We start from the raw sequence: 95,681 nt of genomic DNA, 5'->3' as shown, positions 1-95,681 counted from the left end.
TTTCGGGGTTTTATTTTATCTAAAATACAAATTAACATCCTGATAACCAAGTATTTGAAATACTTCTGAATACCCCTGATCAGATACCCAATCTATTTCATCGATTCAAGCCCTTCTTTTCAGAATTGATAAGCCAAGGTAGCCCCTATTGCCCAGAAATGATCATAGGAAAACGGATCTAAAACCATTGACTCCAAACCAATGGAATAAGACTCACCCCACCTCAAACTTACCCCGCCACCGAGATAAGGCAGGTGTTCTGTTCTAGTCACATAATCACCTTCAGATAACAAAGACACGGTATAGATTACTCTGTGCTTACTTCTTAAAAAGTATACACCACCTTTTACACTATATGTCAAATGATTTCCAGGTTTCCATGAAACATCTACCGGAAATACATACCCCCATTTCGTTTGCAATTGCGTGTAAGAGGATCTGTTAAATTCTCCATTGAACTGAGCATTTAAATCCATTTGGTTTTCATACAAATTATTGACAACATTTTTAGTATCGTCATATTGTACAAGATTAACCAAATCCCTTTCATGAATATCACGGCTCAAAAATTTAGATAAGCCCATACCTAAGGCAATGGACCAATCTCCAACCTCATAGGTAATCCCACCTCCAAGGTTAAAAAAACCGATACCGCGGGTAGGGACCCATACAGTACCGGTAAAAAGGGAAGGTTTTATTCTAGCGTTCGGCCATATTCGAGTGCTATCGTTGTATTCATTGACCTTAATACTGAGATCTACCTTCCCTGTGTTAAGAGGGGAGTATTTATTAGGGATTAAATTTGCTATTTTTACTATTTTGTTTTCTGGAACCGCAATTTTTAAATCATCTATTTTGGAGGAGGGGGTAATTAAATGTTCGGAAGGTTCCAAAGTTGTAAGTATTACATCCCTTTTCTCTGCCTGTTCCGGTCCTGAAATAGGGAAGTTCCTTCCGCTATCTATTTTCGTATTTGGTTGATTTGAAACTTCCACTGCTTTGCCCGCCGGATTTCCTTCCCTGTTAATATCATTCCCATCATACCAATTATTAGCTAAGGGCATATTAGGTGGTCCAATAACAGTCATATCCTTACTAACCCCTCCGGTACCCAAAGAATAATCCTTTAAACCCAGGTATACCGAAATCGAAAGCAACAATAGGAATAAAACTGCAGCTGATGTGCGAAAGAACACCACCCGCCGTATATTTTCAGGCATTTCACGGTCCAGAATGTGACGCAATTCATTCCACCCCTGTTCTTTTAATTCATTGATATGTTTTTCGATATCATTCATTGGTCACACCCAAATAAACTTCTAACCATTATTTTTCTCTTACATATTTATGAATAAAGCAATCCCAGCATTCTTCCACCAAAATAAGAGTATCGTTTCCCTTTATCACAAAGGATTGATCGATCATATCATCACCTTCAAAGGTTAACATCAACCTGCTCTTATTATGAATTATACTTTCTTCCTCTACGATTGAAAAATTATGTTGGAATGCTAAGGTATCGGCCCTAAAAATCGAGAAAACTCCAGATTCGCTAATCGTCAGGCCCTGTTCATACCCTTCTGATTCCGGGCTTTTTTCTATTCCGGCAAAACCTCCGGAAGAAGATATCCAATTCCAATTTCCATAGACTCCCTCTTCAGTACCCAAGGGCTTTATATCATCCTTACTGCACATTTGCAGGGCACCGATAAAAAACATAGAAAAAAACGTTATCACAAAACCTTTTATCATTCGATTAAAATTTTTAGATTAATTAGAAATTCTGGCAAAATAATTATCATTCCCATCGACTATACTATTTCTGAAAGTTACCATATCATCATAAAATAAAATGACTCCGTTTACCTGTCTGATCGGTGAAGGCATTGTTAACTTATATTCAGTATCTGAAAATGGTTCAATTCTCCACCAGGTTTCCGCATCCGTCTTACCGTTCTTATAGATGATCATCTTATTATTTTTGAGAAATTCCAATTCCAAATTAACCTCATTAGAAAAACAATTCATCCGTTCTCCCCCAAATCCCGAAGTATAGCATGCCAGCCATTGCCATTTTCCAACCAATTCTTCAGCTATTTTGGAGGTATCCCAATCCCGGTTGTAGTGCTTTTCATATATATAATTCACATCAACCTGGTATTGAAATTCACTGGAAACCTCTTTTCTATCACATGCTAATGACGTAACCAAAATTATAAGGGCACAAACAAAATATTTCATACCTCCAAAATCAAAACACAAATGAAACATTCATTGTCAATCGTTTATACATAATATCTAAATGCGATATCTCATTCCCATTAATTATATCAAATGAATTTTCTTGCCATTTCGCACCGACCCCGACTATCAGGTGCATCCCATACCAGGAGGGAAGCCGTACACCGATATTGGGATTAATAGCCCATCCCCCTTTGTGGTCTACCAGATGTTCATTGGCTGATGATTGCACACCAAATCCATACCCAAATCCCACATTGATATACGGGCTTAAATCACTTTTTTTCAGGTAGTATATTATTTCACTCATTACGGGAATCAATACCTCACCGTTTTCATTGTAATAGGACTCTATCCCTGAATAAATTCCAGCAGACCAATGGGCATCCAGAGCATAGCCAACTTTAATATTTCCACCCAACCCCATAAGTTTTCCACTCAATGGTGCTACCGTATTAGTATTATATAATAAGCTTCCACCATAATAGACTCTACCCGACATGGGATTGTATACTTTCTTTACTTCATCCTCTCTAAATTTAGATGCTTTGTGAAATGCAACGTCCTCTATCAATTCTCTTTTGATAACAACTCCATAGCCGTTTTTGAATAATAGTTTAATTTCGTTGTCATCACTTGCCAGGATTCTTCCTTTATACACATCTCCCGTAACGAGCCTGACTTTATACTGATTAACCGTATCCAATTCCTGACTCATGAGTGAAGGCAGTCCTACTAAAAATAGTATCGCCAGCAGCAAACTATATTTATACAATGGTAGACTCATGACTTTTCAACTGGAATGATACTCAATCGTTTCGGAGAGGCTGGATTCGTGACATCGTATTGGATGAAACCATCATCACCAATAATCAACAACAATTCATTGGACAATGCAATGGCATCGTAGGCATGAAAACCTTTGATATGTTTTTCCGTTTTTATATCCCCCCGGTCTTTGGCATTCAATACTTTCAATCCGTAAGGGCCTTCGCATAAATAAATAATCCCATCTTCCGTCAATGACAAACCATGTGGCTGGATCATCGGATACGTTTTCACAAGGTAAGGGGAAGAAGTTTGACTCACATCAACAGCATCCATTTGATTGACAAATCCATCGCATTCATTTCCACTTCTCAGGGTAACATACGCTGTAGTTCCATCAGTGACTACCGGATCGCAAGCAGTTGCATGCGAAAAAGAAGACTCATATCGAGGCTCTGCAGCATTCGACACATCATATATAAACATTCCGCTTGAGGAGCCGATAAACAACTTTTCTTTAAATGGATAAATAGTCTCGATATTCCATCCTATATCCAATTTTCCTGTTGACCGTGGATTTTTTTTATCAGCCAGGTCAAATGTCATCAGTTGATGGTTATTAACCCAATACAAATAATCATTGGCCAATGTAATCCTCGCCATTGATCCTCCCGTACCTGAAACATTCCCCCCACCAGCGGATTTACTACTGCTGAAATTTGCATTGGTAAGAGGGCGCCCGGTCTGGTCCATAAAAGCAAACTCAGGCCTTCCGGCACCCCACCACACCTGTCCTGTTCCCCTGTCAGTCCATCTTACAGAATTAAACCGCGGATCCGCACAATCAAGACTCCTGGTAAGTTCAGTCCTTTCATAGTAAGCGAGAAAACCTTTGTTTTCATGATATTGAACGTCTTCCGACACATTTGCTATGCGGCTAGTTTCGACAGGGTTTATCGGGTCGGAAAAATCGATTGACAGTAAGTGACCAAACTTATTTGCATACATTTGATCATTGCGGATACTAAAGTGCGTATTCCCCAGGATACTCACAAAAGAAATAAACTGAGGATTTGTAGGATCGGTATTATCTATGACATGAATTCCTTTATTGATCTCATTAATCAATATATAATTCTTATAAGAATACAGGATTCCGGGGTTTTCAAGTGTCCTTGGACTACCCACTTCAATAGGTGCATTGTACTCGGTCTTACTCAGGTAGACCGGATCAAATCTGTAGAATTCCATGGTTTCAGCACACTCATCTTTTAGACAAGAAAATGCTGAAAACACCATGAAGGACAAGAATAGTATTTTAGTAAACTTTTTCATGGCACATCCAATTTTTATCTTTAAGACGGCCTGAAATCCCGAATGGTTGGTGCTACCCGGATTTTTTTATCATTTTATGGTAAAAAAGTTGACAATATGTGATTTTTCTAAGCGACGCAATGACATTTCAATTATTTAATACCTGATTTACGTAAGTCTTTTCCATCCATTTTTACCACCCATTTCTCAAATTCCTTTTCCCAGGTTATATTTGATATACTTTTTTGCTCTCTATCAGTAATCTCAAAAGTCCGGTTGTTATCGTGCTTCCACTTATTATATTTTTGGAGGACAAAACTTTTAAGGGCGGTTTTGAACAAATCTGTATGGTAAAATACTTTACCCCTGGAATTACCCTGAATAATTTCTTCTAATTCCAAATCACGGATACCATTCACCAGAGCGAGAATAGGGGTTCCTGATGCAAGATATTCGAATAATTTCCCCGTTAATATTCCTGTCATTTCTTCGGATGCCCAGGTCAATAATAAATTAATATGCGATTTACGCTGTATTTCAATTGCTTCCTTGTGGGGTACTATATTCTTATTAACCAGGATCTCTCCCATTTGGTAGCGGTTCAATAACTCTTTCCAAAATGCACCGTCCTTTCCCGCCTGCACAATTTGGATATTCTCTTTCTGAATTTTTCCTTCCTCGACCAATTCCTTAACTACCTCGACAAGCAGGTCCGCTTTTTGCGCCGATGGGTAAATAATCCCTGTATAAGCCAAAGTAAACAAACGGTACTTTCGCGTATGTCCCTTCGGAACCAGTGATGAATCAATCCCATTCCGAACTACCTGGACATTGGGATGCAAAACCTCAATTCTCTCTTTAAGGCCTTTTGATACAGTGGTTACTTCATCAACCAAATGGAGCAATTCTTTATTTTTTCGAACCAGGTACGACTCAGGGCCTAACCCTCCGAGCATAGAATCCGGAATAAAATCACGGTAATCAGCCACCCAGTATAAATGGGGATATTTCTTTTTTAATTCCAGTGCCATGCGATGAGAATCAAAAGGCAAATATGAAGATATAATTACGTCCACTCCCTGTTCTTCTATAATCTTTGAGGCCTTTTTGACGCCTGATTTTACATACCAATACCCTCCTTCATCGAAATACCTGGACAAAATGGATTTTTTGAACCACTCCCGTGATCGCTGCATCCAGTTAGTAGGACTTTTTGTGCCTGTGATTAATAAAGAACTTTTTCTGCCCGTAAATGAATGATAAATAGTCCTGAAATCTACCGTTGGGATTTCAATTACATCGTGATTAGAATATTCAAATTGATCCTGGGGCAAAAAATTCCGGTTGCTAGTCGTAAGGACGAAGATTTTGCGTGCATCTTTTTTAAGAGATGTGTAAAATTTGAAATTTCTTAAAGTACCAATTCCCTTTATAGGCGGGAATTTATAATATATGCATAATATGTTTTTTCCTTTAAATCTACTCACACTCCATTACTATTATTCAAGGTTCCAGCGGGCAGCCACTTTCTGTTTTATAGCTTTTATTTCTTGCTCCCTGTCTTTTGGCCACACCAACAATACATCTTCATCGTCTATTATTAATAAGTCCTCTACGCCCCCTATAACGACTTTCTTCCCATTGGGTACATTGACCAACACCCCCCTGGAATCAACAAAATGACAATCCTCTTTATTCACATTCGAAATGTTTTCATGAAGACTTCCCGACATCAGTTCGTACAAACTTTTCCAGGTTCCCAGGTCACTCCATCCAATCTCTGTTGGAATACAATAGATATTACTGGATTTTTCCATTATGGCATAGTCAAAACTTATAGAAGCGGTATTAGGATAATTATCCCGAATAAACGCCATTTCCGCATCCGTCCCATATACCTTGTCATGATAGAGAACATCGTAAATGTCGCGTGCCAAACTTTTAAATGCTTTTAATATAATATCAACATTGAATAAGAAAATCCCCGCATTCCACACATAATTACCCTCTGCCAGGTATTGTTGTGCCAATTCCAATTCCGGCTTTTCCCTGAAAGCTTCAACCTTAAAAATATTTTGTCTTTCTTCATCATCGGATAATTGAATGTATCCATACCCCGTATCCGGACGATGTGGCTTCATTCCCAAAGTCATCAATGCGTCATTATCCGAAACAAATTCAATACCTTCCTGCAATGATGCATTGAAGGCACTTCCATTGGTAATAATATGGTCCGAAGGAAGCATCACCAGATTAGCATCAGGATTTCTGCTCTTTAGATGAAAGGAAACATAAGCAACGCACGGAGCCGTATTATTTCGAGCCGGTTCAGACAAAATATTCCGCGCTGGAATGCTTTCCAGCTGGTTTGCTACCAAATCAACATATTTTTCATGGGTCACTACTATAATTCGATCAGGGGTGACCAGCGACAGGCAACGGTCATACGTCATCTGGATCAGGGATCTACCCGATCCCAAAATATCCAGAAATTGTTTTGGTCTGGATTCCCTGGAAGAGGGCCAAAAACGAGAACCGACACCGCCCGCCATAATAACGAAATAAGTATTATCCAACGCACTTTTCTGACTCATGATTTAAGATATATGTTGCGAGCGAAACTAAGGGTAATTTCATAAATATTTAAACCGGGAATTTTATATTTTTATTTTTATATTTTCCCTGTTAACATTTTTGAGAAATTATGATTGAAATAAAGGGTAAATTTTTCACCTCCCAATATTACAGTGCAAAGATCCCTTTCTTTTCATTGGTTAATTATCCAATGAGTTTTGCCCCAAAAGCCTCCGTATTTTACAAGACCTTTTATTACCCCACAAGAGTAATAGATTTACGAAGTACATTTGAATTGGATTACTCTAAACGATTAATGAAATATCTAAGGAATATTGATAAATACGCATTCGAAATATCCAGGCCAAATGTTATCCCTGACCTTCTGGAGATGTTTCAATCAACAATTAATGCCAAAAACATCCCCTCCTACCCCCCGGGAATAATTACTGAAAACCCCAATTATTATTATTCCGAAATTCATGAACCTTCCTTAGGCCGATTAGCTGCCCACATGATTATAGGTGACCCGGAAAATAAAATAGTCATGGGATACATAAATGCATCAAATTACCGGGAAATGCCAGACAAGAAGTCACAACGCATAAGCAGTATCGCCAATAAATATCTGTTTCACAAAGATTTGAAATATTTTCAAAAAATTGGTTATTCGCACTACGATATGGTTGGTATTTCAGAACCAATGAATCAAATGAAAAAAGAATTCGGAGGAAAGATCATAGACACTTATACCCATACCCCCATTCTCATACATTGGGTAAAAAAACTATTCCCGTAATAATGAATTTTCCGAAGCTTCTGTTAAAACTTTTTCTCGCCAGAAAGTCCATGTCCAGATTCTCCAGATCAAACTCTCATTTCGTCCTACGCTGATTTCCTTTTCCAACGCACCGGGATCTATAAACTCCTGGAATAGCTCTTTTCTGTCCATAATATCATTCAAAATCAATCCTTTATTTTGATTCATATACGTTGACTGAGGGGAACTATACCCTTTCTTTTCAAAGCGTTTTGATACGGAATTAGGAAGTTCAGGTCCAAATAACTCACGCAACACGTACTTCCGTTTTCCGTTTTTGATTTTAAGACGATCCGGCAGGTTGATAGCATAATCCACCAGCCTGTGGTCCAAAAAAGGGCATCTGCTTTCAATTCCGAAATACATGCTGTTCCGATCAAGGGCATGAAGCATTACCGGAAGACCCATTCCAGAAATTGCGCGATTGGAGGTTCTCCACAATCCTTTTTTTGAGTTCCTTTGTACCAATGCTTGACCATCGGGCTCTCCTGCAGGTAATTTTATCCAATGGGGATGGGGTTTAAATAAACTATTTTTAAAATTCTTCGCTTTATTAATTATTTCAGCGTAGGAATACTGATCCAATGCCAAAGCCTGATACAACTCACTAAAAAAATAAACATTCCCACTGCGCAATAAATTCTTAAGATAATGGAAATGAAATTTGGTATACCCCCCAAAAATTTCATCAGCTCCCTGACCACTTAGGATCACTTTAACACCTTTTCCAGAAATGAGTCTTTGAAGTTCAAATGAAGCAAAAACAGCAAATGAGCCAATCGGAATTTCCTGTATATAACTGAGTTTCGCCAGTTTTGAAGTAAAATCACTCCAACTGCTGGTACCGTGAACAATTGGCCGCTTGAGATATTCAGCAAGTTCCCGGGCATAGCCTGATTCATCTTCATCTGCCCCGGGAAACGAGGCATTGAATAAAGTGAATTCGCCGGGTTCGAATGAAGATGCCACAGCAGCAATAATACTACTATCCATGCCGCCAGACACCGTCACCCCGTTTTTGACATCAGACCTTAGTCGAATCCTGATGGAATCATGAATAAGGTCTTTCAAATATTCCAAATCCGGTACAACATTGTTGACTGGTAAAGAATAGTAGCGATTTACTTCAAAATGATGTGAGGATGTATCATACCAAGCAAAGCTTCCGGCTGGAAATACATTCACATCCTTATGCAGGGTCGAATTATTATGTACTATCCTGCCATAGACAAAATAATCATATTGATTCCCCGGGTGGAGTTCTGCACCTGAAAAAGGCAAAATCTGTTTTATCTCAGAAGCCAGGAAAAAGGAACGTTTGGATTGATACCAATAGAGCGGTTTTATGCCGTACCGGTCCCGGGCCATAAAAACCATACCTGAAAGTTTGTTATAAATCACCAAAGCCCACATTCCATTAAACTTTGGAAGACAATCTTCACCCCACTCTGCAAATGCCTTCAAGATTACTTCCGTATCTGAAGAGGTTTGGAATTCATATCCCTTTCCTTGTAACACTTCCTTAAGTTCAATGTAATTGTATAGGCAGCCATTAAAAGCCATTACCAAATCCCCGTATTCCATAGGTTGGGAGGATCTCGGATTTGGATCTATTATGGACAGTCTATTGTGTCCAATTGCTGTTTTTCCATAGAGATTAACGCGTGAATCGTCTGGACCACGGTGGGCACCAATTTCATTCATCCTGTTAATAGCGGATTCCAATTTTTTCTGATCAAATCCAGCATGGTGAATAAAAGCAACAGAACACATAGATACTACTTCAAATTAATTTTGCAGATATGCTGACAAATTCCCTAAAATCAACCTGATGATCTTCAATGAAGCTTCTCTCTTCTTCAAGATTGATTTTATAGTTTTCACGAACGGTTATATTCCGAAATCCCAACATCCTTTTTATTCCAGGAGCCATCTCTTTAGTCAAAAGGTTTTCTTTCTTTACACGTCTCCATTACTTCACTCCGCTCCAAATCAAATCTTTGATACGTTGATATAACCACAATTCTGTAAAGATCACAAAAACCAATTTCATTGCGCAATTTATGTGCTCACTATTATTAATATAATCTCAAATTTAAGATCTACAGGGACATGATTCAACTCAATGAAGTCAACTTTTTTTCTCCATCCAGACTCCCCGTACTACCAACATTTCAAAAACTTCCATCAGAGAAATGTAACTGGGGTTGGTCTGTCATAAAAGCAATTCCATATTCGCTTTCCACCCTAAAAGTATCATTCGCCCGGTGTCCAAAACACTAAATTACCCTTTATTGCGGGGATCCTGGAAATCAAAAGATTTTTTGATTTTTCCCGGCATTAATTATTTATATTAAATGTACAGATTTTTATTTTGAATAACTACTTCCCCCAGAGGAGGATTTTAAAGCAACCATCACAACTCCTGCCACGACAAAAGGGATACTCAAAATTTGCCCCATATTCAATGCCATTCCTTCTTCAAATCCTACCTGGTTTTCTTTAAAGAACTCAATAACAAAACGCGCCAGAAAAAGCAATACCAAAAATACACCGAAAACAAACCCATCCTTTTTAACGATTCCCCTGGACAAATATATACGGTATAAAATAAAGGATATCAACAAGTAGGAAAAAGCTTCATACAACTGGGTAGGGTGTCGAGGAATCATATCGTCCCTGGCAAAAACAACCCCCCAATTTCCGTTCGTAGGTTTTCCGTAAATTTCAGAATTCATGAAATTTCCGAAACGGATAAAAGCTCCCGCCATTGGTCCCACAATTGCAATGCGATCCAACACCCATAAAAAGGGTGTTTTAAATTTTTTACAATAATAAAGGATAGCCAAAAACACACCGACAACCCCACCGTGACTGGCCAATCCCTGGTACCCAATGAATTGATAACCGTCTCCCATATTCCTAATTGGAAGGATCATTTCCACCGGATGTTCCAGGTAATAATCAGGCTCATAAAACAAGCAATGCCCGAGACGCGCCCCGATCAAGGTTCCGAAAATGATGTACGTCAGGAGTTTGTCCAGATCTTCTGTCGGTACATTTTCCCGCTTATATATTCTATTTATAATAAAATATCCTAGGAGAATACCGGACATAAATAACAACCCGTAGTATTTCAACGGAAAACTGTCTGTAATCCAGACTATCACGGGATCTATGTCCCAGGTTAAAATTCCGTCTTCCATATTTATATTATTTAAATAAAAAATTAAAAGTAATATCAATTACCCTATCGGCTATTTTGGGTAAAGTGGCTCTAATCTTATTTGAATTATATCCATTATTGATGTGCATATTCGACGCCTCTCAACCTGAATGCATTCATACTAATAATGATAAGTATAAAGCTAACCACCCAATTTATTGTGCTAAAAGAAATCCCTATATCGAGGCAATACCCATAAATAACCGGAGCCAGTGCAGAACTAATGACGACAATAAATGTCGATACACTTTGTAAATACCCTATTCGCTCAACCCCATAAACTTCAGCCACAACAGAGGTACGTAAAACTCCGTGCAAACCCATGGTTATTCCTGTCAAAACCAGGAACAAGGCAGCACCGATAATACCTGGAACACTTGCCAATATTATAACACCTCCTACCAATGGTAATGCATAAAACGGAAATACTTTTTTAGCTGAAAACCGATCCGTTAACCAACCTCCAAAGAGAGAAAAAAGAAGTCGGGAGATAGCAAACCCGGCAAAAAGTAAAGAATATAATTCAGCCGGCCATCCTCTCTCATCCGCCAATACATATTGGTAAAAAAACAAACCGGTCGTTACAAAACTTATTGATGCAATCAGAAGCATTATCATCCAAAATTTCCCTTTGAATGCAACAGCCCTAATATAATTTCTTTCACTCTTGTTCCGTTCTTTTCCCTTCGGTCCCTTATTTTCGGGAGGGTTTAAAAAATCTAAATGCATCTTTTTCAGGGCCAATACCATAGATATCAACATGATTATAACACCCGCCACATAACCCATTCGCCAATTTGATATCGCAATTATTCCTCCGATTAATAATGGAAATGTCATCTCTCCCAGGGGAAACCCCATTGAAGATATGCTAATAGCCTTACCCCGGTTGTAATCAAAATACCTGGAAAAAGTAGTAAAACAAATGTGCGGTAATAGGCCCTGTCCTCCCATTCTCAAACCAATCATCGCCACAAATAACATCAACGGATGCAGGGAAAATGCAAAGATCAATCCGGAAAGGGCCAATAAAAATACGACCCTGTAAGCAAAAGCTTTTACCGACATATAATCCAACTGTTTTCCAAACCGGATCAACCCAAAAGAAGCCAGAATGGTCGCTATAGCATAGTAGCCTCCAAAAGCCGATTTACTTAAATCAAATTCTTTAAGAACGAATGGGACAAAGATAGATATAAAAAATGTCTGCCCAAGACTTGAAAAATAGGTAAGCATACCTCCAAATGCAATAGGCCGAAAATGCTTTTTTATAAATGGGAGGTAACTACTCATAGAATTAAATCTGACTTTTGTCCTATGGAAAGCAAAAGTAACGGATTAATTCTTGAAGGGTTTAGTAAATGAGAAAGTTATTTTTTATTATTTATTCAGGTAGTTCACATTCGAAGGAAGATACTTCATAGGTATTTCCAGATTTTTGTATCGTTATCCTTTTTCTCTCAGCTCCACTCTTTACCGTAAAATAATATTTCCCTCTTGCATTTTGAGTGAAGTCAGGTTCTTCTATTGAATCTGCATCCTTCAAAAAATAATTAGAATATACTGTCATCATAAAGTAGTAGGCCCCATTCAATCGAACGTTATTTAAGGTAAATGTTTCGACCGTACAATTGCCCTTTAATTCTTTTACATACCTTATATTTTTCCCATACTCAGAGACAGATTTTTCTCCCTGTTGCCCATTAGAAGTTCTTGTTTTTTCCGTAACAACAGGTTCCTTTCCGAAAGAAGCTTCCAAAAGTTGGATTCCGCGATTTCCGGAACGCGGGTTCAAGGGTCGCAATGCAGACAAATACCCGTCATATACATATCCGGTATCCTTTTGCATGATAACTTTAACCATGGCTCCTGAAAACTTAAAATCTTTTCCTATGTAACGGTTATCTTTGTGCTTATCTATCTTCGTATCGACGACCCGGGCAGCCTCTCCATAATAGTACGTCTTTATTTTAGAACCGGGATTATCTGCTTCTTCATATATAGGCGCACCTTGCATAGACCATACATAAAGCGTATCATTGAGCTGATAATGTCTCTGTGACTTTACAGTAATTGGATATAAATAAAAAGTTATTAGAGCAAATAAAACGATTCTCATAGTTAATAAATATTTATCCATTAACTTTTTTATTCTGACCATTATTGCTCAATTTATTAACAAAGGCTGAATTTCCAGGTAGATAGATGGACCATTTCAAGATACAAAATCAAACTACAGTCAAATCTGCAAATCTCACTCACATCCATTACGGGTGCAGGACAGATCTGACATATAAGATTTATAGCCCTTCCGGCCGCGAACCGCCGGCATCTATTCACACATCACAAATTCCCACACCTTGTTTCAAACTTCCAATTACATTTTCGCGAGCAGGAATAAATTCCTGGGCTACATAACCATCGTACCCTGTTTCCAAAATTGCTTTCATGATTGCAGGGTAATATAATTCCTGGGTGTCATCAATCTCGTGTCTGCCAGGCACTCCTCCTGTATGGTAATGTCCGATATAAGGATGATATTCCCTAATCGTCGCTATAATATCCCCCTCCATTATTTGCATGTGATATATGTCGTACAGCAATTTAAAATTGGGAGAGTTCACCTTTTTGCATAGTTCTACTCCCCATAGCGTATGGTCGCATTGGTAATCGGGGTGATTAACTTTACTGTTGAGTAGTTCCATTTGAATAACTATATTATACCTTTCCGCCACCTTTACCAAAGGCTCCAGCCCCCGGGCACAATTGTCTGACCCCATTTCATCATCCATACCCTTTCGATTCCCTGAAAAAACGATGACGTTTTTCAATCCTGCATCTGCCAATTTGGGGATCACCTCAGAGTAGGCATTTACCAAATGATCGTGATTATCTATCCTGTTAAACCCACTTTCTATATTGGCCTCTTCAATAGTTGCCATTGTACATGTGAGCCCATGATTGAAGGCTGTTTCCCATTGCTCGGGACGAAGGAGATCCACACCTACCAACCCTACTTTCCTGGCTTCCCGGCAAAAATCATCCAGTTTCATGGAATTATAGCACCAATAACAGGCAGAATGGTGAATATTACCTTTCAGTTTAGTAAAGGCATTTTCCCTAATGGTTAGATCAGCAGGAATCGCCAGTCCCATAGCACTTGCACCCAAGGTCTTTAAAGCTTCTTTTCGATCCATTTTTTGCAGAATAATTATGGTTTTTAATAGATTTCACATCACGTAAATTACAAAATTTCCGTATATTCAATGATTGTACGCAATAGGTAAAATGATATGATTACCCAATTATTACAACTTGATTTCGACAAGAAGTACATCTGTACGAACTACCTTACTTTGCGGATCAATGAACGGGTAGAGTTGATCAAAGGGTAGTTATTCCTTATTAGTCCTACACCATCCCACACTCATCAAAAGTTATCAGTAGCGATTACAGATCATTTTTATAAGTTTCTCAAAGGAATGAAGTGTAAAGTCTATGCCACTCCATCTGATGTCAGGTTTTTTTACTGAAACAGAAGCAGGGGAAATGACATTGGAAGATGCAGTCCAACCGGACATTTGTATTATATGGAGTCTCGATAAGCAGAGTGAAGAAGGACGCCTCGGTCTTCCACCTAGTCGCAGAGATCCTTTTTTTCTCGACGTCCTAAAAAGACCTGACGCATAAATACGAACTTTACAGTACTAATGAGGTAAAGGATTATTGGGCAGTCAGTCCCGACGACAAACACCTGACCATTTACACCCTGGATTCATCCGGAGAGCGCATCCCAGCAAAGAATTTGTACGCAGCACTACCGTAACATCGACGGCGTTGAATGACTTCGCCCCTGACTTTTTAGAATTGTTTGAACCCTTTGACTGGAAAGCAATGGAAGCCGAAGCGCAATATGAAAATCGCATTTAATCCCGTTTTTATAGCCATTCGTATAAGAAAAAAGGAGCTACCTACCTCTAAATCAGTTTTATCCCTATCTTTCTAAACTATTTAAGAACTCACTTACATACTAAAACTTATCCTATGAAAATGAAATTACTCTCGATTTCAGTATTTTTATTTGTTTTGACGTCTGTTTCCGCACAAAACCGGATCTACCGGCATCCCGATGTATCTAAAGACAAAGTGGTCTTTTCTTTTGCCGATGACCTTTGGTTGGTAGACAAAGAAGGCGGGCAGGCGGTCAAATTAAGCTCTCCGGCGGGAGCAGAACTATTCCCCCGTTTTGCTCCGGATGGAAAAACCGTTGCCTTTTCAGGCAATTATGACGGCAATGTAGACATTTATTCCATTCCCACGGCAGGTGGTATTCCCAAAAGATTAACCCATCACGGAATGGCAGACCGACTGGTAGATTGGACACCAGATGGCAAAGAATTACTGTTTGCCTCCTCTATGCAAAGTGGAAAACAAAGATACAATCAATTCTACACCGTTAAGGCAATGGGTAGCCTGCCCCAGAAACTGCCAATGGAACACGCAGAATTCGGATCCTATTCCCCAGATGGGAATAAAATAGCTTATACCTATAAATCGCGGGTTTTCCGAACCTGGAAAAGGTACGAAGGTGGAATGTCAGCAGATATATTCATATTCGATTTGGAAACACTGAAATCGGAAAACATCACAGAGAACAATTATAATGATGAAATTCCCATGTGGCACAATAATTCGATTTATTATATTTCAGACAAAGGGAAAGAATCTCGCTACAATATTTGGAAATACGATATAAACTCCTCTAAACACAGTCAAGTCACCAAATTCAATGATGTCGACGTCCATTTACCAGCAAATGGGCCTGAAGATATTGTTTTTGAAGCCGGTGGAAAATTATTCCTTTTAAACCTGGGGACCGAAAAGTATTCGGAAATAAAAATTTCTTTGACCAATGATTATGAAAAGGTCAAACCACACTGGGTAAATGTAAAATCCAATATTCAAAATGCTTTCGTATCACCACGGGGCGAAAGGGTACTTATAGAAGCCCGGGGCGATATTTTTGACCTTCCCGCAGAAAAAGGGGCCGTAGTAAACCTTACCAATTCTTCTGGCGCGGCAGAGAGATATCCGGCCTGGTCACCTGACGGAAAGAATTTGGCGTACTGGAGTGATACCTCCGGGGAATACCAACTCTATATTCACGATTACAAATCAGGAAAAGTAAAGAAAGTTACAGACTTTACGAATGGATTTAATTATCAAATATACTGGTCTCCGGACGGGGACAAATTAGCTTTTATCAATCAAGCTATGGAGATCCGGTTAATCGATATTCAGTCGGGAGAAATCACGAAAGTAGACAAAGGAAAATGGATGTACGAGGGTGCCCTAAGAGGGTTTTCAGTAAGCTGGTCTCCGGACAGTCGTTGGATTACCTACGACCGTGGTTTAGACAACAGACAAAACGCCATTTTTTTATTTGATACGGAAGAAAAAGAATTACACCAGGTTACTTCAGGTTTCTATAATTATAATGATCCCGTATTCTCCTCTGATGGTAAATACATTTGCTTTGAAACGGATCAGCGATTCGATCCTGAGTACAGCAATTTTGACAACTCCTGGGTATATGTAAATAGTAACCAATTGGCCATGATCCCTTTGAGCCTGGAAACACCTTCCCCCCTATTAGCCGAACATGATACTGTAACAATAGAAAAGGAAAAGACCGAGTCCAAAGATGGTAAGGAAGAAGAAAAAAAGGATGAAGATTCGAACAAAGAATCGGATGCAGAAGGGGATAACGCCAAAGAAGATGATGATGAAAAAAATAAAACCAGGATAGACCTGGAGAATATTGAAAGTCGTACGATCATCCTTCCCATCCAACCGGGGTCAATAGGAAGTATTTCAGCCATCGAAGGGAAGGTATTGTATATGAGATATCCTACCTCGGCAGGAGGGGTATCTAAGCCCACTTTGCAATACTTTGACCTAAAAGAAAAGAAGGAGGAAACGATCATTGACGGTATCAATTTTTACATGCTTACAGCGGATGGCAAGAAGATATTAACCGGCAGTCCTCAGAAAATGGGAATTATCAGTGTGGGTAAAGGTCAAAAGCTTGAAAAAACCATAGCCCTTGATGAAATGCAAATAAAATTAGATCCCAGACAGGAATGGAAACAGATTTTTTCTGACGTTTGGAGAATTGAAAGGGATTTTTTCTATGATGAAAATATGCATGGTGTTGACTGGAATCAGCAAAAAGAGCATTACGGGGAATTATTAGCCAATGCCAATTCCAGAACCGATGTCAATTATATAATCGGAGAATTAATTGGGGAGCTCAACGCTTCTCATACATATAGAGGTGGTGGAGATAATGAAGACAGTAAATCCACCTCGGTAGGCTACCTCGGAGTAAATTTCTCTTTTGAAAACGGTGCCTTCAGAATCGATGAAATTATTCGACCTGCCCCCTGGGATACTGAAGTGCGTTCCCCATTAGATGAACCCGGACTGGAAGTAACTGAAGGGGATTATATCCTGGCGGTCAATGGCATTTCTCTCAACGACTTTACTGACCCATGGGGCGCCTTTTCCGGTTTAGCAGATAAAACGGTAGAATTATTGATAAATGATTCACCCGACAAAACCGATGCGCGAAAGATTTATGTTAAGACGATGAGTTCTGAAACAAGATTACGCAATCTTTCATGGATTGAAAAAAACCGAAAATATGTAGAAGAAGCTTCCAATGGTCGGATTGGCTATGTTTATGTACCCAGTACCGGTCTTGATGGTCAAAAAGAGCTGGTACGTATGTTTTACGGGCAAATAGACAAAGAAGGAATGATCGTTGACGAACGCTTCAATAATGGGGGACAAATTCCCGATCGATTCATTGAATTGCTAGACCGTCCCGCTTTAGCTTACTGGGACGTAAGGGACGGTGAAAATTGGGCCTGGCCACCGACGGCACATTTTGGCCCAAAAGCCATGTTAATCAACGGTTGGTCGGGATCCGGAGGTGATGCCTTCCCTGATTATTTTAGGAAAACAGGCCTTGGACCGTTAATCGGAACCACTACATGGGGAGGATTAATAGGTATTACAGGTGCCCCCAGCCTTATCGACGGCGGTAGTGTAACAGCGCCTACTTTCCGAATGTACAATCCGGACGGTACATGGTTTAAGGAAGGGCACGGAGTTGACCCTGACATAGAAGTGCCGGAAGACCCTACGGAACTGGCGAAAGGCCATGACTCTCAATTGGAAGCAGCAGTTCAAAATGTACTGGAACAATTAAAATCTGCACCGAAGAGATTACCCGCACCCCCACCGGTGGAAAAACGAAATTGATACCAACTACAAAGCCGGAAAGGATAGAACCTTTCCGGCTTTTTTTTGCGGTTTGCTGATCATACTTGTATTTGTGAGAACCGCACTGGGTTTAAATACCTAATAAAAGGCACAAAAGATCTCATAATCAATGATCCGGCGACTCACTTTAAACTTCCTTTCCGTAGTTATGTCCCCGCATCAAGGAATACAAAACCACTATTGTCAGCATAATCTTCATACTCATTTTCCCGTCATTCATGGCCCACCAGACCACCCCGATCAATACCATACCCAATCCCCATTTTACATAGATATCGTAAGGTTTTTTGATGGAGCCAATGAATCGCTTCGGTAAAATCAAAAGTAGGAGAAACACAATTATTAAAGCAATCTCAGAAATCATAAGTGTTTGTTTTTAGAAACAACAATGAAACACTTCTACTCTCGATCCTTTGATGAAATTACCTGATTTAGAATCACGGTTATCAACACTCCTGTAAGTCCTATTACACCATAAACTATTATATTCTTCAATGTAGGGACAAAATCATCTCGAAAGAATAGATAAAGTATTAACATCAGGACAATTCCAATAAGTAAATACAATATAGGTTTTCTGTTTTTCATAACTAATTAGTTTTAATCGATTTGACTTGTAACTTGAGAACCGCCAATTACAGATCCACCAACTGATGTAGCTGCAGCACTTAAAGCCAGAATACCATTAGTCCCAGGAATTGCAGCAGCGGTTATACTTCCTACAACTCCTAAACTTGTAAAATATGAAGCCAATCCTGCTACATCACCCGCTACTGCGCATTTCCAACACCATCTCTTTTTTGACTTTTCAGAATCATTAGAATCTTCGTCATCATTTCTTTTCGAAAGAATAATACCATCACCATAATTTACATTTTCTTGCGACAACTCACCATTAATACGCCCCCAAAGTCCTAATCCCCCAATATCCTCTGGTGCCCATAATTCAAATGAATATCTTGCAACTTCTGCTGATGAAATTAAAACCTCCTTTTCAAATTCCGAATGTGATGACTTCTCAAATAATACTTTCAAATCATCAATTCTATTGTTAACATCTAATACACTTTCTGCCAAATCCACTTCATCAAGTATTCTTCCATAAGATTTAAAACCTGAATCACTAAGTAAACTTGGCTTCCATTCCTTTAAACTAAAATCAATCTCTCTTAAAGCTGTTGCATCGATCAACGCCTTTTCGATTATTGTTTCCGAATCCAAGGAACCTGCTAGTCCAGCTTTACGAAGTTTTTCTTCCAATATATCGATCAAATTTCTTTTTAGGATCTGACTACATTTGGTACAACTTAAATCCATTCTCTTTTCAAGTTTAAGAGCAAATTCATTATGAAGCTTTCCAATATTAATCATTTCCTCTGAGGTTAGTCCAAATCCCTTAGATTTATCAAATGACATTATCTTATTATCGATTGAATAGTTTGTACATGAGCAAATTAAAAAGAATGTGACTATGAATAAATGAATATTTTTCATTTTAACTAATTTTACATTGTTATATAATTTTAGCCTCATCCTGACCTACACACACAATTGGTTGGGATGAGGTTTATTTTTTGTATGTTTTCATATTTTTTTACGAAAATCTATACAGATCTTGGCACACCTATACCAAGACAAAGCATAATTGTTTTGTTTTATATTTTTAATTAGAAATAAAACTGATTACCAGAGCATGAACAAGAACAAAAAAACTCCATTTCGGTAAGAATACAGGTATATTCTTATCGAAAGAATATGGTAAAGAAAGCTATCGGAAGAAATGTGCTATTATTTTCGCTCTTAAATCCATAATCTAAATATGATTTTCCTTATTGATTCAAAAAATAACAATAAAAACAAACAATGCAAAACCTAACTCTAATTTTCTACACGAATAATTTATAACTAGAGTTAATTCCACAATAATAACAACCCATGAATTATTCAATGGAGGGTAAGAATGAGTATTTTTTCACCCATATTTTATTTACTTTTGCCCCAGTTTATTTACACGATACAATATGACCAACCCAAAACAAATCGTAGGGGAAAAAGCTACAGAATTTATCGAAAATGGAATGACCGTTGGATTAGGAACAGGGTCCACTGCTTATTTCACGACCCGAAAGGTAGGACAACTAATTCAAAATGGCCTGAACATCCGCTGTGTTCCTACCTCCAAGAGCACAGAACAATTAGCCTACAAGTGGAATATCCCACTTGTTCCCATATCCGAAGTTGAGAAGATAGATATCACCATAGACGGAGCTGACGAGGTAGATCCGGATAAAAACCTAATCAAAGGAGGAGGTGGGGCTCACCTCAGAGAAAAAATTGTGGCATCCATTACCGGGTATTACATAATTATAGTCGATAATTCCAAACTTGTACATCATCTCGGGAAATTCAAACTCCCCGTGGAAATCACCCCCTTTGCACGTGAAGTAACACGGCGGCAAGTCAACCAATTGGGTTGTACCTCGGATTGGCGTAAAAAAGAAGATGGTTCCGACTTCATTTCAGATAATGACAACTTCATACTGGATTGTAGTTTTGAATTAATTAAAGACCCCAGGGCTTTAAATCTTACCCTTAATCAAATTCCGGGAGTAGTAGAGAATGGGCTATTCGTAGGAATGGCAGATAAGATCATAAGCAGTGACTCCGAAGGGAATTTGAAAATATATTAATATCTACATAATGGTTTGAAAACTTTCTTAAAGATTTGTAGTTTAAAGAATCCGTCCATCCCTTGAAAATGTTGGACAAAATTAATTAGAAAAGTAGTCAACCTTAAAATCGTTATCCTATGACACTCGAAGAAAAAATCCAAAAAGATATGGTGCAAGCCATGAAAGCAAAAGACAAAGATAAACTACGCTCTCTTCGCGCCGTCAAGTCAGAGCTGTTATTGGCTAAAACTGATGGAAGTGGCAAAGAACTGACAGAAGCTGACGAAATTAAAATGATCCAAAAAATGGTAAAATCCCGACAGGAATCCCTTGATATATACCAAAAGGAAAACCGACAGGATCTTGCCGATAAAGAAAAAATAGAAATTGATCATATCAGTGCATATCTTCCCGAACAGTTAAGTGAAGACAAAATCGCTCAAATTATTGATCAAATCATGGAAAAAACCGGTGCTTCTTCCATGGCAGACATGGGAAAAGTAATGGGCATGGCCCAAAAAGAATTAGGAGGTAAAGCAGATGGTAAGACTATAGCGAGTATCGTAAAGGGACGCTTGAACAAAGGATAGTAATCGGAGGACGACAATGCTATCGTGTACATAGCCAATATTTAAGTGCCAATCGGGGCACTCAGGTGGAATATAACCAGGCACTATAATGACATGATAAAGCCTAATTCCCAAATGGCACCGGAATATTTTTTTCGGGAGCACCAGGTTTTGAATGGTTAATAAGCCAATTGTACAGATTATTAAAATAATGGCGTGAAGAAAATTATAATACTCATATTCCTTTTACCTATTTCCTTTTTGCTAATTGGCCAACCGGATCAACCCGCGAAACATAACCAGTTAGACACTTTTTCCGGCATCTCCAATGCGCAATCGAAACTGATTTTTGAAAAAACCAAAAACCTGCCTGAAAAATCACAGGTAGCTTTTGCTATAATCAGAAATGGAGACATTTCCTTTTACGGTATCGAAAGATCAAATGACTCCATCATAAATTGTAACAATGCTAATAATCTTTTTGAAATAGGGTCTATAACAAAGGTGTTTACCTGTTCGGTTTTAGCTAATTTAGTACTCAATGAACAATTAAATCTTGATGATTCCATTAACTCATTCCTGGATTTCCCTCTAAATAATAATATTCAAATAACCTTTAAAGAATTGGCCAACCACACTTCAGGATTACCCAGACTTCCTTCCAACCTAAATCTTTTCAAAGTCGACCCCGCCAATCCCTACAAAGAATACAATGAAGAAAAACTCATACATTACCTGAAAGAAGAAATGAGCTTGTCCCATTCTCCCGGGTCCCACTATGAATACTCCAATTTAGGTGTAGGTTTATTAGGATACATACTAAGTCAAATAGAAAACACTACTTATGAATTCCTCCTACATTCAAAAATATTTTCCAAATACGGCATGGATAAATCCTCGACTATAAGAGTCGAAGCATCTGATCTGGTCAAAGGGTTGAATCAAAGAGGTGAAGTCGTATCGAATTGGGACATGTCAGTTCTATCAGGGGCCGGTGGCATTTTGTCCACAGTAAGTGACCTTGCAAAATTTGCTATTGCACAATTCGATCCTGTAAATACAGAATTGGCCCTCACCCGTGTCAATACATTCCGGCAATCGGAGAATATGGAAATTGCCCTAGGATGGGCATCTATTAAAACTGACTCCGGTAATGAATGGTATTGGCACAACGGCGGCACAGGAGGGTATACTTCGTCTATGATTCTCGATGTAGACAATAAAAACGGCATTATCGTACTTTCAAATGTTTCTGCCTTTAGCCCTCAAACCGGCAAAATAGGGGAACTGAGCCATGAATTGATGGCGGCACTGGCAGAGTAGCACGGAGCGTTTTATCCTTGATGCTTCAATATTTTTTCAATCCTTTCATCGGGAATCAAATCCAAGGTATCTATTAAGCGAATGTGTTGATAGTCTATGTGACTTGTATTAATGGCAAAATTAAAAGATACAGGTAAGACGGCAGAGGGTACTGTAAGAATTGGTGTTTCTGATTGATCATACCATTTATTTCCAATTTGTTAACATTGAATATAGCTTCGTCCTCTCCACCCCGGTTCTAATTGATCCAAATAGACCGTTGAAACCTTTAAAAAGTCGGGGACTTCGATAATCATAATCACAAATTGGTCATTAAAGCCCGCGCCATGTCTTCGAATCATATTTTCTAAAAATGCCAATGCAATCGACTCGGCACTGTAGATCACTTTTTTCCCTTCTCCATTCCACCTACCCGCAAAACCAGCCGCAAATAATTTATCACTATATTTTCTTTGTGTGATTCTGTAAATTAACATAATTCTATAGATGATTTCGATCTAAACAGGATATCCGTGTTCCAGATGCATTAATTCATCTTTAACTACATCTACACCGCCCGGGGTATTTAACCAATCTAAAGGAGTCTCTTCCATCCCCATAAAGGTTTGCTCAACCAATAATTAAATTCCTCCGTAGTACCGAAAATTTCTTTTCCTTTTTTAAATAAAGCTATTATCTTCAAAAGGTGCTCGCTATGCACAGGGTCTAAGTTTTTATTTTGGTTTCTATACAGATTAATAGTCCTTATAGAAATATTAATCATTGAAGCTAATTGTTTACCTGACTTATCAATGCTTTTGGCAAAATCATAAAACATTTTAGAATTTATCCCCTTACGGGCTGCTACTACAATTTCGTAATCACTTTCTAAATTGATAGTACCCATTATTCTTGTCTTTTATTTATAAGGTAAGGATTAAAATACGGAAAAAATACCATATAGAACAGGAAAAAATACTCAAAATTCGATAGACTCAGATTAATCCATAGGATTTCACCCACGAGAAAAGTCAAAAAAAACTAAAAAAATCGTCTATCCAATCAGGGTAAATCAATTTCTACTCGTCTTTATACTGAGAGTAAAATATTGGGGATTGTTTTAATGTACAACAACACCGCCAAAACTCAGTAAGGGTATAATATCATAAACCTTGGGTGTAAGCAAATGCCGCAAAAATCGATTCTGTTGAAAAACAAAATATGACTGACGAAACACTTATAAAATTTATTAACAAAGAGCTTGCTCAGGCAGAAAGGCAAAAAATCATTCGCTGGATCGAAGCCTCAAATGAAAACCGGAAACGCTACAATCTTCTCAAGGCAAGGGATACGGTTGCGAAATTCAACACCCCTCATCTTGATATAGACAAAAGCTACAGGGAGGTAATTGAAAAAACAAAGAAAAGGAAACAGACAGCACCGGTTTGGATGCGTGTTGCCGCAGCTGTTATACTATTGGCTTCAACCTGGTTTGTATGGGACTTGACAACGGAAACGACAAAGCCAAAACCTGGTAAAGTTGACGAAGTGGATGAACAGATAAGTATTACAGACAAAGGTGAAAACACTGAAATTTTATTGCCGGATGGTAGCAAGGTTCAGCTTAATGCAGATAGCCGTTTAACATGGAGTCCGAATTTCTCCGATTCAATACGCCAAATCCACCTGAGTGGGGAAGCTTTCTTTGATGTGGCACATGATTCTCAGCGTCCCTTTATCGTCCATACCGAAAACCTGGATGTTACAGTACTTGGTACCACATTCAATGTAAGGGCTTATCCCGACGACGAAAAACCTGTCACGACACTGGTCAGTGGCATTGTAGAATTATCCGGAAAAACCAACAAACCTGTAACCCTGCAACCGATGCAGGCCGCAGTTTTGGACAAAAACACAGAGCAATTTGTGATCGAAGATGTCTCTGAATTTGAAGCCGCTCCCTGGAGAGAGGGAAAATTATTATTTCAAGATACACCACTGGAGAAGGTCGTCCGGGACATAGAACGCAAGTATGATGTGGAATGCTACATAGATTCTAGCGAATTGAACGGTTTTTTATTTACAGGAACATTTGACAATCTGACCATTGACGAAGTGCTCCGTGTACTTAAGATATCGTCGGACATCAATTATAATAAAGACGGAAAGAAAATAGAATTGTTTTTGGAATAAAACCTGGGACTACTAAGCTACCGGAAAGCAAAAGAAGTAAATGATCCTGACCGACAAGGTCATGAATTGCTTGGTAGGTAACCATATGTAAGAAAAATAATGGATGAAAATCAGCAAATAAAAGCGGCTTATACCATTGGCACCTGGCAAAGACATCCCTTCGGGGACCTTGGGGCCAATTCCCTGTGCCTCTGCAATAGCTAATGGCGGCGCGAGGCTGGGTACGGTAACCCTATAAAAAACAGCTGCCCCGGTAAATCATTGGAAGTGAGTCCTGGGGCAGCCGATTATTAACGTATCGCTCATGCCTAGTCCCTTGAAAGACAATGCATGAGGAAGAAAAATGAAATTATGAAAAAAAGCTATCACCGGAAAGTGATCTGGCGTGAATTTTTCACGAAAAAGACCATCCGTATTATGAAGATGTATGTCATCATCCTATTTATGACCCTCGGGGAATTAATGGCTACTGAAGTTCTGACGCAAAATATTTCATTAGACATTAAAAATAAACCTTTGTCACAAGCCATTTCCAAGATTGAACAAATGACAGAATACCACGTCTTTTACAACTCAAAATTGGTAGATGTTTCCCAGAAAATAACGGTACAAATTCACAATGCTTCCCTGGAAGAGGCATTGGATCACCTCTTCGCCAACAAGGAGATTGACTATTTGCTGATTAAAAATCTCATCGTTCTTTTCAAAAGAGGGGATCCCGATGCAGAAAAGTGGCTCGAAACGATCCTGGATGAAGAACCAGCTGCCAAGAAAGACCTTTCAGAAAACCGGGTAATTCCCCTGTTAAAAAAAGATAAAATCACATTGCAACCTATACGCCCTACCCTCTCAGGGGCTGTAAAAGATCAGTCCGGGGAGCCTCTGATTGGGGTCAACGTATTGGTCAAAGGAACCAACAAAGGAACCTCCACCGATTTTGAAGGGCGATTTACGTTGGAAGAAGTAGATGAACAAGCGATACTGGTAATATCATATATAGGATATCAAACCCAGGAAATTAAAATTGGAGGTAAAACCGAGATTGAAGTTACATTACTGGAAGATTCCCAGACCCTGGATGAAGTAGTGGTCGTGGGGTATGGGACACAGAAAAAGAGTGATTTGACGGGGAGTGTGGTCCGGGCCGATATAGATGCTATGGCTGAATCTCCAAATACATCTATTATGGAATCACTAAGAGGAAATGTAGCCGGTCTTGACATCGGCCAAACTATACAATCAGGACAAGAACCCAATATGCTAATTAGAGGACAGTCTACTTTAGCTGGTTCCAATTCTCCCCTGGTTGTCGTCGATAATGTAATATTTCGAGGAAATATTAATGATATAAACCCTTCCGACATTGCATCTGTCGATATTCTGAAAGATGCTAGTGCAGCAGCTGTTTACGGATCGCAAGCAGCCAATGGTGTTATTCTATTAACCACGAAAAAAGGACTAAATAATAAGGGTAAACCAACTATATCATATTCTGGTTCATATTCAATTCAAAATCCTGTAAAAGATTTAACACCTCCTGATCTGGAGGGATTTTATAAACAAACTGAAGAATCTATTGTCTTTCAAAGCCGAACAGAAGAGTCGGGTTATCTAGAACCTAATCCCAATTGGCAAATAAGTAATATTTTTTCAGTGAATGAGGAAGGAGAAGCATATCGGGATGGGAGATCTACTAACTGGTACGATGTTATCACAAATGACTTATTATACACTCAAAATCATAATCTGTCTTTATCAAACAGTAATGAATTTAATTCATATCTTATTTCATTAGGATATAATGAGCAAAAGGGGTATTTACAGAATGAGTCTTATGATCGATTATCTGCCAGGCTCAATTTGACAACCAATGTTACAGATTGGATTGAAATAGGCATCCAATCCTTTATGAGCTTGGGTGATTATTCTGGAGCAACAGCAAATCCTACAGATCGCTATATTGAGCCGTATGCTACCGACATGGATTCTAATGGTGAAAGATATAGGACTATTCTTGCCGGCCAAATTAATCCCAATTTGCAATTCCAAAGGGACGACTTAAATAAAAGCCTCAATCTGTTTGGAAATCTATATACTAAAATTGACTTTCCCTTCTTAGACGGACTTTCCTACAAAGTTAATTTTGCTAATAACTACAAAAGGACAAAATTATACCAATTTAGATCATATGCGGTAGATTTTCAAGGAGAGGGAAATAAAGAAATCCTTTTTATTAATAACTGGTCTTCAGATAATATACTTTCATATAACCGCAACTTCAACGACCTTCATAATATTCAATTGACCCTGGTCTATGGAGTGGAAAAAAGACTTCAGGATAACACCCAGGCCATTGGCCAAAATTTTGTAAATGACATTTTAGGCTTCAATCGGCTACAAGTTGCTGATTCTGAAAGGCAACAAGCAATTTCTGGAGCATGGGAAGAAACGAGTCTTTATTCAATGGCCAGGATTTTTTATGGATTTGACTACAAATATTTATTTACAGGTACTATTAGAAGGGATGGATTTTCCGGATTTGGGAAAACTAATAAATTTGGAATTTTCCCTTCCATTTCTTTTGCCTGGAATATTTCGGAGGAACAGTTTTTACGAGATAATTCCAATTGGTTGGATCAATTAAAATTGAGAATATCATACGGAACAGTCGGGAACAGAACTATTGGCAGATACCAGACACTGGCGACAGTCAACGGAGGGTTTAATTTTATTGATATGTCACGGACACCATTGTACACACAAAGTATATCTACATTGGAAAGTCCCAACCTTAAATGGGAACAAACTACCGGAATTAATTTGGGTATCGATTTTGGAATATTAAATCAGAGAATATCAGGAAGTATTGATTATTATAATAACAATACTACTAATCTCTTCTATAGGGTAGATATTCCTGCAATTAGTCGATATACAGAATTCCCGGATAATTTAGGAAAATTACATAACAATGGATTGGAACTAAGCCTTTCTACATTGAATATTCAAAAAGATCAATTTAATTGGTCAACTTCTTTCACGTTTTCCCGTAATCGCAACGAGCTAAAAGAATTATTAGGGTTTGATCTTGATAATGATGGAAGTGAGGATGATTTGATATCAGAAGGGTTATTCATTGGAGAATCAATCGATGCCATTTATGATTATGAATTAAACGGTAAATGGCAATTGAATGATGAGATACCACCAGGTTTTGATGTTGGTGCACATAAACCTGTTGACCAAAATGGGGATGGTGTAATAAATCCTTTGGATGACAGAAAAATAATTGGTTATACCACACCCGCATATACTTTTGGCATAAATAATAATTTTAGTTATAAAAACCTCTCTTTAAAGTTTTTTATCCATTCGATTCAGGGAGGGAAAAATCGGTATTTAGGTCGTGATAACTACTTAGATTTTGGATTCCAAAATTCGGAACTCCATTTTCGTTATATTTTCCCTCAAAGTGTGGAATACTGGACTCCGGAAAATCCTAATGCAAGATATCAACGTCCCAATATTTATACAGCAAATGGAACAAGGGGAACACTTTATGGGGATAGGAGTTTTATCCGGTTACAAAATGTATCCCTCACCTATCAAATTCCAGGCAACATAACAGGCATTAATGGTTTAAAAGGAGTTCAGGTTTATTTAAATGGAAAAAACCTTTTGACTTTTACAAAGTGGAATGGGTGGGATCCTGAAACAAATCAAACTATTACAAGAAGTGGAAGACCCGTTTTAAAAAGCTATTCTTTTGGAATAAATATAGAATTTTAATAATAGTAAAATGAAACATAAAATATACATCCAAAACATACTGGTTCTTATTGGACTTTTATTTATTACAATCCCCTTTTTTTCATGTGATGAAGATAAATTTCTGGAAGAAATCCCACAGGATTTTTTTTCCCCGGAAAATGCTTATTTATCAATCTCAGACTTTGATGCGGCCGTTTTAAATCTTCATGATGTATATAGAGATTTGATTTATGAAGAAGATGGAGGCTTGCTTTGGAGTTTAACTGAACTTTCCTACCCAAATCAAGCTCGTTGGGACAACGTACAATCCATTTTATTACCAACAAATTCTGGTGATATGTATAATTTCTTATGGGTAAACTTATATCGTATGATATATGATGCAAACGTCATCATTGAAAGATCTGAAAATCCAAATGCAGAATTGAATGCAGAACAAAAAAACAGAATCCAAGCTGAAGCGCTATTTTTCAGGGCTTTATCACACAAAATCCTGGCAAATTTATATGGGGGTGTTCCTATAGTTCTGGAGGAAACAAAAGAACCAAAACGTGATTACACAAGAGCTTCCCGTCAGGAAGTCTATGAACAATGTATAACAGATCTTGAATTTGCAGTAGAAAATTTGCCAGACATCAATGGAACAGATGTTTCACGTCTGAACAATATGGCAGCAATGCACGTATTATCTGAACTATACATATCTTTGGAAAGATGGGATGATGCCATAAACATCGCATCAAAAGTCATTGAAAATCCTGCCACCGAATTAATGACTGAAAGATTTGGAAATAAAATAGAAAGTCCCGAGTTACTCGGGTTTAATAATGACCCTAATTTTGACGGCGGTGATGTATATTGGGATTTGTTTTTTAAAGGAAACCAGGACCGTTCTGCCGGAAACACTGAATCTTTATGGGTTATGCCTTTTTCATATAACGTTCCAGGCGGTGGGAACGGAGGATACGGTGTCAGGGCCCAAATGCCAAGGTTGTGGCAATTAAAAGTAAGAAACAATGATGGAAATGAAGTCCAGATAATTCCGCATCCAAATGAGAACTACGGTGGAAGAGGTGGTGGTTTTATAAGGCCCGGACCTTATTTTGAAAATGAACTTTGGGAAAAAAGTGGAGAAGGAGATATCCGCAATGCTCCTCATAATATCATACGTGATTGGATTGTTAAAAACCCAGCCTCTGATCATGTGGGAAAGTGGCTTATAAAAGATAATCTACCTTTTCCACAAGAAACCCTTACTGATACAATGAGAGATTATTTTCCTACAATTGCTAAAGGCTCTACTTTTGGAAGCTTTCCAAATGAATTATTAATTGAAGATCAATCCGTTCCCGGCTCAATAGGTCACACTGATCCATGTAAGAGAAACTGGAAAGATCAATACGTAATAAGATTGGCAGAAACCTACTTATTAAGAGCAGAAGCCTACCTTGGCAAAGGAGACTTAGCTAATGCCGCCAATGATATTAATTCTGTCCGAAGAAGAGCTCAAGCTCCTGAAGTCGACCCATCTCAAGTGAATATAGACTATATATTAGATGAACGCATGAGAGAATTACATTTTGAAACACCTTACCTTGTTACCGTACAGAGATTAGGCAAAACTGTAGAGCGATCCAGAAAATATGATCCCCAACTCGGCCCAACTTATTTAGACCACAATAACCTTTGGCCTATTCCTTTTGATGATATTGAAAAAAATACAGGAACCAATCTGGAGCAAAATCCTGGGTATTAAGAATGTTATATTCAATATTAAAAGTCAATAAAAAGCAAACTATTTATCGTTATTCTAATGAAACATATACACACTTTTTATCTAATTAGCTTCCTCCAGTTTCTACTAAATCCAATTTTTTTAGGTGCACAAAAACCAAACGTAGTCCTTATTATGGCCGATGATCTTGGGTACGAATGCCTGAGCAGTAATGGAAGTTTATCATATCATACCCCTGTGTTGGACTCTTTGGCGTCCAATGGTATACGTTTCACCCATTGTATTTCACAACCCATGTGTACTCCGTCCAGGGTAAAAATAATGACAGGCCTGTACAATTACCAAAATTATGATTACTGGGGACATTTGGGAAGGAATGAGTATACCTTTGCGCAAATGATGAAAAAGGCGGGTTACAGAACCTGTATCGCCGGTAAATGGCAATTAAATGGAGTTCACACAAAAGACCAGGTGTCGGACTGGAACGACAATACAGTTCCCTATCAATTTGGTTTCGATGAATATTGCCTATGGCAGCTTCGCCATCGCAAATATGATGGAGACAGATATTCTGAACCTTTCATCGAAGAAAACGGCCGATACCTTGAAGTTACAAAAGATCATTATGGGCCTGATATTTTCTCTGATTATATCCTAGATTTTATAGATAAGAACCGGGATCAACCATTCATGGTTTATTATCCGATGGTGCTGGTCCACTCCCCTTTCGTCCCAACCCCTGAATCGGAAGCATGGACAGATAAGAGCCGACGGTATGAAAATGATACGGCCTATTTCAGGGATATGGTATCATATATGGATAAAATGGTTGGAAAAATCGTTCATCAATTAGCAAAATTGGGGTTGGATGAGAATACGCTGGTCCTTTTTACCGGGGATAACGGGACCCATCAATCTATTCATACCCTGACGAAAACAGGAAAAGTACAAGGTGGAAAATCTACAACAAAAGATGCCGGGACACGCGTCCCGCTTATTGCTTACTGGCCTGACCAAATCAAAACCGGCAGTACTTATGAGGGACTTATAGAATTCAGCGATTTCTTTCCCACTCTCGCCGATTTAGCAGGAGAAAGGATACAAACCAATGGTACGAGTTTTCATCCTTTGTTGACCGGCCAAAAGAACTTCCAGGGTCGTCAAACTGCTTTTGTGCACTATGACCGTAATCCGTTGAGCAAAACAGCCGATTCCAAAAGAGCGCGTTTTGTCCGTACGCTGGATTATAAATTGTATCACGATGGTCGATTCTATGATCTTAGGAACGATGTCCTGGAAAAAAATCCATTATCGGACGAAAGTTTAAAGGCAGAAGCACGGGACGTGAAAATCTTTCTGGAAAAGGAAATGAGAAAACACCCGAAGTGGGTCCAAAAATAATAACATAAATAGTATTCCTTATGAATTGGATTTTAAAAACAGCGTTTATTGTCATCTGCCCCTCTTTGCTACTTTATATGGTTCTAAACTATCCGGATCAATCGAATGAGATTAAAGCTTCGAATGGCATTACAAAAGATATGGGACATGGCCTTCCCTGGAAAATGCATTTACTTGATCCGGATCCTCAATCCGGTTCGGACGGTGTAAAACTGGCAGATGTTAACGGTGATGGATTGCCGGACCTGGTAAGTGGTTTTGAAGAAGGTGGTGTAAGCCGTATTTATATCCATCCGGGATACGACAAAATCGATGAATTTTGGAACTATGTGGAATTATCTTCCCCACATGTGGAAGATGCAGTACTCATTGATTTGGACCAAAACGGGATCCTCGATCTAGTCACCGCTTCGGAGGGGAATACGAATCAAATACTATTTCACTGGGCACCGGAAAATCCTGGGGACTACATGAATTCCGGAAACTGGAAAACCGAAGTCGTACCGGTAACAGATGGGTTAACAGCCTGGATGTTTGTAGTCCCCACTGATATGGATGGAAAAAACGGAATCGATTTGATCGTAGGTTCAAAAAGAAAAAAAGGTATTCATGGAAATGATCAGGCAGTGGTAGGCTGGTTGAAATCACCCCCCAATCCTAAAAAAGTACAGGATTGGGAATACTTCCCTTTGACAACAGCTGGTTGGGTCATGTCAATAAAAATAATAGACATGAATGATGATAAACATCCCGATATATTAATCTCAGACCGGAAATATAGTAATAATTCTGGTGTACGGTGGCTGGAAAATCCAGGAAGAAATAGTAAAGAGTTCTATAAAAAATGGAAGTCCCACATGATCGGCGTTTCAGATGGAGAACCAATGTTTTTGACATTGGCAGATTTAGACAACAATGGGGCAAAGGAAATTTTAGTCCCTGACCTCTATAATGGAATTATAATCCTTAAACAACAGAACAACAACGACACCTGGAATCATTATAAAATCCCTTACCCTTCCTGGTCCGGAGAAAGAGGAAAAGCACTAGCAGTTGCAGATATAAATATTGACGGCCAATTGGACATTGTTTTATCTTTTGAAGAAGAGGGAAATGTAGCTTCCATTCCTTATGAAGACTACAAAATAAATGGAAAACATAGTGTAATCCTGGGAACGTTTTCAACATCTCCCTTCCTTCCTGAAAATTGGATATTTGAAAAAATCAGCGCTAAAAAAGGAAGGAAATTTGATTTAGTTACCCTGCTTGATCTGGATGGGGACGGGGATCTGGATGTGCTAACTAATGATGAAAATGAAGAAGATGATGGATTGGGTGTAGTATGGTATGAGAATCCAATTAAATAAATGGATATTCACTACACATACTCCAGAATATAAAATTCACCAACTCCGAACCCACCTTGAATTGCTTCTTAACTCGTTTTATACATAGACGCATCATGAACAACAGAGGTAATTTAATGTAAAAAAAAATTGATGTGCAGTAATATAGTATCTGAGTTAACTTCCTGATGATGATTCCAGGGCGCAATAGTCAACTACCGAAAATCCGAAACCACAGAACAGTGTACTTACTACTACATATTTCCGGCTCATGAATTAGTCTCGTATATTAAAATATCCATAATCATTTTTTACTCTGCTTAATTCAGGCATTGTTTCCAAAAATCCCTTCCTTATTCTATACGACGGAACAACAACAAATTATAGGTTCGTCATAAAAACACCGACAAAAACTCCCTCAAATATACCCGCATATGTTTTAATGCTTTGTTCATATGGCTCTCTACCGTCTTCACAGAAATATTCAATTCATTGGCAGCTTCCCTATATTTTAAACCGTCTATTTTGGTTTTCAAAAAAACGGCCTTGCAAGCATCCGGAAGAAAATCAATCGCCTTGTAAATACTTTGTTCCAGTTCGGATTCGATCAGGCGGGAGACTCCATCATCTTGAAGTGCATTAAAATTGATATCCGTTTCATCTTGTCCTACTTTATCTTCGAACGAAATGATCTTCCTCGGTTTTCTCAGGTGATCCAGACATTTATTTTTGACCATCATGAATAAATACCCGTTAAGGTTGGATGTAATATTTAATTGCTCTCGTTTGTCCCACAACCGTATAAAGACTTTCTGGACAATTTCTTCTGCGACAAAATCGTCATTTATATAAGACCGGGCGACAATGTATAGATTGTTAGAATACAAACGGTATACCGTTTCGAAAGCTTTTTCATCTCCGGACTGTAAAAATCTTATAATCTCTGCTGAATTTGTATCTTTCACTCTAGAAGTATGATTGATCAGAGAATCCCTATTTCCACTGGTGAATTTACATAAAAATAATATTAAATTCAAGTTTCCGGACAACTCAATATTGTCTTTCTTTATAAGACAAAAGCATAAAATTTTATCACTCTTCTTCCTCCTTCAACCAATCATTCACTAATTCTCTTACCACCCCACTTTCATGAAGTTCCAGTAAGCCAACATTTATCCCGGTAAAATATTGACTTTCCAGGGAAGTGGCAAAACCATATCCCTGCGGTAAATATTCCGCATTCGCAATTTTCAATCCCCTGGACAGGTCTTTATTTGTTTCCATGAAATATTCCAACTGGGGCTTATCATACACTATTACCTTGACCGCACCGTTATTCAGTTTTTCGAATGCTTCACGAATGTTTTCAACTTCCACTACTTTACCTCCGTATTGATTTACAAATTCAACAGATGGTGAAGAATGGGGTACGGCTACTATTTCCCCGGCCAAATCATCCGCATTTCTTATACTGGTCGAACTCAGTCCAGATACCGTCAATGTACTGGCTATTCCAGCCACTAATGATGTCGTGGTAATCAAGGCAATAATCATCCAACCCCCGGCCACAATCCTTCCCGCCAGGGTCTTCGGTGCCCGGTCCCCGTATCCTACGGTCGTCATAGTCACTAGTGCAAACCAAATCCCATTCCCTATTCCCCGAAGAACATCAGGCGGAAATTCCTCTGGGGATTTCTTCCTTTCCGCCAACCAAATCAACGTTCCTACGATTCCCAAAATAAACAACAAGACAAGTACCGCAATAAAAAAAGTCTTACTAAAAAAAGGCTTGATACGATCCCATACCGAAGGAGTCTCTACTTTTGACACCAGGGAAATACTGGAAACAAAATAGGGCTGGGTAAAACGTACCCGGTCTGCCCGTTCCGAAAGAATACTGATCGGCCCTACTAATACATCAAATCTTCCCGCTTCAATTGAATTGATGGCTGATTCAGTGTCCGGCTCATTGTGATACCGGAACAAAAAATTATTATTCAAAGCAGCTTCCTCCCAAATATCTATCGACAACCCCGATGGCTCGGATACGTCTGTCATGACAAATGGAGGACTACCCGATATTAAAACATCCAACGTGTCTTGCGCCATGGATCCTTTGATCAAGAAAAAAAATAAGAAAATATATGTAAAAACCAATACCCTTCGTCCCATAAAATAGTAATATCTATATGTGTAAAGTATAATAAATAAAATAAAGCATACTGAAAAATAAATGTCCGGATACTGACAACAATTGCAAAAAATCCATCTTCTAATTTCAGGAAAAAAATAAAAATTAAATTATTTTCATCGGTTTCATAACTTAATCATACTCAATATTTTGCCAAACACCTATCTGGTATGTGGAACATTTGATAGATTTTGTAACTTAAGTCCCTCCTTAATAGTATTCTTTTTGTACGAATAACCTGTATCTTGGTCGCACTCAACTTGAATTTCATACTAAAATTCGAAACGACCATGTCTCAAGACCACCAAACACTAGGTGAATTCATCATCGAAAAACAGAATGAATTTAAATATTCAACAGGGGAACTTTCTAAATTAATCAATGCAATTCGTCTCGCTGGGAAAATCGTTAATCACGAAGTAAATAAAGCCGGTTTAATTGATATAATCGGGGGCTCCGGAACCATCAATGTACAGGGAGAAAAACAACAAAAGCTAGATATCCTGGCACATGAAATCTTTGTCCATACCTTGTCAAATCGTGAAATTGTTTGTGGAATAGCATCTGAAGAAGAGGACCACTTTCTACCTATCAACAGCCTTGACAATAAAAATCAAAATAAATATATCGTACTTATTGACCCGTTGGATGGATCAAGTAATATTGATGTCAATGTTTCAGTAGGGACTATTTTCTCAATTTACCGCAGAATCTCCCCGATCGGAAAACCGGTAACTATGGACGACTTTCTCCAGCCCGGGAACAAACAGGTGGCCGCCGGTTATATAATTTACGGGACTTCCACCATGATGGTATACACCACAGGACATGGCGTTAATGGATTCACACTAAATCCTGCCATTGGCACTTACTACCTTTCCCATCCCAATATGGAATTTCCGCCGGATGGGAATATATATTCTATTAACGAAGGAAATTACACCCACTTTCCGAACGGGGTCAAAAAGTATATCAAATACTGCCAAATGGAGGAAGGAAACAGGCCATATACCAGCAGATATATCGGATCCCTCGTTACGGACTTCCACAGGAACATGATTAAAGGTGGAATTTATATTTATCCAAAACACAACCAACTCGGTACTGGAAAATTACGATTATTGTACGAGTGCAATCCACTGGCATTTTTGGCAGAACAAGCCGGGGGAATAGCAAGCAATGGGTTTAATAGGATCCTGGACATCCAACCTACTGAATTACACCAACGTACCCCTTTCTTTTGCGGTAGTAAAAACATGGTGGCAAAGGCAGAAGAGTTTATGGGGGCGTATAAGTAGACTCAAATGTGAAGTCACAAAATTACCGAAGATATTCGGAACTTTGTTTCCCGTTTCTAACTCAATGTATTATTTCTGATAAACTGGATAAAGAAAAATTATTAATTATTGGATTGAATCTTCAGATAGAGACTTTGAAACCATGATTCACTTATATGAGAAAAAAGAATATCATTGGTCTTTATTCATTGGACACCTTGTAATTAAAAGATTATTAAAGGCTTTGATTGTAAAAATTCAGATGGTCATGCACACCGCACTCATGATTTACGAAGATTGGCAAAGTTATCCAATCTCGTGATTGAGAATAAAGAGTATTAAACGCTATTTGGATACAATTACAACGTTTAATTTGCAGACAAGGTACGACAGTTATCAACAGAAGTTTTATAAAAAATGTACCAGAGACTACACCAATGAATGGGTTTTAATTTTTAAAACCTTGCGAACGTGGATCAAAAAAGAGCTTTAGAAAAAAAGCAATACGTAAAAAGTACCCTATTGAAGAAGCAATTCTTTTCGGTTCTTTTGCCAGTGGAAAACCGCACAGGGATAGTGATATTGATTTGGCAATTGTGTTTGAAGACATAGAAGATGCTTTGGACCGGCAAATAGAATTGATGATAATGAAAAAAGATGATGAATTATTGATTGAACCCCATCCATTTTCTAAATCCGAACTTCAGGCTACTTTGCCAAAAAATTCGCAAAATCCGGTAATTTCCGAAATCTTAAAAACAGGAATTTCCATCGTAGACCAGGAAGTACCTATTGCAAGATAATATCAAAAGCCTTACACCCAACTCGATCTTTTTATCTGAACAGGCAAAGAACTAAGCAGGCAAAGGTTTTAACCGTATACTTCATATCCAAATTCAATCAACACAACGCCCCTATTCTGCCACAGTATTTAATTACGCATAAACAATAAAACACAACTAAAATCACGAAATATATGATTTAAATCAAACTATAAAAAAGCACAAAACACACAACATAAAACAAAATTTTAAAAACATAGGTAAGTCTACGAAAGTAAATCATATTGATTTATGTAATTTTAACACTTAATATTTACAAAGAATTTACTAACTACAGAATAATCAAAGCTAATCCCCAAAGTGAAATTATTCGGCAAGCAATCCGTAAAGAATTTTGCCGATAAATAGGCTTTTCCGACTCCACACTCTATTAGAAATATAATAGGGATGGATAGGGTATATTCAATTGAATACAATATTGTAAAATAGGTAATATAAATTTTTATGAAAAGATTACAGACTTATTCAACACAAAAGTATTTGTATGTGCTTGCATTTTTATGCACATTTTTAATTTCCACCGAAGCAGGACTCCCTCTGTTATCCGATTACTCAATCAACAACTATGTCCCTGTTAACCCCTTCCCTGTCTCAGGTACTGTAGTGGACAGCGAAGGTGAACCTTTGATCGGAGTAAATATCCAAATCAAGGGGAAATCTACAGGAACCGCTACGGATTTTGACGGCCAATTCACAATTGAAGGCGTCAATTCAGGAGATGTTCTGATCATTTCTTACGTCGGTTATGTTACACAAGAAGTCCCTATTGAATCAGAATCTTCCGAACTAACAATCACGCTTGAAAATAATTCAGAAATGCTGGATGAAGTAGTCGTCGTAGGATACGGAAGCCAGGTAAAACGGGAAGTTACCGGATCGGTCCAATCCCTGGATGCCGAAGAATTCAAAGATTTGCCGGTCTCGCAAGTTTCTCAAAAGCTACAAGGAAGGCTTTCCGGTGTACAGATTAACCAAACGACCGGGAAACCCGGCCAGGGCATGTCCGTCAGAATCCGTGGGCAACTCTCGGTTTCAGGTGGAAGTGACCCTCTCTACGTCATTGATGGATTTCCGATTACCGGAGACATAAACAATCTAAACCCGGATGAAATAGAAGATATCTCTGTTCTGAAAGACGCTGCATCTACTTCGCTCTATGGTTCAAGGGCCGCTAACGGAGTAGTATTGATTACAACCAAAAAAGGTAAGCCAGGACAAACTAATGTTAGCTTCAACACTTATGTCGGCATGCAAACTGTGCCTGAGTACAATCGGCTGGAAATGATGAATGCCGTAGAATTCGCCCAGTTCAAAAAGGAATATTACGAAGATCAGGGCGATCCCGTACCGGCAGCATTCCAAAACCCTTCGGATTACGAAGGAAAGACCAACGACTGGTATGATGCTGTATTGCGAGATGCTCCAATGCAAAGTTACAATCTCACGATAACTTCGAATAAAGACGACTCACGAACTTCATTAGTTGCCGGAGTATTTGACCAACAAGGAGTAGTTATTAACTCTGAATACAATCGTTACTCCCTGAGAATGAATGCAGATTATGATGTATCGGATCAAGTTCGAATAGGATTCAACCTGGCACCACAATACGTATTTGATAATACTCCCAGAACAGATGGAGAAAGAGGAACAGGGATATTATTCAACGCATTACACACGTGGCCGATAATGCCCATTTATGACGAAAACGGAGAATTGACAAAGTTTAACCGCTTCCCTGCCGAAACAGGAAATATATTTGCGTATCCCAATTGGGTAAGAGCCTCGGAAGAAATCACCAATGAGACCAAAGAGATCAATCTTTTATCCAACGCCTTCATTGAATATTCTCCATTTAAAAATTTAACCCTAAAATCGACTTTTAATGCACAATTGGAAAATTCAAAGTTTTTCTTCTTCAACCCGTCCACAGCCACCAATCAAATTAATGTAGCAATACCAACTACAGCTTCTTCTAATCGCAGCAACTACCAGGAGTTCGGTTGGTTAAATGAAAACTATGCCACATACAACCAAAGCTTTGGAGACCATAATTTCGAATTGCTTGGTGGATTTACTATTCAGAAATTACGTAGGGAATTTTCCCGAATTAGTACCAACACTTACGCAGATGACAGGATACCATCTATCCAGGGAGGTATCAATATAGATAGAGGTGGTACTTTCAGTGCCGTTGACGAGTGGAGCCTCGCATCATTGTTGTCTCGCCTCACTTATAATTACCAAGGGAAATACCTACTAACAGCATCCATCCGCGGTGATGGTTCTTCCCGGTTCGGAGCAGACAACCGTTGGGGAATTTTCCCATCTGCATCTTTAGGATGGGTATTTTCCGATGAGGGCTTTATGGACGCGATACCGGCCATTTCATTTGCCAAAGCGCGGGCAAGTTATGGAATCACCGGCAACAATAATATCGGAAATTACACTCAATATGCACTAATTAATAATACCGTCAATGTAGCTTTCGGCGACAATATCGCACCTGGAGCTGCCGTAACATCGCTAGCCAATAGCAATCTGGGGTGGGAAACCACCAAGCAATTTGATATCGGATTGGATGTGGGAATTTTAAATGACCGATTCCAGTTCATTTACGACTATTACGTAAAAAACACAACCAATCTATTGTACAGCGTGCAGGTAGCACAGGAATCAGGATTCACCAATTTCAACGACAATATTGGGGAAATTAAATTCTGGGGCCATGAGTTCGCCGTGGTATCAAGAAATCTTACCGGGGAACTAAGTTGGACCACAAACGCCAATATTTCCTTCAACCGAAATAAAGTCCTTTCCCTCGCAGAAGGAATAGACCGGGTATACGGTCGATTTCATATCACCCAGGTCGGCCAGCCTTTCGGACAATTTTACGGACATGTCGCCGATGGAGTTTACCTCAACCAGGAAGATCTTGACAGTTCACCACAGGTTCCAGGGCGGTCAACAGTCGGAAGCATAAAACTTCTTGACCTAAATAACGATGGTATAATAACAAATGGTGGGGACGATGATGATCGAACTATTATTGGAAACCCATTTCCGAAATTCGTTTATGGATTAGTAAACAATCTCAGATACAAAGACTGGGACTTAAGTATCACTACATCGGGATCTCATGGCAACCAATTACTTATGCGCCACTTATACAGTACTGCTAATCTTGACGGCGTTTTCAATCTGGTAAAACGAGTAGAAGATCGATTCCGATCAGAAGAAGATCCCGGTGATGGGTTCTTTGGAACGACAGTAGGAGGAGGAAATGTAACCGGTATAGAAAGGGACTGGATGAACAGCCGTTTTGTTGCCGATGCTTCCTACTTTTCAATTAGGAACATTACCCTGGGATATACTTTAAACAAAGAAAATAGAGTATTTCGTTCACTCCGGTTATACGCTTCTATCCAAAACGCATATACTTTCACAAGTTATTGGGGTGGTTCCAACCCGGAAACAAGCGTTCAACCCGATGGTGAAGGAGACGGAGGAAATTTGAGCCAGGGCGTAGATATTGTTAGTTATCCCGTTCCTGTAATCACCACCATCGGAGCAAATTTCAACTTCTAACTCATTTTTGAACAAATAGAAAAATACAAATAATGAAAAATTACATATTCTATATATTCATAATTTTAATATTTAGCACTAGCTGTGATGACTTTCTGGAAATATATCCTGAAACCGCACTGAGTTCAGCTACGTTCTTTCAAACCGAATCCGATTTCGAACAAGCTGTAAATGCTACCTACGCACCACTTCGTCCAATTGCCAATGACAGGGCGTGGTTATTGGGCGAAATGCATTCTGATAATACATACTATGCAAGAAATCCTTTATTCGGAGCTACCGAACAACAAGAAGACATTGCCGACTTTGCATTACCTACCAATGATGGGATAACCTCAAACACCCATGTTCTTAACCAATACAGGCTCGACTATCAGATCATCGCTCGTGCCAATCAGATAATCGCTTTGATTGATGAAGCGGATATTCCACAAGAGTCAAAAGACAACCTAAAGGGTCAGGCTTTATTTTTAAGGGGATATGCTTATTTTGAATTGGTCCGATACTTCAACAAGGCACCATTGCACCTTACACCGGTAACGCAAAGAGAAGAAGCAGCACTGCCACTTTCAGAAGCACCGGAAATATATGCCCAGATCGAACAAGATGTCAGTCAGGCAGCACAATTATTACTTCCAAAATCACAACAAGAACCAGGTAGAGCAACTTCAGGTGCAGCCAATACCTTACTGGCAAATGTCTACATCAATCAAAAAAAATGGAACGAAGCAGGATCGGCTCTTAGCCAGGTGATAAGTAGTGGAGAATACGAATTGATCCCGGATTATTCCAATGTATTCTCAACCAACACAGGGAACAAAAATAACATCGAATCCATATTTGAAATTCAGTTTAAAGAAGGATCGGACGGATTGGCCGGAAACTTTTTATACTCATTCATGCCCAGACCAATGACACAAGATGAATTGGTTGAAATTACCGGAACGTCCAACCCACAACCGCTGACTGCAGAAGGGAATAATATACCCACACCGGATGTCATAGCTGCATACGAAGAAGGAGACGAAAGGTTAGATGTTTCCGTTTCATACGTGACCCTAAGTGGCAGTGAACGAGAAAACAAGGTATATCCAATTATCAACAAATACGCCAAGGAACACTCACAACACAACAACCACGGTATGAATTGGCCGGTTTATCGTTACGCAGAAGTATTATTATTCATGGCAGAAGTATTGAATGAACAAGGAAATACTGCAGAAGCAGCTAACTACCTCAATCAGGTGAGAAACCGTGCCGGATTAGGAGACACAGAAGCAAGCGGACAGGATGCTATGAGAACAGCAATCTACAAAGAGAGAAGAGTAGAACTGGCTTTTGAAAACAAAAGATATTTTGACCTTGCCCGGACCGGAAGGTTAATCGAGGTAATTACCGCCTACGGCCAGAGAATAATAAATAACCCCCTGGACTATTATTACCCCGAAGGCACCGAACCACGTGGTAATGCCTTCAACAATATAGAAGTATACTATGGTCTCCCGGCGGATGAGGCAGCCCTTAGCCCTTACTTCTAAATGTATAATACAAGACCTCTTACAAAGGGCATTTTCATACTGAAAAATGCCCTTTCTTTTTATTATCCTGTTAAGTACTCTAAAAACAGTTTCATGAAAGCATGTTCACAATTACCAAAACCTTAATACAAGCTAGACAAAGAATAAAAGTCGGAAATTCTAAATATTTCCACCCAAAACACTACCTTAACTATAGATAAGAACAACACACAAAATAAAATATCATTTTCAAAATCAAAACAAAACAATAAAATACTAATTAGGAAAGCATAGGAAAGTGTTTTCTATTGGTAGATTTATATTTATTAATCGATTATTGTAAATTTTTCATATTTGCAATAATAATATTAAAAAACAACCAATGAATAAAAGACTAAGACAGCGATTGTTATCGTTCCAGCTCGCGGGGATTCTTACATGTAGTTTAGCTTTATTTGTCTCCTGTAGCCATGACGCTGAAGAAGAACCCGTATCGGATGACCCGAAAATTCAAAAACTTACTCTTTCCAAAGGGTTTGCTGCCGAACACTTATATTCTCCGATAGACAGTATAAACGGTTCATGGGTATCGATGACATTTGATGACAAAGGTCGACTTATTGCTTCAGACCAATACGGTTCGCTGTTCAGGCTAGAAATTCCGGAAATCGGATCCGACAGCCTTACCCCCAAGATAGAAAAACTGGATGTTAATATGGGGCATGCGCAGGGGTTGTTGTATGCGTTCAATAGCTTGTATGTTATGGTCAACAACAGTTACCTGCCCGAAAATGAAGAAGATGATGACGACGACGAAACAGAAGAAGAAAAGATAGACGGTTCCAAAAAGGTAAGCGGACTCTACAGGCTCAAAGACACGAATGGCGACGATCAATATGACGATATTACGCTATTAAAAGAATTGAGAGGGTGGGGAGAACACGGCCCCCACAGTGTAAAATTATCACCGGATGGAAAATCACTTTTTGTAATCGCCGGAAACCATACGGATATTCCCGAAATGGATAGTTATCGCGTTCCACCGGTATGGGATGAAGACAATTTGTTTCCGGACATTAAAGACCCGCGCGGTCATGCTGCAGAAAGGAAAGCGCCCGGAGGATGGGTGGCCAATGTCGATCCCAATACCAATGAATGGGAATTGTATTGCGTCGGTTTTAGAAATCCTTTTGATATTGCTTTTAATGAATCCGGTGATATGTTCACATATGATTCCGATATGGAATGGGATTTGGGAATGCCCTGGTATAGACCCACCCGAATTTGCCAGGTAGTAAGTGGGGGTGAATATGGATGGCGCACAGGTACTGGCAAATGGAGACCTTCATTTCCGGATAACCTGCCCGCCATTGTGAACCTGGGACAGGGATCTCCAACAGGTGTTTTACATGGAAAAACAGCCAAATTCCCGGATAAATACAAAAAAGCACTGTTTGCCTTTGATTGGAGTTTCGGAATTGTATATGCCATGCATTTAAGCCCTGAAGGTGCCAGTTATTCTGCGGAAGTGGAAGAATTTGTTTCCGGACTCCCCCTTCCGTTGACAGACGGGGTTATTGGACCTGATGGCGCTTTTTATTTCATGACAGGAGGACGCAGGCTCGATTCCGACCTATACAGGGTGTACCATAAGGATTATTCCGATTTTAATACCCGTCCGGTAGAAGGGACTTCCGAAGTAACGGAACTGAATGCCCTGCGCAGGCAATTGGAAACCTACCACCGGGAAACCGGACAGGAAGCTGTTGATTTTGCATGGCCTTTACTCAGTAGCCCGGACCGTTTTATACGATTCGCCGCAAGAATCGCAATTGAACATCAGCCTATTGATTTGTGGAAAGACAAAATCTTTTTAGAAGAAAATCCGGAGAATATTATTTTGGGCTCCATAGCCTATGCCAGACATGGAGAAAAAAGCACCCGCAACGATCTTTTTGAAAAGATAACGACTATCGATTATACCGCTTTGTCAACTTCACAAAAAATTGATTTGACAAGAGCTTTGGAACTCATCATGTACAGACTTGGAGAACCCAGTCCGGCCAACAGAAAAGTAATAATTGATTACCTGGATACCAACTTCCCTGCAAATCACGCGGACCTGGACCGTCAATTAAGCAAATTGTTAATAAAACTCGAAGCCCCTTCTGCTATAGACAAGACATTAGCTTTACTCAAAGAAGCTAAAAACAGTCCGTCCGAGGAATACAATGCCGCTTCCGATTTAATTCTTCGGAACCCCCAGTACGGACTTACCATTGGGGAAATGTTGAATAAATTACCACCCGCACAACAAACCTACTACGGTATGATGCTAAGTGAAAAAGCGGAAGGATGGACCAACGACCAAAGGGAAGAATATTTTAGCTGGTATCACGAAGCTTTTAGCTATAAAGGGGGAAACAGTTATATTGGATTTGTCAACAAAGCCCGTCAGGCCGCACTAGAATATGTACCCTCTAACAAAAAAGAACATTTCGGGGAAATTTCAGGCGATTCATTGATCAACGAACAAGGACTTGGCCTGGTAGCAGGGGCAAAAGCCGAAGGGCCCGGTAGAAATTGGAAAGTCGATGAGGCGGTTAAAATAGTCGAAGAAAATGAAGGAAAAAGGGATTTTGAAAACGGGAAAGAAATGTTTGCTGCTGCACTCTGTATATCCTGCCATACTATCGCCGGGGAAGGGAACAATATTGGCCCCGACCTCACCCAACTCGGCACCCGGTTTTCAAAAAAAGATATTATAGAAAAAATAATCGATCCCAATAGTGCCATCTCCGACCAATACGCTTCCTCCGTGTTTGAATTATCCGATGGTAGCTCCGTAGTGGGAAGGATACAGGATGAAGATGATGACAATTACTATGTATCCCAAAACCCATATGCCCCGGACGAAACCAGGACGATTGCCAAGTCAGCTGTTGACCGAATAAAAAAATCAACCGTATCCATGATGCCGGGAAGATTAATTAATAGCCTGAATGAGGATGAACTCAAAGACTTAATGGCTTTTCTAATGTCTGGTGGAAATGAACAACACCAGGTATATACCGCATCCAATTAATGACTTTAAATAAATATAAAACACAATGATACATACGAAACCATATAGCATCCTGACCAAATATTTTCTCCTTTCATTACCACTATTATTCTGGAATTGCAACAATTCCGGGTCAAACGCTACCGCTGAAGCCCCAGAGGAAAAAATGGAAATTTCTACGAAGGATTTCAACCCTATATTCAATGGTTCCGACTTAAGCGGCTGGGAAGGGGATACGGATTACTGGAAAGTTGAAAACGGCTCGATAGTAGGAGAATTGACCGAAGATAATCCACTGGAAGCAAACACATTCCTGATTTGGAGAGAAGAAATGCCCGGGGATTTTGAATTAAAAGTAGACTTCAAAATTACGGAAAATGGTAATTCGGGAATCAATTACAGAAGTGAAGAGTTGTCAGATCCCGAATTTGCATTAAAGGGATACCAGGCAGATATCGATGGAAAAAATACGTATACAGGACAAAACTACGAAGAAAGAGGACGGGCTTTTTTGGCCAAAAGAGGGGAACAATCCGTCTTGAAACCAGGGCAAGATCCTACTATTACCAGTTACCTGGGTGACAATGAAGAACTCAAGTCCAAAATCAATCAAGGGGACTGGAATTCCCTCCACATTATAGCGGAAGGGAACAATCTCAAGCATTACGTAAACGGTGTCCTAATGAGCGAAGTAACCGATGAAGATGCCGAACACCGGAAATCAAAAGGGCACCTGGGATTTCAGGTACACAAAGGCCCACCTATGAAAGTCCAATATAAAAACATAGAATACAAGAAATTTTAATACACCGGGATAGGAATTCGGTTAAATGCAATAATGGAATGGGTAATTTTGAAAACACGACAGCGAAAAACTGGAGAGATAAAGTTTCAAATATTTCTCAGGCAGGGGGAATAGAAACATCTGTCTTAGATAATGGGCATGGCAGAGGCTCCCGAATTGCCTGGTTCAACACCGGTAGTGGTTTTCGCTTTAAATTGGCTTTGGACCGCTCAATGGATATTACCGAAGCCTTTTTCAATCGGCATAGCCTGGCCTGGATTAGTAACCAGGGAACAGCCCCCGCACAGCCGTTTGCAGATAAAGGAATAGATTGGCTCAAAAATTTCGGAGGGGGCCTTATGACCACTTGTGGTTTATCCCACGTCGGGGGGCCTGAAAATGATAAAAACGGAACGCGTGGCCTGCATGGAGAAATCAGCAACGTACCCGCAGAGATAGAATCAATTATCCAACCGGACCTGGTCAACGGAAATAATGAAATGAGCATAACGGCCCGCATAAAGCAAACCCGGGTCTTTGGACCTCATTTGGAATTAAAAAGGACCATTTCGGGTACATTATTTTCTCCTGTAATTAAAATCAGGGATACTGTCAGGAACATCGGGAATATGCCAACCCCGCATATGTTACTTTACCACTTTAATTTCGGTTGGCCGTTAGTGGACGAAGGGACTGAAATTATTTGGGATGGGGATTGGAAATCCCGAGGCGGTGAACTGGATAACAAGATCTTTAACAAAGACCACGATTTCAAGAAATGCCAACCGGTTCTCGAAGAACATTCGGGGTATGGGGAAGCCGCTGGTTTTATAGATCCTCAAGCAAATAACAATGGCCATTATACATGTGGATTATACAATCCCTCATTGGAATTGGCGGTTACCTTACAGACTAAGAAGTCCCAACTCCCTGCACTGACGAATTGGCAACACTGGGGAAAACGCGAATATGTACTGGGACTGGAACCCGGAACCAATCATCCTATCGGTCAGGGAAAAGCAAAAAATGAAGGGAGTTTACGAATGCTTGGACCCGGGGAATCCAGCGCCTATGAAATAGAACTTTCTATACTTACAGACTCGGAATCAATTCAAAAATTTACTAAAGCATAAATTAATATATCACGTAATGAGCAAACACAATACAGCAAAAAAAGCCATGGATCAGGGACAGGGGATCGTCCGTCTGGCCCCTAATTGGGTACCGCGATCCTTTTGCGTTCCGGGAAGAAGAATCAAACTCCATCCCGACGATTATTATATCCTGGGAGGCGAAAGGGGTGGAATAGATGAACGTTGGTTTTCCTCTACTACTCCGGCGGAGAATGGTCCACTGACAGGAGATCACGAAGGATTGAGTTTTATTGTCTTTAATGATGGATCGCATGAAGAACGCGTAACGCTAAAAGATGCTGTAGATGAACTCAAGGGCGACATCATAGGTGACCGGTTGTGGGATGAATATAAAAGTTGGCCGATGTACTCCAAATTTTTCGACAATATGGGCCCACTACCCCACCATATCCACCACAGGGACAAACACGCCGCCCTGACAGGACAAAAGGGAAAGCCAGAAGCCTATTACTTCCCTCCCCAGGTCAACAACCACGGGGGTGATTTCCCGTACACCTTTTTTGGAATCGCCCCGGGAACTACAAAAGATGAAATCCTGGAGTGTCTTAAAAATTTTACAAAAGGAGACAATAAAATAACCAGCTATTCACAGGCATTTCCGCTATATCCCGGCACAGGATGGGATGTACCTCCGGGCATGCTGCATGCCCCCGGTAGTTTGTGTACATATGAGCCACAGACGGCATCGGATGTTTTTGCCATGTACCAGTCACTGGTCAATGAAGCTGTCATCCCCGAAGAACTGCTCTGGAAAGATACACCGGAAGAGAAAATGGGTGATTTTGATCACCTAATGGAAGTAATCGACTGGGACCTCAATGTCAATCCCAATTTATTGGAAACCCGCTTTATGCGACCTATACCCGTTAAACCCACTGAAGAAATGCAATCGGAAGGGTATACTGAAAAATGGATCTGTTATAGGTCGGATGCATTTAGTGCCAAAGAATTAACGGTCAACCCGGGAGAGACGGTAGTAATAAAAGACAATGCAGCCTACGGGATGATTATGATGCAAGGTCATGGAAAGATGGGCGTTTGGGATATAGAGACCCCCTCTTTGATACGATACGGTCAATTAACGAATGACGAATATTTCGTTTCTGAAGATGCCGCAAAAGAAGGCGTGAAAATAGTTAATCATTCTAGTTCGGACCCGATCGTAATGTTGAAACATTTTGGCCCCGGGAACCCGGATTTGAAATTAGACATATAACTGGATATGATACCGGCCCTATGAGATTGTCGGATAATTTTTTAACTAAAAAAAGAAAAATAATGAGTAAAAATAATTTTCCAAAATTACACAATGCTACATGGCCCGGTCTCGTAGGAAAAGGGCCTGATTCCCAACCCATTATTCCATTAGACACCATGCTGGAGATGACGGCAAATGCCGAAGTGGATGGCCAGAAATTTGATGGAATAGATATCGGGCTTTTTGACGCTCATTTCGCACCGTACAATTCGGAAGAAGGCATAAAAAGATTTGCGGAAAAAGTAACCGACTTGAATCTCGAAGTGGGGTCGGTAGTTGCCCCGATATGGCCCCCCGACGGCGGTTCTGCCATGGGAAGCAAAGAGGACCGGAAAAAATTTGTTGAACAAGTAAAAAATGCCGCTCATTTTGCCCAAAAATTGCGGGAATACGGCGTACGGCCCAATGGAATTATCCGCATCGATTCCGCTACTGACCCCGGAACATGGGAAAAAGACCCCGTGGCCAATACCAAATTAATTGCCCAGACCTTCAGGGAAGCTTGCGATGTAGCAGCAGACTATGGCGAAGACCTCGCCGCAGAAGGAGAAATTTGCTGGGGCGGTATGCAATCCTGGAAAACCATGGTAGACACCCTTGCAGAAGTGGACAGACCCAATATCGGATTTCAGGCAGACATGGCCCATACCCTTTTGTACCTCCTGGGATATAACCGGCCGCAAGACCGGATCCTTCCGGAAGATTTTGACTGGAGCGACGAAGAAACCTTCAAACAGGGACTCGTCACACTTACCAACGCCCTCCGGCCCTGGACTATTGATTTTCACGTAGCCCAAAACGACGGCACCGTTTTTGGTTCGGGCTCTCATGATAAGACCGGAAGGCATTGCCTGGCTACAGATCCCAATGGCAAACTCAATATCCCCCGGGATGCAGGCTATTGGTTGCGCAATGAAGACGGTACACTTACAAAAAAATTCAATCACATTTGTTGGGACGGTTGTATGTTCGACAACAGTGTAATGAATGATCAAAAAACATGGAATGATATCCTGAGATCGATGATCCAGGTAAGGGAACAACACGGGTGGCAGGAATAAGGAAGTCGGAAGACAGAAGTCGGGAGTCCGGAGGTTCGCAATCCCGATCCCGATCCCGATAACCATCGAGAGGGGCAAGCGCACAACTCGTAGCTTTATTTTAAAAATTAAAAATCAAATATAATGGGAGAAAAAAAAGAAATCAGAATTGGTCTAATCGGACGAGGTTTGATGGGGAAAATGCACGCCAATGCATACAGTAGAATTGGTAATTTTTTCCCCGATCTCGAATATCGTCCCGTCCTCCAAACCGTATGTTCGCGAAACGAAGAAAAGGTAAAAGAATTTGCCGAGACGTGGGGATTTAATTCCTATGAAACGGATTGGAAGAAAGTAGTAGAACGCGATGACATAGATGCTATAGATATATGTACACCCAATAATATGCACGCTGAAATAGCCATTGCAGCAGCAGAAGCCGGAAAAATAATTCTCTGCGAAAAACCGCTATCCAGTGATTTTGAAGAAGCAAAAAAAATGGTAGAGGTAGTAGACAAATCCGGCGTTCCCAATACCGTATGGTACAACTACAGGAGAGTTCCAGCTGTTACATTGGCAAAACAAATTGTAGACTCCGGTAAACTGGGTAAAATTTTCCATTACCGCGCGAATTTCTTGCAGGATTGGACGATAAGTCCCGAACTGCCCCAGGGTGGCGATGCCCTTTGGAGGCTGGACGTTGATGCAGCCGGATCCGGGGTGACCGGTGACTTGCTGGCACACTGTATAGATACCGCTATTTGGATCAATGGGGGTATCAAAGATGTGTCCGCCGTTACCGAAACCTTTGTAAAAGAACGGGTACACCAGGATTCGGGGGAAGTACAAAAAGTAGGGATTGATGATGCCAGTATTTTCCATTGCCATTTTTCCAACGGCTCCCTCGGCCTGTTCGAAGCTACGAGATACGCCCGTGGACACAAAGCCTTATATACTTTTGAAATTAACGGAGAACACGCTTCCATCCGCTGGGACCTGCACGATATGCACAGGTTGGAATATTTCGACCACAGCGATGAATCCGTAGTTCGGGGATGGCGTTCTATCCATGTCAGTGACGGAGATCAACCCTATATGGACCGATGGTGGATCCCCGGTACCAACATCGGTTACGAACATTCCTTTATCCACCAGGCAGCCGATTTTTTCAAAAGCCTGGAAGAAGGGGAAGAAGCCGCCGGACCAACCTTTAAAGACGCATTGGAAACTGAAAAAGTCTGCAACGCGGTATTGAAATCTGCAAAAAGCAGAAGTTGGGAAGACGTAAAGTAGGTAAAACACCTTTACGGGAAGCTAGGATATTGATGATATACCCGGGACGTTTTGGTTTGACCGGTTCGATATGTAAGTGAAAATGATCGATATCAAAAAGAAAAACACAGCCATAGCGGGTTATGGCGCGTATTTTCGATGAAGAGAGCGGCCATTTTCACACATAGAAACCGGTCAAAATCAATCGTGCTGTGTATAACAGGGGTTTGAATTTTACAGCAAATCCCGGTTTGATTTTTTATAAAAACCTTATATTAGGTCAAAATAAAATGTCATGACAACGACAGATATTAAGATTAATATAATTGATCAAATAATTCATCTACAGGATGAAAACCTCGTACAGCAAATCCAACCCCTCTTGCAATTACATGATTCTGCAAAGGAAGAAATACTTTTAACTGATGAAATGATTGATGCTATACAGGAATCTGAAGAGCAAGTAAAAAAAGGAGAATTCAAAAGTAACGAACAATTTTGGAAAGATATTTACCAATGGCTGGATGGAGAATAATGGGGTCACCGAGGGCCCAAAAAGAACTCACTTCAGTACTTACACCTATTGGAATACAAGAAATAAATCGTTTCCATATAGTAAAAAGATTGTCGAGCTGGTAAAGAAGAATGAAAAATTACTTCTATTAACCCCTTATATTGGAAAACCAACACAACTTGAAAATATCCGGATTCAGGTTATATTATATTACTTTTTGATTTACAAAATTGAAAAAGAATGAATCATAGTACTCTCTTTTTTTGATACAATACAAGACCCGAAAAAACTTGACATTCCGTCGCTGTAATTCATGTACAATTAAATCAATCACCTAATGGTATCAATATTTACAAAATCGATAAGACGAATTTATCCGATTTTATTCCTTGTTTTCGTGTGTTTCTTTGGCTGCCAATCCGGGGAAAAAGAAGAATTACCCGACCCCGACCTGTATGCCCAACATGTGCGAACCACTGATTTCCAATCCCCGGAAGATGAACAAAAGAGCTTTGTAGTACCCGAAGGTTTCAAAGTTACCCTCTTCGCCTCGGAACCCGATATTACCAAGCCGATCAATATGGAATTCGATAACAGGGGGCGCCTATGGGTCACCCAATCTTCCGAATACCCCATTGCCGCCGGGAAAGGACAGGGAGCCGACAAAATATCGATACTCGAAGATACGGATGGTGATGGCCGGGCAGACCAAATAGACGATTTTGTCTCCGACCTGAATATTCCCATCGGTATAATGCCTATGCTCGATGGCGCTATCGCTTACAGCATCCCGAATCTGTATTACTTCAGGGATGAAAATAATGACCAAAAAGCCGACGCCAATCCGGAAGTATTGTTGGGCCCTTTCGGACATAATGATACGCATGGCATGGTCAATAACCTGGCCCGTGGATATGACGGATGGATACACGCTTGCCACGGATTCACCAATACTTCTACCATTGCCGGGACAGATGGGGATAGCATCACTATGACTTCAGGAAATACATTCCGGTTTTCCCCCGATGGAGAAAGGGTCGAACAAACTACCTTTGGACGGGTCAACCCGTTTGGTTATGCTTACGATGAATGGGGATATCTGTATTCCGCCGATTGCCACTCCAAACCTATTTTCCAGCTCATACCCCAGGGAAATTATCCCCATTTTGGAAAAAAACCACCGGCCCTCGGTTTCGCCCCCGAGATGATGGATTACAACTTAGGTTCCACGGCACTGGCAGGATTGGAATTATATACCGCCAATAATTTCCCCGAAGAATACCAACATTGCTTTTATTCCGGCGACGTTGTTACCTGCAGGATAGACCGGAATGCCATGATCTTTGAAGGATCTACCCCTATTGCACAAAAGAGAGATCCCCTATTGGTCAGCAAAGACCCCTGGTTTCGCCCGGTCGATGTAAAAATGGGACCGGACGGGGCATTATATGTAGCGGATTTTTACAACAAAATCATCGGGCATTATGAAGTACCACTCGACCACGAAGGACGGGACCGGAACAGCGGCCGGATCTGGCGGATAACCTATGAAGGCGGCCCTACACCCCCTGCCGATAGCCTGATGGAGACCAGCATAGAATACTACCTGGGAAAGCTTTCTTCACCCAACCTCCAAACACGTCTGAATGCTGCAGATATGATCGTGGATGTATGGGGAAGTGCCGCCGTGGAAACCGTCGAATCATCGATAAGCAATATGGAAATCGACAAGTTAACATTTATTCATGGTCTTTGGGTATTGCAACGGATAGGGGGCCTGGACTCCCATTTGATAAACCGCGCGCTCCGCCACCCCGACCCAATGATACAGGTGCACGGCATCAGGATCCTGAAAGAACGTCCTGCCCTAAGCCCCCAATACCAAAACCATTTGCTTGCCTCCGTCAACAATAGTGAAAATCCCCACGTCAAAAGGGTGAGCGCTGAAGTACTTGGCCATTTTACGTCCACATCCCATATCGATCCGTTAATAGAATTATACCGGAACACCGATAACGCAGATACCCACCTCAAATATACGGCCATGTTGGGTATCCAACTCAACCTCCGGGACCCAGCCGTCATGCAACAAATAGTGGCATCCACCCCACTGGAAGCCCAGTTCAATGTATTGTACAAAGCTATGCTCGACATCCCTTCCGAGGATGCGGCCCGGTATATCCTGGAGCAATCCAATACCTATGAATTAGGAATTACCGAAAAAATCAAAATAGCCCATTACCTGGCCAGGTCTATATCCCCCATCGATTTTACAGCATTCATCAATGAAATGAAACGCGATTTTATTTTTGAAAAAGAACCGCAATTCCAAATGTTGCAGGCCATTGAAGGAGGTATAGCAGCCAGGGGTGGCATCCATTCACCGGCATTTACCAAATGGCAACGGGAATACACCCAAACCGTGATGGAAAATATCCCTGAAAAATGGCAACCCACAGACAATAACATACCGAAAAGCTGGATTTGGGCGATTAACCACGTAGGCCCTTTCCAGCTTGATAAATTCTCCGGAAAAATAACCGGGATATTCAACAATTCCCGGGCCCCGCTTCAGCTTAGGATATCGGCCGCCACAGCGCTGCAAAGTCTCCGTCCGGAAGAAGGCTACCAAATCCTGGCAACAACCTACCGTTCACCCTCTGAATCCGGGGAATTCAAAGCTGCCCTTACACCGGTAATATATGGTGCCGCAGTAAAGGGGACAGAGGCCCTACTTACTTCCCAGATCATGATCCGCAACCGGCAATTACAGACTGCGATTGCCTCCCATTTGGCAAAAAACACGAGAGGAATTGACCTCCTTCTTAATGCCGTAGAAGATAAAAAAATAAGAATCGATATCCTGCTCGAAAAATCCGTACAATCCGAACTAGATAAAAATATTTCCGGCACACAGGAACAGCAATTTTCTGCCCTTCGGAAAAAATTCGGTGATGAAATAGAAAATATCAACCAGGTAATCGCTACAAGGATTGAACAATTCGCACCCAATGAACAGGAAATTGCCGAAGGGAAAAAAATATTCGAAAAAAACTGCATGATGTGCCATCAGGTTAACGGGAAAGGCCAACTGATCGGCCCCCAGCTGGATGGGATCGGGAATTGGGGGAAAAATGCTTTAATTGAAAAAATATTGGACCCCAACCGGAATATTTCCGAATCATTCCGGAATTTCAACATTGATATGAAAGACGGGAAAACCCTGACCGGACTTTTTCGAAGGGAAGAAGGAGAAGCCATTGTATTCGCGGATATAAATGGTAAGGAGTTTAAAGTCAATAAAAACAATATAGAAAAACAGGTGCCTACCGGAACTACCCTGATGCCCGATCAATTCAGGAATACGATCCCCGGGGCCGATTTCAATAAACTAATGAATTACCTATTGAGTATTAAACAATAAAGTATGAAAATCATAATCTTACGGGGAATGGTATTGACCTTCCTACTTACCGCCATTATCTTCCCCTCCGTTGCCCAACATTCCATACAATTCGACAAAACGCGGCTTACAGACCGATTTATATCCGAAGGTGCGGCCGTAGGCGATGTAAACAAAGATGGCCTGACCGATGTGATGGCCGGGGCACACTGGTTCGAAGCCCCCAACTGGGAAATGCACGAAATTACGGAAAGCCAGGAATTTTCACCGACCAAAGGGTATAGTAATTCCTTTCTCAATTTTTCAATGGATGTCAACCAGGACGGATGGATCGACCATATCCGGGTAGGATGGCCGGGGGAAGAAGTCGTTTGGTACGAAAACCCGAAAAATAAACCCGGACATTGGACTATGCATGAAATCCACGACCACCTCGGAAATGAATCCCCCCGTATGATAGACATTGACGGCGACGGCAGACCGGACCTGTTGGGTAATGACCCGGTAAAGAATCAAATCATCTGGTTAAAAGCTCCGGCCAAAAAAGGCGATACAGAATGGGAAAAGTTTGTTATCAGTAAGGAAGATAATATCCCCGGCGTACACAAATATACCCACGGTCTGGGTATGGGGGATATGAATAATGACGGTTTCGAAGATGTCATTATTACCAAAGGATGGTGGGAAAACCCGGGCGACCCCACAAAGGAAAACTGGACTTTCCACCCGGAAAATCTGGGTCAGGATTGCGCCCAGATGTATTACCTGGATCTCAACCAGGACGGGCAAAAAGACTTGTTGTCATCCTCTGCCCACAATTATGGTATCTGGTGGCACGAAAACGTATCCTCCAATGGGACCACATCCTGGGAAGAACATCTCATCGACAGCTCCTTTTCCCAGACACACGCCCTGGTAATGGAAGATATCAACCAGGACGGGAACATAGATTTTATAACGGGGAAGCGGCACTTCGCCCACAACGGGGGAGATCCCGGAGGCCATGACCCGGCTGTAGTGTATTGGTACGAATACCAACCCGGCAAAAACCCTCAATGGATTCCCCACCCCATTGATGATAATTCGGGGGTTGGATTGATTTTTACAGTAACAGACCTTAATAAAGACGGGTTACTGGATATAGTAACTGCCAACAAAAAAGGTGTTTTTATATTCATTCAAAACAGAAATTAATTAATGAGAAATTTATTGGGAATATTTATTTGTACATTTTTGAACCTGGGAATCCTTTTTACTCAGAACCTTGATATCCCCGGTTATGAACCTATTCTGGAAGAAGCACAGGAAAGTGAAATCTCAAGCTTTTACGTAAGCCCTCAAAGGATATTATGGAAATCAGATAAATCCGGACAATGGATCAAAAATTCAGACGCACTCTTGAAGAAGGGCAAAGGACAGGCGGATTTGACGAATCAGGATCTTTGCTCTATAAAAAACCCTGATGGAGACAAAAGTTCTATACTTATCGATTTTGGAGTAGAAATTCACGGGGGGATCCAGATCATTACCGGGATGATGGCTGAGAACAAACCCATCAAAGTGAGGGTTCGTTTCGGTGAATCAGCCGAGGAGGCCATGTCGGATCTCGGCCCGGAATCATCTGCCACGAATGACCATGCCATGCGCGATGTGGTCCTGGAATTACCCTGGCTGGGCAAAAGGGAGATAGGTGATACGGGATTTCGTTTTGTACGGATAGACCTGGAAGACGAAAACAGGGAACTTTTGCTGAAAGAAGTGCGTGCTGAACTCAAAATACGGGATATTCCCTACGTAGGGTCTTTTACATCCAGTGATGAAAGGCTGAATAAGATCTGGAATACAGGAGCCTATACTGTTCATCTGAATATGCAGGACTATTTGTGGGATGGTATCAAAAGGGACCGATTGGTGTGGGTAGGTGATATGCACCCGGAAGTCTCCACCATAAATGCTGTATTTGGCTACAACCCTGTTGTCCCCAAAAGCCTGGACCTGATGAAAGAACTTACCCCACTGCCCGGCTGGATGAATGGAATCAGCACGTACTCGATGTGGTGGTTAATTATCCACCGCGACTGGTATAACCAATACGGCAACCTGGAATATCTGAATGAACAACGGGAATACGTATCGAACCTACTGGAATTATTTATGCAAAAGATAGATGACGAAGGCAAAGAACAACTGGACGGACACCGGTTCCTGGATTGGCCTACGAGTGAACAACCGCAGTCGATACACGCCGGGTACCAGGCGCTATTGATCATGACCCTGGAAGCAGGGGTAGAGATCTGTACCGCACTGGAAGAAAATGAACTAAAAGCCCAATGCGAACAGGCGATAAAAGACCTCAGGGGATACACGCCCGACCACAATGATTCCAAACAGGCCGCATCGCTGATGGTATTGGCCGGACTGATGGAACCCCGGATTGGTAATCGCGATGTAATTTCCGTCGGTGGCCCCAGGGATTTTTCCACTTTTTACGGTTACTATATGCTGGAAGCCATGGCCGAAGCGGGAAACTATACGGAGGCTATGGATATTATCAAAGAATACTGGGGCGGGATGCTGGATCTTGGTGCCACTACTTTCTGGGAAGACTTTAATATAGAGTGGCTGGAAGACGGTGCACGGATTGATGAATTGGTGCCTGAAAATAAAACCGATACCCACGGTGACAATGGGAATTACTGCTATGTAGGATATAGACACAGCTTCTGCCATGGCTGGGCTTCCGGCCCCACGGCATGGATGAGCCGGTATGTGCTGGGGGTAAAAGTTGTCGAACCGGGCGGGAAGGTATTGAAAATCGAGCCCCATTTAGGTGACCTGGAATGGGTAGAGGGCTCCTACCCTACCCCACTGGGACCGGTAAAGATTAGACATAGTAAGATGGCTGACGGGGGACTCAAGACCGAAATCGAAGCCCCTGAAGGGATTGAAGTTATGGCAGAATAAAATATATTAATATGAAACCGTCCATTACCATAGAATACTGCCCGAAGTGCAGATGGCTCCTAAGGGCCGCTTATATGGCCCAGGAATTATTATCCACGTTCGAAGAGGACCTCCTTTCCGTCACCCTGAAACCAGGGGAACAAGGGGGCATTTTTCGCATTTCCATCAATGGGGAACCCGTTTTTGACCGCAAGGAATACGGGGGATTCCCGGAAATCAAGGAACTAAAACAAAAAGTACGGGATATTATCGAGCCCGAAAGGGACCTCGGGCATGTGGACCGGTAATATAGATAAAAACCTAATCTGATGGAACCAAGTAGTCATGATATTCGTTAAATTATGACGAAAAATACATGCATTATGCCAACACTACAGATTAGAAATATGCCACAAGAGGTTTATGATCTTTTGCAACAGTCTGCTAAAGAATCCCGACGATCTTTGACCCAGGAGGCTATTGTACTCCTGGAAAAGGTATTGTCCGGGACGGATATCGAAACAGCTAAAACTCAACGGTTAGAAATATTGGATGAGATTGCTAAAAACAGAAAACTTTCCAAATCCGATGCAAATCTTGCGATCAAATGGATCCGAGAAGACCGTGATAACAGATGATGGTAGTCGATGTCAGTGCCATAATCCCCTTTTTGCTCTATAGAGACACAGAAATTGAAAAAGCGGTAAGGACAGCTAATAGAATAATCGTTCCGAACTTGTATATACCGGAGACAGGTAATACATTACTTCAATATGTAAAGAAAGATCTGATAACTATTCAAGAAGCCTATAAGTATATTGATCAGTCCATGGAATTGGTGGACCACTTTATCGATCTGAGTGATCATAGTCAGAATATTTTATCAATAGCTTATGAAAATAGTTTATCCTTCTACGATGTACAATATCTTTTCCTGACTATTGCCAATAATGGAAAGTTATTATCCCGGGATAAAAGTCTTAATCAGATAGCCAGACAATTCGGTGTCAAATATTGAAATTGGGGAATAATAACCCAGTTTAATCACTAATGATTTTTACAACAATGCCCTACCTGGTAATAAAACCACTTTCTCAGGGGAACTATGAAAAACTACAACTCCGTCACATTCACCCATAGAGAAAAATCCTCGTAAGGTATAATAGCCATCCGCGCCATTGCCGCCCCTAATAATGAAGTAATGAGGTGGAGAAAAATAACAGCAAAATTTCAGGGATGCAATATTTTGATCGATTATTTGGTAAAATAGATATAATAAATAATAACAAACTGGTACATAAGTTATTCTTCGGTGTAAAATTTTCAAATCAAGGGTCGTTTTTTAAAGGTAATTTTTTACTTTAGAGAGTGTATTTGTAAACCCTGAATGAAGTGATGGTAATGTATTTGCGTTTTTCCTCCCATTTTTTAGAATTCAACATTGTACAGAAATGTATTAAGATGTATGAGAAGACCTTTCTCCTGATATTTTCAGTTTTGGGGAATGTATTGGATGGGAATATTAGTGAAACCTTCCGGAAATAATATAACCGTTTTGAGATGAGTGTATATTCGAGAAGTTTATTACTGGTTACATGCCTAAATAGAAATAATCAGAAACAAAGGTGAGGATATAAAGAAGTTATGTATCATAAAACAATTAAAAATGAATAAACGAATATTTAAAGTAAAAGGAAATGTTCCTGAAGCACTTAAAAGGGAAATCAAAGAACATCGAGAATTTCTTCAAGCTCTCAAAGACAAGAATGAAGAGAAATTAAATAAAAGCAATATTGATTTAAAATTGATTGAAGATGGCCTACGAATACTTAAGGCAAAGAGATGATCTTTTTGTTTTCAGCACAAAAAATGATAAAGATTATGTTGTGGCATTTCAATTCTCTACAGATTATTTTACTCATACATGTACTCATTGCAAGAGTATTTATGAAGTATATGTGAATTGCATAAACGACGATGAACCGCCTTATGATTCTCAAACAATGGAAACTGTCATGTCCATCATTAATGAATTTTCTCAGAATGGAACAGTAGCTGCAGTTATGTATAAGTGTTATAATGGAGACGGCAAAGGATGTAAAAGAGAAGCACGTTTTGAAAGAACGTTTGAGAACTCCGAATTAGAAAATTTTGAATTTTATTCGCATACGTATGAATTTGAAGTCGATGAAGGAACTATTGAGCTAAGATACAATCTCTTGGCAGCGTCAAATCACATGAATTATGGTGAAATCGTTGATGAATTTTATCAAGCACCGAACTATTGGATTTCTGATTCGACTTTTGAAGAAGAGTAATATGAAAGAAATTCAAATTGACCCTTTTCCAAACTTGAAAATCACAGAAAATGCATACAAAAGGGACGTAGTGGGCAATGTTGGAAATAAGAAACAAAGAAACATAGGAGGTAAAAGTATGGTTTCAATTAACGTGTTCAACAATGGCGAAAAAAGAGTAAATGCAATGATCCCAGAAACGATAAATGGAAATACATTTATGTCGGTCTTTCCTAATCCGATCCAGCTTTACTTTTCATTCTCACTAAAGGCGTTTAATCAATCGGAAGAATTAAGAAATAAGGAATTTATAAAGAAATCGAAAAAGGTTAATGGAGAAAAGAAATACTTTTTAAATGTTGATGCAGATAAAACACATCCGTTATATAATAGTTATCTACAACTAAAAATTGGTTCGATTATTATGTTGGCTTGCTCTATAGAAGCTTTTGTGAATTCAATAATAACTGAATCAATAACTTATAAAGACAAAAAAGGTGAGGAACTAAATCAAGAACAGATACAAAGATGGGTTTCTTTGGCTGATAAAATACAATTTGTAATTCCTGAAATTTATGATGTAGATTTCAAAAAAACTTATAAAAAGGAGTATGATCAGATTATGTCCTTGATTAGAATTAGAAATGAATTCGTTCATCTTAAAAATTATAACAAATCTCCATTTTCTGAAGAATACCAAAAGCTCTTTATTAGTTTAAAAAAATTTAAAATGAAGCAATGTTTAAAAGCTGCAAAAAAATATATGTGTGAATACAAAGAAGACTTTATCAAAGAAATATAAACGACACATAACACCGCATGATCACAGAATGCCTCCTTCGTCAGCACTCTGGATATGCATGATCCGTTATGCATTATAAGACTGATCAATAAACTTTGTCCCGTATAGAACAATTCGACATACAGAACTTTAAATGGACTAAATACTATCAACTTGGCGAAAAAAGGAAAAAAGAGGAAGGCAAGTAAAAATTACATTCCAAAATCAAAAAGGCAACAGCCCAAGCAGAATGATTTGAAACTGGAGTTTCTTGACTATTACAAGCAGCATTTATCAAATTGGTTTGAAAAGCCAAACTTAAAATTAATTACACTTTTTGCGTTCATATACCTCTATTTTATAATTAGAATTGTTTTCACTGATATTGATTTTTATTTAGCCTCCCGCTTATTCAATATAAGCAGAGGATCTTATGTAACTGGAAGGCTTTTATTAGTCTTTTCCATAATAAGTATATATTGGTTAAGGTCAGGTAATAAAAGATTAATTAAAAACTTCATCTTGCTGGTTGTATACCCTTTTTACCCGGTGCTATTCAAAATCTTAAAAAATCTTATTTGGGACCTCCCAAAGAAATTGATAAGGAGAAACAATTTCTATTTTCTTTTTCTTTATTTCGATAGCTTGATCTCCTTGGTTGTTAAACTAAAATATAAAGTAATATCAGTTCTGTTTTTCCTTAATGCCATATTTTTTATGACCGTATTGAAAGGACATTATCTATTGATCCCAATAGCTTTATTCTTAGTTATCTTATTTAGGCACCTTCATAGAAGATACAAAGAGACCTTCAGCCCAATCAAAGTTTTCCAATTACAAGTGCAAAATTTTAAACCTAAAGCTCATTTCGAAAGAGCAAAATTCGATGAGTCCATATCTCAAATGGCTATCAAAGCAGAATCGGACAAGAAAATAACAAAGATGGAATACTTTCTCTTAATAGGAGAGTTATCAAGAGTTTTTAATCAAAAGGTAACCGAAATACTTGATTCAAAAACTTACTTCCAAGCGTTTTTGGCAAAAGCCATTTATAGTTTTTTGCTTGCAATGATAATTTTTGGGGGAATTAATTATTGCCTATACCTCATTGATTCATCTCATTTCCTCTATAAAGGAGGACCGAAGTATTTTGAATTTTTCTATTACAGCTTCTTCACAATCTTTCCCGATGGCTCCGACATAGAACCAATTACAAGATTCTCTAAAGTAATCAGGATGTTTGGAGTATTGGTTGGTGTTCTTTTGAATCTTTTAATATTAGTTGTTTTGATAACCGTGAGAAGTGAACGATATAAAGAAAATTTGCAAGCACTTAGTAATTGGTCCCTTTCATATGCAGAAGAAATTACAGTTTATTTTGAAGAGAAATATGGCAGAAAAACAGTGGATGCTTTAAAATATTTGGTTGATTCTGGCAGCGCATTGTCTAAAGGGTTTTATGAATTTAAACAATTGCTAAAATAGGTACGATGCATAGTCGAGTAGGTAAAGGGGAGTCTCACCCCTAAACCTCTCACACCTGTGTGCCGAAGCACTACGGTGCGCAGGCACAGAACCGTATCCCCGAAGATCGGGACAGGCTATGAACCTCTTTGTTCTGAAGCTTCAGCATAGGCGCTACGGCTCTTGTTATGCAATCGGTATTGTCTAAAATGATTTAGACCAGTTTCTACCCCAATTCCCAATGATAGAATAGATTCGGATATGAAATCGTTATACGTCTGAGCCATTTGACGGCTTTGACCTTGCTTCCTTTGAAGCTGGTATACTTATTCAATATCCATTTGATCAACCAATGATGAAGATAATAGAACACTGGATTCAAACTCTTGCGACTGATTTTTCCATGGTACTGGATCCAACCCCGAATCTTTGGATTCAACAATACCGCTAAATCCTGTATCCCTCGTTGAGTCTTGTTATGGAAATCAAGTTTTCGGAGTTACTGAGTGATCCGAACCTTGGACTTGCGACTCATCTTGCAGTCAAACTGTAGGAAACTCCCTCCTTTTCTCAACCTATATCGTATCGGCTGAAAGCTGAATCCTAGAAAATCAAACTGTACAGGATAGCCTTTCAGGTTTCTGCCTTCCTTCTTGTAATACACAATTCTCGTCTTTTCGGGATGGGCTCTAAAGGCCACTGGATATAACGGTTCATTTTGTGCCTGCCATTTAGGTCCCGTTTGCTAACGCATTAGGAAGAGTCAAGATTTAACAAACCTGCCCTCAGTCAGGCGTTTCTGCAATTTCTCCTAAATCTTCTGAGAAGAGAAACGGGTAAGCCACCTGGCGTGCACTCAAGGCTTTCCCTGTAGGTTTCTTCCCCTTAAATCCATTTAGTACATTCCTTGCTATTTTTTTGTTTCCAGGAGAGGGGATTAATGGGGCTGCCCTCCTTCAACCGCTTTCGAAGAAATGGCTTTCGTATAATGATAATATTTCGCTAAAAAATCAGTGACGGCTACAGCTTTATTCTTCAAAAGTTAACTCGACTTGTTTTGCTCGCATTTCAATAAACTCTAAAAAAATTTCTTTTTGCCCCTTACTTATAAAACTGTTCATGATCAATTCAGTCCAACTTTGCATTCCCTTTTCTATTCTGTTCCAAAGATTATCTATTGCTTTTTCAGGAATATGTGCTTTAGCCATAGCTTCATTAAAATCTTTTCGCTTTAGCTTTCTTTTTTTTCCGTTGAGGTTCAAAGCCAGTTCTTCCGGATCTTCAGGAATTAATAATTTTACCGCTATCATATCGTAGGCCGCAGCCAATCGGTACAGATTGTCTTCAAAGGCTATTAACGAAAAATTTTTTAAATGCATGTCATTGTTCCCAATAAGAAACGATACGATTACTTGCTCGTAAAACTTCACTGCTTCCAATAATGGGTTTTCTGCATACGTAATTATACCTTTTGCAATCTGCTCATACGAGCCACGGTATTTGTGTTCTGTTAATCGTCCTGTAAATTGACACGCATCTTCCATTGCGTATTTTTCATTTTTTGCCGTTCGGTCTATGCGTCTTGTCAGATATGCCAACTCTCCACTTTTCATAGGAATCAATAAAAATGGCACCGTAGCTATTCCACAAGCCTTTGCCAATAGCATTGACATCGCTTCTATCTCCGGCATTTGTGGATATAATTCAAAGGGCGGTTTTACAATATATTTACCGTTTAATGCCCCTACAATGGTTAGTCTATTTTTCTCTTTCTCTTTGGTGAACCCTAATGATAATTTTGGTTGTACGCCTGTAACTATGACCCGTTGCGCTATATTTTCTTTGGCCAATTCTTCTATTTGGGATAGCTCATAGTCCAACTCCCGGACAGGGGTGTCTTCTTGCCAAAATGCTTGTAAACAACTTTCGTGGTACCTTTCACTCCCTTCTAACTCTTTATTACAGGCTAAACAGTAGTTCATTTACTTCTTACACTTATATTGCCTATACAATCTCGACAGACCGTCAATAACAGCCCCATACGATCCCTGGGATTTATTTTCCAGTTTTTGTGTACTACATCCAACAACCATCCTTCTGGTATTAACCCGTCAAAAAATGGAAATAAGTTTTCCGAATGAAACGGGTCTTTTTGTAATGGTAAGGTTAAAGACACTGACAACGCCTTATCTTGCTCTAAATACTCTTTCCGGTACGTAAAGTGATAACCGGTATCATCCTCAGTCAGTACGCCTGCCAGTTGGTTATGCACCCATATTTCTCCTTGTCTCATCGCTTATAGGTGTTGGTGTTAATGTATGCCCGAAAAATAACAATATTTGATTGATTTTATCGGTCATTAAATTGGGTTTTCCTTGTTCCAGTTCGCGGACAAAACGGAGTCCTACACCCGTTACATCTGCTAACTCTATTTGAGTGAGGTCTGATTTTTTACGTCTGTTACGTACAAAGTCCGCTATTGCGTTATGTCTGTTCCATTCTTGCATGGTTATACCTTTACGGGTACAATATAATAAATTTATATTCATTTTATACCTCTATGGGTATAATTTATATTAGAAATATGTTTTTATACCTTTTCGGGTATAAAAATGTTATATAAACAATAAATTTATATCTTTCAACCCCGACTTTCCTGGCGGAAGAACCTTGCCGCATTGCATGCGCACAGGGGAATGGGGCTTACGCCTCATTTTCCAGTTTCTACTAAAACTTCTGTGAAGAGAAACGGGTAAGCCACCCGGCATGCTCTGTGAAATTATCCCCCTCTATTTTTACGCATTACCGTATAAACATTATATTTATCTACAAAAGAATATGTGGAATAAAAACCAACACGCTCTAATTAGTATCGTATTACTGTTATTTTGCCTCCCAATCATTTCATCAACACAGTCCCAAAACCAGAGTAATCCCTGGCCTGAAATTACCAAAACCCATAAACCCTGGTCACGATGGTGGTGGATGGGCAATGCTGTAGATAGAACCAATATTCGATCGTTGCTGGAAGAATATCATTCGAAAGGGGTTGGAGGCCTGGAAATAGCCCCTATCTATGGGGCAAAAGGATATGAAGACCGCTATATCACCTACCTTTCTCCCGAATGGAGGAAAATGTTGGAATATACCGTACAGGTGGCAGATAGTCTGGGCATAGGGATTGATCTCACGCAGGGCACCGGATGGCCATTTGGTGGCCCATGGGTTTCCCGGGAAGATGCAGCGTCCAAAATGGTCATTAGGGAATATACGCTTTCAGCAAATCAAGAGATAGAAGGGCCTGTAATTCCCGAAGACCCGCAGCAAAGGAATACGAAATTGCAAGCAATGATAGCCCAATCAAGTCAAGGCCAAACGATAGACCTTACCAATAAAATTGATAATAATCAGGAGATGAATTGGACGCCCGATAAGGGAGAATGGAATATTATCGCCCTTTTTAGCGGGAAAACAGGACAAAAAGTCAAACGCGCTGCACCCGGCGGAGCCGGATTTACCCTGGATCACTATTCACCAGAAGCTGTAGATAATTATCTGGAGGTATACGATAGTGCATTCTCGGGAAAATTGCCGGGTATCCGGGCACTATACAATGATAGCTATGAAGTCTACGGGGCGAATTGGACGAATGATTTTTTGGAAAATTTTCAAGAGAAAAAGGGATATGACCTGAAGACATTTTTACCGCAACTATTAAGTGTCAAAAAAACAGATGAAATCATCCGGATAAAAAGTGATTATCGCGAAGTCCTCAACAGCCTGCTACTGGAAAACTTTACCCAAAACTGGACCAATTGGGTTCATGATAGAGGGAAAGTAACCAAAAACCAGGCTCACGGATCTCCCGGAAACTTACTGGATATTTATGGAACGGTAGATATACCGGAATGCGAAACATTTGGCTCTACTTATTTCCCCATCCCCGGATTGCGAAGGGACAGTGCGGATATACGAAATGTCGATCCTGACCCCATAATGCTAAAGTTTGCTTCTTCTGCAGCCCATGTTACCGGGAAAAACCTGACTTCATGCGAAACATTTACCTGGTTGGGAGAACACTTCAAGTCATCATTTTCACAAATGAAACCGGAACTGGAACAAACCTTTCTGGCAGGTGTCAACCATATGTTTTATCATGGTATCACCTATTCCCCCCTGGACGCTCCCTGGCCCGGATGGTTGTTCTATGCTTCTCTCAACCTGAGTTCTGCCAATAGTTTATGGCCCCATTTTCCCGCTTTTAATCACTTTGTCTCGCGATGTCAATCCGTATTGCAATCCGGTAAAGCCGACAACGAATTATTAGTGTATTGGCCCATCTATGATGTTTGGGCAGATTCGGGAGAGTTATTAAACATGATCACTGTACACCATATCGATGAATGGTTACACCCTACTTCTTTTTATCGCCAATCCAAAAAATTAATGGATACGGGGTATTCCCTCGACTTCATTTCAGACTTACAAATCGCCCAATCCAAATCAGGCCGACAGGGAATTACCACAGCTGAAGGGACCATACCCAGGAAAGCCCTAATTATTCCTGAGTGCGATTTCATGCCAGTAGAAACACTACAAAATATTCTTTCACTGGCAGAAAACGGTGCTACGGTTATCTTTGAAAGCAAACCCCGGGATGTACCAGGTATAAAAGACCTTGAACGGAGACGAAATGAAATCGAAAAGACGTGGTCCCAATTGGACTTCATAAATGGGCCATCATCTTCAATGGCCAGTGCCAAATGGGGGAAAGGTGAAATAATTCTGACACCGGAAATCAGTCTTGCCCTGGACTCACGAAATATAAAAAGAGAAACCTTGACGGATACAGGATTGGAATTTATCCGGCGGAAAGGGGAACATTCTACATACTATTTCATCGCCAACCATACTGCAGGCACCATCGATAGCAAAGTAACATTAAACAACCGGTCGGAAGCAGTGATCGCTATGGATCCGGTTTCCGGCCATTCAGGACTGTTGGAAAGCCAGGTTTCAGGGGAATCTACTACCGTCAGGTTATATCTCAAACCGGGGAAATACCTTTTTCTGAAACTGACCGGGGAGGTACCGGACAGGCAAGCCCGGTGGGAACACCCTATTACCGGAAAAGAACAAATAGAAATAAAGGGTCCCTGGAATTTGACATTTAAAAATGGGGGACCCGATTTACCACAAACACGGGAAATAGACTCCCTCATCTCCTGGCACCAATTAGACGATCCCATCGCCCCCTATTTTTCAGGGCAGGCCGTATATCAAACCCAATTCAATATATCAGACCCCGGGAACTACCTTTTGGATCTGGGTACCGTGCGCGAGAGTGCCCGGGTCTGGATAAACAGCGAGGAAGTAGGTTATGCCTGGAGTATCCCGTATGAGTTGCCAGCCGGAAAATATCTCAAAAAAGGAAAAAACACCTTGAAGATTGAGGTGGCTAATCTCATGGCAAACAGGATCCGATACCTCGATGACCAGGAAATTACATGGAGAAATTATCATGAAATCAATTTTGTCAACATCGATTACAAACCTTTCGATGCATCGGTATGGGATCCCATACCTTCGGGATTGCTGGGCCCGGTAAGACTTGTTAAAATAAAAAAATAACTATTGTCAAAAATTATTTTCCAGGGGAAAGATCATCCGGAATTGGTCTTTTCCTAATTTCCATTGGCCTGCTTTCAACAACACTAGGCAAGTGTATGAAACCCATTAATTCCGCTATTGCTATATTTACCCCTACAGGGTTTTATTAATATCAGATTTTTTACAAATTTAATTTTTACCACATGAAGTATTTACAAAACAAATCAATATATAGCGCAAGCGCTTGCGCTATAATTCAACAGACTTCCATTGTGTGTAAAACCAGACAAAGTTAGCGGCTATTTTTTGAGTTAAATACAGTAAAATTATTTTGCATGACTTATTAAGTGTAAAAAAGACAGTATAAAAACCACGAGGTATTCCCATTCCGATACGACCTGCATACAAAATCGCTTTTGAATAAAATGAAGCCTGTTCAAAAAGAGGGTTGAATATATTTCTTAAAATTAAATGTAAATTATACACAATTAACTATTAATACAAAAATCAATTAAAATGATGGAAAGGGTAAAATGGATTTTATTGACGGTATTGAGTACCGTCTATATAACAGCAATGGGAACAACTCCCGGAAAACTACTGAATGACAAAAAAGGTATACAAGAAAAAGTAGAGATAACCGTCAACGGAACAGTACTGGACCAGGAAGGCAATCCCTTGCTTGGAGTCAATATTCTCGTAAAAGGAACAGATATCGGGACGGCGTCGGATGTCGATGGGACATTTGAACTTAATAACGTACCCGAAGATGGAATACTGGTCGCGTCATATGTGGGATATACCACACAGGAATTTCCCATCGAAGGAAGATCAACGATTACCATAACAATGCAATCGGATTCCGAATTGTTGGAAGAAGTGGTAGTTGTGGGGTACGGAACACAGAAAAAAGGGGATATTACCGGCTCCATAGCCACCATGAGCGGGGAAAAATTGAATGAACGCCCTATCAACAGGGTTGACCAGGCCCTCGTAGGACAAATGTCAGGGGTCAGGGTAAAACAAACCAGCGGAATTCCGGGAAGGGGTTTTAGTATCCAGATTCGGGGAACCGGTTCCATCAGTGCGAACAATGAACCCCTCTATGTAGTGGATGGATTCCCACTGGAAGTATCTCCTCAATCAAGCAGCGGGGGATTTGGAAACGGGAACCCGTTATCCAACCTCAACCCCAATGATATCGAATCCATACAGGTTCTGAAAGATGCCGCCGCTGCTTCTATTTACGGTTCCCGGGGCTCCAATGGGGTGGTACTTATCACGACCAAGAAAGGCCAATCCGGCCAACCGAGCATAACCTTTAATTCTTATATGGGATGGAATGAAACCGCTAAAAAACTTGATGTACTTTCTTCAGAAGAATGGATCGATCGTCAATTGGAACACATGAACTATTTCTGGGTAAGGGACTACGGCAGCCAGGGGGCCACATCTTCCCAGTCCAATGCTCAAAGAAGGACATTATATAACTCAATCAACCCCGATAACCCGATCGGGCCCGATGAATACCTCACAAGGTATATGTACGATGAACGCTGGATGGATCCCAACCACGATGGGTTGGATTATGTAGACTGGCAAGACTTGTTTTTCAGGAAAGGGATGGTCCAAAGCTATCAACTATCCGCCTCAGGAGGAAACAATATTACAAAGTATTATATTTCGGGAGATTATCTCAACCAGGAAGGAATCGCACTTGGGGTTAACTTCGAAAGGTATAGCGCCCGGGCCAATGTAGAAGTCACCCCTACAGACAAAGTGCGGTTTGGGTTAAATATTTCACCCTCCTACAGTATTTTGGAAGACCCGGGTGTAGAGGGCAAAGACGCGATTACCCATATCACTGTAGGTATGGCCCCGGTTGTCGAATCACTTACGGGGCCCTATGAAACCAATGTAGGGGATTACACTCAATATGCCTGGGGGACATCCCGCGTTAGCCCCCTGGCCGAAGCGCTGAATGTAGACCGCAGCACCAAAGTATTCAGAAACATCAGTACTGCCTTTGCCGAGTATACTCTCGTACCGGGATTACGTCTTAAATCGAGCCTGAATTTTGATATTCATAACGGCAATAGCAGCAGGTTTACTCCTTCCTTTGTTACCAGGAATCGTACCGCTAGCGGATCCAGGTCGGGATATACCCGAATCAATTTTGTAAATGAAAATACCCTGAACTATGCCAAAAGTTTCGCCGACCACAACTTCAATGGGATCGTGGGATATTCGTTCAGTTCCTTCAAATTTGAAGATTTTAGTCTCAGCGGAACAGGCTTTGCCTCTGATGATGTACCCACTGTAAATGCAGCTTCCAGTACCAGTGGAAGTTCCGGGGAGCGTAAAAACGTACTTATTTCTTACTTTGGTAGATTACAATACGATTTCCGGAACACCTATTTATTACAGGGAAGTATCCGACGGGACGGATCCTCAAAATTCGGGGATAATACCAAATGGGGGGTCTTCCCTTCCCTCTCCGCCGGATGGAGAATATCTGAAGAATCTTTTATGAAGTCACTTACTATCCTCACAGACCTAAAAGTAAGGGCCAGCTGGGGATTGGCAGGGAATAATGGTGTGGGTGATTACGATCAAATCGCGCGACTGTCATTTGCCAACTATAGCTACAACGGGCAATTGGTCAATGGACAGGTGCCGGATAATTTCCCCAATTCGGACTTGAGCTGGGAGACCTCGGAGACCCTTGATTTTGGTCTGGATATAGGTTTTATGCAAAACAGGATATACGGTTCATTCGATTATTATATTAAAAGGAACTCAGATTTATTACTGAACATACCTGTTCCTACAGCAAGTGGTTTCGGATCGGCACTTACCAATATAGGAGAAGTATTGAACAAAGGATGGGAACTGGAAGTAAACTCACGAAACCTGGTGGGAGATTTTCAATGGCGAACCCAGGTAAACTTTAGTCATAATAAAAATGAAGTAGTCCAACTAGGCCCCAATAACACTCCCATTCTCGGCGGCGCCTTCGATATCACCCACAATATCCTCGAAGTTGGAAGACCCATGTATACATTGTTCGTGGTCCAACAAAATGGACTTCTCACTACTGCAGATATAGAAAGTGGGTATCCTACTTATGGCAGTCAGGAAGCAGGAGACCCCCGGTACATCGATCTGGATGGTGACGGTGATATAGATGCTGATGACAGGACATACTCAGGTCATCCCAATCCCGATTTCATTTGGGGAATAACCAATAGTTTCAATTACAAAGGATTCGATTTGTCTGTCTTATTACAAGGCCAATGGGGAGGAGTAATTTACTCTACCTTTGGTCGCGGTGTTTACAGGACCGGTATGGGTGCTGTAGAAAACACTTTGGGCAAAACCCGGGACCGCATTCACTGGGAAGAAGGACAGGTTCTCACGGAGGCGGATCTAGCGGGCAGGGAACGCAAATCACCCTCTACCTTCGGACGGGTGAAAAACACGGACTGGTTGTACCCCAGTGATTATTGGAGGGTGCGAAACATCACTCTGGGTTATGATCTCGGCAGGTTGTTCCAATCCAGTGTAATAGCAGGTGCCAGACTTTACGTTACAGCTGAAAACTGGTTTGGAGGTGACAAGTATAATGGAGGCTTCAACCCCGAAGCGGTCAACAACAACGGAGATGACTACGGGGCTTTTCCCCTATCCAAGTCTATGGTCTTTGGTCTCAATTTAAAATTCTAACCGATGAAGATTCGATTTTCAACATTAAAAAAAGGCAACATGAAACATATAATTATTATCATACTCTTTATAGTCACATGGACAGCATGTGAAGATCAACTTGACCAGGCTCCGATATCGAGTCCAAGTGCAGCCAATTTTTACCGGGATACAGAAGATTTTGAACAAGCCGTAACCGGTATTTACAATTCCCTGAATGATTACTCCAATCTTCAATTCTATCTTTCCGAAGTACGGTCAGATAATGTATATTCCCCGGGAACAGGTGTAAGGGAATGGAATCCGGTCAATAATTTTGACAACACATTATCGACAAATTCACTCATGGCCTCCGCATGGGATGGATCTTACCGCGGAATTTTTCTGGCTAACACCGTTCTGGACAAAATAAATCCCGATGTAGTACCCGATGAGACTATCCGCAACCGAATGATAGGAGAAGCTAAATTTATAAGGGCACTATATTATTTTGACCTGGTCCGCTATTTTGGAAAAGCTCCATTGTATGAGACCGTGATTTCACCTTCTTCAGCACTGGAAGTTCCCCGTGCCGAGGTCAGTGAAGTGTATAACCTCATTATCAATGATCTTGAAGATGCTATCCAGAAACTTCCTGCATCATACGCTGCCAGCGGGAAAGCCACTTCCATGGCGGCCCGGGGATTACTGGCTCGGGTATATATGACAAAATCAGGTCCTACCTACAGTATTGATGGTCCCGGCCTGGAATCCGGGGAATATAACCAGGCACTGACCTTATTAGACGAAATCATAAACAGCAATGCATTCGGATTGGAAGACGACTACACTGACATATTTGCGTACGGTAATGAAAACAATGATGAAATCATTTTCGCCGTACAGGCCATAAACGACGGTGCTACAGGGGACCGTGGAATCGGAACGATTCTTCCCACGCTGATGTACCATGAAAGTTTTGCCAAGATCAACCTACCCTTTGCAGGAGGTGTTCCGGGCGATAGTCCTATTAATCCTTCGGATGATCTGCTGGACTCCTATGAAGAGGAAGACTCCCGTGATGAAACTACAGTTTTAATGAGTTATGTTGACGAGAACGGGAACACCAATGTCAACCCTCAATTTGTAAAATTTCTGAGCCTGGATCCTCAATTTATTCCAGCAGACCGGTTTAATTGGGGAATTGACTTTCCGGTGATTCGCTATACGGATATTGTATTGATGAAAGCAGAAGCACTTATTCAAACCGGGGGAGACCAAAGTGAAATCGACCGCCTGGTGAATAGCATAAGGGAAAGGGCCGGTGTCCCTCCTGTAACCAATGTCAACCTCGACATCCTGCTGGAAGAAAGGAGAAAAGAGTTTGCTGCGGAAGGCCTGCGGTGGCATGACCTGGTCCGAACCGGTCAAGTATTGGAGGTAATGAATGCATGGAAAAATAAAGACGACACATCTGATAAGATCCCGGGAATCGAAGCAAATGATATCATTTATCCGATTCACCAAAGCCAATTGGAGGTAAAAGAAGGATTATATAATCAAAATCCGGGCTATTAATCACTATTAAAGGACAACTATACCCGGGACGTTTTGGTTTGACTAGTTTGATGTGGTGGGAAAAATCGTCGATATCGAAGAGAAAAACGGAGACATAGTCGTAACTACGGCAAGTATTTTCGATGAAGTAAGCGGCGATTTTTCCTCGCAGAAATTGGTCAAATTAAATCGGCTCGGGTATATATATAAAAACCACTATTATTTCTCATTGAATTCAAGTGGAAGAGACAGCAAGTTTCTTCCACTGTTTTTAATAAATTTTCAAAAATGATCGATTCACTATTCCTTCGTACATACGCTATGCTGAAAAATATAAAGACTTCCCTTTTTATAAATATCATCTACTTTATGGTAATGATGACCAATCCATCCTTCTCACAAAAAGTGACCTCATCTAATGATTGGACGACATTGGAAACAGGTAAAAAATCACCTATACCGGAATCCTGGATCGACAATAAAACCGGGAACAGAATTGTAAAACTAACTGACAAACGGGGAGACAATAGAAGTTTTTATTTTCACAATAACCCTTTCATACCTGCCAAATCCGGCAGTGGGGATTTAATGGTTTTTTATGGTTCCACAGATAATGGGCACCAACTTTTCACAGTCAATTTATCAACAAAAGAAACCATCCGGATAACAAACCATACAAATCCTATTTTCGGAGAAATCGTTGATGCAAAACGCAGGAAGGTTTACTTCCAAAGTCTGGATAGTGTGTACTCTGTATCAATAGATAACCAAAAAACCCAGTTGGAATTCGTATTCCCGGAAAACTTCAAAGCCAGTATTACTACCCTAAATGCAGATGGCACTAAACTCGCAGGAGTATACAGCGGTAAAGAAAAAAGGGAACTCCTTCGAAAATATCCACAAAAAGTCAGTTCTTTGAAAGGATATTCGAAGCCAAACTCCCACATACCCTATTTACCATTACCCTGGAAACCGATCAACTGGATAAAATACACACGGAAAATACCTGGTTGGGTCATGTGCAGTTTTCCCCAAAAGACCCCGATCTTCTGATGTTTTGTCACGAGGGGCCGTGGCATAAAGTTGACCGTATCTGGACCATCGATATTCCTACCGGAGAAACCCAACTAATGCACCATCGAACTATGGATATGGAAATTGCCGGTCACGAATTCTTTAGCAGGGACGGAAAGACCATCTGGTTTGATCTTCAACAACCAAGGGGAAAATCCTTTTATCTGGCAGGAACAAACGTTGAGGATGGCACCACCAAAAAGTATACAATAAAGAGAAATGAATGGTCAATCCACTATAATATACCACCGAGCCAGCAATTATTCTGCGGTGATGGTGGCGATCCTTCGCAGGTCGCTAACGCCAAAGACGGAATGTGGATTTATTTATTTATCCCTAAAGGGAACCAATTGCAATCGCATAAACTGGTCAATATGAAAAACCACAACTACGACCTGGAACCCAATGTGCATTTCAGCCCAGATGGAAAATGGGTTATTTTCAGAGCCGATTTTGACGGCAAAAGCAATATCTATGGTGTAGTCCTGCCGTAATATGCATTCTATCGGAATCGCCAATTGCAATCAACCCTGCCCCCCACAGGATTACCACTAATTCCATAATCCTACGGGAACCTGTAAATTTTACCAAGGATAAGCATCCATCTCCCAGGTCACCTGATGGTCGATACAGGAAACCATAGGAAACTAATTAATTCTACTATTACTATCTTTAACCTAATTGGGTTTTGCAATATATCACCACAACATAATAATTGATCATTTGAATATATAGATGAGATAATTAATAAGGATGAATAATGGAAGAAGGTGGACCAAATAAAGATTGTGAAAGCATTCTATTGGAAAAAGTAGCGAATGGGAATAGAGATGCCTATGCATTAATCTACGATGATTATACCGATTCGCTTTTTAGGTTTATTTTACCGTTTGTGGACTTCAACCGCAGCGATGCCGAAGAGGTAGTCCAAGATATATTTTTGGCAATCTGGATTAAAAAAGAAAAATTGCGAACGGTAAGGAATTTCCGATCCTACTTGTTTCAAATGGCTAAAAACCATACTTTCGAAATATATAGAAAACGCCGACAGGTCCATGAAGCCCAAAATGAACTTTCCGTCAAGTCAAAAATAGAATCTTCCCATCAGGAATTGGTTTTTCAGGAGTATTACGCCTCTGCCCAAAACATTATCGAGAAACTTACCCCGCAGCGAAAGAGAATTTTCAAAATGCGCACCCAGATGAACATGGAATTGGATGAAATAGCAGGCGCATTAAAAATTTCCAAATCCGGGGTAAAAAAGCAATTATATGAAGCCATACGTTTTGTGAAAAAGCAGATGAAAAATGAACACGATATCATCCTTTCCTATCTGCTTTTAGTCTCCTTTATAATTCTAATCCTACAATCTCAGCCCTGACATATCATATTGAACATCAAATACTTATAAAAACATATTGTCATTAATCCCCCAAAGGACTTTCCCGTGGGGATCACTCGATGCAATGAAGTAAAGAGATAAAACGAATTAGATTCCAATTATTTCCCGCTGATCTACTCTGATTAGCGCAAATAATCATTCCGTTTCTGCGAAAACCTGCCCTCCTCAGGGGAGTCTGCGATATCTGCCCTACGGACCACTTAGTGGCGGGCTGTCCATCTGGTAACAATCCTTACTTAACGTGAGTTCGACAGAGAAAAAAGAGCTCTGAAGGAGCGAAATATAATTAACCCTGGGTGCCAACCCAGGGTGGAAATCAAGGTAAAACGTCGATTCTGGCATTGATTTCCACAAGGTGATGCCTTGGGCATTGCATTTTTCGTAAAAATAATGACAGAATCAATTATTTGTCGAGCTCACGTTACTTAAGACCATTGGGAGGTCACTTAGTGGCGGGATTGACATGAATTAAACGGATCAAAATTCATTTCTTCCAAATTCACTTTCTATAAATTTGGATTCATTTTTCCTGGAATTAAAGGAATAGCTTAGGTTAAGAGAAATCATATCTACTTCATAGATATAATTCGTTGTCGTATAGAACGCTCCCGTTCGCCATGTAGTGATCCTTTGTTCATTGGTACTTAAAAGCCCCATATCAATATTTTGCCATTGAGCTGTAACGACCAGGCGATTATCCAAAAATGATTTTCGCAAGGTCAAGTTCGGTGAATAAAACTCAGAATCCACACCCTGAGCCGTATTTCGGTCTGATAAATAATTCAAATTCGCCTGCAAACTCCATGTATCGGAGATATCATATCCAATATTGATGTTGACAGAATGGACCCAACTCGACGTATTTACAGGGAGATTGTCAAAAGTTCCTTCAATCGTATATTTGTAAAGATTCCCCCCGGCAAAAACATTGAGCTTTTCACTGAGGTTCCATTCATTTCCAATTTCCATCCCCCATGCACTCCCATTTCCTACATTGGAGTAAATACGATTAAGTATCGTGTCATGATACACATTATTTACCCTGTTAATCAGATTATCTGTTGAACGATAATACACATTGGCATAAGAAGAATGATCTCCATAAAACCCGACTATACCCGCTTCAATAATATCTATAAACTCCGGCCTTAAATTTGGATCGCCTTGTTCCAGTGTTTCCGAGTGCTCCCTTTCCGGAAAGGGGTTCATCTTAAAAGTAGTTGTTCGCTGGACACGTTTACTATAAGCAGCCTTTACCTTGACATGATCATTTACGGTATATTGAATATTGGCGGAAGGAAAAGGCTTGATGAAGTCGTAGTTGTAAAAAGTATCAATCAGTCCCTTTTTATCCTCTAACCGAAGAGAACGGTCCATCACCTCAATTCTCAACCCCAAACCATAGGCCCATTTTCCAGATTCACCGGTAAATAGACCATAAGCAGCATGAATACTACGTTTCAAATCCACCTCACTTGAAAATTCAGGTACCAGTTCAAATTCCCCCGTCTGGTTGTTCTTTCTCTCATAGACAAAATCCCCGGTGTGGTCAAGATTTCGGAATTGGTATCCCCATTCAAATTGTCCCCACGAAAATGGTGCCATTGCATAATCAATTGATAATCTCGCACCGTTCAGGGGATTGTCATTAGTATTATATTCATCCTGAATAATTTGTTCTGTGGACGGCCAATGCAAATTACGATTCGTCGTGGGACCACCTAATAAGGTATATTCATACAACCCTGAAACCGAAAGTAACGATTGGTCGGCAAAAGTATGACTATAGTCCAGGCTCCCAAGTACAAAATCTCCACGACGTATCCTTAAATTTTCATTGTAGTATTGAAAGTCGGATATTTTTTCACCTGATGAAACAAAACTTTTTTCATTATTATAGTATAGTATATCGGCAGTTCGATCTTTTGACCTCTTTCCGGCAAAAAATCCCAATTGAAATGAATTGCTCTTATCCGGATTATATCCCAGGGTAAACCTTCCCGAATAATTCACTTCATCAAAACTTCGTTCCCCATCAGAAGGAAAGCGCGTCATCACATCATCGATACTGGTATACACATCTCCTACCCTTCTACCTGATAGGTCATTTCGCTGATAGCTGGCACCTGCAGAAATATTCCATTGATCTTTTCGATAATTAAAGACTACATCTCCTCCATAACGCTGGGCTCTGTCAGCATTGTCGTATGGCTCCATTGGAGGTAAACCGTATTTAATATTCACCTGGGTAAACATACCATCAGCAGCCCCTTCTTCCATAATTATATTCAGGATACCTGCCTTCCCTTCCGGATCAAATTTTGCCGAAGGAGCTGTAATGATTTCAACGCTCTTTATGGCATTTGCCGGTAATTGGCCTAAAACAACCGACGGAGAAGTCTGAATAGGTTTTCCATTGAGCATGACTACAAATCCCGTTGTGCCCCGCACCGAAATATTCCCTTCGGCGTCCAAGGCAATAGATGGAATGTTTCGTATTACATCTGTGGCACTACCACCACGAGAATTTTCAAATTGATCTGCCCCGTAAATCTGCCTGTCAATTTTGTGAATCGCTGTTGATTTCCGTCCCCGGACGGTTATTTCTTCCAACATTTCACTACTTCCTGATAAGGCTATTTTATCCAGATCTATTCTTGAATATCCATCTGAAGATATATTATTGAGCTCATAAGAATTGTACCCCATAAAAGAGGCCATTAAGTAAAAATTCCCTTTTGGAATACCAGTCAATTCAAAATAACCGTCCACATTTGTAACGGTTCCGGTAACCAATGCACTATCCGTATCACGATATAGCACTACACTCGCATATTCAAGAGGTGACTGGTCTGTTTTATCAATCAGATTTCCAACCAAAGTCGACTGGGCCTGTAAATTTGATCCTAATAAGAAAATAACAATGACATGTAAATACAAAAATCTAGACATACTCGCACGAATGGTTTATCAAAATGAAATGTGCCAGTGTGCAATCAATGACAATTGCCTTACACACCGGCATCAAAAACTCTTAATAACCATAAATGTAATGGAGCCTGTCCTCAATGAATAGTACATACCAGTGCAAAAATGGTAGTAATGAAAATTATAGTTATATGAAAATTAAAAAGTAGGAATGTCCTTTCAAAACAGATATTGAATAGTGATTCCAAAATACAATATCGGTAAGTGTTTAGTGATCAATCCTGGCATATTTTTGCAGGCATGGCTCAATACAATAGGGGTTACTGAGGATAAGATACGGTCCCATTAGTTCAAAATGGGTATTCCAACCTGATTCACAATCCATCGGTATAATGATAGAATCATTCACCGAATAGGTCGCCACCACCCGGGGTACAGCCGACACAGTATCCGGCAAACAAAAGGTTCCCCTTGAGATTATGGTATTATCCGCCGTGAATTCTATAATTTTTCCATCTTCTACAGCCTGGTATGTTCCACTGCCGTCACCGGGGTCTGCCAATGATTCAATTAATTTCCAACTGCCCACAAGACCGGGGCTTATTTCATCCTTATTACGGGTACAGGATGTCAATAAGCCAAAAAAAACTAACAATAAAAGTGTCCTTGTCATACAGGATAGATTTTTGTTTTATACTTAGCATTAAGGCATCATCTAAAAAAAGTAAGACGTAACGAAGCGAACAAAGGTTGGTTTTAAAAGTAAGTTTTTCTTTTATCTAGTCAAATTCACAATGAAAAAGATAAGTTGGCATTCATCAAAGAAAATCCTCATAACATCAATATCCCAAATTATCTTGTTTTCCGACACCATGCTTTTCTCTCAGTTCTAACGCATCCAAGCTTTTGTTTTTAAAAACAGCTTTTAATAATTATACAATTTTGGATTTGATTACTCTGAAACTTCTTCCAATAATTGCAAAAAATCGTTCATTCTTACTATTTGAGTCCCTTTAAACTTTTTTATTACTAATAAATCGGGATCACCGGTAATAAGATAATCCGCGTTGCCATCCAGACACAATGATAGAAGATAATTATCACTCTCCTCTCTACTTTGGGATACTGGTGTTTAAATAATTACACATTGTAACTCAGGAAGCACAATATTCAAAAATCTTTTTACCTGGCCTGGAAGGATAAGATTCTTAAATTTCCCGCGGACAATGACCCTTCCATATTCAGATATCAATTCTTCGCAATAAATTATATTTAAACGAGCATTTGAAAGTAATTTATAAAGAACTCTTCGAGACCTCTGATTAAGAGAGGCACTAACGTACCAATTCGTATCTAAAATAATGTTGACTTTTTTACTTGATGTCAAATTTTCTTCTTTTCATGACGTAGGGCGATCGCTTCTTTTAGAATTTTTTCTTCTGAGTATTAACATTTGGTAATTCTTTATCAATCTTCTTCCATCTTTCCGCAAAAGTTTGTTCACCTATCTTTTCCGCCACAAAAATTTGTTCGGAACTTGACAACCTTTCAAATAGACGAAGAATTGTATTAACTTTAGACTTTTCTACTACTTTCATACGTAAAAATTTACTCCTTTTCTTTCTTAGCTTCAACATAAGTACAATCAAATAGGTGTCAACCAATTAAGATTTCTCCCGTTTTCAATCGCTATTTAAAATGCCTTTCCCTGAACTGACCCGGAGTACACCCCTCCCTTTTTTTAAAAAATTTGATAAAATACGAGCTGTCATTAAAATACAAAAGGTCGGCAATTTCATTAATCGATTTGTCCGTATGAAGTATATATCTTTTTGCTTCCAGGTTCAATTGATGGGCGATATGTTCGCTTGCGCTATATACAGAATTCTTTTTACAGACGGCGTTCAGGTTTTGTGGGGTAATATGGAGGAGACGGGCATAATCCCGGACATTGTGTAATTCCGGACAACGAATAGAGAGAAGGGACAAAAAATCCGTATACAAAGAATTTTCAGATTCCACTGTGTTCTCCACCCCGGAAGAAACTTGTAGAATTTTCGCTAAGGAAGCTCGTAAATACCCATGAATAATATGATCCGAAAATGCTTCCTGCTTCTCAAATTCAGATAGTATTTCATTAAAGATCTCATCAAATATATCTAACTCTGCCAATGAAGTCCGAACCGTCACTTTCAAGGCCTGTAACAATTCCAAGATACTTTTTTCCGCTACTGGATCGAAATATTCCTTTCTAAATAATATGACAAACCCCCTGGGGATGCCGGTGAATTGCCAGCAATGCATCTGTCCCGGTTTCATAAAATACACCTCCGGAGGAGATACGGGAAATTTTTCGGTTTCTATCCAATGATATCCTTCACCATCATTCAGGTAAATCAACTCATAATAATCCCCGTGTTTATGCGGCTTCGTCCGTTTGATTTTTTCCTTAAACCGGGAAATTTTAAAATTTTGGTTCTTTCTAATTTTCTGCTTTACCTCCATACCCGGTAATTTTCTACATCCCTTGTACCCGAAAATTCATCTCAGGTATGTAATTTTGATTCTACCTGTTGGCTCTATGCTCCAGATATTCTTCCAGAAACCTTTCGTCATTCGCATCACTGTCCCCATAGTGCTGACGAAGTGAATCCAGTTTTTCGTGCAACATTTCCTGAACATCAGTATATTCAGGATCATCATAGATGTTATGCATTTCCTGCGGATCATTCTCCAGGTCATACATTTCCCATTCATCTATATCGTAATAAAAATGCATAAGCTTGTATCGATCGGTAGCTACCCCATAATGCCGCTTCACCATATGTACCGAAGGGTACTCATAGTAGGTATAATAAACGGCATCCCGCCATTCATCCGTTGTCCCACCTACCAATTCACGGAAGGATTCCCCCTGCATTTCACCCGGAATTTCTACACCTGCATAATCCAGAAACGTAGGGGCAAAATCCAGATTTTGTACCAACTTATCAATTTTCGTGCCCGCTTTGATCTCTTTGGGATATCGGATTAACAAAGGTGTTCTGAAGGATTCTTCATACATAAATCTTTTGTCAAACCATCCGTGCTCCCCCAGGTAAAACCCCTGGTCAGAAGTATATACTACAATCGTGTTTTCGGCAAGTCCATTTTCGTCCAAATAATCCAAAACTTCACCTACACCATCATCTACCGATCGAATCGTTCGCAAATAATCCTTGATATACCGGTTGAATTTCCACCTGGCTAACTCTTTCCCCTCCAAATTCTCTGCCTTCATAGCATCGTTTTTGGGTGTATACGCTGCCAACCAGTCCTGGCGTTGCTTATCATTAAAACGCTTTAATTCATTGACAAACCCTGTACTATCTCCAGACGGATCAACCAACATCTTGAAATCGTGTCCCCACCTTGCATGGCCATCGACTTGCATTTCCTGCTCCTTTGCCGCAGTCCCACGATCAGAATAGTCATCAAAAAAATTAGATGGCGGATCAAATTCCTTGTCATCGTAAAGGGTCAAATATTCCGGAGCAGGTTGCCAGTTCCGATGGGGTGCCTTTTGGTGGTACAATAAACAAAACGGCTTATCAGGATCCCGTTCTTCCTTCAACCATTTCAGGGATTCTTCGGTAATAATATCGGTTACATACCCTTCAAAACGCTGACGCTCTCCATCTACCAGAAAATCGGGATTATAGTAATGCCCTTGTCCCGGCAACACCATGGAATAGTCAAAGCCTTGTGGCAATCCGTCCAGATGGATCTTCCCAACCATAGCCGTTTGATACCCATTCGCCTGAAGTTCCTTCGGGAAATTGGCCTGATCCCAGTTAAATGGTTGTACATTATCTACTTTCCCATTTATAAAGCTATGTTTCCCCGTCAACATTACGGCCCGGCTTGGCGCGCAAATCGAATTCGTGACCGTAGCCCTGGTAAATATTGCACCTTCCTCCGCTATTCGGTCAATGTTAGGGGTTTCATTGAGGCCATGTCCATAAGCACTTACCGCCTGGTAGGCATGATCATCGCTCATAATAAACAGGATGTTGGGCGGCCCCGTCTGTTCTTCCTCTTCTTTCGGAGCACAGGAAAAAAATACCAGCCCTAACAATATTAACACATACCTAATCATATCATTAATTTTTTTTTATAATCATTGCACCCTTTCAGGGTTTATCTACCTGTTATTCCTCTCCCCATATTCATCTCTCCCTTTCAGGGTTTTCTACCTATTATTCCTTTATAATCATTGCACCCTTTCAGGGTTTATCTACCTGTTATTCCTTTCCCCATATTCATCTCTCCCTTTCAGGGTTTTCTACCTATTATTTCTTTATAATCATTGCACCCTTTCAGGGTTTATCTACCTGTTATTCCAAATCTATGAATCCCGAAGGGATGATATTTTTATAATTCCAACCTTTTATTCACCCTACAACCCCGAAGGGGTGGCACATTTAATCAAGCCAATCAAATAAAAATCTTTCCTCATAAGGTACTTCATATTCATCTAAAAATTCAAAATACTTTTCTTTAAATGTTTTCTTCTCATGATGTTTTTCCTGGTTTAAAATATAATTATGCACATTACCTATGTGATCATGAGAATATGAAAAAGCCCCATATCCTTCCTGCCACGAAAAATGTCCATTTAATAAGCCCCGATTATTTATATGATTTGAAGTATTATTTTTAATGTCCCTAATCAGATCAGATAATGCCATAGATGGTTTCATTCCAATAAATACATGAACGTGATCAGAAACACCATTGACAATTATAGGTTTATGTTTCTTTTTCTTAATAATTCCCGCCATATATTTAAAGATTTCCTGACGCCATTCTTTTTTTAAAAGATTTTGACGGCCCCGGACTGCAAAGACAGCTTGTATATAAATCTGCGTAAATGTTCCGGCCATACCATTTTCTTTTTCAACTACTAAGTTCATTTCAGCGCTACATCATCATCTTTCTTCAAAAAATCCGAACTTTCCACCTTCAGATTGGCAGTTTCCCAGGTCAATAAGGCTTCATTCGGTACGACATTGATTGGTGTCACGCTTGAAGTCGGGGAAGGGGCCGAATCACTATACCCGACATTGGATGCCCGGTTATACACAGATATTAACGACCACCTCGGCCTATCCGACAGATTGGCTGAAGAACTGTGTAATACATTACTGTGAAATAACAAAATATCTCCCGCTTCCAATTCCACATACTCCAATTCCAAATTTTGTAAAGCAAGATCTACAAACCGCTGGGAAGCACCTACCTGCTCTCCTGAAAATCCATGTTCTACCCTTCCCATTTTATGAGATCCCTTTATTACCTGCAAACAACCATTACTTTTATTTGCCTCCGTAATAGCCACCATAACCGACATCATTTGCCCTGGGTATAAAAACTCGTTTTTGTACCAATACCCATAATCCTGATGCCACTCCCAGGCACCCCCCACTTCCGGTTCTTTTTGCATCAACTTGGAGTGGAAATGACAAACGGGGGCATCTCCTTCCAACACCTGGTCAACAATTTCTACCATGGTCTGGCTGCGGGTCAACAACCCAAAAACATCATCGCCCGGCTTGTACCACAATGACAACTTACTTCTCTTCCCCGAACTATCATCCACATTAAATGCGTGTTTATTAATGGCAGAATCCTCAACACCTGCCTGATAAAGCTTTTCAACCTCATCGGGGTTCAAAAATCCTTTGAGAATCAAATATCCATCCCGATTGTATTGAGCAACTTGTCTTGTCGATAATTTATCGCGCTTCATTCCTTTTTACTTCTAAAGTATAAATTTCAATATATATATTTCAAAATTAACCACAGAAACAATATAATTATTTATTTTCCAGGTGAGCCTTGGCATTTTTCCTGATATTTAGTAATCTTTTCCTTAGCCTTTTTTTAATAGAACCATACTCAGCAAGAGATGATAGATTGTTATTCTCCTCAGGATCATTTACGTGGTAGTAAAGTTCCTCATTGTTTTCTCCGGTATCCCAAAGGGTATATCTCCATTTATCGATCCGTAAAGTGGCTGCGTTCCCCCTGTATGAAACCGTATAAGCAAAGTTTTTACTTCTCTCGGAATTCTCTTTTCCCTTGAGAAATGGTATCAGGCTTTCTCCCTGCAAAATTTCCGGGATATCTTTTTCATAATTACTTAAATCACAAAGGGTGGGGTAAAGATCAATCAACTCAACAACCGAATCACAGACAGATCCGTATTGCTTCTCAAAGGGCTCCCCTGGTACAGAAATAATCATGGGAACACGCACACTACCCTCCCAGAGACTAACCTTGGACCAACAATCGTGTTCTCCCAAATTATATCCATGATCGGACAAAAAAACAACAATCGTTTCTTTCCGCAAATCCAGGCGGTCCAGAACATCCAGCAACCTGCCCACCTGTTGGTCCATAAATCGAACACTGGCCATATAAGAGGCTATGGTCCGTTTTTTCTGTAGTTCATTCATTCCCCATATTTTATCATTTTGCCGCCTTAGTGCACCTTCAGGGACATTGTCTCCTACCAAAACCTTAGGGAGTATCATATCCTCCTCTCTGTAAGATTCATAACAATTTTCCGGAGCAACAAAAGGAACATGAGGCCTGACAAAACCAACAGCAAGGAAGAATGGGGCATCCGCTTTTTGCTTTTGTTTATTGGTTCCGGGATCAGGTACGATACCAGCCCGGTTTTCGAGAATAGCGATAGCTTGATTAGCTGCCATATAATCTGCCTGACCTACCTCCAAACTATCTTCTAATATTATCCTTGAAAAATTCCCTCCATAATGATGGTTTTTGGGTGAAAGCAATTCCAGCTCACCCGGACTCAATGTCTCTGGGGCCATGACATTATAAGCAAAATCCCACGAATCAGGATCGTCCCCACCGGGATCTCCCCGTTCAATACCTCCCGGAACCCCCATGTGAAAGATTTTTGAAACCCGGGCTGTAAAATATCCTTGCTCCCTGAAAAAACCGGCCATCGAAGGATGGTCACTTAAAGAAGGATTATTCTTTCTGTAACTTCCCGGTTGATCGTCATTGGTCAATTCTCCGTTTGTTTGGGGATATAATCCACTCATTATCGAAGCTCTGGAAGGCCCGCAAAGTGGGAATTGGCAGTATGCCCTGGAAAATCGGACACCTTCTTCTGCCAAACGGTCCAAATTCGGCGTGTGTTCATTCAAGTCCATATAGGGACCAATATTAGTGTTCAAATCGTCCGAAAAAATCACCAGGATATTGGGTTGTTGGCCAATTGAGACGGTAGACACTCCAAATAAGATTAAAAACCACAAAAATAATATTTTACCCATCACACGTTTAAAACAATCCATCAACTAATAAATAATTTTTTACGTAAAAAAAAATAATCCAACTCCTCAATATTTACTACCTGGAGACATTTTCCAACCATTTTTTGTGCAGTTTATGAAGCTCCTCAAGTTTTCCAGGATTTTCTTCTGCTAAATTATTTCGTTCACTAACATCCTTAACTACATTGACTAAGAACAACCGATCTTTCCCTTTGAAATCTTCTCCAGTCTTTTCAGGGTCCCAGTTTGGATCGGTATCCCTGGGATTTCCCAATAATTTCCAATCCCCTTTCCGCACAGCCCACCCGCTGGAATGATCGTCATAAGATCCGGTTTGCCAATGTAATTCTGAATGTTGAGTCGGAAAATTAGGATCGGTAATAACAGGCATGAGACTTTTGCCCTCAATTTCTGTTTCATTATATTCTGCCCCGGTAATTTCCGCAATAGTAGGGAACCAATCCATTCCCGAGGCCACCTGATCACGTACCTGCCCTTTTGGTATTCGATTGGGATAACTGATAATAGCAGGTACTCTCAATCCCCCTTCGAACATGCTAAACTTTCCACTTCTGTACGACCCTGAATTTCCCCCACCAAAAAACGCCCTCTCTTCATAGGAGTGACCGTGGTCCGATTGAAAAATTACGACCGTGTTTTCCAGCATTCCTTCCTCTTCCAATTTATCCATTACCCATCCGATACGTTCATCCAATGATGAAACAAAAGCAGCGTATTCTCTCCTGGGCATTTCAAGATCTTTGTAAAGCTCTTGCCATTTTTCCGTGCCCTGATAAGGATAATGGGGAACATTAGCTGCCCAGTAAATAAAAAACGGTTGGTCTTTTTTATGATCGATTATAGAGTTGATTTCTTCGGCCATTAGATCGGGGAAATATTTACCCGGTTGATAAATTTGGCGATCATTGCGGTATAAGTCGTGCTTGTTCGGCCCACTCCAAAAAAAGAAGTGAGAATAGTTGTCAATACATCCTCGCTGATGACCAAAAAAATAATCAAACCCCTGGGCATTGGGCAGTTTATCTTGTGCATGCCCCAGATGCCATTTTCCAACAAGCGCTGTATAATACCCTTTCCCCTTCAACATTTCCGCAATCGTCACTTCAGAAGATGGTAATCCCCTGGAAAGTTCAGGATCTTTCTCCGGGATGGGAACGTTTCCAGGCAATCCGGCCCCTAAATTGGTCTTACCCGTCAACAGGGCTGCGCGTGACGGGGAGCAAACCGGTGCCCCGGCATAGAACTGAGTGAATCGCACACCATTCGCTGCTAATCGATCCAGGTTAGGAGTAGCAAGGTCATCCGATCCATAACAGTTTAAATCAATAGAACCGAGGTCATCAGCCAGGATAAGGATAATGTTGGGGGCATTATTATCTTGAGAAATAACAATTGTAGTACTACAAAGCAAAGTAGATAGTATCAGCGGTAATGTAAATGCTCTCATTGTAAAAACAACATATTTTATTTTAACCCAAATTAACAATATGTTGGCCGCCAAACTAAATATTCGTCTATTAATCCAAAACTTAATTTTATCCTCTTATGTAAAATCAATGGAAATTTCCTTTTGATCTCCCTCCGTATCAACTACCAATTCCTTCCACCTATTGGTATCCGGATCCCCTACCACAACCTTATATACTCCTTTCTCCATTACTTTCGGCACAAAACCAGATTGATTGATTCTGATTATTGAAACCAATTCTCCTCCTGTATTATCAAATAATTTTACCACAGGACGATCCATTCCCAAAACTTGTATTCGGGGTAATCGAAATGGACTGGTGTACGCAAAATTATCTGTTTGTCGAATCTCTATGGGCCAATCTGCATACTGTCCTTCCTTTTGTGTTTCCGGGTCCATATAACGGGGCCAGCACTCAAACCTAATTTTTCTCGAATCTTTATGAAATTTGACAATTCCATATCCTGTTGATCGATCATACAATTGAGCGGGGTTTCTATGACTTTTATAGGGACTTGCTGCCGCGAAAACGGTCATTTTATTTCCAAACCCATCCTCAAAATCACCTGTATATTCCGGTCTTCCCACTAATGGCTGGTGTTGAGCAGAAACCTGAGGCCACCATCTACGCGGAAATATATTACTGAGTGCAGGTACCGTAAATACAAAATTGCTATCGCCAAACCGGTCCACTCCATATTGAGCTACTGATGGTAAGTGCTGATCTCCAACTATATGCACAGCATGTGATTTTCTCAGCAATGTGACAACCTCATTCCGACGACTAATTGGCCATCCATTGCTGTCCATATCTCGAGTCAAATCATCCCCTTGAACATATTCTCCTTTCTCCGGAATATCCAATTTCCCGGTGACTGAATCATTTTTCGTCCCTTTGGGCAGTGTTTGCAAGGTCATAAATGAAGTAGCAGAAAGTAAAGCTTTCATCTGTACCCCTTTTGACCAATCTTCGGTCCACTCATTTAAAAACTTCATTTGCCGATTTCCTAATAAATTCAAAACGTCCGGCTCCTGAAAGGATTTAAAATCAAATTTAAGATTTTGAGCGAACCCATTTTCAACATCCGCTTCATCCGGGAAGTAGTTTTTAGGCGCCGATTTAAATTTACGGTCTTCAATGATCGCAAAATCCAGCCCTCCGTATTTCCATCCCGTATAATACACTCCTATTCCCTGTTTGATTGGTGTAGGATCGTATGGATCTGGCATGTGACTGGTTTGACATATCTGAATCATATTCACCCAGTCAGCTGGCAGTTTGTAACCACCGGTATCTTGTTTTTCTTTGGTCGTTCCTTCCTGGATGGTCTTTTTTCCCCCTTCTCCCCATACATTACCATGAAAAACATCATGGTCATCCGGCAAACAAATTGAAGGCTTGTTTCGAAACAAATCCCTATATGACCATCCAAATAAATACCACTTCCGGAGGAAATCCAAATCAGCCTTTTTATATGGAGGATTATTTTGCACACCATATCCCCCATTGCCTTCGTAAATCTGATCACCGAGAAAAAATACCAGATCCGGATTATGCTTTAACCCATGTGCTACTACTTCGTGATCCGGAAAACCAAAATCGCCGTTACAGCTTGCAGAAAACGCGACCAGCGTTTCCTTATCAACAGGTTCTTTTGCAATACTTCCACTGTACGAATAATCGACTTTATCGCCGTTTGCAAGCAGCAATCCTACTGTCACCTTAAAAGGATATTCCTTCAAACCGTCCCAATCTTCTATTCGAAAATGGGCTGTACGCGAATCACGCCGGACAATCGAAGCTGCTTCTTTTTCCCATTGGCCTCCTTTTTCAAACCAGAGAATAGCTTCCAGTCCTTCAATGTCAATCGGCGCTATTTGTGCTGTAATTTTCAAAACTTTATCCTCCAGGGTATATTGTGTAAAATAAACAGGTCCAAACGTCTGATCCTCTAAATAATCAATTCGGTTGCCGGAGACTTCCCAATTTCCAAATAGCACTTTCCCGTTTTCCTCGTCTGCCAAAGGCTTGGAACCATTCACTAACAAAGCAATATTCCCTTCTAATTTTTCTGCATTATCCAATTCAGCTTCCAATAACCCAATTTTCGAGCCGTTAGCATTCCGAACAATCAAGGTTACTTTATTTTCAAAAAATTCAGCATTTAGGTTGACCCCATCCACTAATTCATTTCCACTAACAAAAGATGGAGATTTATCTTCACCTACAAATAACCGGCCCGCATGATCTATCCCCAAGTTAATTCCTCTCCCGGTAATACAAGCCGATTGATACCCGACATATCTTCCCTTAAGTCCTACTGAAAAACCTATATCCCCTTCAAAGTCCTCAATATACTCTTGGTTAATTTGGAGATCAACCGAAGTGTTTAAACGGTTACCGGAAGAGTTTATCTGATGTGTAAGCAAATGAACATTTCGGTTTCTGGCACATACTACACATTCCAAATACCCCTCCCTGATTTGCCAGTCCTGAAGCCGGTTTGCCCAGTATTGCTCTCCAATCCATATCATGTCAGGCATTGCATCCCAGTGACTCTTGAACCTGATATCTCCTGCCCCAGAAACCTTTCTTTCTTCACCTAACGCTGCGGCACGGACAGAAAGTCCGCTTCCCAGTGTCCCGACGGCAATGGATTGTAATGCTTTTCTCCTTTTCATATATTGAATTTATTCGTCTATTATTCACCCAATTTGGGGTTTACATTTACTTCTGATTCCGGGATAGGCCAAACATCATCAATCCCCTTTCTAAAATTCTTTTCGGTAACAAACCATCGGGATTGCGGATCAATTTTTTTGGACGTAGATGCATATTTTGTTGAATTGGGAAACGGAGCGCCCCAAAAATCCCCTACTAAAACTTCTTCTCCTATATCCCATCTAAAAATATCCCACAAACGTATACCTTCAAATGCGAGTTCTATTCTCCTCTCTTTTCTAAGGATCGGTCTTAAGGCATCAGGGTCAGTTTCTTGTATCGGTGGCAGACCGACTGACTCCCGCCCTCTGATTGCATTAATCGTAAGATCCAACATATCTTGTGTGATAGTATTTCCTGCTTCCAATTCTGCTTCCAAATAACTCAACAATACTTCTGCGTATCTTATCACTGGTAAATTCCCGCCATAATCATTTCGCAAATTTCCACTAAATGATTCATCAAAGAACTTTCTGAGTCCATATCCACTGCGAGTTGCTTGCTTTGAATAGGTTAATTGATCAACGGATTCAGTAGCATCCGGATGACATACATAGGTATTCCCTCCAAAAGTAGATCCATCCCATAAAAAGTTATACCGAAACCTCGGATCCCTATTCGCTCCCATATCGTCATAATTAAACCGGGGGTCATCGTAGGAAAGTTCTGTGCCATCATCAAAACCATAAGAATCTGCCAGACTTCCAAGTGGATTCACAAAATGCCATCCCCCGGAAACTGCCGGATAAGCATGCTGCGGCAAAGAGTTAGACGCCTGTCCTCCCAAAAACTGAACACTAAATATATTTTCAGAACTATTTTCATTTTCAGGATTAAATAGGGATTGGTAATCCGGATCAATTATATTATCCCCAAAATCAATAATTTGCTTGTAAACATCAGCAGCATCACTATACCGTTCCTCACTGAGATACATTCTTCCCAAAAAAGCTAATGCCGACTGTTTACTCGCCCTGCCAATTTCAGAAGCAGGGATATCAATATATCGTGGCAAATCATTCACAGCTGCCGATAATTCTGATAGTACAAAATCAACGATTTCGGTTTTGGGTGCTTTAGAAACATTATTCGCTTCATCAGGCGTTAGTGTGGATGTGATCAAAGGTACTGATCCCCAAAATTGAGACATGTAGAAATACTGGGTGGCACGCAAGAATCGTACTTCAGCTACCATTCTGTTTATTTTGGCTGGGTCCATTTCCACATTTCCAATGTTTTCAAGGAAGTCATTGCAAATAGCAATCCGTTTGTAGGAACCAGTCCAATACCCATTAATAACATTATTATTGGGTAATAATGTTCCATTAGTCAATCTATTGATCGTGGAATTATCCCCTCTTCTATCATACCCGTTATCTGTAGCCAGGTCCAGAAAGACCAAACCACAATACGTCCACCAGTCTGATGCTACCACCTGTGTCCCATAGGTGATTCCTCCCCTATAGGTACCCGTTAATGCGATCAATGCATTGGATTCCGAAGTCCAGAAATTATCTTTTGCAAAAGCATTAGTAGGGTATTGATCGAGCTCTTTATCACAGGAAGATAATAACAAAATTAAAAACAGTGAATAAGATATTAATTTGCCCGCATTTATTTTTAGTGTTTTAGACTTCATGTTTTTAAAATTTTACGTTCAAACCAAAAGTAAAGGTTGATAAAATTGGATAATAGGCGCCGCCTGTATTTACTTCCGGATCCCAACCTTGTCTATAATTATTAAATGAAAGTACATTTTCAGCACTCAGATACAATCTCAAATTCTGCCCCCCTATCCTTTGCATAGCATTTCGAGGTAAAGTATAACCCAATTGTATGTTTTTCAATCTCAAATAGGATGCATTAATTACCCAAAAGTCAGAAAGGGCTGTATTGGGGGTTCCACTATTTGTAATTACTTCCAACCGGGGATAATCCGGATATTGTTCAGGATTTTCAGGATCAAACCTTCCTTCCATTTGCCACCTTTGGATATTTCCAAGGTTGAAAAAAGCATATCCAGCATATCCGGTTAATCTCCCTTTGACCCCTGCCGTGCCTTGCAAAAAAGCAGAAAAATCAAAGTTTTTAAATGAAAAACCCAAATTGGCCCCAAAGGTATATTTCGGGATGCGACTCCCCAGGTAGGTTCGATCATAAGTGGGATCCACCTGGCCATCGGGGACTCCATCAGGTCCACTAATATCCTGATATCTGATATCCCCTGCCTGAGGATTAGGTGTCACTCTTGTTTGATTGGGCCAATCTTCAATATCAGATTGATTCGTAAACACACCATCTGAAATATACCCATAGTACATCTGCATTGGATATCCAATAAATAATGATGATCCATTACCCACAAAACCATTTGGTTGTTCTACATTCCCCAAGCCCAGTGTAATGACTTCATTATTGATAATTGAAAAATTAGCATTTAAAGTATATTCAAATTCATTGATATTATTTCTATGCCCCAGTTCAAACTCCCATCCTGAGTTTTTAGCTGCACCAGTATTTGTTTCACTTATACCCACCCCAAGAACGGAGGATACACTGGCGGAAGGCTGGAATAATATATCTTCGGTACTGCGATGAAAATAAGTGGTATTAAACACAATTTTACCGTCTAATAATTCCGATTCAAATCCAAAATCTGTAGTCTCAGTTGACTCCCACTGAATACCAGCATCTTTATAAGTAGAATAAGCAGCCCCTGTGTTAATAACACCTCCGAAGGAATAGTTTCTCCCCGAGTTCAATACGGCCTGGTAGGGATAATTCCCAATATTCTGATTCCCTAAAATACCCCAGGAGGCTTTGAGTTTTAACCCGGACAACCAGCTTATATCACTCATAAAAGTTTCTTCGGTAAGTCTCCATCCAACTGCCATTGACGGGAAAATGGCATATTTTTTACTTTCAGGGAACCGGGAAGATCCATCATATCTTACTGTTGCTTCAAATAAATATCGCTCATCAAAATTATATTTGAATCTCGAAAATAACGATTGTATGGCCCATTCAGCATCGAATCCACCCGCTTGCTGGTTATCTGCGCCTCCCATGCCAATAACGGTATAGTCATTGCTAGGAAAATCCTGGCGATAACCATTGAAGTTTTTGGTAATCTCATTTTCAAAAGAATATCCAGCCAATAAATCTATCTGGTTCCTTGAAAAATCTTTCGAATATTCTCCTATAAACTGCATAGTCCTAAAAATCACCTTATTGCTAAACTGGTTCAAATAAGATTGTGCGTGGTATACTTCATCATTCAGCCTTTGAGATGCTAGATAAGACCTTTGTTCCAGGAGTGAAAAGTTATACCCTCCGATAGCTGAAAACGTAAGATTGTTGATCGGATTCCAATCCAATTTCATATTGACCCCTACCTTCGTCCTCGGATTTATCAAATAGGACTTGGAATCTATCCACGATATTGGGGTTCCTCCGCTTTCAGGACCAATGCCATAATCACCATTCGATGCCTGGCCCAGATGAGTCGCAGGATAGCGGATCGCATTTTGAATCAACTGATTCTGAAGGTTCCCCCCTTTATTTGCCGTCGCCTGGGGTTCATTTCTCTCTTCAAAAGACCCGAATAATCGAGTATTCAATTGCAAGTTTTTACTAAAATTATTTTCTACATTTAATCTCAAATTATACCGATCATATTTATTCTTTTCAATGATCCCGTTTTGGTTTAAATAGGCTCCTGACAAATAGTATTTATTATCCTTATTACCGCCATTGATTGTTAACGTATGACCTGTCTGGACGCCTTTTCTCGAAAATATTTCCTCCATAAATTTAGTATTCGGATAATTATCCGGATCAGTTTGAGATCGATAATTCCCAATATCTTCTGCTGAATAACTGTTACTTCCAGAAGCTATATTGTACATTTCAGCAAAGTCCCATGAGTCCACAAAATCAGGCAATTCGGTTGCTTGATTAAACCCCAGATATCCATTATAACCCACTGTAAGCTTATTTGCTGTTCCATCTTTTGTAGTCACTAAAATCACTCCATTTGCTGAACGGGCACCATAAATAGCAGCCGATGATGCATCCTTAAGCACCGATATAGATTGGATATTATCAGGGTTCAACTCATTCAAGCTCCCCGGAATTCCATCAATTAAAACTAATGCATTTGGAGTAGCTCCAAAGGAACCAACCCCTCTGACTCTTATTTCTCCGCCACTATTCCCCGGTCGTCCCGACCTTTGAATTACCGTCACCCCCGGCATTTGGCCAGTTATAGCCTGAGACAGTTGAGTTACCGGCCTATTTTCAATTTTTTCAGTTGAAATCTGAGAAACAGAACCAATAACATTTACCTTCTTCTGCGTCCCATATCCCACTACTACCACTTCATCCAGCAATTCCGAATCCGAAACCAATTCAACGGATACCTCACCCCTGCCATCTACAGGGACCTCTACCGTTTGATAGCCGATATAAGAAAACACCAGCGTAGCATTTTCATTCACATCTTCAAGACTATATTTTCCGTCAAAATCTGTCGCCGTCCCCTTATTGGTTCCTTTCACCTGAACATTGACACCTATTAAAGGAGTTCCCTGTTGGTCAGTAACCGTACCATTAATATTCAATGTCAATCCCGTCAATTTTCGCGGCCCCGGGCTCCATGCCTGCCGTAATCCTAATTTCGGTACCGGTCTGAATGTCTCCCGGGATTCGTCTTCTGCGATAATTTCAGAAAAATGTTCTACCATTGATTTGAGAGATCGAATCCCGGTCTGGTCCAGTTTATATATAATTACAAATTGGTCTTCAAAGATCTTGAAATGCAAGTCCGTTCCTTCCAACAAAACCTGTAATTCCTCTGTTATGTTCTTGCCCTGTTCTTTGTAATCAACCATGATATCCTGAACCAGGGATTTGTCGTAAGTAAAATATACATTGTATTTTTCAGTAAGTCGCTGTAATGCAGCTTTCAATTTTATTTCCTCTGTATCATCGACCATCCGATGATTTATTGCTTCTGTAATACCAGGAAGCAAAAGCACCAACAATACTAAGATCGAAATGAGCCGCCACCCTCGAAGTACACCTATTTCCATTTCACATTATTTTGTTTATTTTAATTCAATTATTTTTCCATTGTCTTCCAACGTCAACCCCACTGCCAATGCCAGAGCCTGTCCCGTAATCTCCCAATT

General features: G+C 40.2%; 74 protein-coding genes and 2 pseudogenes (1 of these 76 running past the window's edge). 39 read left to right on the top strand and 37 right to left on the bottom strand.

Annotated elements, in window-relative coordinates:
- Positions 1-119 precede the first annotated feature (119 nt).
- From LVD47_RS13975 to LVD47_RS13945, 7 genes are all read right to left on the bottom strand, one after another.
- The gene (locus LVD47_RS13975; RefSeq protein WP_236977547.1) at positions 120-1,298 is read right to left on the bottom strand and encodes a hypothetical protein; all 1,179 of its coding nucleotides are present in this window, start codon (positions 1,296-1,298) and stop codon (positions 120-122) included.
- 28 nt (positions 1,299-1,326) lie between these two features.
- Positions 1,327-1,752: a hypothetical protein gene (locus LVD47_RS13970; protein ID WP_236977538.1), complete on the bottom strand. Its 426-nt coding sequence runs from the start codon at positions 1,750-1,752 to the stop codon at positions 1,327-1,329.
- Between the two features lie 18 nt (positions 1,753-1,770).
- Entirely contained in the window at positions 1,771-2,241 is a 471-nt protein-coding gene (locus tag LVD47_RS13965; protein ID WP_236977536.1) for a hypothetical protein, read from the bottom strand.
- A 10-nt stretch (positions 2,242-2,251) separates the two neighbouring features.
- Positions 2,252-3,028, bottom strand: a complete 777-nt coding sequence (locus LVD47_RS13960; RefSeq protein WP_236977535.1) for an RNA-binding protein — start codon at positions 3,026-3,028, stop codon at positions 2,252-2,254.
- On the bottom strand, positions 3,025-4,344 hold the full coding sequence (locus LVD47_RS13955; RefSeq protein ID WP_236977533.1) for an LVIVD repeat-containing protein: 1,320 nt from the start codon (positions 4,342-4,344) through the stop codon (positions 3,025-3,027). The genes LVD47_RS13960 and LVD47_RS13955 overlap by 4 nt, the downstream gene beginning before the upstream one ends.
- Positions 4,345-4,475: 131 nt before the next feature.
- A complete protein-coding gene (locus tag LVD47_RS13950) occupies positions 4,476-5,810 on the bottom strand; it encodes a glycosyltransferase family protein (protein ID WP_236977531.1) in 1,335 nt (444 codons plus the stop codon).
- Between the two features lie 12 nt (positions 5,811-5,822).
- Complete coding sequence (locus tag LVD47_RS13945; protein ID WP_236977529.1) at positions 5,823-6,917, bottom strand: mannose-1-phosphate guanylyltransferase; 1,095 nt, start codon at positions 6,915-6,917, stop codon at positions 5,823-5,825.
- Positions 6,918-7,027: 110 nt separating this feature from the next.
- Here LVD47_RS13945 and LVD47_RS13940 point away from each other — a divergent pair, with 110 nt between their 5' ends.
- A complete protein-coding gene (locus tag LVD47_RS13940) occupies positions 7,028-7,696 on the top strand; it encodes a hypothetical protein (protein WP_236977527.1) in 669 nt (222 codons plus the stop codon).
- Here the strand turns inward: LVD47_RS13940 and asnB are convergent.
- The 6 genes and pseudogenes from asnB to LVD47_RS13915 form a co-directional block, all read right to left on the bottom strand.
- Entirely contained in the window at positions 7,685-9,490 is a 1,806-nt protein-coding gene (asnB, locus tag LVD47_RS13935) for an asparagine synthase (glutamine-hydrolyzing) (RefSeq protein ID WP_236977526.1), read from the bottom strand. The genes LVD47_RS13940 and asnB overlap by 12 nt on opposite strands.
- 10 nt (positions 9,491-9,500) lie before the next feature.
- Positions 9,501-9,668: pseudogene (locus tag LVD47_RS24105) on the bottom strand (hypothetical protein); the annotation flags it as partial.
- Positions 9,669-10,086: 418 nt separating this feature from the next.
- Positions 10,087-10,923, bottom strand: a complete 837-nt coding sequence (gene lgt / locus LVD47_RS13930) for a prolipoprotein diacylglyceryl transferase (RefSeq protein WP_236977516.1) — start codon at positions 10,921-10,923, stop codon at positions 10,087-10,089.
- A 95-nt stretch (positions 10,924-11,018) separates the two neighbouring features.
- Positions 11,019-12,236: an MFS transporter gene (locus LVD47_RS13925; protein WP_236977510.1), complete on the bottom strand. Its 1,218-nt coding sequence runs from the start codon at positions 12,234-12,236 to the stop codon at positions 11,019-11,021.
- A gap of 91 nt (positions 12,237-12,327) precedes the next feature.
- Positions 12,328-13,104 (bottom strand): hypothetical protein, encoded by a 777-nt coding sequence (locus LVD47_RS13920; RefSeq protein WP_236977507.1) that lies wholly within the window; start codon positions 13,102-13,104, stop codon positions 12,328-12,330.
- A gap of 175 nt (positions 13,105-13,279) precedes the next feature.
- On the bottom strand, positions 13,280-14,140 hold the full coding sequence (locus LVD47_RS13915) for a hydroxypyruvate isomerase family protein (RefSeq protein ID WP_236977505.1): 861 nt from the start codon (positions 14,138-14,140) through the stop codon (positions 13,280-13,282).
- 301 nt (positions 14,141-14,441) lie between these two features.
- On the opposite strand from LVD47_RS13915, the gene LVD47_RS13910 reads away from it, so the two are divergent.
- Positions 14,442-14,633 carry a hypothetical protein gene (locus LVD47_RS13910; protein ID WP_236977497.1) on the top strand — a complete coding sequence of 64 codons (192 nt, stop codon included), beginning with the start codon at positions 14,442-14,444 and terminating at the stop codon, positions 14,631-14,633.
- A gap of 354 nt (positions 14,634-14,987) precedes the next feature.
- Complete coding sequence (locus LVD47_RS13905; RefSeq protein ID WP_236977489.1) at positions 14,988-18,272, top strand: S41 family peptidase; 3,285 nt, start codon at positions 14,988-14,990, stop codon at positions 18,270-18,272.
- Positions 18,273-18,420: 148 nt separating this feature from the next.
- Here LVD47_RS13905 and LVD47_RS13900 read toward each other — a convergent pair whose 3' ends face one another.
- The 3 genes from LVD47_RS13900 to LVD47_RS13890 are packed head-to-tail and all read right to left on the bottom strand — an operon-like array spanning position 18,421 to position 19,787.
- Positions 18,421-18,657 (bottom strand): hypothetical protein, encoded by a 237-nt coding sequence (locus LVD47_RS13900; RefSeq protein ID WP_236977482.1) that lies wholly within the window; start codon positions 18,655-18,657, stop codon positions 18,421-18,423.
- A gap of 35 nt (positions 18,658-18,692) precedes the next feature.
- On the bottom strand, positions 18,693-18,881 hold the full coding sequence (locus LVD47_RS13895) for a hypothetical protein (protein ID WP_236977464.1): 189 nt from the start codon (positions 18,879-18,881) through the stop codon (positions 18,693-18,695).
- 12 nt (positions 18,882-18,893) lie between these two features.
- Positions 18,894-19,787 (bottom strand): hypothetical protein, encoded by an 894-nt coding sequence (locus tag LVD47_RS13890; RefSeq protein ID WP_236977462.1) that lies wholly within the window; start codon positions 19,785-19,787, stop codon positions 18,894-18,896.
- Between the two features lie 527 nt (positions 19,788-20,314).
- Here LVD47_RS13890 and rpiA point away from each other — a divergent pair.
- The 3 genes from rpiA (at position 20,315) to LVD47_RS13875 (ending at position 22,857) form a co-directional block, all read left to right on the top strand.
- Positions 20,315-20,983: a ribose-5-phosphate isomerase RpiA gene (gene rpiA / locus LVD47_RS13885; protein WP_236977460.1), complete on the top strand. Its 669-nt coding sequence runs from the start codon at positions 20,315-20,317 to the stop codon at positions 20,981-20,983.
- A 119-nt stretch (positions 20,984-21,102) separates the two neighbouring features.
- Positions 21,103-21,555: a GatB/YqeY domain-containing protein gene (locus LVD47_RS13880; RefSeq protein ID WP_236977458.1), complete on the top strand. Its 453-nt coding sequence runs from the start codon at positions 21,103-21,105 to the stop codon at positions 21,553-21,555.
- Between the two features lie 195 nt (positions 21,556-21,750).
- Positions 21,751-22,857, top strand: a complete 1,107-nt coding sequence (locus LVD47_RS13875; RefSeq protein ID WP_236977456.1) for a serine hydrolase domain-containing protein — start codon at positions 21,751-21,753, stop codon at positions 22,855-22,857.
- Positions 22,858-23,057: 200 nt separating this feature from the next.
- Here the strand turns inward: LVD47_RS13875 and LVD47_RS13870 are convergent, their stop codons facing one another.
- The gene (locus LVD47_RS13870; RefSeq protein WP_236977445.1) at positions 23,058-23,333 is read right to left on the bottom strand and encodes an RES family NAD+ phosphorylase; all 276 of its coding nucleotides are present in this window, start codon (positions 23,331-23,333) and stop codon (positions 23,058-23,060) included.
- 98 nt (positions 23,334-23,431) lie between these two features.
- A complete protein-coding gene (locus LVD47_RS13865) occupies positions 23,432-23,743 on the bottom strand; it encodes a hypothetical protein (protein ID WP_236977433.1) in 312 nt (103 codons plus the stop codon).
- Positions 23,744-24,057: 314 nt separating this feature from the next.
- Here LVD47_RS13865 and LVD47_RS13860 point away from each other — a divergent pair, with 314 nt between their 5' ends.
- The 5 genes from LVD47_RS13860 (at position 24,058) to LVD47_RS13840 (ending at position 33,303) form a co-directional block, all read left to right on the top strand.
- A complete protein-coding gene (locus LVD47_RS13860) occupies positions 24,058-25,029 on the top strand; it encodes a FecR family protein (protein WP_236977424.1) in 972 nt (323 codons plus the stop codon).
- Between the two features lie 351 nt (positions 25,030-25,380).
- Positions 25,381-28,818 carry a TonB-dependent receptor gene (locus LVD47_RS13855; protein ID WP_236977422.1) on the top strand — a complete coding sequence of 1,146 codons (3,438 nt, stop codon included), beginning with the start codon at positions 25,381-25,383 and terminating at the stop codon, positions 28,816-28,818.
- 10 nt (positions 28,819-28,828) lie between these two features.
- Entirely contained in the window at positions 28,829-30,556 is a 1,728-nt protein-coding gene (locus LVD47_RS13850; RefSeq protein WP_236977420.1) for a RagB/SusD family nutrient uptake outer membrane protein, read from the top strand.
- Positions 30,557-30,613: 57 nt separating this feature from the next.
- A complete protein-coding gene (locus LVD47_RS13845; RefSeq protein ID WP_236977408.1) occupies positions 30,614-31,936 on the top strand; it encodes a sulfatase family protein in 1,323 nt (440 codons plus the stop codon).
- 20 nt (positions 31,937-31,956) lie between these two features.
- Positions 31,957-33,303, top strand: a complete 1,347-nt coding sequence (locus LVD47_RS13840) for an FG-GAP repeat domain-containing protein (protein ID WP_236977399.1) — start codon at positions 31,957-31,959, stop codon at positions 33,301-33,303.
- Between the two features lie 371 nt (positions 33,304-33,674).
- Here the strand turns inward: LVD47_RS13840 and LVD47_RS13835 are convergent, their stop codons facing one another.
- Together LVD47_RS13835 and LVD47_RS13830 are read right to left on the bottom strand one after the other, a co-directional pair.
- Entirely contained in the window at positions 33,675-34,247 is a 573-nt protein-coding gene (locus LVD47_RS13835; RefSeq protein ID WP_236977398.1) for an RNA polymerase sigma-70 factor, read from the bottom strand.
- A 127-nt stretch (positions 34,248-34,374) separates the two neighbouring features.
- Entirely contained in the window at positions 34,375-35,454 is a 1,080-nt protein-coding gene (locus LVD47_RS13830; protein ID WP_236977396.1) for a transporter substrate-binding domain-containing protein, read from the bottom strand.
- Between the two features lie 309 nt (positions 35,455-35,763).
- Between LVD47_RS13830 and fbp the strand changes: the two genes are divergently transcribed.
- From fbp to LVD47_RS13725, 22 genes are all read left to right on the top strand, one after another.
- A complete protein-coding gene (gene fbp / locus LVD47_RS13825) occupies positions 35,764-36,771 on the top strand; it encodes a class 1 fructose-bisphosphatase (RefSeq protein WP_236977394.1) in 1,008 nt (335 codons plus the stop codon).
- A gap of 97 nt (positions 36,772-36,868) precedes the next feature.
- A complete protein-coding gene (locus tag LVD47_RS24100; protein ID WP_369427803.1) occupies positions 36,869-37,072 on the top strand; it encodes a HEPN domain-containing protein in 204 nt (67 codons plus the stop codon).
- Positions 37,073-37,253: 181 nt separating this feature from the next.
- The gene (locus tag LVD47_RS13820; RefSeq protein ID WP_369427801.1) at positions 37,254-37,553 is read left to right on the top strand and encodes a nucleotidyltransferase domain-containing protein; all 300 of its coding nucleotides are present in this window, start codon (positions 37,254-37,256) and stop codon (positions 37,551-37,553) included.
- 483 nt (positions 37,554-38,036) lie between these two features.
- Positions 38,037-41,180, top strand: a complete 3,144-nt coding sequence (locus tag LVD47_RS13815) for a SusC/RagA family TonB-linked outer membrane protein (protein ID WP_236977392.1) — start codon at positions 38,037-38,039, stop codon at positions 41,178-41,180.
- Between the two features lie 32 nt (positions 41,181-41,212).
- Positions 41,213-42,718, top strand: a complete 1,506-nt coding sequence (locus LVD47_RS13810; protein ID WP_236977390.1) for a RagB/SusD family nutrient uptake outer membrane protein — start codon at positions 41,213-41,215, stop codon at positions 42,716-42,718.
- Between the two features lie 361 nt (positions 42,719-43,079).
- Complete coding sequence (locus LVD47_RS13805) at positions 43,080-45,782, top strand: c-type cytochrome (RefSeq protein WP_236977383.1); 2,703 nt, start codon at positions 43,080-43,082, stop codon at positions 45,780-45,782.
- Between the two features lie 25 nt (positions 45,783-45,807).
- Positions 45,808-46,566, top strand: a complete 759-nt coding sequence (locus LVD47_RS13800; protein WP_236977382.1) for a 3-keto-disaccharide hydrolase — start codon at positions 45,808-45,810, stop codon at positions 46,564-46,566.
- 38 nt (positions 46,567-46,604) lie between these two features.
- Positions 46,605-47,678 carry an aldose 1-epimerase family protein gene (locus LVD47_RS13795; RefSeq protein ID WP_236977381.1) on the top strand — a complete coding sequence of 358 codons (1,074 nt, stop codon included), beginning with the start codon at positions 46,605-46,607 and terminating at the stop codon, positions 47,676-47,678.
- Between the two features lie 16 nt (positions 47,679-47,694).
- Entirely contained in the window at positions 47,695-48,915 is a 1,221-nt protein-coding gene (locus LVD47_RS13790; RefSeq protein WP_236977380.1) for a cupin domain-containing protein, read from the top strand.
- A 62-nt stretch (positions 48,916-48,977) separates the two neighbouring features.
- Complete coding sequence (locus LVD47_RS13785) at positions 48,978-50,018, top strand: sugar phosphate isomerase/epimerase family protein (protein ID WP_236977379.1); 1,041 nt, start codon at positions 48,978-48,980, stop codon at positions 50,016-50,018.
- Between the two features lie 123 nt (positions 50,019-50,141).
- Entirely contained in the window at positions 50,142-51,290 is a 1,149-nt protein-coding gene (locus LVD47_RS13780) for a Gfo/Idh/MocA family protein (RefSeq protein WP_236977378.1), read from the top strand.
- 274 nt (positions 51,291-51,564) lie between these two features.
- A complete protein-coding gene (locus tag LVD47_RS13775) occupies positions 51,565-51,804 on the top strand; it encodes a hypothetical protein (RefSeq protein WP_236977377.1) in 240 nt (79 codons plus the stop codon).
- A 316-nt stretch (positions 51,805-52,120) separates the two neighbouring features.
- Positions 52,121-55,207, top strand: coding sequence for a PVC-type heme-binding CxxCH protein (locus tag LVD47_RS13770; protein WP_236977376.1), 3,087 nt, complete (start codon positions 52,121-52,123; stop codon positions 55,205-55,207).
- Positions 55,208-55,210: 3 nt separating this feature from the next.
- Positions 55,211-56,380 carry an FG-GAP repeat domain-containing protein gene (locus LVD47_RS13765; protein WP_236977375.1) on the top strand — a complete coding sequence of 390 codons (1,170 nt, stop codon included), beginning with the start codon at positions 55,211-55,213 and terminating at the stop codon, positions 56,378-56,380.
- A 3-nt stretch (positions 56,381-56,383) separates the two neighbouring features.
- Positions 56,384-58,150, top strand: coding sequence for an alpha-L-rhamnosidase-related protein (locus LVD47_RS13760; RefSeq protein ID WP_236977373.1), 1,767 nt, complete (start codon positions 56,384-56,386; stop codon positions 58,148-58,150).
- Positions 58,151-58,161: 11 nt separating this feature from the next.
- Complete coding sequence (locus tag LVD47_RS13755) at positions 58,162-58,437, top strand: Rdx family protein (RefSeq protein WP_236977371.1); 276 nt, start codon at positions 58,162-58,164, stop codon at positions 58,435-58,437.
- A 75-nt stretch (positions 58,438-58,512) separates the two neighbouring features.
- Entirely contained in the window at positions 58,513-58,767 is a 255-nt protein-coding gene (locus tag LVD47_RS13750) for a FitA-like ribbon-helix-helix domain-containing protein (protein WP_236977369.1), read from the top strand.
- Complete coding sequence (locus LVD47_RS13745; protein ID WP_236977367.1) at positions 58,764-59,147, top strand: type II toxin-antitoxin system VapC family toxin; 384 nt, start codon at positions 58,764-58,766, stop codon at positions 59,145-59,147. The genes LVD47_RS13750 and LVD47_RS13745 overlap by 4 nt, the downstream gene beginning before the upstream one ends.
- Before the next feature lie 648 nt (positions 59,148-59,795).
- Complete coding sequence (locus LVD47_RS13740) at positions 59,796-59,975, top strand: hypothetical protein (RefSeq protein ID WP_236977365.1); 180 nt, start codon at positions 59,796-59,798, stop codon at positions 59,973-59,975.
- Positions 59,944-60,447 (top strand): hypothetical protein, encoded by a 504-nt coding sequence (locus LVD47_RS13735; protein WP_236977363.1) that lies wholly within the window; start codon positions 59,944-59,946, stop codon positions 60,445-60,447. The genes LVD47_RS13740 and LVD47_RS13735 overlap by 32 nt, the downstream gene beginning before the upstream one ends.
- Before the next feature lies 1 nt (position 60,448).
- Complete coding sequence (locus LVD47_RS13730; protein WP_236977361.1) at positions 60,449-61,228, top strand: hypothetical protein; 780 nt, start codon at positions 60,449-60,451, stop codon at positions 61,226-61,228.
- Positions 61,229-61,381: 153 nt separating this feature from the next.
- The gene (locus tag LVD47_RS13725) at positions 61,382-62,692 is read left to right on the top strand and encodes a hypothetical protein (RefSeq protein WP_236977359.1); all 1,311 of its coding nucleotides are present in this window, start codon (positions 61,382-61,384) and stop codon (positions 62,690-62,692) included.
- A 205-nt stretch (positions 62,693-62,897) separates the two neighbouring features.
- Here the strand turns inward: LVD47_RS13725 and LVD47_RS24095 are convergent.
- The 4 genes and pseudogenes from LVD47_RS24095 to LVD47_RS13710 form a co-directional block, all read right to left on the bottom strand.
- Positions 62,898-63,143 (bottom strand): annotated as a pseudogene (locus tag LVD47_RS24095) (group II intron maturase-specific domain-containing protein); the annotation flags it as partial.
- Positions 63,144-63,699: 556 nt separating this feature from the next.
- Positions 63,700-64,653: a HipA domain-containing protein gene (locus tag LVD47_RS13720; RefSeq protein ID WP_236977357.1), complete on the bottom strand. Its 954-nt coding sequence runs from the start codon at positions 64,651-64,653 to the stop codon at positions 63,700-63,702.
- Complete coding sequence (locus tag LVD47_RS13715; protein WP_236977355.1) at positions 64,650-64,964, bottom strand: HipA N-terminal domain-containing protein; 315 nt, start codon at positions 64,962-64,964, stop codon at positions 64,650-64,652. The genes LVD47_RS13720 and LVD47_RS13715 overlap by 4 nt, the downstream gene beginning before the upstream one ends.
- Entirely contained in the window at positions 64,936-65,220 is a 285-nt protein-coding gene (locus LVD47_RS13710) for a helix-turn-helix transcriptional regulator (protein ID WP_236977353.1), read from the bottom strand. The genes LVD47_RS13715 and LVD47_RS13710 overlap by 29 nt, the downstream gene beginning before the upstream one ends.
- A 289-nt stretch (positions 65,221-65,509) precedes the next feature.
- Here LVD47_RS13710 and LVD47_RS13705 point away from each other — a divergent pair, with 289 nt between their 5' ends.
- From LVD47_RS13705 to LVD47_RS13680, 6 genes are all read left to right on the top strand, one after another.
- Positions 65,510-68,302, top strand: a complete 2,793-nt coding sequence (locus LVD47_RS13705; protein WP_236977351.1) for a glycosyl hydrolase — start codon at positions 65,510-65,512, stop codon at positions 68,300-68,302.
- A 495-nt stretch (positions 68,303-68,797) separates the two neighbouring features.
- Positions 68,798-72,007: a SusC/RagA family TonB-linked outer membrane protein gene (locus LVD47_RS13700; RefSeq protein WP_236977349.1), complete on the top strand. Its 3,210-nt coding sequence runs from the start codon at positions 68,798-68,800 to the stop codon at positions 72,005-72,007.
- A gap of 39 nt (positions 72,008-72,046) precedes the next feature.
- A complete protein-coding gene (locus LVD47_RS13695) occupies positions 72,047-73,543 on the top strand; it encodes a RagB/SusD family nutrient uptake outer membrane protein (protein ID WP_236977347.1) in 1,497 nt (498 codons plus the stop codon).
- A gap of 267 nt (positions 73,544-73,810) precedes the next feature.
- Entirely contained in the window at positions 73,811-74,575 is a 765-nt protein-coding gene (locus tag LVD47_RS13690; RefSeq protein WP_236977344.1) for a TolB-like translocation protein, read from the top strand.
- The gene (locus LVD47_RS13685; protein WP_369427800.1) at positions 74,482-75,090 is read left to right on the top strand and encodes an oligogalacturonate lyase family protein; all 609 of its coding nucleotides are present in this window, start codon (positions 74,482-74,484) and stop codon (positions 75,088-75,090) included. The genes LVD47_RS13690 and LVD47_RS13685 overlap by 94 nt, the downstream gene beginning before the upstream one ends.
- A 266-nt stretch (positions 75,091-75,356) precedes the next feature.
- Positions 75,357-75,977, top strand: coding sequence for an RNA polymerase sigma factor (locus tag LVD47_RS13680; RefSeq protein WP_236977335.1), 621 nt, complete (start codon positions 75,357-75,359; stop codon positions 75,975-75,977).
- Positions 75,978-76,475: 498 nt separating this feature from the next.
- Here the strand turns inward: LVD47_RS13680 and LVD47_RS13675 are convergent, their stop codons facing one another.
- The 13 genes from LVD47_RS13675 to LVD47_RS13615 all read right to left on the bottom strand — a co-directional run.
- Positions 76,476-78,950 carry a TonB-dependent receptor gene (locus LVD47_RS13675; RefSeq protein ID WP_236977333.1) on the bottom strand — a complete coding sequence of 825 codons (2,475 nt, stop codon included), beginning with the start codon at positions 78,948-78,950 and terminating at the stop codon, positions 76,476-76,478.
- A gap of 244 nt (positions 78,951-79,194) precedes the next feature.
- A complete protein-coding gene (locus LVD47_RS13670; RefSeq protein ID WP_236977331.1) occupies positions 79,195-79,599 on the bottom strand; it encodes a hypothetical protein in 405 nt (134 codons plus the stop codon).
- A 751-nt stretch (positions 79,600-80,350) separates the two neighbouring features.
- Positions 80,351-80,524, bottom strand: a complete 174-nt coding sequence (locus LVD47_RS13665) for a hypothetical protein (protein ID WP_236977329.1) — start codon at positions 80,522-80,524, stop codon at positions 80,351-80,353.
- A 91-nt stretch (positions 80,525-80,615) separates the two neighbouring features.
- Complete coding sequence (locus LVD47_RS13660) at positions 80,616-81,431, bottom strand: helix-turn-helix domain-containing protein (RefSeq protein ID WP_236977327.1); 816 nt, start codon at positions 81,429-81,431, stop codon at positions 80,616-80,618.
- Between the two features lie 61 nt (positions 81,432-81,492).
- Positions 81,493-83,064, bottom strand: a complete 1,572-nt coding sequence (locus LVD47_RS13655; RefSeq protein ID WP_236977324.1) for a sulfatase family protein — start codon at positions 83,062-83,064, stop codon at positions 81,493-81,495.
- Between the two features lie 325 nt (positions 83,065-83,389).
- Positions 83,390-83,851, bottom strand: coding sequence for an IS200/IS605 family transposase (tnpA, locus tag LVD47_RS13650; protein ID WP_369427799.1), 462 nt, complete (start codon positions 83,849-83,851; stop codon positions 83,390-83,392).
- 26 nt (positions 83,852-83,877) lie between these two features.
- Complete coding sequence (locus LVD47_RS13645) at positions 83,878-84,717, bottom strand: phytanoyl-CoA dioxygenase family protein (protein ID WP_236977320.1); 840 nt, start codon at positions 84,715-84,717, stop codon at positions 83,878-83,880.
- 67 nt (positions 84,718-84,784) lie between these two features.
- Positions 84,785-86,260, bottom strand: coding sequence for a sulfatase (locus LVD47_RS13640; RefSeq protein ID WP_236977318.1), 1,476 nt, complete (start codon positions 86,258-86,260; stop codon positions 84,785-84,787).
- Positions 86,261-86,354: 94 nt separating this feature from the next.
- Positions 86,355-87,746, bottom strand: a complete 1,392-nt coding sequence (locus LVD47_RS13635; RefSeq protein WP_236977316.1) for a sulfatase-like hydrolase/transferase — start codon at positions 87,744-87,746, stop codon at positions 86,355-86,357.
- Between the two features lie 96 nt (positions 87,747-87,842).
- Positions 87,843-90,449: an alkaline phosphatase D family protein gene (locus LVD47_RS13630; protein ID WP_236977313.1), complete on the bottom strand. Its 2,607-nt coding sequence runs from the start codon at positions 90,447-90,449 to the stop codon at positions 87,843-87,845.
- Between the two features lie 20 nt (positions 90,450-90,469).
- Positions 90,470-92,128: a RagB/SusD family nutrient uptake outer membrane protein gene (locus LVD47_RS13625; protein WP_236977311.1), complete on the bottom strand. Its 1,659-nt coding sequence runs from the start codon at positions 92,126-92,128 to the stop codon at positions 90,470-90,472.
- 4 nt (positions 92,129-92,132) lie between these two features.
- A complete protein-coding gene (locus LVD47_RS13620; protein ID WP_236977309.1) occupies positions 92,133-95,582 on the bottom strand; it encodes a SusC/RagA family TonB-linked outer membrane protein in 3,450 nt (1,149 codons plus the stop codon).
- A gap of 15 nt (positions 95,583-95,597) precedes the next feature.
- On the bottom strand, positions 95,598-95,681 hold the 3' end of the coding sequence (locus tag LVD47_RS13615) for a FecR family protein (RefSeq protein WP_236977307.1). It continues 846 nt past the right edge of the window; the window shows 84 of its 930 coding nt (coding positions 847-930); its start codon lies off the right edge, out of view; it ends in the stop codon at positions 95,598-95,600.

The organism is Membranihabitans maritimus, from assembly GCF_021729145.1.
Classification (GTDB): Bacteria; Bacteroidota; Bacteroidia; order Chitinophagales; family Saprospiraceae; genus Membranihabitans; species Membranihabitans maritimus.
This window is presented reverse-complemented; position numbering and strand designations above follow the sequence as displayed.

Bases quoted from the DNA above. Each gene is read 5' to 3' on its own strand.
- LVD47_RS13975 (WP_236977547.1), bottom strand. From the start codon at position 1,298: ATGAATGATATCGAAAAACATATCAATGAATTAAAAGAACAGGGGTGG.
- LVD47_RS13970 (WP_236977538.1), bottom strand. From the start codon at position 1,752: ATGATAAAAGGTTTTGTGATAACGTTTTTTTCTATGTTTTTTATCGGT.
- LVD47_RS13965 (WP_236977536.1), bottom strand. From the start codon at position 2,241: ATGAAATATTTTGTTTGTGCCCTTATAATTTTGGTTACGTCATTAGCA.
- LVD47_RS13960 (WP_236977535.1), bottom strand. From the start codon at position 3,028: ATGAGTCTACCATTGTATAAATATAGTTTGCTGCTGGCGATACTATTT.
- LVD47_RS13955 (WP_236977533.1), bottom strand. From the start codon at position 4,344: ATGAAAAAGTTTACTAAAATACTATTCTTGTCCTTCATGGTGTTTTCA.
- LVD47_RS13945 (WP_236977529.1), bottom strand. From the start codon at position 6,917: ATGAGTCAGAAAAGTGCGTTGGATAATACTTATTTCGTTATTATGGCG.
- LVD47_RS13940 (WP_236977527.1), top strand. From the start codon at position 7,028: ATGATTGAAATAAAGGGTAAATTTTTCACCTCCCAATATTACAGTGCA.
- asnB (WP_236977526.1), bottom strand. From the start codon at position 9,490: ATGTGTTCTGTTGCTTTTATTCACCATGCTGGATTTGATCAGAAAAAA.
- lgt (WP_236977516.1), bottom strand. From the start codon at position 10,923: ATGGAAGACGGAATTTTAACCTGGGACATAGATCCCGTGATAGTCTGG.
- LVD47_RS13925 (WP_236977510.1), bottom strand. From the start codon at position 12,236: ATGAGTAGTTACCTCCCATTTATAAAAAAGCATTTTCGGCCTATTGCA.
- LVD47_RS13920 (WP_236977507.1), bottom strand. From the start codon at position 13,104: ATGGTCAGAATAAAAAAGTTAATGGATAAATATTTATTAACTATGAGA.
- LVD47_RS13915 (WP_236977505.1), bottom strand. From the start codon at position 14,140: ATGGATCGAAAAGAAGCTTTAAAGACCTTGGGTGCAAGTGCTATGGGA.
- LVD47_RS13910 (WP_236977497.1), top strand. From the start codon at position 14,442: ATGCCACTCCATCTGATGTCAGGTTTTTTTACTGAAACAGAAGCAGGG.
- LVD47_RS13905 (WP_236977489.1), top strand. From the start codon at position 14,988: ATGAAAATGAAATTACTCTCGATTTCAGTATTTTTATTTGTTTTGACG.
- LVD47_RS13900 (WP_236977482.1), bottom strand. From the start codon at position 18,657: ATGATTTCTGAGATTGCTTTAATAATTGTGTTTCTCCTACTTTTGATT.
- LVD47_RS13895 (WP_236977464.1), bottom strand. From the start codon at position 18,881: ATGAAAAACAGAAAACCTATATTGTATTTACTTATTGGAATTGTCCTG.
- LVD47_RS13890 (WP_236977462.1), bottom strand. From the start codon at position 19,787: ATGAAAAATATTCATTTATTCATAGTCACATTCTTTTTAATTTGCTCA.
- rpiA (WP_236977460.1), top strand. From the start codon at position 20,315: ATGACCAACCCAAAACAAATCGTAGGGGAAAAAGCTACAGAATTTATC.
- LVD47_RS13880 (WP_236977458.1), top strand. From the start codon at position 21,103: ATGACACTCGAAGAAAAAATCCAAAAAGATATGGTGCAAGCCATGAAA.
- LVD47_RS13870 (WP_236977445.1), bottom strand. From the start codon at position 23,333: ATGTTAATTTACAGAATCACACAAAGAAAATATAGTGATAAATTATTT.
- LVD47_RS13865 (WP_236977433.1), bottom strand. From the start codon at position 23,743: ATGGGTACTATCAATTTAGAAAGTGATTACGAAATTGTAGTAGCAGCC.
- LVD47_RS13860 (WP_236977424.1), top strand. From the start codon at position 24,058: ATGACTGACGAAACACTTATAAAATTTATTAACAAAGAGCTTGCTCAG.
- LVD47_RS13855 (WP_236977422.1), top strand. From the start codon at position 25,381: ATGAAAAAAAGCTATCACCGGAAAGTGATCTGGCGTGAATTTTTCACG.
- LVD47_RS13850 (WP_236977420.1), top strand. From the start codon at position 28,829: ATGAAACATAAAATATACATCCAAAACATACTGGTTCTTATTGGACTT.
- LVD47_RS13845 (WP_236977408.1), top strand. From the start codon at position 30,614: ATGAAACATATACACACTTTTTATCTAATTAGCTTCCTCCAGTTTCTA.
- LVD47_RS13840 (WP_236977399.1), top strand. From the start codon at position 31,957: ATGAATTGGATTTTAAAAACAGCGTTTATTGTCATCTGCCCCTCTTTG.
- LVD47_RS13830 (WP_236977396.1), bottom strand. From the start codon at position 35,454: ATGGGACGAAGGGTATTGGTTTTTACATATATTTTCTTATTTTTTTTC.
- fbp (WP_236977394.1), top strand. From the start codon at position 35,764: ATGTCTCAAGACCACCAAACACTAGGTGAATTCATCATCGAAAAACAG.
- LVD47_RS13815 (WP_236977392.1), top strand. From the start codon at position 38,037: ATGAAAAGATTACAGACTTATTCAACACAAAAGTATTTGTATGTGCTT.
- LVD47_RS13810 (WP_236977390.1), top strand. From the start codon at position 41,213: ATGAAAAATTACATATTCTATATATTCATAATTTTAATATTTAGCACT.
- LVD47_RS13805 (WP_236977383.1), top strand. From the start codon at position 43,080: ATGAATAAAAGACTAAGACAGCGATTGTTATCGTTCCAGCTCGCGGGG.
- LVD47_RS13800 (WP_236977382.1), top strand. From the start codon at position 45,808: ATGATACATACGAAACCATATAGCATCCTGACCAAATATTTTCTCCTT.
- LVD47_RS13795 (WP_236977381.1), top strand. From the start codon at position 46,605: ATGGGTAATTTTGAAAACACGACAGCGAAAAACTGGAGAGATAAAGTT.
- LVD47_RS13790 (WP_236977380.1), top strand. From the start codon at position 47,695: ATGAGCAAACACAATACAGCAAAAAAAGCCATGGATCAGGGACAGGGG.
- LVD47_RS13785 (WP_236977379.1), top strand. From the start codon at position 48,978: ATGAGTAAAAATAATTTTCCAAAATTACACAATGCTACATGGCCCGGT.
- LVD47_RS13780 (WP_236977378.1), top strand. From the start codon at position 50,142: ATGGGAGAAAAAAAAGAAATCAGAATTGGTCTAATCGGACGAGGTTTG.
- LVD47_RS13775 (WP_236977377.1), top strand. From the start codon at position 51,565: ATGACAACGACAGATATTAAGATTAATATAATTGATCAAATAATTCAT.
- LVD47_RS13770 (WP_236977376.1), top strand. From the start codon at position 52,121: ATGGTATCAATATTTACAAAATCGATAAGACGAATTTATCCGATTTTA.
- LVD47_RS13765 (WP_236977375.1), top strand. From the start codon at position 55,211: ATGAAAATCATAATCTTACGGGGAATGGTATTGACCTTCCTACTTACC.
- LVD47_RS13760 (WP_236977373.1), top strand. From the start codon at position 56,384: ATGAGAAATTTATTGGGAATATTTATTTGTACATTTTTGAACCTGGGA.
- LVD47_RS13755 (WP_236977371.1), top strand. From the start codon at position 58,162: ATGAAACCGTCCATTACCATAGAATACTGCCCGAAGTGCAGATGGCTC.
- LVD47_RS13750 (WP_236977369.1), top strand. From the start codon at position 58,513: ATGCCAACACTACAGATTAGAAATATGCCACAAGAGGTTTATGATCTT.
- LVD47_RS13745 (WP_236977367.1), top strand. From the start codon at position 58,764: ATGATGGTAGTCGATGTCAGTGCCATAATCCCCTTTTTGCTCTATAGA.
- LVD47_RS13740 (WP_236977365.1), top strand. From the start codon at position 59,796: ATGAATAAACGAATATTTAAAGTAAAAGGAAATGTTCCTGAAGCACTT.
- LVD47_RS13735 (WP_236977363.1), top strand. From the start codon at position 59,944: ATGGCCTACGAATACTTAAGGCAAAGAGATGATCTTTTTGTTTTCAGC.
- LVD47_RS13730 (WP_236977361.1), top strand. From the start codon at position 60,449: ATGAAAGAAATTCAAATTGACCCTTTTCCAAACTTGAAAATCACAGAA.
- LVD47_RS13720 (WP_236977357.1), bottom strand. From the start codon at position 64,653: ATGAACTACTGTTTAGCCTGTAATAAAGAGTTAGAAGGGAGTGAAAGG.
- LVD47_RS13715 (WP_236977355.1), bottom strand. From the start codon at position 64,964: ATGAGACAAGGAGAAATATGGGTGCATAACCAACTGGCAGGCGTACTG.
- LVD47_RS13710 (WP_236977353.1), bottom strand. From the start codon at position 65,220: ATGAATATAAATTTATTATATTGTACCCGTAAAGGTATAACCATGCAA.
- LVD47_RS13705 (WP_236977351.1), top strand. From the start codon at position 65,510: ATGTGGAATAAAAACCAACACGCTCTAATTAGTATCGTATTACTGTTA.
- LVD47_RS13700 (WP_236977349.1), top strand. From the start codon at position 68,798: ATGATGGAAAGGGTAAAATGGATTTTATTGACGGTATTGAGTACCGTC.
- LVD47_RS13695 (WP_236977347.1), top strand. From the start codon at position 72,047: ATGAAACATATAATTATTATCATACTCTTTATAGTCACATGGACAGCA.
- LVD47_RS13690 (WP_236977344.1), top strand. From the start codon at position 73,811: ATGATCGATTCACTATTCCTTCGTACATACGCTATGCTGAAAAATATA.
- LVD47_RS13680 (WP_236977335.1), top strand. From the start codon at position 75,357: ATGGAAGAAGGTGGACCAAATAAAGATTGTGAAAGCATTCTATTGGAA.
- LVD47_RS13675 (WP_236977333.1), bottom strand. From the start codon at position 78,950: ATGTCTAGATTTTTGTATTTACATGTCATTGTTATTTTCTTATTAGGA.
- LVD47_RS13670 (WP_236977331.1), bottom strand. From the start codon at position 79,599: ATGACAAGGACACTTTTATTGTTAGTTTTTTTTGGCTTATTGACATCC.
- LVD47_RS13665 (WP_236977329.1), bottom strand. From the start codon at position 80,524: ATGAAAGTAGTAGAAAAGTCTAAAGTTAATACAATTCTTCGTCTATTT.
- LVD47_RS13660 (WP_236977327.1), bottom strand. From the start codon at position 81,431: ATGGAGGTAAAGCAGAAAATTAGAAAGAACCAAAATTTTAAAATTTCC.
- LVD47_RS13655 (WP_236977324.1), bottom strand. From the start codon at position 83,064: ATGATTAGGTATGTGTTAATATTGTTAGGGCTGGTATTTTTTTCCTGT.
- tnpA (WP_369427799.1), bottom strand. From the start codon at position 83,851: ATGGCCGGAACATTTACGCAGATTTATATACAAGCTGTCTTTGCAGTC.
- LVD47_RS13645 (WP_236977320.1), bottom strand. From the start codon at position 84,717: ATGAAGCGCGATAAATTATCGACAAGACAAGTTGCTCAATACAATCGG.
- LVD47_RS13635 (WP_236977316.1), bottom strand. From the start codon at position 87,746: ATGAGAGCATTTACATTACCGCTGATACTATCTACTTTGCTTTGTAGT.
- LVD47_RS13630 (WP_236977313.1), bottom strand. From the start codon at position 90,449: ATGAAAAGGAGAAAAGCATTACAATCCATTGCCGTCGGGACACTGGGA.
- LVD47_RS13625 (WP_236977311.1), bottom strand. From the start codon at position 92,128: ATGAAGTCTAAAACACTAAAAATAAATGCGGGCAAATTAATATCTTAT.
- LVD47_RS13620 (WP_236977309.1), bottom strand. From the start codon at position 95,582: ATGGAAATAGGTGTACTTCGAGGGTGGCGGCTCATTTCGATCTTAGTA.